The sequence below is a fragment of the Metabacillus arenae genome (assembly GCF_014773385.1).
Taxonomy (GTDB): domain Bacteria; phylum Bacillota; class Bacilli; order Bacillales; family Bacillaceae; genus Metabacillus_D; species Metabacillus_D arenae.
This window is the reverse complement of the sequence record NZ_JACXAI010000003.1, coordinates 1-115,343: the sequence shown is the minus strand read 5'-3', so window position 1 is coordinate 115,343 and position 115,343 is coordinate 1. Positions and strand designations below refer to the sequence as shown.

The window sequence follows — 115,343 nt, the reverse complement described above, 5'->3', positions numbered from 1 at the left end:
AAGACCCGGATGAAACACTACGGTTACGCCTCGCCTTTAGAATTAAAGCTTTAATCCAGGGGAACAACCAGCTTGGTTAAGAGTAAAGAAATTATTGTAAAATTGGCCACCTGCGCTCTTTGGTGCCAATTGATACTTTCTTTTAAAAAGAGGTGACTTAAAAGAAGTCATTATTTTATATATATTATTACTAGTTTGATTACGGAAGTGAGAAAAGTCATATAGATGTCTAATAAAGATAAAAAAGTACATCACTAATTTTAGTGATGTACCATTAATTATATATTGTCAGACATTCTATTTAGCCTTTGGCATATATAGGTTAATTATTATTTTCTACTATTAAAGTTATAGAGCAGATGTTTTTTCGTTTTGATCAAAACTTAGATAGGCTTCAATCACCTTACCAGCTTCTTGTTCATCAATAACAAAGGATCCGTTGCTATATCGATCATTTGGGCGGAGTGATTGAATATCAATGATTTCTCTCTGACCTTTTTCCGATTCGATTGTTAATTGTAAAGAATTATCAGCTATAAAACCACGGACTATTCTATGGGGATTATTTTTAAGCTCTCTTAGCATAACAAGTCCCCGTTTGGCGCGTGAAGATTTTTCAAATTCTGTAATTGCCATCTTTTTAGTGGCTCCCCGCTGTGTGATAATCACGAGCTGCTGTTTAGAATCTTTTGCAAATACCTGGCCGCTTACAACGAAATCTTCTGATTTTAGGTTGATGCCTTTTACACCGGCTGCTCTTGGTCCAACGACATTGATTTCATCCTCATTGTACCAAAGGCCATAGCCTAGATGAGTCACAAGGAATACATCATCTTCTCCTGATGTTAAAGCAATATCAACAACCTCATCAGAGCCTTTAACATTAACTGCGACAAGCGGTTTAGAATAACGTTGGGCTTTATAGTGAATTAACTCCGTTTTCTTCACCATTCCATTTTTCGTAATGAATAAAAGGTTTTGCTGACTGTTAAAATCTTTTATTGGAATCGCCTTTATAATATCTTCATCTCGATCAATTGGAATGAGATTCCCGATATGCTGTCCGATATCTTTCCATCTGACATCTGGAAGCTCGTGAACAGGACAGTATAAATAACTGCCTTTATTGGTGAAAAGTAAGAGTACATCAGTTGTATTCATTTCAAATTGAGCAAGGAGCATGTCTGAATCTTTCATTCCAAAATCTCGTCCGTTAGAAGCTGCATAAGAACGCTGGCTTGTCCGTTTAATATAACCGTCTTTCGTTACCGTTACATAAACATCCTCTGAAGCAATCATCACTTCTAAATTAATTTTGATTTCTTCAATCTCATCTTCAATAATCGTTCTTCGCTCGTCTATATAAGTTTTTTTAATCCGCTTAAGTTCTGTCTTAATTACTTGGTATAATTTTTTTTCATTTGAAAGAATGCTTTCTAGTTCAGCAATCTTTTTATCTAAATCCTTTGCCTCATTTTGCAAGGCAGTGATATCTGTATTAGTTAAGCGATATAGCTGCAGGGAAACAATAGCTTCAGCCTGAGGTTCAGTAAATCCATATTCTTTTATTAGGTTCTGCTTTGCATCCTTTTTATCCTTCGATGCTCGTATCGTCGCAATGACCTGATCGAGGATAGAAAGTGCTTTGATTAAACCTTGGACGATATGTTCCCGTTCCTTCGCTTTATTCAAATCATATTGTGAACGGTTTGTGACAACTTCCTTTTGATGGGTTATATAAGCATCTAAAATCTTATGCAGGCTCATTAATGTAGGTCTGCGATTATGTATGGCAACCATATTAAAGTTGTACGGAATTTGCAGGTCGCTGTTTTTATAAAGGTAATTTAATACCCCTTTAGCATTTGCATCTTTTTTTAATTCAATAACGATTCTTAAACCTGTCCGATCCGTTTCATCTCGAACTTCAGAAATTCCTTCAACCTTTTTTTCGATCCTAAATTCGTCCATTTTCTTAACTAAATTGGCTTTGTTCACTTCAAAAGGAATTTCTGAAATAACAATTTGCTGACGGCCTCCACGGATCGTTTCAATTTCTGCCTTACCGCGGATAATGATTTTTCCTTTGCCTGTCTCGTATGCCTTTTTGATCCCCTCAACGCCTTGAATAATCCCACCTGTCGGAAAGTCTGGGCCTTTAATGACCTCCATTAGTTCATCGATTGTGCACTCTGGCTTATCGATCCTTTTGATAACAGCATCAATTACTTCTCCAAGGTGATGAGGGGGGATTTCCGTGGCGTAACCAGCAGAAATTCCTGTTGATCCATTCACTAATAGGTTTGGAAACATTGCTGGTAAAACGGTCGGCTCTTTGCTTGTATCATCAAAATTGGGTACAAATTCGACAGTTTGTTTGTCAATATCCTTTAAAAGCTCAGATGCAATAGCAGAAAGTCTGGCTTCTGTATAACGCATCGCTGCCGGTGGATCCCCGTCAATACTCCCATTGTTTCCATGCATTTCGATTAAAACATTTCTGACTTTCCACGTTTGACTCATCCGGACCATCGCATCATAGACAGAAGAATCGCCATGAGGATGGTAGTTACCAATAACATTCCCTACTGTTTTTGCTGATTTACGGAAGCCCTTGTCTTGAGTGTTGCCGTCTTCATGCATCGCATAAAGAATACGGCGTTGTACAGGCTTTAGGCCGTCGCGGGCATCTGGAAGCGCACGGTCTTGAATAATATATTTACTATAACGTCCAAATCGGTCACCCAGTACATCCTCTAGAGGTAAATCACGAAATATTTCTGCTGGCTGTGTCATCCTTCTACCTCCTCTGGGACTGATAGATTTTCATTTTCTAAAATATTGCTTTCCTCATCGAGGCCAAACTCTACATTTTTTTCAATCCACTTCCGTCTTGGCTCGACTTTATCTCCCATCAGCGTCGTCACACGGCGTTCTGCCCGTGCAGCATCATCAATTCGTACTCTAATGAGAGTTCTAGACTCTGGGTTCATTGTTGTTTCCCACAGCTGGTCTGCGTTCATTTCCCCTAGACCTTTATAACGCTGGATTGTGTATCCTTTTCCAACTTTTTTGAGAACATCCTGAAGCTCTTCATCTGACCAGGAATATTCGATGATTTCTTTCTTGCCAGATCCCTTGCTTACTTTGTACAAAGGCGGAAGTGCGATAAATACTTTCCCTGCTTCAATTAATGGTTTCATGTAACGATAAAAGAAAGTGAGTAATAGGACTTGAATGTGGGCGCCGTCCGTATCAGCATCTGTCATAATAACAATCTTATCGTAATTAATATCCTCTAAAAGAAAGTCCGCTCCCACTCCTGCCCCAATTGCATGAATGATTGTATTGATTTCTTCATTTTTAAAGATATCTGCAAGCTTGGCCTTTTCTGTGTTAATAACTTTTCCTCGAAGCGGCAGGACAGCTTGAAAACGACGGTCCCGTCCCTGCTTCGCCGATCCTCCTGCTGAATCCCCCTCCACTAGGTAAAGCTCATTTCTTTGTGGGTTTCTTGATTGAGCAGGTGTTAGCTTTCCGCTTAGCGATGATTCTGATTTTTTTCTTTTCTTTCCGCTTCTTGCTTCCTCACGAGCTTTCCGAGCAGCTTCTCTTGCTTGAAAAGCCTTGATTGCTTTTCTAACTAACAATGTAGCTGTGTCAGGGTTTTCAGCCAGAAAATAAGAAAGATTTTCAGATATGATCGAATCTACAGCTGAGCGGGCTTCACTTGTCCCAAGCTTTCCTTTTGTTTGCCCTTCAAATTGAAGAAGCTCTTCGGGAATACGGGCGGAAACAATCGCAGAAAGACCCTCTCTAATATCAGAACCTTCCAAGTTTTTATCTTTTTCCTTTAAAAGGTTTACTTTACGGGCATATTCATTAAAAGCACGCGTCATAGCTGTTTTAGCACCAGCTTCGTGCGTGCCGCCATCTTTTGTTCGCACATTATTAACAAAAGACAAAATGTTTTCGGAAAAACCATCATTAAATTGAAAGGCAAAATCGATTTCAATTCCATTTTGTTCTCCTTCAAATGACACCACTGGATGAAGGGAATCCTTTTCCTCATTTAAGTAACTGACAAATGCTTCAATCCCATTTTCATAATGATAGGTTTCCTGATTTCCATCACGCTGATCTATAATTTCCATTTTGAAGCCTTTTAAAAGAAAAGCAGACTCTCTTAACCGCTCACTTAATGTATCGAAATTATAAATGGTCGTGCTAAACATCGTAGTATCAGGTTTAAAATGAATGGTTGTTCCCGTTTTTTTCGTTTTTCCGACTTTTTCAAGGGTCGTAACAGGCTTTCCCCCATGTTCAAATCGTTGATGATAAGTAAATCCATCTCGATGGATTGTCACTTCCAGCCATTCCGATAGGGCGTTAACAACTGAAGCACCTACACCATGCAGACCGCCGCTTGTTTTATATCCGCCTTGGCCGAATTTTCCTCCTGCATGCAGAACAGTAAAAATAACTTCAGGCGTTGGTTTTCCTAGCTTATGCATTCCTGTCGGCATTCCTCGACCTTTGTCCTCAACAGAAATGCTGTTATCCTTATGTATTTTAACAATGATATGATCGCCAAAGCCTGCTAAAGCCTCATCAACAGAGTTATCTACAATCTCATAAACGAGGTGATGCAGTCCTCTGCTATCTGTGCTTCCTATGTACATTCCAGGACGTTTTCTGACAGCTTCCAGTCCTTCCAGTACTTGAATGGCATCATCATTGTAATCAAATTGCTGTTGCTTTATCAAACGACTAACCCCTTTCTAAAAAATCGAGAGCGACATAGCGCAGATCAAAAAACTTTTCAAATAGATTTGTTTGTTACGTAATAACTACTCTTACCTGTTTTTGATGAACTAAACATAAATGAATAGATCAGATACTATAAGAACATACGTTTTCACTATCATAAATGATCATAATTAATGATACAAGTATCTCAACAAGAAAGATAGGTACATGATAAGGAACGAAACGAAAAATGCTTAAATTTTTAAGTGTCCAAGCTATATTTTATCTGTTTCCTGTCATTTCGCAAACCTATTTGTAAAAAAAAGAGGTTCCTGACAAAGAAATACGATGGACAAATACTTTTTTAAACAATTAGTAATAATGAAAAAATCCTTGAATAGTAACAAGGATTTTTTCATCGGCTTTAGTTTATGTTAATTTTTTCCATCTTATGAGTTTAATCCATTTTTCAGGTCTTACGAGAGACATTCAAGAAAGACGAGGAACTCCCATTTCTGAAAGGCTAGTTTCGAAAGAGGTATGAAATTTCGTTCAAACTATTTTGTTAAAGCATGTTCAACTTTTATGCAGCGGTTCATAATTACTGTATATCCTTTCTCTTTCAAGAGGTTATAAGCTTCCTCATTTTCAAGTCCAAGCTGCGCCCAATAAACATCAGCATCTATTTCTAAAAATTCTTTAGCAACCTCAAGTAAATGCTCTGACCGTCTGAATACATTGACGATATCAATATGCCCTTCAATTTCCTTTAAAGAAGAATAAGCTTTAACTCCTAACACCTCTTCAACTGTTGGGTTAACTGGGATAATTTCGTAGCCTGCATCTTGCATCGCTTTACTTACCATATAAGACGTTCGGTCTGGATTGCCTGAAAGACCTACTACAGCGATACGCTTACTTTTTTTCAGAACTTCTTTAATCTCTTCCCGAGTTGGATTTTCTATTGCCATCCATTACCCACTCCTTTTTCTTCGGCTTTTTTCTAAAAAAATTTGCTATTGAGGTAGAAAAGACTGTTAGATTAAAGGCAAACCTGTTACCGTGGATTGTTTTTATTTCTATATCTGTCTCTCAAAGAGTTAGAGACAAAGTTCCCGGAGTATAAACCGAGCTTACAAGGGTAGAAATATTAACGATAACAGCCCTTTCTTTTATTGTAACCTCCTCTGAAAAAACATACAAAAAATATACTGCAGCACAAAAAGAAATTTAGTATGATAAAATTCTAGCTGAATAAACGAAAGGCAAAATAAGAAAAATGAAAATTAATAAAGACCTTTCTTAATATTCATCAGTATATAAATCATTTACGTGATAAAATAAAACCAAGTTATTCGGAAAATGCGTTTATGAAGGAGAACAGAAGATGATTCTTGCACTTATTTTTTTTCTTGCTTATTTGATTGGATCGATACCGTTTGGGTTAATTGTCGGAAAGGTTGGATACGGAATTGATATTAGAGAACATGGCTCTGGAAACCTGGGCGGAACAAATACTTTTCGCACCCTCGGAATAAAAGCAGGACTAATTGTTACGATTTCAGATATTCTAAAAGGAACACTAGCTGCCTCGCTTCCCGTTTTATTTCAGCTTGATATTCATGCTTTACTAGCTGGAATATTTGCAGTTATTGGCCATATGTATCCGGTATTTGCAAAATTCAAAGGCGGAAAAGCTGTTGCAACTTCAGGGGGAATTTTGCTGTTTCATGACCCGCTTTTATTTGTATCATTACTTGCTGTATTTTTTATTTGCCTTTACGTAACAAAATATGTATCCTTATCCTCCATGCTTACGGGAGTATACGCAATCGTTTATGGTCTTATCAAACATATTATTTTTGGAGATCTCCCATTGCTTATCATCGTTTTCATGCTTGCTTTTTTCGTTATTTATCGCCACAGAGCAAATATTAAACGTATTAAAGAAAAAACAGAGCCTAAAGTTAAATGGATTTAATGGTCAAAGGATTACATTCCTTTGGCTTTTTTCGTCGTTTCAGAAAGTTTAAGATGATTAAAGTGTTTATGTATTAAAGTTAGCTATCGTTGTCCAGCTCCAAGCGTATCGGCTCGAGGTCACAAGCCAATCCGTGAAGAAGGTCAAATTTTAAGACTCGACCGAGTGCTTATTCCCCTGAGTTTTTCGTTCTTCCACTTTGTGTAGAATAGTGTTATATTTTGCAGAATTTTGGTATGATAAATGAAAAGTCTGAATGAAGGTGCTCAGGTGATGAAATTACGTCTTTCTTTTTATTTATTATTTGCAATCACGACTGTTTTACTTGTTTTATTAATAACGGTTAATCCAAATCCAGGTGCAAATGGAAGCTCTGAGAAGGTAAGCCGGACTCACTCAGAAAAAAATTCTTCTTTTCACCATAAAGATTTCCAATCAACCATTCAGCTGTCAGCAATTGGTGATATCCTTATCCACAGCAGAGTTTATGATGATGCTAAACAAAAAAATGGAGGTTATGATTTTACTCCAATGATCAGCGAAGTTAAACCTTTACTGGAAAAAGCGGATTTTACAATGGCGAATCAGGAGACAATGGTTGGGGGTACAGAGATTGGCTTATCAACTTACCCTTCTTTTAACAGCCCTTTTGAGGTTGCGGACGGTTTTCAGGAAGCTGGGATAGACTTAGTTACGATTGCCAATAACCATACACTAGACCGCGGTGAAAAAGCGATTATGAGCGCCTTAAATTATTACGACAAAATAAAAATGCCTTACGTCGGTTCATATAAAAACAATAATGATGCCCAAACCCCTCGGGTCATTAATAAAAATGGGATTCGCTTAGGTTTTTTAGCTTATACATATGGAACAAACGGCATCCCTGTCCCTGAAGGAAAACCTTATCTAGTGGACCTTATTGACAAGGAAAAAATGAAAGAAGATATTCATAAAATAAAACAACGATCAGATGTTTTAATTGTAAGCATGCATTGGGGGCTGGAATATCAGAGACTCCCAAATGATGAACAAAAAGACTTGGCCCAATTTTTGGCTGATCAGGGAGTTCATGTGGTCATCGGACATCATCCTCATGTATTGCAGCCTATGGAATGGGTTAGCGGGAAAAACGGACATGAAGCATTTGTTATCTACTCTTTAGGCAATTTTTTATCTGGTCAGGAAGGAACATTTAAGGAAATTGGCGGAATCCTTTCTTTAGATATCCAAAAGACAACAAATAAAAAAGGAACAAACATACAAATTTTAAATCCTGAAGTAAATCCGACTATTGTAAAGAGTAACCAACAACAAAATTACCGGGTTCATTCTTTAGAAAATGTAAACGAAAAGCAGAATGAAGAGATGATTCAGCATATGAATCAATTCATTGACTGACAACAAAGTGAAATCTCCATTAATGTGATGTTTAGTGTGTATGAATCAGATCTTTTGTGTTACTGAAGGTTTAGCTATAAATTTTACTAAGTATTAAAAGTAACGCTGCTGCATGTATAGCAGCTTTATTTTTTTCTTTGGTTTAACAATTTTATAAACAGACTATTAGCATACAATTGGTTTTATCCTCTATAATAGAATTAACGAACAAAGGAGTTGACATTAGCAGTGAAAATTACAATAAGTGAAAAAGCATTTAACTGGTATAAGGATGAATTATCATTGAATTCAGATGACAATGTCAGATTCTTTGTCCGCTATGGGGGATGCAGCACTGTCCAAAAGGGGTTTTCTCTTGGAGTAGCGAAAGACGAGCCTGAAGAAATTGGCAGTGATGTAAACCTAAACGGAATCAAGTTTTTTGTAGAAGATAGTGATATTTGGTACTTTGATGGACAGGATTTATTCGTAGATTTTGATGAAGAGCTTATGGAGCCCAGCTTTGATTTTAAAGAAGCCACACAATAAAGTGAAACATCCATCAGTCGAGGATGACATAAAGGGTACCTAAGTCCCTCCTGAAAGTGGGTAATACACTGGAGACGTTAGGAAGCGCGCTCTTTGTCTTTGTTCCTTTATTAGATACCAACAGGCAAGTTATCCCCATTTTACAAGCCTAAGATGGGGATCTTTTCTGCCTGTTAAGAGTCGGAGAAGTCTACAGCTCAATTTATAATTGAAACCTTAAAATGTGATCATCCAACCCATATTTCTTCAATACCTTTATTTGTCTTTCTCCCAAAAGATCAAAGTGGGGATAGTCAGATTTATAATGGATCCACTCTGGTCTTAATTGATTGGCATAACCCCAATCTATTAACTTTTGAATATCTGTACAACCTACCTTTGTTACGGTGTGACAATCAGGGAATCGCTCATCAAGCCAATAATGAGTTAAAAAAGCAATATTTCCACTCTTTACTTGATTCTTCCAATCCATTAATTCCTGCCTTTTTATACCAAATGCCATTTGAGTCCTCTATTTCTTTGCTGTTTCATAAGCATCGTGCCACTCAGGATAATATTTTCGCATTTGAATTGGACGAAACGATTCCTTTTTCACACACACATGTGAGGATTGGGCTTCAATTGCCAGCTCACCCTTTGGATTATACATTTCATACCCATAATTTACACGAACACCATTGTAGGATTCCACCCAAGTATGAATGACTACTGTATCCCCGTATTTAAGCGGTTTTTTATAGCTGATATTGATATCAACTACCGGTGAAATCACCCCATCTTTTTCCATTCCAGCATAGGAAAAACCTAAATCTTTAATTAATTTTGTTCTTCCTACCTCCATCCATATCAAATAATTGGCATGATAAACAACACCCATTTGGTCTGTTTCAGCGTATCGAACTTCTAATTCACATTTAGATATGTACATATGTTAACTCTCCTCATGAACCCTTCTTATACCAAAATATAATATCACACTTTATATGAGAGCTATAAGCGATATACATTGTTAGAAGGAAAGATATGATAGGAACATCGAACGCAAACCGCAAAGGGCTCGTTTAGCTTTATTGAATTTAAAAATTTTATTATGTAAAAAAGCCAGGTAACCCCTGGCCGTTTTTTACGATTCAGCATTATTTTTGATAGCCATCTTCTCGTGCCTTTGCTTCATCTTGTATTTCAGAACGCATGGCAGCTATAGATTCTTCGCGTCTTGCATTTTTTTGCTCAATTTTGGAACGCTCTTCCCCTTCAGAAAATTGCATTGTTTCATGGGCTTTTTCAATATTTTGGATCGTATTTTGAACCATGTCTTGTAACTTTTCAACATTGTCTGAACGATCATCTGGCTTTGGTTTGTTATCGTTTTGTGACATATCATTTCACCCTTTCTCATTGAATCGTCTTTAGTTTGCTCACTTTTTCTATTCTTAAACAATGAATGATCGTCATAATCTTTATTAATCGATCCGGATCGAACAATACTTCTTGTAAAGACAAAAAAAGGACGAATTTTCGCCCTTTTTTATCCGTTCAATTATCAGCATATGCCTAGTCATGTTATTTACCTTAGTCAAACCTCCCCAAAAAGGCAAATCGTTTTGGGGAGGTCATGTCTACTCCTTGTTACTCCCCTTTTGTTTGCATTACTTGAGGATGCTGATTTGATTTATCTTGCATTTTTCTACCTTTATTACCACCAAATCCTCTTGATTTCGTTCCCAGATGATTTGGATTAAAATGAGACTGTTTATCGTTTGAGTTTGTCAAAATGATCGCCTCCTGAACCTTAGTTTCACCTTTTGATTCATGAAACAATCCTAACAAAGAATGGTCTATTTTCCAGCTTGCATTCTTTGCTCAAGCTTTTCTTCAAAACGAGCTAAAAACTCTTCATCTTTCATTAATTCCTGCTTATTTTCTAATACCAATTCTTCAAAAGAACGTTTTTTTATTCTTCTCATCACAATCACCTCCGACAATTAAGTATCATTATTTCCAAAATTTTTAAAAATAAACGAATTATTCGAAAAGTGAAAGCTTGGACAATAATCATGATTCAATTTTTTAATAAAAATTTTCACTTTATCAAACCTTCCATCGTTTCATAAGACATTGCACCAGTATATTTTTTCTGAATGAATCCTTCTTCATCTACAAGGTAAGTAGTTGGATAACTAAATATATCGTATGTTGAATTTACTCCTTCTTCATCATAAACAATTGGAAAGGTCAGATCTAATTTATTTGCAAAGGTCTTAACAACTTCCTTGTTTTTTTCACTGGATGTAAAATTAACTGCTAGTACAACCACTTCATCTTTATATTTTTTATGTATTTTTTGCATTTCCGGCATTTCTGCACGACAAGGCGGACACCATGTTGCCCAGAAGTTAATTAAAACCTTTTTCCCTTTAAGCTCTGAAAGTTTAACTTTTTCACCATCCAAAGTGCTTAGTTCAAAATCTGGTGCTTTATTCCCGCTTTCTAATCCCACTTTAGGATCTTTTGGCTGAATAGCAAACCATACTGCATATCCGATCAAAAAAACAAGTAATCCAATAGCTAAAATTCTCTTCATAATATCCCCCTATATAACGTAGCAAATAGTGCTTCGATTCCTTTGTAGACTGCAAAAGCAATCGTATATGTCATTAATAATAGCATAACAGCTTGTTTTATTGGTTTTCTTTGTTTATATCCCTTATAAAACAGATAACATGTTACGGAAAGAATTCCTATTATGAATGTTTTGCTGTTTCCGCTTAAATAAAGATAGACTAATGGATCATAAATAACTTGATGAAAATTTAAAAGGACATTTCCGAACTTATAAAAACCTAATAAAAGAACGTTGGCATTCAAATAATTCTGCTTGAAGAATAAAAGCATGTCCACTTTTCTTTCAAGCAATACACTCATGATTATGTATGTAAGGAAAGATGTGATTATGACAACGATCCAATAAAATTGAATGGTAAATGGTCCAGCTTGAAAAGCATCAAATATCATGAAGACAGCTCCTTAAAAAACCACCTCTCATTATTTAATCATCAGGATGGCAAAAGAACAATATTGATGAGAGAAAGACACATAAATTTCAAGAAATCACTTGGACAAAGAACGAAAAGCGCAGAGCGCCCGCCTATCGGCGACAAGCACAAGGCGAGCCGGCATGAAGGTTGTTCTTGACGGATTGACTTGTGACCTAGGGGCCGATGGCGCTCGGAGCTGGACAATGATAACACTCATTAACACGTTAATACTTTAATTAACTTAAACTTTCTTAACTGATAAGAAAAGCGCAAGCGCCTTGATCAGCTCCGACAAGCATAAGACGCAAATGAAATGAAGGTGTTCTTTACCTTCATTTCATTTGCGTCTTATGACCTTAAGGGGCTATGCGCTGGAGCTAGACAACGTCAACACTTTTAACACGTTAATACTTAATTAACTTAAACGTTCTAATCTTACAAAAAAACAGAAAGGACGACATCTACGTCGTCCTTTCTGTTTTTTATGCTTTTAGTTTATCACGCAATACCATTTGCAGGATACCGCCGTGACGATAGTAATCAATTTCCACTTCACTGTCAAAGCGTACCAGCACTTCAAATTCTTTTACTGTTCCAGCTTCGTCAGTCGCTCTAACTTTCACGTAATCACGCGGTCTTACGTTTTCATCTATTTCAACTTCAATTACTTCTTTTCCTGTTAAACCAAGGACGTCAGCACTTTCCCCTTGTTTAAATTGGAGCGGAAGTACTCCCATTAATACAAGATTACTGCGGTGGATACGTTCAAAGCTTTCAGCGATAACGGTCTTAATCCCTAAAAGGTTTGTTCCTTTTGCAGCCCAGTCACGAGAACTTCCCATTCCGTAATCTTTACCAGCTAATACAACTAATCCAGTTCCATCCTGCTTATATTTCATACAACCATCGTATATAGAAGTTACTTCGCCTGTTGGCCAGTATGTTGTATAACCACCTTCAGTGCCAGGTGCCACTTGGTTGCGGATGCGGATATTAGCAAATGTTCCACGCATCATGATCTCATGGTTCCCACGTCTTGAACCATAGGAGTTAAAGTCACGTGGTGATACTCCATTTTCCTGCAAGTAACGCCCAGCAGGAGTATCCTTACCGATTGCTCCAGCAGGAGAAATGTGGTCTGTTGTGACAGAATCTCCGAATTTAGCTACAACTCGAAGATCTTTAAGTGCCTCAACTTTACCAGGTTCTGCTGACAAACCTTCAAAGAAAGGAGGGTTTTGGATATATGTTGAATCCATATCCCATTTGTAAAGAGCTTCATCAGTTGTTTCAATTTCATTCCAGCGCTCATTGTCGTCAAATACACGGTCATATTCTTTACGGAAAAGCTCAGGTGTAACCGTTTCTTGAACAACCTTATTTACTTCGTCCATAGACGGCCAAATATCATTAAAATAAACATCATTTCCATCTTTATCTTTTCCAATTGGATCAGATTTAAGATCGATATCCACCGTTCCAGCAAGAGCATACGCAACAACCAGCGGCGGAGATGCTAAATAGTTTCCTTTAACTAACGGATGAATACGCCCTTCAAAGTTACGGTTACCAGATAAAACAGATGTGACAAGAAGATCGCTTGAAGCTACTGCTTCTTCAATTTCTTCCTCCAATGGTCCGGAGTTTCCGATACATGTTGTACATCCGTATCCAACAACATTAAATCCTAGCTGCTCTAAATACGGGAGCAATTTTGAGTTTTCTAAATACCCTGTAACAACCTTAGATCCTGGAGCTAAAGAAGTTTTCACATACTTAGGGACTTCCATCCCTTTTTCAATAGCGTTTTTTGCCACTAAACCAGCACCAACTAAAACATATGGGTTAGAAGTATTTGTACAGCTTGTAATCGCTGCAATAGCGATAGCACCTGTTTTCATTTTGGTTTCTTCACCTGTTTTTAGTTTTACTGTTACTTCTTTATTAACTTCAGTCGCTTCCAAACCGAAACCTTGGTTTCCTGCTGGGGCAGTTAAATGATTATGGAATGTATCTTTCATAACAGATAAAGGAATCAAATCCTGTGGACGTTTAGGACCAGAAAGATTCGCTTCAATTTCTGAAAGATCAATTTCCACTACATCTGTATAAACGGGCTCATCTGTTGCACTGAAGAATAGGCCGTTTGCTTTTGAATATTCTTCAACAATTTTTATTTGTTCTTCCTCACGGCCTGTTAAACGAAGATAATTTAATGATTCTTCATCAACCGGGAAGAAACCGCAAGTTGCTCCATATTCAGGTGCCATGTTGGCAATTGTTGCTCTGTCTGCCAATGGAAGAGTTGATACACCAGGACCAAAGAACTCAACGAATTTACCAACAACCCCTTGTTCACGGAGAACTTGTGTTACTTTTAAAGCTAAGTCAGTTGCTGTTGTTCCGTTTGGAAGATTACCAACAAGCTTAACACCGACAACTTCAGGAACTGGGAAGTAAGAAGGCTGTCCAAGCATTCCAGCTTCTGCTTCAATACCGCCGACACCCCAGCCGAGTACTCCAATACCATTAATCATTGTTGTATGAGAATCGGTACCAACTAGAGTATCAGGATAAGCAATTAATTCTCCATTTTCTTCAGCAGCATGAACAACATTTGCTAAATATTCTAAATTTACTTGGTGAACGATTCCTGTAGCAGGCGGAACTGCACGATAGTTATCAAACGCTTTCTTAGCCCAGCTTAAAAATTTATAACGCTCTGCATTACGTTTGAATTCTAAATCCATATTAAATTGCAAGGAATCTGCTGTACCAGCCTTGTCTACTTGGACGGAGTGATCTATAACAAGATCAACAGTTTTTTCAGGATTAATTTTATCAGGATCTCCACCCATATCAGCCATTGCTTTTCGCAAAGAAGCAAGATCTACAACGGCAGGGACCCCGGTAAAGTCCTGTAAAATGACACGGGAAGGTTTGAAAGGAACATCAATTTCTTCAATCTGTTCAGTTCCCCATTTAGCTAAGTTTTCTACATGCTCTTTTGTAATGACTCTTCCATCTACTTGTCGTAAGACCGATTCTAAAAGGACTTTAATAGAATATGGAAGACGGGAAACTTGGCCTAACCCTGCATCTTCTAATGCTTTTAATGAATAGTAAGTGTATGTTTTTCCATTAACACTAAAATCTTTGCGTGCTTGAAAAACATCATTTTTTGTTAATTGTTGCTCAGTCACGTCATTTCTCCCCCTCAAAAATTCAAGATCGATAAGTGTCGAAGAAACGGTATTCCCCACCATAAATTTCGCACACTATAATCTTAATACAACTACTGACATAAGTAAATATCAATGTTTTTATTGATGAGCATAAGTTACACTTATCAACTGTTCTTTTATTAACTTTTCTACAATATAAAAATTTAAAAGAATAATCATTTGTGCCCTTCACATGAATTTTATAAAAAAACGCACAATAAGTCTATGGGGGTGATGAATAAATGGCTAAAAGAAAAGCAAATCACTTAGTTAATGGGATGAATGCAGCAAAAGCTCAAGGAAAAGGTGCAGGCTATAATGAGGAGCTTGCAAATGAACCTTTAACAGCTGAGCAACGCCAGAATAATAAAAAACGAAAAACAAAACAATGAACAAAAAACGACGGATGCCCGTCGTTTTTTGACATCTATTCTTCGTTCACTTGTTGTACGATCTCTTGCAAATCTTTCTGATATTGCTCCAGCTGAATACGCTGGGCCTCAGTCGCAACCTCTAAAGCATTCGAAATTTGCGCATAAGCTTCATTTACTTCTTCCTTTAGATGTTTAAGCTGACTACCGTAGTCTGCTCCATCCTTAACTAATTGATCAAATGCATCAAAAGCTTGAATGGCCCCTTGCTGAGCAGCTTGAAAACCTTGTTGCTTGTTTTTATTATAAGGCATGATAATAGTCCTCCCATCAGGTAATACCGCCCGTCTTCCTTCCTATTTTGACGAATTTTTGAAAAAAATATTCAAAAACGAATCGGAATGTTTTACAAAGAAACGAACACCCTAATAGGATAAGCGAGCACCTTGATCACCCTGAGGCAAAAAAAGGCCTCGTGAAAAGCCCTGCCATTCACAAGTAAAACTAAGTCCTTGAGCCAAGCTATCGGGGGAACTAGAGGTGACCATTTCGTTTATTTCATCATAATAAAAGGAGGCTTCATGCCTGATGACAAATAAAAATACAAGCAAGGATATGCGAAAAAACGCCCCTAAAGGCAATAATCCAGGGCAGCCGGAACCATTAGATGGATCAAAAAAAGTAAAGAACCGTAACCATACAAGACAAAAGCATAATTCTCATCACGATATGTAAAAGAACCCTAGTGCCTGGAACCTCAAAAAATAATGAGATTCTAGGCACTTTTCACTCCCCTGCTTCCTTCATTTGACCATTTTCTTCCCATCGTTTACCTTGTCGTTCACAAATAAATTTTCTGTGAATAAACATAAATAAGCTTGGTTTTGGAGGTCAATTTACTATGGGTAAACCTAAACGTTCCAGGCCAACTGATTTGGAAGGAATTGAAGAATGGATGGGTCAGTTTTTTTCAAATATAGATGATTCTGATCAATTTAGAATCGATCTTTTTGAAACAAGCTCCTGCTATATTGTTGAAGCGGAAGTGCCCAGTTTTATTTCATTCGATATGATTAAAATAAAAGTGAAAAACGACTGTTTATATCTGACATTAGACGGACTTGAAAATCGAGAAGACTTCCAAGATGTGCTTGAACGAATCGTCATACTTCCATTTCCGCTTGAGAATAAAGAGATAAAAGCTCAGGTTTATAATGGAATGCTAGAAGTGAAAATTTGTAAAGAGAAATGTTGTAACAGAGAGTCATGTGAAATCTATATAAACCCCGATTTCACCGCTTAAAATTAGAGGAGATCCTTCCTCTTATTATACTGAATTATCTTCTTGCCCCCAGGAATCAGACACCTGATGGCAATTATCCTCTATTATCTTCTAAGAGTGGGATAAACCTGTTTTTTCTCCCACTCTTCCTCAAAGTTTTGCAGGCAAAATTATTCCAAAATCTTGATGTTGGGTATTAAGTTTAATATTGGTTTATTGTGAAATAGATTGCATGGAATTTTGCATAAATTAAGTAAAGAGCTGAGACGGGCTCCCTGTTCTTTTCATAGTACTAAAAGTAAATACTTGAAAAGAAAGAGGCTTAAGATATGGCAGTCTTTATCGGGACACTCATCATTAAAGAGGTTTCTGGCGGAACAATCCATTTTGGAGATTCTATAAGAATCGGGGATCAAGAAACAAGTAAAAATGCTTCTTCTGAAAATGAAGAAAGTGAAAATGAATAGGAGACAACATTAGCTGTCATTCCCCTCCACTTTTTTTAAATGCTGAGATTGCACTTGAATGTTAATCTGTTTTAACTCAGTATTTTGACAATATTGACAAGGAATTAGTGAATCTAACAGCAGCATGCAATTTGGACAATAAAACTTTTCCATTTCATTCCCTCCATTTCGGACTTTATTCATTGTATGCTGCAAATGGACAAAAGTTTCACTGAGTTGTATTTTCTATTTCTTTTTCATTTGTTTTTTCCTCCTCTAGTTCATTTAAACGGTCCATAATTCTTCTTTTTTGATAGAGCATAATTCCTGCTTCAGATAAATCCTGAATCATCGTTCGGTTGGCATAAGCACCAAAAATCATGCCCGCAATAGGCACCATCTGCAGAAGTTTTTTCCAGCCAAAATGATCCCGATATGTATATACTACTTCTCGCCATCCTTGCAGCTGCGACATGATTTCAGATTGTCCTTTCCTTCTATCATAAAAGTTTGAAAGCTCCTTTAGGACAGATTGCTTTCCTACATAATCAGCAGAAGCAAATTGTAAACACTTCACAATAAAGATCCGTTCCGCTTTTTCCTTGGGATCATAACCATATGCAATTGAAATTTCTTGGAGGGTTTTTAGAGAGAGACCTAATAATACTGGAATGTCTATAGCAAGAGTAAATAAACCTCCAAACCCTGTCGTAGCTCCCTGGGCAGTTGCAAGATTTTTTCGATTTCGTTTTAAATCGTCACTAACTGAATTCATGACAACTAATGGGACGTTAGAAATGTCTTTCACTTCACTTATTTCATCAGCGGTGTATTTTTGAACCTTATTAAAAATCATTTTCTCTTGCGTTAAGTATTGTCCGCCAGTTTGAATAAAGCTCCCTAGTTCATCTAATAAAACCCCTATTTTCTTTTGAATAAATGCGGGTGTAAGCTTATCGAGAATTTTGAAAGGGATTCTTCCAATTTTCTCCCAAAACCATAACCCTTGTTGATCATTCTCCCATTTTTCAATTAGTTTCAGTTTTTCAAGGAGTAATTCTCTCGATTCTTTTTGCAATTTTATCAGCCTTTCTTATTTGCTTTATCAATTATACGTACATAGGCTTTATAAGTTTCAGTTGAATTGTAATAAGGTTTTAGCCTCACTGGTTATTTGCATTAGCTTTCATAATTAATGATATATACGATATGCCTTCCCTTAAATTGCCAAGATTCATTAACAATCTTACTCTATAGATTAAAGATCAATCAAGTTAACAAATTGAAGTTTTCCCTTATTTCATATCTTTGCTTCATTTCAAATAAAATATTGTGTATAAACAAATGAGCTTATTATATATTTTCCATTTCCCAAACCCTTTCAATTGTTTATCAAATGCATTATAATAAAAAGATAGAAGCGAGGTGTCATTTTGGCAGTTTATAAAGCTAAAAAAAGTAATCTTAAAAAACTTATGTCCCAAAGAAACACCAAGCTTGATGATCTTTCAAAAAAAACAAACATTTCTACAGAACAGCTTAACGAATATGTTGATAAAAAGGTAATGAGTTTAAACAATGCTATGACAGTTTCCAAAGAATTGAATTGTAAAGTGGAAGATTTATATGAGTGGAAGGTTAGTAAAGAGTGAATGCATTCACTCTTTTTTTGGGTTTCAGAAAGTTTAAATAGATTAAAGTATTAACGCATTAAAGATAGTTATCATTGTCCAGCGCAGGCGGAGAGGACGTCCTAGTGCCGGCAGGCATAAGGGCGTGACGTCTTTGCTAGCCAGGACCCATCGGCCCTAAGGTCATAAGCCAATCCATCAAAAAGGTTAAAGAACAATCTTTCTGGAATGCTTGTCGCCGAAGGACTAGCGCCATGCGCTTTTCGTTCAATCAGTTTTATAAGTGAATCTCAAACTGTTGTGACCTTCCACATTTTTTTCTAAGATGAGAGGATTTACAAAAGAAGATAAAGGTGATGACACAATTGAATAAATTTGATTCAGGTGAATCAGTGATAATTAATTCTACAGGTGAATTAGTTACTATTATTAAAATGAAATATATCAAAACGATGAAAAGATACTCCTATATAGTCAAAGAACATCCAGCAACCTTTTATTTTGAGGAAGAACTGGGGAAGCGTGTATAATGGGAAACAGCCTTAAATAGTTTGGTTTATCTTGTTTTTTGCCCTGTTATATCTTCAAATACGATTCAAAAACACCTTTTCTCAATATTTTGAGAAAAGGTGTTTTTCACTTATTACCGAATTTGGCCGTTTCCTAACATCATATATTTTACTGTAGTAAGGGCCGGCAATCCCATAGGACCTCTTGCGTGTAATTTTTGAGTCGAAATACCAATTTCCGCTCCAAATCCTAATGCTCCTCCATCAGTAAAGCGCGTAGATGCATTATGGTACAGGGCTGCTGCATCTACCAATCTCATAAAGGCTTCAGCTGTTTCTTTATTTTCTGTTATGATTGCTTCTGAGTGCTTTGTTCCATATTGATCGATATGATCGACAGCTTCATCAAGACTATCTACAACTCGAATCGCAATAGCAAGGCTTAGATACTCATTTTCCCAATCTGATTCATTTGCAGGTGCAGCACCTTTCATTAATTGAACGATTCTGTCATCACCATGAATTTGAATATTGTTTTTTTCAAGGGTTTCTTGTAACACTTGGTGATTTTCCTTTAACCAGTCTTTGTGGACTAGTAAAGTTTCTGCGGCGTTACAAACAGCTGGACGGTCTGTCTTCGCATTAATCAGAATTGATAATGCCTTGTTAACATCTGCGTCTTTATCAAAATAAAGATGACAGTTCCCTACACCTGTTTCTAACACGGGTACAGTTGCATTATTCACTACTGCACGAATTAATGAGCCGCCACCGCGTGGTATCAAAACATCAATATGCTCCTTCATTGTAAACAATTGCTTTGTTGCTTCTCTTTCTGTACTGGCAATAAATTGAACAGCCTCTTTAGGGATCTTAGTTTTCTCTAATGCTCTATGCATGACTTCCACTATTGCTTTGTTAGAGAAAATCGCAGATGATCCTCCCTTTAAAACGATTGCGTTACCAGATTTGAGTGCAAGTCCTGTAGCATCTGCCGTAACATTTGGACGAGCCTCGTAAATCATTCCAATTACTCCAAGAGGAACTCTGACAGTTTTTACATTTAGTCCATTTTCAAGTGTCCATTCAGAAAGAATATCACCAGTAGGATCTGAAAGCTTTGCTACTTCCCGTAATCCATTTGCAAAGTCTTCAATTCGTTCTTTTGAAAGAGCTAACCTATCCATGTACGCCTCTTCAAAGCCCTTTTCCTTCCCATTTTTTAAATCTTCTCTATTTGCTTCCAAAATATATTTATAATCCTGGATTAATTCGTCAGCAATAATGTGAAGTGCTTCATTTTTGTCTTCTGTTGTTAAAGCGCTAAGTTTCTTAGCTGCTTTTTTAGCCAGAATAGCCTGTTCTTCTACTGTTTCTGGACGTTCCTTTACTAAAGTCATCTAATACCTCCTCGTTTTATATAACTCTTTCTAAAAAAATTATTGTTAATGCAATCGGAGATGTTCAGATAATTGTAATCAGCAAACGCTCGATTGCTTCTGATCTACTACAACATATACCCTAATTATCGAAGTAATGAACACGATTTAATCGTAATAAAGTTAAATAAACCGCCTTATTATAAACTAACTGGAATGGATACTTCCAAATGACAAACTAAATCTTCAATGTTTACGACAGCTTCTTTATAGGATTCTCTTTTTTGAAGCTCTAGTGATTGAATACTTTTTAATTCTTCAGCAGAATATTTCACAACCCCTAAAGCAATTTCTTCGCCATCTGAAGAGAAGATTCGTACCACTGAGCCTTTTTTAAATTTCCCTTTAACTGCTTGTATATTTTTAGGAAGTACATCGGATTTACGATCAATGATTAATTTTTTAGCTTCATTGTCAACAATCATTTCGCCTTCTGGACCAGAATTGAATGCAATCCATTGTTTTTTATGATTTAAATTTATTGAATCCTTTTTCATTTGAAAATACGTGCCTTTTGCTCGTTTATGAACGGCATCCAATAGAAGGTTTGGTGTTCCGGATTTCCCCAAAAATGCTGGAATGCCAGATGCCATAGTAATTTTAAAAGCATCTATCTTAGACTTCATTCCACCAGTTCCAACACTACTACCCGGATCCCCTGCTGCTTCTTCTATCTCAGGTGTTATTTCATGAACTTGCTCAAGTAATGTTGCCTCTTTATTTTTTCTCGGGTCACTATCATATAAACCATCTATGTCTGATAGAATAATGAGCATATTTGCGTCAACTAAACCTGCTACCTTTGCTGAAAGGGTATCATTATCTCCAAATTTCAGTCTATCGACTGTAATCGTATCATTTTCATTAACAATCGGGACAATTCCTCTTTCAAGTAACACGTTAGCTGTGTTACGTGCATTGTTATAACGATCTTCATCCGAGAAATCACTTCTCGTAATTAAGATTTGGGATGCAACGTATCCGTGTGATAAAAATAATTCAGAATATGCTTCCATTAATAGACCCTGGCCTATAGATGCAGCGGCTTGTTTTTCAGGTAATGAAGTTGGTCTGGTTAAACAGCCTAATTTGCGATATCCTGCTGCTACAGCTCCAGAAGATACAAGTAAAACTTCATAACCATCATCTTTTAATTGGACAACTTCATCTACTAAACGCTCTAGTTTTCTTCGACTAATTTCTCCGTGTAAGCTTGTTAATGAACTACTTCCTATTTTAATTACAACCCGCTGTTTCTTGTTGTTTTGGGTCATCTTATCACTCCTGCAATTTGTGTGAATAAATTCTAGTAAAATAAATTATTTTATCGTTACTTTTTCAAGTTTTTCACTAATTTCTTTTGATCTTTTGGCTGCACCCTTCACCGCTTGAGAAATCGCCTCACCGCCGCCATACTCTTTTAAGGCTTCCAGGCCAGCTTGAGTCGTACCATTTGGGGAAGTTACTTTTTTTCTCAGTTCTTCAGGAGCTTCCTCTTGTGTCATCATCATTTTTGCTGCACCGAGAATGGTTTGAGCACCAATTTTTCGAGCCTGTTCTATATCAAGGCCGTTTTCTTTTCCCACTTTTTCAATGTGTTCCATCAAGTAGTAAAAATAAGCGGGACCGCTTCCTGCAATACCAGTGAATATATCCATTTGCGCTTCTTCTATGATGTAAACTTCACCGATTGATTTTAATAATTCTTTTGCATCCATCACATTATCCATGCCTGTATGTTTACCTGGTGACATAGCGGTAGCAGATTCACCTATCATACTGGAGGTATTTGGCATCACTCGGATAACTTGCTGATTGTCGTTTAATCTGTCTTCCATATAAGCAGTTGGTATGCCTGCAAGTACTGATAGCACGACTTGATCTGCCCTTATGTCGCCCTTAATTGAGCTTAAGACATTATCGATATCTTTAGGTTTCATTGCTAACACAAAAATATCGACTTCTTCAAAATTTAACTCATCTCGTTTTTGTCCTCTAATCCCATATCTGTTCGAAAGTTCAATTAATCGATCTTCATTGCATCGGTTGGAAACAATAACTTGATCATTTCGTACTGTTTTTGATTCAACGATTCCCGAAATCATTGCTTCCGCCATTGAACCGGCGCCTAAAAAAGCAATTGTTTTATTTGCTAGCATTCAATTCTCCCCCTGTTCTTTCTAATAATGCAACAACGGTTTTTATACTAACATTTCTAGCGTTTTATTCAAGGGTTTAAAGGCAAGTCATTAGCTATAGGGCTAGATAGTGAGTGTAAACGGTAACATTCTGTATTAAAAGTTTGTAACTTTATCTCACAACGTTTAAACAGCTCTCAGGTCCTTTAACGCCCTTTTAAAAATGAGATTTTTAATAAAGAATGAAAAGCGCACGCCATAAACAGCCTAGGGTGAGGCTTGGATCTGGATCTGGCCAATGATAACATTCTTTAACAAGTTACTACTTTAAATGAACTTAAACTTTTTAACGACAAAAAAACCGGTCGAAAACCGGTTTAATGCCCCCATTACAAAACTTCATTAATTAATATTTATTATCAAAAAAAGAAGCTCCAACAATAATTAACAATACAAACAAAACTACAATCAATACGAAATCATTGTTATTGTTGTATGACATCAACTTCACTCCCTTCTGTGTGGTAGACTAATCTATACAAAGAGAGATGAAGGTATTTTCTCATTTCTCCTATTGGACCAGTCTTGCTATATCTTATGTTTTGAAAAAAAACACGCATAGACTAATCGCCTGATAGAATAGCTGAATTACATGTAAGCGATAAAAACGCTAAAATTTTATGTGAATATTTTGAGTGTTTAAACAGAAAATGAGCTGCACATTTACCTGCTATTTCAAAAATATAAGGTTAACCTCATTATCCTTATTAATCTGAAAGCCAATTTTCATCCCTATTTTCATCCATAAATTGTTTATGTATAATGAAAGTAGAGTTGGATTAATTTGGGGTGAATGAAGAATGTTAGAGGGCTGGTTTTTATGGTTTATCTTATTTTGGGTTGTGACGATGGTTGTGCTGCTTGCCATTGGCGGCTTCTTTATGTTTAGAAAGTTTTTAAAGCGGCTGCCGAAAGAGGACGGTAAATCTGAATTGGATTGGCAGGATTATTATATCAATCAAACCCTGCATTTATGGACAGAAGAACGAAAATCCTTATTAAATGAACTCGTGTCGCCTGTACCAGACTTATTCCGTGATGTCGCTAAAGCAAAAATAGCCGGTAAAATTGGTGAACTTGCACTTGAGGACAATGCTACAGAGATTACACTCGACCATGTTATAAAAGGATATATTTTAGCAACACCTAAACGTGACCATCAGTTCTTAAAAAAGAGACTCAAGGAAAAAAATATTGATTATTCTAGGTATCATACATTATTTCAATAAAGAAAAACTTCTTTATATTGGATGTTGCCCACCCCCAATGTTGGCTGGAACAGTTGCTTTACGGAATGATCACAATAGTCCTTGAACCAGCCAGACATCTAGGGTATTTGTGTTTGTTTCTACCTGAAAGCTGGGGAAAGATATACTGAAAGAGGCCTGCTCCTTTTGCTACCGCAATAAGGGACAGACCTCTTTTTTATGTTAACAGAAACAAATTCGTAAATAATCCTGATAAGAATATTACAGAAGGTGACTCTTCCTCACGTTAATGCTTGCCCTAGGGTGAGTTTGCGGATTTCTTTATATTCATTAAGTCGCATGTATATTTGGGGGTTCTAGTTTTTCTTCCATCTTTCTATACGAAATATACATAGCAATTCTCCAAGGGACGATCATACCGAAAGCCAATATCCAAAACATTCCGCCTAATTCTCCTATATCAATAGATTGGCTAAGATATGTTTTTAAAATGATTCTGATAATCAGTAAACCAATTAATATAAATACAAATGCTTTGGACCGCTTTAAATAGATATGATTACCACGGATTTCAAACTTTGATGTTTTGATTAACAAAATCGAAAATAGTAAACCTACTGAAAAGGCTTCTACTACTTCTAGAAAAGTAACTTGAAACATCGGATGCAAAAACATTAAGGCTCCTGTACTCATAAAAAAAGGGGGCAAGATAATTTTTTTAGCAGTAGCAGGTTTTTCAGAAGCCTTTATTCTAATGAACATAACGGCGATTGCCATCATAACTGCCATAACAGTTGATAAAATAACAGCTGCCTGGGAATCAAGTGCCATAAATATCAATCCCTTTTCAAAGTTATTACCAAAGATTTATTATACGTTATTTCATTGGAAAAAACCATTAAGCAAGAAAGCTAAATGGCTAATTTCTTCACCTTTTAACATATTTAAATAAAAAAATAATAACCTCATCTAAAACCCTCTAAATCCGCCAAACATATCAGAAAGAACAATAATAATGGAGGTCATCCAGTTAAAAAATAACATGATCCCCATGACAATCATTAAGGTTCCGCCAATTTTCATTATTACTGCATTGTGTCTCTTGATCCACCCAAGTCTTCCAATAAAAAAAGATAAGCAAAAGAATGGAATCGCAAACCCTAGAATATAGGCAATCATATAAACAATAGCTGAGTCAGGATTAGTTGCCCCTAAACTTATAACAGCAGCTAATATAGGACCGGTACATGGAGTCCACCCACCAGCAAATGCCATTCCAATTATAATAGAACCAATAAATCCTGAGGGTCTGCTTTTAAATTCCATTCGATGTTCTTTCATTAAAAAGGAAGGTTTAAAAACTCCTAATATGACTAAACCAAAGAAAACGATTAAGATGGCCCCTATCTGCCTGATTAAATCCTGATAGTCAATAAAAAATGTACCAATAAAAGAAGCGCTAAAACCTAAAGCAACAAAAATGATGGAAAAACCTACGAGAAAGAACAATGTATGGAGCAGGCTTCTTTTTTGCAGCATGGCGTTTTCTGATTTTAATTCTCCAACCGAAACTCCTGTTATGTATGACAAAAACGCTGGGTATAATGGTAAGCAACAAGGAGAAATAAATGATAAAAATCCAGCGCCGAATGCTAAGAAAATGTTTACATCAGCCAATTCGCTCGACTCCTCTCTTTCATCTTATAATAGCAAAATAATAACAACATAGATATATTTCTACATATGACAGTTTTATGTCAGTTTTTTAACAACTCTTCCAAAAATATTCAACTTTATATTTTATCTTTTATAATTAATAGAGATAATAGAAAGTATATTACTTGCTCTATTTATAAATAGAAGGGGTTAATAAGCGTGTCTAAACAGGAATTACTAGTTAAGATTGAACAAAAAAGAAATGAACTTATTGAAATCGCTCTAAAAAATGGGATGACTTCTTCATTATCATTAAAACAGAGTCAAGAACTTGACCTCCTGTTACTCCAATATCAGAAATTATTTAAACCGGGAAATAATATGAATTGACTAAATACATTGACACGCTTTTGCGTGTCTCTATTATTTTATCGAAAAGTCTCTGTTCGATAAAATATTAACGATGCATTTTTCAGGATCCAGCGCATAGCCAACCTAATGAGTAATATAGCTAATCCTAACAATAAGGCATATATTCTTTTCATTATTCTTTCCAAGTAGTGCTTTAGGTGATTTCATAAAAATAAAAATTCAGTCATGTTTTTTTCTTGATAATTCATTAAAAGAAATGCTTTAATAAATTGAATAACCTTTCATTGAAACTACTTTTTTAATAGCCTGTGCCTGGATTCTTACTCATTCTCGCACACCGCTTCAATTCTATCCATAACTTCCAGTAAATATTTTTAAGGTTGAAACAGTTATGTCTCCTAGAACAATGTTAATAGTATTCTCATGCTTGTTTAATAAAGCCTTTTCTCCTGGCAATTACTCATTAAGGCCATTTGTAATAGTTGATAAAGCTAATTAGAATGTTTCTAAAAAGATATTTCTGGAGATGCTAGTTTGTTAGGCTGTATCGTCAACGAACAGAAAGATAGGAATGTGTAAGATGGGATAGGAGATTTAAGAGATGGAGTTCAAAAAGCAGCCTAAAAAATTTTCTTATGTGACGGAGATCTAATTTATGAAATTCGGATTAGGATTTTTAACGACTTATCTAGTTGCCATCATTTTTATTTTTATAAATAACTGTATTGTAGTTCCTCTTCAAGCAGGCTTTTCTAGTGTCTTTATAGATTCTTTTTTAGGTTTTATAAGAGAACTACTACCAACAGTTATTCTTTCTGGATGGATATATTTACTTCCTTGTTGTCTAATCGGAGAATTACTTTACAGAGTTTTTATAAGAAACAGAGGATTTATTACAGGTTTGATATCATTTGGATTACTAGGAATTGTCCTAACGCTTTTAATTGGAGGAAGAAGCATTTATTCACTTTTATTAGCAACAGCTGTAGCAATCTCTTTTTATATTGCCAGAAGAGAGAAGAAGATATAGATAAATAGATGCTTTTCATGGCTAGGCCTTCATATCCCAGGCTCAACTGCACATACACAAAAACCACATTTTGTTTTCTCTCCCGTGTCAAATGACGTGGGAGTTCTTCCTGCTAAGGCCGAACTGTAGTTGACTTGAAAAAGAAGAAGACGTGCCATTCCCCTCCTAAGACAGTTCCTATAGCATATAAGGCTGAATGAAAAATTGATAAAGAGGACTCCCTTTATTACCCTGCTCAATCTCAAGAATTGATGTTTCCCTTATGTTACATATAACAATCCTCGAATGATAAAGACATTCTCCATAAAATATTCTCTAAAAACATAAAAACCACCTTCCTTTGGTTAGTTTCCAATAGGAAAAGTGGTTTTGGATTAGAAAATGAAAGATTAGGCATCAAAAAAGAAATTTAGGATGAAGGATTCACCCTTTGACCTTGTATAGGTTGAATAATTCACCTTAAAATTCCTTTTTAATATAATGATAAACCCTTATGTCTCATAAGGATACACTATTTCATTTGATTATTCATTGCCTTCATCATTTGATTTATTTTCTTTTGAGATGGTTTCATTCCCATTTGCATCATCATCATCCGCAGCATTTGTTCGTTAATTGGTGGGTTTTTCTTTAAGTATGTCATCATATATTTACGAGCGATGAAAAATCCTAGAGCGACTCCTGCGATTAACGCAAGAACTCCAACTAGAATAACAACCCATAAATCCATAGTTCTTCCTCCTTCAAGTTGTCTATTTTACAGTGTACTAAACCAAAGGTTATTATACAACATTTACTCCATAATTTCTGCCTATTTAGACAAAATTTCTTTCCTTTATCGGATTTAACCATCCATATCTTTCTGCATGAAAATCCATAGCTAAAAAACACGGATCAAATTTCCTTAAAATCTCAAAAAAAATTGTTTCGGCTTCCACCTGGCCGTCAGAGGTTAACTCTAAGTACCGTTCTTTTACAATTAAAGTAGCATTCCCTCTATTATTATCCAGCACAATTTTATGAACCTGCTCCACTCTCTGATATCCTTTACGTGACTGCAAAAACATACCTACAAGATGATGTATATAAAAGACTGGAATAGATTTTGTTATATACTCAATCTGTTTTGTAATTGTCTCATACTGTTTATTGTTGGTGCTTGTCCAATGATACTCTTGGAAAAGATGAAATATTTTTGATTCACGCCCAAAATAATGACTTGCAAATTCTTCCTCAATTAAATAAATAGAATAATGTCTCAACCCTCTTCCCCCTTGCTCCATCCGTTACCCTATCAATAAAGATTAGGTTCTGTTATTAATATCGAATATTATAACGGAAGGTTGGAACGATTTCTGTCTGATAGCGGAAAAATGTGACACTAATTTTGTCGAAAATTATTAGACGAATGTAGGAAAGAGGGTGAAACTGAAATAAATGAATTGAAATAACATTTCTGCTTTAAAATAGACAAGTCGGAAAAACGATACTAAATCTTACTTAATAAACGAAAACAATGCAGCGAACTTAATTCGCTGCACTGTTAGGATTATTTATTCAATAATGCTTTGACACGTCCTATTACATTTTCTACTGAGAAACCATATTCTTTTAAGATCGTTTCACCTGGGGCAGAAGCGCCAAAGGTATTAATCGCTAAAATTTCTCCCTCTGTGCCAGTATACCTTTCCCAACCAAGTGGAGCAGCCATTTCAATGGCTAAACGTTTTTTCACGGATGTTGGCAGAACAGATTCCTTATAGTCATCTGATTGAGACTCGAATCGATCCCATGAAGGCACACTTACTACAGAGACATCAATTCCTTCATTTAATAATGTTTGTTGTGCTTCAACAGCAAGTCCAACTTCTGAACCTGTTGCTATTAGCAAGGCATCAGCTGTTTCTTTTTGAGCAGGAGACACAACATATGCTCCCTTTTCTACACCTGTTTGTGCTAGTTCAGCAGAGTGCTTAAGTGTCGGGAGGTTTTGTCTAGTTAAAACTAACGCTGTAGGAGTTGAAGTTGATTGTAAAGCTAATCTCCATGCTGCAGCAGTTTCATTTCCATCAGCAGGACGAATAACTGATAGGTTTGGAATCGCTCTTAAAGAAGGAAGCTGCTCAATTGGTTCATGTGTTGGTCCATCTTCACCTACAGCAATACTATCATGGGTAAAAACGTAGGTAACAGGCAGTTTCATTATGGCAGCTAAGCGAATTGCAGGTCTTAAGTAATCCGAGAACACAAAGAATGTTCCTCCGAATACTCTTAAACCGCCATGAAGAGCCATTCCGTTTAATGCAGCTCCCATTCCAAATTCACGAACTCCAAACCAAATATTCCGTCCACTGTAATCTGCAGCAGTAAAATCTTCCACATTCTTAATCGTAGTCTTATTAGAACCTGCTAAGTCTGCAGATCCTCCAAAGAAAAACGGCGTATTCTTAGCAATAGCGTTCAATACCTCACCAGAAGATGCACGAGATGCAAGACTCTTGCCTTCTTCATACGTTGGAATATCTTGATCCCAGCCTTCTGGAAGCTCTCCTTGAATTGCTGATTTTAAGTCTTTCGCTAGAACTGGATATTCTTTTTCATAATCTGCAAAAAGCTTATTCCATTCTTCTTCTTTTTTCATTCCAGCTTCTTTTACCACTTCGTTAAAATGAGCTGAAACTTCTTCTGGTACGTGGAAGTCTTGTTCAAAGGTCCAAGCATAAGCTTCCTTTGTTAACTTGCTCTCTTCGCTGCCAAGCGGGGCACCATGAACACCTGATGTTCCTGCACGATTTGGAGAACCGAATCCAATTGTCGTTTTTACTTCAATTAATGTTGGTTGGTCAGTATTTTCTTTAGCTGCCTTAATTGCGTTTGCAATCTCTTCCAAGTTATTACCGTCTTCTACACGAATAACTTGCCAACCATAGGCCTCAAATCGCTGCTCAACATTCTCAGAAAACGAGCGGTCCAAATCTCCGTCAAGTGAAATATCATTTGAATCATAAAGAACAACCAAACGGCCCAGTTTTAAGTGTCCAGCTAGAGATGCTGCTTCAGATGAAATACCTTCCATTAGATCACCATCACCGCAAATGCCATATGTATAATGATCAATCAAGTTATATGTTTCTTTATTGTATGTTTCAGCTAAATGTCTTTCAGCCATAGCCATTCCAACTGCCATTGCAATACCTTGACCAAGCGGACCGGTTGTTGCATCAACACCAGCTGTATGCCCATACTCAGGATGACCAGGAGTTTTGCTTCCCCACTGCCTGAAAGATTTCAAATCATCAATTGTTACATCATACCCGCTCAAGTGTAAAAGGCTATATAACAGCATTGATCCATGACCAGCTGATAATACGAAGCGGTCTCTGTTAAACCAATCAGGATTAGATGGGTTATGATTCATAAATCTTGTCCAAAGTGTATACGCCATCGGTGCGGCACCCATTGGCATTCCCGGATGCCCCGAATTTGCTTTTTCAATTGCATCGATAGATAAGGTTCTGATCGTTGCAATTGATAATGTTTCGATAGATTGTGTCAAAATAACCATCCTTTCAGTTTAGCAATTGTTATTTTTTAATAATAGCTTTCAATAAAAAAAATCACAACCTTTCTAATAAAAAAAATTTTCATCTTTTTCATAGATAGGTGTCAAACCGAAAAGGAATACATCCCATTTTGGTGTATTCCTTCATTAGTGGAAATTTTTGTTTTGTTCTTGTTTTAATTTATTTGGAGTTACATCGTTACCTTCTGGATCGACAACTTTTACATTTTTTAATGTCTTCTTCATAGATTTTCTAAAAGATTTGAGGTATTCTTCTCTTAATTGCTGCTGCTCTTTACTTTCAATATTTGACAAACCAACCGTTTTAGATTTTTTTGATAATTGGTTGATACGTGCAATTTTATCTTTAGACAACATGAATATTTGACTCCTTATTGTGGTTTCAAAACCATGGTACAAAAGAATCTCATAAAATACAACTATTCTGTATTGCAGAGTTAAAAACTATTATTTTTAACATTTTCAGGGATTTATCATTTCCTACCTTTAGTAAACCTCACTTCTATGTTAATGGAGGTCTCTTTTTAAATATCTGTTTGTTGTTTCATATATTCTTGAAATCGTCTGTGGGCCGTTGCTTTTGAAATGTCATATCCTAATCCTCTCAAAGTAGCAGCAATATCTGCAAAGGTTAGGCGGTTGTTTCTTAAGCGAACAATTTCAGCGATAGGAACCTCTTTTTTAGGCTTGCCAGTACTTTGATTAATATTCCTTAAATTCTTATATGGGGTGTACCCTTTTTCTATCGCCTTTCTCATACCCCTTTGGATCTTCAGATTATGAATTTTCCGTTGGTATTCCTCCACAATGCTGACGATATCTAAAACCATCGTGTCAGCTTCCGAGAATTGAAGTTTTCCGTTATGGCTGATTGAGAAAATTTTCACATCTTCTTTCAATAAACAATGGGCTAAAGCAATTCTCGCATTTCCTCTGCCGAGCCTTGTCTCATCCTGAATAAGAAGCATCTGTGCCTTCTTTTGCTTGAACATATCAAGCATAGTAAATATTCCTTCTCTGTCAACTGAATAACCGCTTGCTTTCTCTGTTATGACTTTGACAACTTCGAAATTGCAGGAATCTGCAAGCAGCAATAATTCTTCTTCTTGTCTTTCTAGAGACGTTTCCTGCTGTTCTTTATCAGTACTAACTCTACAATATACGATTGCCTTCATTCACTGTCACTCACCTATTCTTCACTTGCAATATTTCGCCATTGATCTTGGGATTTTTCTACAGGAATTACAATCGTATCCCCTGCTTTAATTTCAGCAAGATTTAACTGATTTTTTGTATGAACCCATTTTACAAATTCCTGTTTAGGGAGATTGTGATTCTCTTCGTATGTTTCTGCTATATCCCAAAGGGTATCCCCTTCATGAATTTCTATTTTAACATAATGGTCTAAGTTTTCTTGTTCCCCTGTAACAGATAAAACAAAAACTGCTATCATCATTAACCCAATAAAAGTAGCAATAAAGTACAAAGAATCTTTTTTCAACAAAATTCACCCCTGTAGAATGTTTGTTCGTATTTGATATTCCAAATTATAAATGCGAACAGATGTTTCTGTCAACTATTTTCACGAACTTATGTTTGTATATTTAGGAAAATCATGCTATAATCGACATAAATTAGCGTTCCGAGGTGTAAAAAATGACAAAACTATCGAAACGGCAACAAGATATTTTAAGCTATATAAAAGAAGAAGTAAGAAAGAAGGGCTACCCTCCTTCCGTTCGAGAAATTGGCGAGGCAGTAGGGCTGGCGTCAAGCTCTACAGTTCATGGCCACCTTGCCAGACTCGAAAGCAAGGGTTTAATTCGCCGAGATCCAACTAAACCAAGAGCCATTGAAATACTGGAAGAAGAGGAAGCAGCACACATTCCTCGCAGCAGCGTGGTAAATGTGCCGGTTATCGGGAAAGTAACTGCTGGTTTGCCTATCACTGCCGTGGAGAATATTGAAGAGTATTTTCCTTTACCTGACCGTCTAGCTCCAATGGACGACCCTGTTTTTATGTTAGAAATTATGGGTGACAGTATGATTGAGGCAGGCATTCTTGACCGGGATTATGTGATTGTCAGACAACAAAAGACCGCAAATAATGGAGATATCGTTGTTGCTATGACTGAAGAGGATGAAGCAACAGTAAAACGTTTTTTCAAAGAAAAAGATTATATCCGTCTTCAACCGGAAAACTCAACAATGGAACCGATTATTTTGCGGAATGTAAGTATATTAGGGAAAGTAATTGGTGTTTATCGTACGATTCATTAAAGGCTTCGCTGCATTCACTATAGTGTGCTTGCAGCGTTATTAATTTATTGCATTAATAATTCCATCACTCAGTCAATAGGTAATAGAATAACCATTTTGTTAGCTCGTCTTATGCTTTTCGCCGATTGACGAGCCCTTTAACTTTTCTCTGAGGAAAGATAATAAGTAAAATCTGCAGCCAATTTGGGGATAAATTTCTCTGCAATAATTCTACAATAGTTTTTCAGGAAAGTTGTTGAAATTATTTCACACTCATCCTGAATCCAAAGGACATACGCCTTGAGTATATTCCCAAAAATTTAAAATAAAAACAGAGTCGACTTCATGGTCATTAAAAAAACAAAAGTCCTAACACCATATCTGCATTTTTAATCCCACACAGTAAAACCCACATTTAGGACAAGAAAAAAAGGAGAGCATATTTAATTGCTCTCCCGGGAATTAACGACGATGTTGAACGAGGTCAATAGCACCTAATACTACATGAGCTAAACCAAAACCAAATAGTGTATTTGCCACCATTTTATTAGAACGGCGTTTTTGTTTTAAGGCATAGCCTGTTGCGGTAACAGCTGTACCTAATGTAGTTGGAATTAAGCCTTCACGTATATTCATCTTTATTTCCCTCCACATCGTAGTTAAGTGGCACCGATAGTACCATATTTATTGTTTCCACTATCCTAATAAACATGTATTAATTTGTCCTGCTCATAACTGCTACTAAAAAATTCCATTTTGATTATCATCAAATAAGTTGACATATGGTATATAAGTCCCAATGGAGCTTCACAAAGACTGTCTTTATCTTTTAGGGAGGCTTCCGTCTGTGAGTTCAGGCGGGGAGGCACTGGACAGCTAGGAAAATCAGAAGCGTCTCGAATTACCTGGAGCAAGCACACGGGTGAGCCTTCGGCAAAGGGGTAGTCTTTCCTTCAATTGTCCTTATGACCTCGAGCCGATGGCGCCTGGCAGGCAAAGACGCCCCGTCCTTATGCCTGCCGTCAATAGGAGGTCCTGTCCGCCTGCGCTGGACTTCGATACACAACTTTAACACGTTAATCCTTTAATTAACTTAAACTTTTTGATCCCACAACAAAAAACCCCCGAGCACTATAAGTGCCGGGGGCTTATTTATTAATATTGAGACATGTATTGCTCTCTTTCCCATGGATGAACTTGGGTTCTGAACATATCCCACTCAATTTCTTTTGCTTCGATGAAGTGTTCAAATAAATGTTCGCCAAGTGCGTTTACCATTACTTCATTTGATTTTAAACTGTCAAGAGCTTGAGCTAATGTAGCTGGAAGATCTACGATGCCATTCTCTTCACGCTCTTCTTTAGACATTACGTAAATGTTACGGTCAACTGGTTTTGGTGCAGATAAATTATTTTTAATTCCGTCAAGACCAGCGGCAAGTAAAACAGCCATTGCTAAATATGGATTTGCTGCAGGATCTACACTTCTAACTTCAACGCGTGTACTCAAACCGCGGGAAGCAGGAATACGGATTAACGGACTGCGGTTGCGTGCTGACCAAGCAACATAACATGGAGCCTCATAACCAGGTACTAAACGCTTATAAGAGTTAACTGTAGGGTTTGTTACAGCAGTAAAGCTATGAGCATGTTTAATGATTCCAGCAATAAACTGTCTAGCAGTTTCGCTTAGTTCAAGATCGCCTTTTGTATCATAGAATTTGTTTTCACCATTGCTGAATAAAGATAAGTTACAGTGCATTCCGGAACCATTTACACCAAACAATGGTTTTGGCATGAAAGTCGCATGTAAACCGTGCTTACGAGCAATCGTTTTAACAACAAGCTTAAATGTTTGAATGTCGTCACACGCTCTAATTGCACTTGCATATTTAAAATCAATTTCGTGCTGTCCAGGAGCAACCTCATGGTGAGATGCTTCAATTTCAAAGCCCATTTCTTCTAATTCTAAAACGATATCGCGGCGGCAGTTTTCACCTAGATCAGTTGGAGCTAAATCGAAGTAACCACCTTTGTCGTTTAATTCAAGTGTTGGTTCACCTTTTTCATCTAATTTGAATAAGAAAAATTCAGGTTCTGGTCCCAAGTTGAAATCTGTGAAACCTAGATCTTCCATTTCCTTTAAGATACGTTTTAAGTTATTTCGTGGATCTCCGTCAAATGGAGTTCCATCAGGATTGTAAATGTCACAGATGAAACGTGCTACTTTGCCTTTCTCAGAAGTCCATGGGAAAATAACAAATGTATCAAGGTCTGGATATAAGTACATGTCAGATTCTTCGATCCGAACAAATCCTTCGATTGAAGATCCATCAAACATCATTTTATTATCTAAAGCCTTTTCTAATTGGCTTACTGGGATCTCCACATTTTTAATTGTTCCTAGAATGTCTGTGAATTGTAAGCGAATATACTTAACGTTTTCTTCTTGTACTAATCGTACGATATCTTCTTTTGAATACTTAGCCATAACTGAATTTCCTCCTCAAAGATAAAAAGATTTATTGTAATGTTAGTGCTAACAATATTAATGGAAGAATCTTGACATGTCTCCCTGGCGCAAAGTCGCTCTTTGGAACCGACCTGCTTGCATGAGTTCAGCTTTTAATAGTTTTCGAAGCTGCTCATCAGATAATTCAGGTTTTTGAACAGGTTTTGTTTGCTGTTCAAAACTTTTGGCGGCAGAATTTTCCTGCTCTTTCCTAGCAAAAATTTGTTTAATGCCGGCCATATTTACCCCTTGCTCAATTAAACTTCTAATCTCTAATAATGTATCTACATCATTAAAAGAAAAGAGCCTTCTGTTGCTTTCTGTCCTTGCTGGTTTAACAAGGTCATTTTCTTCATAATATCGAATTTGTCTGGCAGTTAAGTCAGTTAGCTGCATAACAATCCCGATCGGGAATAAAGGCATTGAGCGGCGAATGTTGTCACTCATTTCATTCCCTCCTTTGTTTAACTTACCCTCATTATATTCTATGTAAGATAATGCGTCAATACTATGTGAGAAAATATAACATCATTTCAGAAAAAAATTATAGAAACCCCTCCTTCCTTTATAGTATGATTAACCCTTTCAATAATAATACATCAATTGCAGAACAAACAGCAATTTTTACATGGGAATAGGTGAGACCGCCTTGAACATATGCTACATATGGAGCTCTTAGAGGGCCGTCCGCTGATAACTCTATGCTCGCCCCTTGAATAAAAGTTCCAGCAGCCATAATCACATCATCTTCATAGCCCGGCATATAGTTAGGATAGGGTGTTACATGAGAGTTAATCGGCGATGCATACTGGATGCTTTGACAAAATTCCACCATCATTTTTGCATCATTAAATTGAACGGATTGGATAAGATCAGTCCGTTTACTATCCCATTTGGGATTGGTCTGCATCCCTAGTTTTTCTAAAAAGCAAGCAGTAAAAACAGCACCTTTTAAAGCTTGAGCAACTACATGAGGAGCTAGGAAAAACCCTTGATACATCTCTTGTAAACTATATAAGGAAGCCCCTGCCTCCGCTCCTATGCCAGGTGAAGTCATCCGGTAAGAGCAAGCTTCAACCAATTCTTTTTTTCCTACTATGTAACCGCCGGTTTTTGCAAGGCCTCCTCCTGGATTTTTTATTAAGGAGCCTGCGATAAGATCTGCACCTATATGGGTTGGTTCTTTTTCCTCTACAAACTCACCATAACAATTATCTACAAAAACTACAACATCCTTTTTGATAGACTTCACAAACTGAACCATTTGTTCAATTTCTTGTATGGTGAATGAGGGGCGGTTAGCATACCCTTTTGACCGTTGAATTCCAATCATTTTCGTTTTTTCAGTTATAGCTTTCTTTACTTTTTCGAAATTGACAGAACCATTTGATGTTAAATCAATCGTCTTATAATTAATGTGATATTCCTTTAGAGAACCTACTCCGCTTCCACGGAGCCCTACAATTTCCTCTAAAGTATCGTAAGGTTTGCCAGTAATATAGATTAGTTCATCGTTTGGTCTTAATACTCCAAATAAAGCGATGGAAATAGCGTGTGTTCCAGAAATAATTTGAGGGCGAACAAGACCTGCTTCTCCTCCGAACACGTCTGCATAAATCCGTTCTAAGGTTTCTCTGCCTATATCATCGTAACCATATCCTGTGGTTGGCATGAAATGGGAATCACTCACTTTATGTTTACGAAAGCTTTCAAGAACTCTGTATTGATTAGATTCAGCCATACGATCAATTTCATTATGGAGAGGGCCTATCTGTGCCTCTGCCTTTGAGGCAATTGTTTCTATTTCCTTACCATATTGTAGATTTTCAAACATTTTACTTTCCTTTCCCGTTCCATTGATTCAATTTTGTTACTAAAGGATGGGTAGGTTGAATCCTTCCTTTAATTTGATAGACATCTTTATTTTCATCAAAAGAAAACTGTTCTATTAATGATTCCGTTTTTAATTTAGATAAGATTTTTCCTTCTTCTGGTGATAATTCGACAGAGTAGACAACCATCATTTCTGCTTTCATTCGATTTTCAATGGCAACTTTTAACCGTTTTACATCATTTAAGTCGAAAGCAGAAATTTTTATAAACTCTTCCTTTGGAGAGGCTACAAATGCTTCGCAAATTTGATCTGATTTGTTATAAACAGTTAAAATTGGTATTTCTTTCACTTCAAGTTCTTCTAATAATTTGTATACTGTTTTTTCATGGTTTTGATAATCTTCATTTGAACTATCCACTATATGTAAAATAAGATCTGCTTCTTTTACCTCCTCTAGGGTTGATCTAAAAGCAGCCACTAACGTAGTTGGGAGGTCCTGAATGAAACCGACTGTATCTGTTAGAAGCGTACGGAAACCTGAAGGAAGAACCATCATCCTTGTCATTGGGTCTAATGTCGCGAAAAGTAAATCTTCTTCATAGCTTTCTGATTTAGACAGACGATTAAATAGAGTTGATTTCCCAGCATTTGTATACCCAACAAGCGCCACTTGGAGCACCTGATTCTTTTTTCTTCGCGCGCGATATCTTACTCTATGTTCTAACACTTGTTTCAATTGTGCTTTAATATCAACAATCCTATTTCGGATATGTCGTCTATCTGTTTCAAGCTGAGTTTCTCCAGGCCCTCTAGTTCCAATTCCTCCTCCCTGTCTGGACAAATGGATTCCTTGACCGATTAATCGTGGTAATAAATATTCCAATTGAGCAAGCTCTACTTGCAGCTTTCCTTCTTTTGTACGGGCTCTGGACGCGAAAATATCTAAAATGAGCTGAGTCCGATCAATAACTTTTAAGCCTAATGTGTTCGTTAAATTTTTTAGCTGGCTGGGTGATAATTCATCATTAACAATGACTAAGTCAGGCTCTAATTGTTCAACAAGTCCAGAAAGCTCTTCTAATTTACCTTTTCCAATATATGTTGACGGATGGATACGATCTCTTTTTTGAGTAGCTTCAGTCAGAACAATACCGTTCGCCGTTTTTGTAAGAGAGTGCAATTCTTCTAAAGAATTTTCAAAATGATCATTAGAAACTAAAGGGAGCTGGCAGGCGATTATGATAACTTTTTCTTTTTGGTTCCGCTCGATTTCTTTCAATTGCAGTTTCCTTTCGGTTTTAAAATTTAAAGGTAACAGTCCTATCATATCAAATAGAAGTTTTTTTTCTATCATCTTTTCTAAAAAACCATTGCTTTAACCAACCAATGTCATATAAAATCATATCGGTTACACGTAAGAACAAACAATTAGGAGATATGCTTATGACATGGGAAGTACTTAACATTATCGGGACTATCGCCTTCGCTATTAGCGGAGCAATTATCGCAATGGAAGAGAAATATGATATTTTGGGAGTTTATATTCTTGGGATCGTCACAGCGTTTGGAGGCGGAGCCATCCGAAATTTATTAATTGGGGTTCCGATCACAGCTCTTTGGGAACAGGGAATGTTATTTCAAATTGCCTTAGGAGCGATGACGATCGTCTTTTTATTCCCGCAAAAAATGTTAAGACATTGGCATACATGGGGAAACTTCACAGATGCTATCGGACTTTCGGCATTTGCCATCCAAGGGGCTTTATTTGCGTACAAAATGGGTCATCCCATTAGCGCCGTTATCGTAGCAGCTGTTTTAACAGGAAGCGGCGGGGGAATTATTCGGGACGTTTTAGCAGGAAGAAAACCGCTTGTTTTAAGAGCTGAAATTTATGCTGCATGGGCTGTTTTAGCAGGGCTGGTAATTGGATTCGGGTTTGCACAGTCGTCTTTTCACCTTTATGTATTATTTGTCATTATTGTCGTATTAAGAGTCCTTTCCTATACATTTAAATGGAAGCTCCCACATAGATCATTATTCGCTAGTAAACAAGATGAGCACAAACGGGCACTATAAAGTTAAACTTCTCTCATGGGCGCTTTCCACTCTTAAAGTTGGACAAATCTAACCTATGCTTGCCCCGTTTATATGCTTAGATGATTGGGTTTAAATGAATAAAAAAGTTAGCTTTAAATCGTTTTATATAAATAAAAAGCCGCATATATACGGCTTTACTCTTTAAAAACAATGTCACAACTGTTGATAGTCACAAGATCTTCTCGATGATAGCGGTCGGCCAGCAGTAATCTCATTGCTTGAGAACGGATTGACTTTTCAATAATATTTCTCACATATCTACCGTTACTAAATTGGGATGGGTTGGTCGTGCTTTTAACAGTCATTAAATGATCCTGAAGCTTCCATTCAGCGTCTTTGCTAAACGTATATTCTCTATCGATGACCATTCTTCTTGAAATTTCCATCAATTGATCAACAGAGTAATCAGGAAACTGCATGACTAATGGAAAGCGTGATTGTAAGCCTGGATTAAGGGAAAGAAAATGATCCATTTCTCTTGAATAGCCTGCAAGAATTAATATGAAGTCATGTTGCTTATCCTCCATGTGTTTTACAAGCGTATCAATGGCTTCTTTTCCAAAATCCTTTTCTCCTCCTCTTGCCAAAGAATAGGCTTCATCAATAAAAAGAATTCCTCCAACGGCTTTTTTTATTAAATCTCTTGTTTTTTGAGCTGTGTGGCCAATGTATTCCCCTACAAGATCTGCCCGCTCAGCTTCAATTAGATGACCCTTTGATAACACATTCATTTGAAAAAACAATTTTCCAATCAATCGGGCAACTGTTGTTTTTCCTGTACCGGGATTTCCTTTAAACATCATATGAAGAGCCTGCTTTCCTGCCTTAAGACCTTGTTCCTCCCTTTTTTTATTAATAAAAATCCAGGCATATATTTCTTTTATCATTTGTTTCATTTCATCCATACCAACAAGAGTGCTCATTTCTTCCTCGATCTCTTTTAAAACGGCATGCTTCATCTCACTTTTTGGAATGACGATATCATATGTGGAGGAGCTTTTCATCTCTTGTTTTCCATTTTTTTGTCCATTTAAAATGATGTTGATTTGACCATTATCCTTATACGTAACGGCTTGGTCCATTTGGGCTCACCTCACAATTTCTAGTAGTATACGTCATATGAACAAATTTGTGATAAATGCCTAGCTCAATGAAATTTTAGGCATAATTAGATAAATTTCTTTCTTATTTTTCATATATTTTACGAAATATGTTACAATTTGCGCTTTCCCAAGAAATATTCATTATTTCATTATATTCACTTCCTCTTGTGGGACAAACCATTAAATTGTTTTATAAAGTGAAACTTTCATCAGCGTTTTTCTGATGATGAGCCTGCACCAATCGGACTATTAAGGTCAGATGGTTTATCTAAAAGCCCATTAAAAGTGGGGTAAAGGGAAACTTCTATCTTACTTGAAGGCAGCTTAGTGGAGGTATGAGGTTCATATTGCTAGGAGGATTGCTATTGGTGTCATCTTACTTCTATGTTAAATCAGATGATGCCAGGATCCTTTAATCATCCTCCTTATCTTCCTCGTTTCTCTTAAGCTTGAAGACTAAAGTTGGATGCAAAGAAAAAAGATCCTAAGTTTTAATACTTAAGATCTTTTCAATCTTTTTTATTCCATTTCGAATTGCACGTTCTTTTGAGGGGCAAAAGTTGAAATAGCGTGTTTATAAATTAACTGTTGTTTGCCTTCAGTTTCAAGCAATACAGTAAAGTTATCAAATCCTTTTACTTGGCCTCTTAATTGGTAACCATTTAATAAGAAGACTGTAACAAAAGAACTGTCTTTTCGAATTTGGTTTAAGAATTGGTCTTGGATATTAATTGATTGTTTCATGTTTCGTCCTCCTCATTTTCTCTATATATATTAAATATTCGCTTAAGATTCCAGCTTTCCTGCCGTATAAGTGAAAATTTCATTGACTTTCTCCAATTCATTAACAGGTGGTGTCATGTCAAACCATTTTACATTCATTTTATTTCGAAACCAGGTAAGCTGTCTTTTTGAATACCGTCTAGAATTTTGTTTTAATTGCTCTATGGCTGTGTCTAAATCGATTTTTCCTTCGAAATAGTGGTAAAGCTCTTTGTATCCGATGGCTTGAATGGATTGGCAGTCTTTGACGCCTTTTTCAAATAACTCTCTAACTTCTTGAATTAACCCGTTTTGAATCATAAGATCAACTCTTCTATTAATACGATTGTATAGAGTCGTACGATCCATTGTCAAACCGATTAGTGCATCATCATAATAAAGATCCTGTTTCTGCTTACTTAAGTATTCTGTCATTGTTTTGCCTGTTACATGATAAATTTCTAATGCGCGGATTACTCTCCTTACATTATTTGGATGAATTCTTTTCATTGCCTCAGGATCAATCATTTTCAATTTATTATATAAAGGATCAATACCTTTCTCCAGGTAAAGCTCTTCCATTTGTTTACGAAACAAACCATCAGACGCTTCTTCAGTAAAGTGATAATCATAAAGAACAGATTGGATATATAAACCAGTTCCGCCTACGATCATAGGCATTTTATTCCGTTTATGTATTTCACCAATTAATTCTCTGACCATTTCCTGAAATTCTGCTACAGAGAAATCTTCCTCAGGATCCTTAATATCAATTAGATGATGAGGTACTCCTTGCATTTCGTCGACTGTAATCTTTGCAGTTCCTATATCCATTGTGCGATATACTTGCATAGAGTCTCCACTAATGATTTCGGCATTTAATTTTTTGGCCAGCTGAATACTTAAATTTGTTTTTCCAACAGCAGTGGGACCAATCAGAACCACAAGCTTTTCTTTCCCCACTAATAATCACTCTCTCAATTATGAACCTTTTAAATGAATACCTATTTCATTATATCCAAATTCGGCTAATGTACACAATAGGAAAAACTATTCTCTTCTTTTTTGCCGTCTTTCATTATCTCTATACAATTTAATTACAAGTGTTACTCTTTTTGACTACCCAACCCGTAGGTGAGTTTCTCGTTTTACTTGGTGTGTTTTTATTCTTAATTCGACAAAGGAAACGGATGTCTAACAGTCCATGATAATAGATCAAAAGCAAATGTTTTATATCGCAGGGGGAAATTTAAGGTGTAACGAAAAAAGCCCAATTTCTCAATTTTAATGCAGAAATTGAGTTTATTATTTTGGAATTTCCTAAACGTTGTAAATATAACCCCTTAATAAATCTAACCTCCATAAACAATTCATGGCTTTAGTGATCTTAACCGTTCTGTACTCAATAGAAAAAGTGTATTTTAATAGTTAGGCGGTTCATACCCAATTCCTGTCTTCGTGTAACCTGAGAAATAATGATCATGTCTTTCTTTAGGTTCCTGGGAATAAACAACTCCTCCATATTCAGTACCGGGAGGTTCGTTGTAGTTGAAATAGGTTCTTTCTTTAATTTTGTGAACGTGTGATCCATCTGGTAAAGGGATGGCTGGGCCTGTTTTTCCATAATAACGGTGATAATGATTATTGTTGTTTGACGTAATCCCACTGAAATAGTGGGTATGGCAATCGAAGGCTGATCCGTTGACAGGCTGTGTGAATCCTTTAACATAATGAAAATGTTCTATATTCTGGGTAGAAGTTAAATAAAAAGCATGAGCATGTGCAGGTTTTAGTGACCAATCAACTAATTGTCTGTTCATACCTCTCCTCCCCGGCTGTTACAAGATGCAATTTTAGTTCCCTAAAACCTTGTATAAGGTCGTTTAAAATTCCTCAATCATTGTGGAGCATTTATATTAATTTATAAATATTGATGTTTAATATGCCATTAAACTTGATAATCATTTAAGCTTATCAGTTTTATGACATGAGATTGTTAGGGCAAAATCCAGCCATAAGATAGAAAGGGAGAATTGGGCTCGATTTTAGGGTTTGAGGATATACCATGGTAATGTTTAAATGATAATAAATACAAATGGAAGGACTATTTTATGGGGAAGTTTTTAAAAAAAGCAATCACGACGAATTTGAAAATCTCTTTAATATCAAGCGTTTTATTTTGGATAATCTACATGATATCAATGTTCTATGAGTTTCCAAGTTCCGTAACCATTGTGTATTCTTTGTACTTGTTTTTGTATATGATTGGTGGATTCTTTTTGATTGCTTTACCAGTTGCATTTTATACTGATATACTATTTAAATTAACTGATATAAAACCTATCTTTATCATGATTACAAAATTAATCGTTTATTGCTTTTTGGTTTTGCTAATAACTAAGACATTTTTTATTTTATTTGCACCTTTAACATTTTTCTTGATTGAAATCTTCTTTAAATATAACGGTTTCTATAAAAAAGTTCGTAGCTCTAGTTTAAGGTAGTGATACCTATTAGACAGCCCTTCCAAACGGAAGGGCTGTTTACTTTTTAAAACATCTCCAAGAAATTACAAGATGAAAGTATACTTAAGTTGGAACGGTATCTAAATAATTCGGGGGCAAACCTTCACCACTCCCCATTTTAACCCTGCTACATTACCCGCTTAAACATTTTTTCCATTTCATATGTCGAGTAATGAACGATAATAGGTCTGCCGTGCGGGCAAGTAAACGGATCTTCTGTTTTTCTTAAGGATTCGAGTAATGCAAAGATTTCTTCATTTCTAAGATGCTGATTTGCTTTTATAGAAGCTTTGCAGCTCATCATGATAGCTGCTTCTTCCCTTAGCTTTTTGATATCAATTTTTCGTTCATCAATAACCTGCTGAATAATTTCCTCGATTACAGACTCCTCATTTCCTTTAGGAAACCATTGAGGATGAGAACGCACAATGTAACTGTTCCGCCCAAAGGATTCTAAAAAGATACCAACTGATTTTAACAAATCAATATGGGCATCGATGATCAAAGAGTCATTACTTGAAAACTCCATTGTTAAAGGGACAAGCAATTCTTGGACTTCAGAGGCTATTTCTCCGACCTTTTCACGATAATATTCATATTTAATCCTTTCCTGTGCAGCATGCTGATCAACAATATATAATCCGCGATCATTTTGAGCAAGAATATAGGTTCCATGCATTTGACCGATTGGATAAAGTGGCGGCATGCGCTCCTGGTTTTCTTCTTGTATGGTTTTCTCTGAAATGATAGAGCTATGAGAATCTGTTAACTCCTGATGATAAATCTGAAAATTTTCATCCCTAGTAGTTTCATTGCTTTCTTCCTTTTCAGATACTAATTTATCAGGCGGATTCTTCTCACTTATTTCCTCATTTGCAGGTAGTTTGCTTTCATCAGAAAAATTCCTCTTCACGGAGTCCTCTTGCTTATCCGAAGTTTGGACAGCCTGATTATCCTGATGATGGAACGTAAAAAATTGTTGTTCTGACGGCTTCTTTGCTTTGATTGTCGGCTTGGATACTTCAGGTATTAATTGCTCTTGTTTAAAAGTATCCTTTATTCCTGAAGTAATAAGTTCATTAAGCTCCATTTCTTTACTTAACCTGACTTCCATTTTCGCCGGATGCACATTGACATCTACCAATAAGGGATCCATTAATATTTCAAGGTAGATGATGGGAAACCGCCCAATTGGAAGAAGGGTATGGAATCCTTGTTGAATGGCTCTTACAAGAGCATAATTTTTGATAAATCGGCCATTAATTATCGTTGAAATATAGTTTCTTGATGCCCGCGTAATCTCAGGCAATGAAACATGCCCTTTTATTTCAAAATCAAGTGATTTCAAATGAATGGGGATCATTTTTTTCGCTATTGATAGGCCATAAATTGATGCTAAAACTTGCCTTACATCTCCTTTTCCATTTGTATACAACAATTGTTTGCCGTTGTGCAACAAACGGAAGGAAACTTCTGGATGAGACAAAGCAAGCCTGTTTACCACATCTGTTATATTCCCAAGTTCAGTATGAATGCTTTTCATATATTTAAGTCTTGCTGGGGTGTTAAAGAAAAGATCTGAAACAACTATTTCCGTTCCTTTTCGACTAGAGGCTGGTTCGTGGATTATCACTTTTCCGCCAGAAAGCTTTATTCTGCTGCCTGCATCGCTTCCAGTAGACGTTTTTAATTCTAGTTCAGAAACTGAGGCAATACTTGGAAGAGCTTCTCCCCGAAAACCAAGAGTCCGAATTCGAAACAAATCATTTTCATCTTTAATTTTGCTGGTTGCATGGCGATGAAAAGCATTTAAACAATCGTCTGCCTCAATTCCATCCCCATTATCAACTATTCTTATTTTACTTAAACCCGCTTCTTCCACTTCTATTTCAATAATTGAACTGTTAGCATCAAGTGAATTTTCAACCAATTCCTTTACTACAGATGCCGGTCTTTCCACCACCTCTCCTGCTGCAATTTTATTCGAGAGATGGTCGTTGAGCTGGATGATTTTCCCCAAGTAAATACCTCCTTTCTACTTTAATTTCTTATGAATTTTATACAATTCATTTAATGCGTCCATCGGTGTCATTTCAAGAATATCAATTGCCTTAATTTTTTCGATTACTTGCATTTCTTTTGAAGAAATGGTCGTTTTCTTTTCACGCTTTTCTAATTCTTCATTGAAGAAAGATAATTGTGCCATTTCGTTGATTTCATTTACTTCAGAGGTTTGAGTTAACTCTATTTTGGGATCCTTTTCTAATTCTGTTAAAATTTCTTTTGCCCTATTAATAAGCTGTACAGGCAGTTCAGCAAGCTCTGCTACATGTATTCCATAGCTTTTATCTGCTGCCCCTTCTTTTATTTTGTGTAAAAAAACAACTTTTCCGTTTTCTTCAACAGCTTGTACATGGACATTTCGCAGTTGATCTAATTTTTGATCTAAAATGGTTAATTCGTGATAATGAGTCGAGAATAGAGTTTTTGCCCCAATATATTCGTGCACATATTCGATAATCGCCTGTGCTAGTGCCATTCCATCATAAGTGGAAGTACCCCGTCCAATTTCATCAAAAAGAATTAAACTATTTGATGTAGCATTTGCGATGGCATTCTTCGCTTCTAGCATCTCAACCATAAAAGTGCTCTGGCCAGATACAAGATCATCTGCTGCACCGATTCTTGTAAAAATTTTATCAAAAATCGGTAAGCTTACTTCACTCGCAGGCACATAGCATCCAATTTGCGCTAGGATCGCTGCATGTGCAACTTGCCTCATATACGTGCTTTTCCCTGACATGTTCGGACCTGTAATTAAAAGCAAATTACTCCCATTTCCCATCGTACAATCGTTTGGTACGTATTCCTGGCGGTCCATTACTTTCTCCACAACAGGATGACGCCCATCTTTTATGAATAGTGAATCATTTGTAAAAGAAGGCTTTGTATAATGACGTTTTTCGCTGATCGTAGCAAAGCATTGCAAAACATCTAGTTCGCTTAATTGCTTTGCAAGGTTTTGGATGGCCGGAATCGACTCTTTAATTTGCTCTCTTAAATCTGTGAAAATTTGATATTCCAGCTCTATACTATTGTCTTCTGCTTCAAGAATCAGCGTTTCCTTTTCCTTTAATTCCGGTGTAATAAATCGTTCTGCATTTGTTAGTGTTTGTTTTCTTTCGTATTGGCCTTCTGTTAACAAATGTAAATTAGCTCTCGTGACTTCAATATAATAGCCAAAGACTCGATTGTATCCTATTTTAAGAGACTTGATCCCATTTTTCTGTCTTTCCTGCTGCTCTAGCTGGGCAATCCAAGCCTTCCCGTTTCTGCTTGCATCTCGATAAAGGTCAAGTTGTTTATTAAAGCCGTCTTTTATGAGATTTCCTTCCTTCACAGACAAAGGCGGATTGTCTAATAAAGCTTTCTCAAGATTTTCAGTTACACCTGCACATGGATCTATACCCTTTGCTATCTTCTCTGCATAGTCGTTTCCAATACTTTTAATTAACTCTTTAATTGCTGGAACCTGCTGTAAAGATTTTTTTAACTGAATGAGATCTCTCGCATTTGCATTTCCAAAAGCCACACGTCCGGCTAAACGCTCCAAATCATAAACCTGCTGCAATTGTTCGCGCAAATCCTCCCGTTCAAAATAGCGTTCTATTAAAGTTTCGACCATGTTTAATCGAGTAGTAATGGCTTGTTTATCCATTAAAGGATGGTCGATCCATTGTTTAAGCATTCTTCCGCCCATAGCCGTTTTTGTTTCATCAAGAAGCCACAACAGAGACCCCTTTTTCCCTTTGGAACGAATTGATTCTGTTAACTCAAGGTTGCGTTTTGAGTAGAGGTCAATTTTCATATAATGATTTAACTGATAATGTTCAACCTTTTGCAGGTGCTCCAAACTTCTTTTTTGTGTCCGCTGAAGATAACGATAGAGCTTGGCAAATGTTATTTTTAAGTGGTCCTCTTTAAGGTTTTGTACAAGCGGTTCAATCTCATGGATATCAGTGGATTCTTCATAGGATATTGTGACTTCGCAGCGGTCTTTAAGCTGTTTTAATAGCTCTTCATTAAAATCTTTGGAAAGAACAACCTCTTTCGCTCCGACAGAATAAATCTCATTCAAAAGATCTTGAAAGGAAGAAACTGTTGTGACTTTATTTTCCCCTGTCGTTAAGTCGGTTAATGCCAGTCCATACAAAGAGTCCAAATTTGTAATAGAAGCCAAGTAATTGTTTTCTTTTTCAAGGAGGCCTTTTCCTTCCATAACAGTTCCAGGTGTAATCAGCTGGACAACTTCCCTTCTGACAACACCTTTAGCCTGCTTTGGATCTTCAGTCTGTTCACAAATGGCAATTTTGAAACCTTTCTTAACAAGCTGCTCTATGTAATTTGGTGCTGAATGATAAGGAACTCCGCACATCGGAATTCTTTCTTCTCCTCCGCCATCTCTACTTGTTAATGTTATCTCTAATTCTCGAGATGCCTTAATTGCATCATCAAAAAACATCTCGTAAAAATCACCTAATCTAAAAAATAAAAAGGCATCTTCAAAGTCAGCCTTTATCTTTAAATATTGCTGTATCATTGGCGTGTAGGTAGCCATTTTTATCCTCCAATAGCGTCAATCATTCATTCTTAAAACAACTAATATTATATCATTTAATTTTATACAAAAAAAGAAAACTAGGAAGATAGCTTCCCAGTTTCCTTATTCTTCAGGTTCACCAGCTAAAAATTCTGGGTTCAAATCCTCGAATTCCTCGTCAAGGTCTTCTACCCAATCATCATCGTCGTCACTAAAACCTTCTGAATTAATATTTACAACAACTTTCGTTTCGCCGACAACCTCTGCTAAAAATTCACGTTCTGCTTGAACTACAACTTTGTTTCCATTTGGTGAAATGGTCACTTCCAAGCAGTTCGGCTGCTGCATAACTTTAGCTAATACTACTGATTCATCATCTAAAAAGTTTTGATCCTTGTATTTAAGCTTGATCACGTCAACGTAGTCAACTTTCTCTGTTACTACTTCTGTTTTTGTATTCTCGTCATAAGAATACCAAACATTAATATCATAAGTACCTTCAACCTCGACAGTCTTACCAATCTTCTGGGCATCATATTTATGATTGATGATCCACCCACCGAGGATGCTAGCAGGTCTTTGCTTAGGTGAAATAGTGTGAGTCGATTGAGTAAATTTCCTGCCCTTCGCAACAACCGCTTTCGTGATAATTTCTCTGTAGTCAGCCATTCGTACATACCCTCCTCAAACATCTTCAATTAATCCTATGCTGGGCTATTAACCTTTGTGCTAACATAATGATGAAATAATGACAGTTTTACACCAAGTCATGATTCCGTATAGTTCAGTGTATGCGGCTAAGCCCAAAAATGTGCCTAAAAAATAGAAATTAATAAAGAAACATAGAAAAGCGGAAGCACCTTGCTTACCTTTGGCAAGCACTCGGGCGAGCCTCCGAAGGCAGCTCTTGTTTTTCTGTGAGGATTGGATTGTGAATTTAAGAAACAAGTTAGGTGTTGGAATTGGACAATTTCAACTCACATTAATACTCTAAATATTCTAATTTAAGGAATTTAAAATTTTTCTGATGTCATAATGATTTTCTTAAATGAGATCATTCAGTTTGCGAGAAATTGGTCTACTTTACTTTCTCCATCACTTTTTTTAATGGTCAATGGATTGAATAGGGTCACGTAGGGATTCAAGGCTATGGTCTATACCTCAAGTAAATGTGTCAATATGGAATTTTTTCTTTACCCCTTACTATTAAAGAGTATATAGTGATGGAATTTAAAAAAGAAATCAGCTCTTTCGCTGATTTCTTTCATTCCTACCTCTAATCTCTCACTTCTAGACTAGTGACAGCTGCTTCCAGTCGAATTTTTCAATTTTGAACCTGTTTCTCCACTAAGCAAATCTCCGTCTGTTGAGGTAATAATTTCGTTTGTTACGGAGTTTGAAATCGTATTTGCCACAAGTTGAAGCAAGTCATTGACAACAAGCTGGGATTCTTTGAATTCTTGAATTACAGGAATTTCATCTAATTCTTCTTGAATTGCGTCAATTTTTGCTTCCACCTGTTTCAAAGCTTCATGCTTCCCGTAATGTTGAAAGTTGACGGCTTGCTTTTGCAGGCTTTTAATACTTGCAACTTTTTCGCGTATTTTTTGATTTTCATTTATTTGCGCTTCTGCGCGTTTAAAAAAATCTACTTCATTCGTTTCAGCAATCATTTTTGCTAATTCACGTGCTTTACTAACTACTTCTTCCTTCGTATATTGAGCCATCCCTAATTCACCTCTACAGTTTCTTCGACCGTTTCTCCATCCAATGTCCAAGTTTTCGCTTTTACAATTTTAACATTGACAATTTTCCCAATCGCCGATTTCGGAGCTTTAAAATTAACAAGCTTATTTTTTTCTGTATATCCTGCCAAAACATCAGGATTATTTTTGCTTTCACCTTCGACTAAAACTTTAACGACTTTCCCCTCATATTCTTTCATTTTCTTTGCTGAAATTTCATTTACAAGACTATTTAACCGTTGGAGTCGTTCTTTTTTGACTTCCATTGGAATATTATCTTGCATTTTTGCAGCTGGTGTGCCTTCTCGAGGTGAATAAATAAAGGTATATGCACTATCAAACTCAACTTCACGGTATAGAGACAACGTTTCTTCAAACTGCTCTTCGGTTTCATTCGGGAAACCTACGATAATGTCGGTAGTAAGGGATGCATTTGGCATCGCTTCTTTAATTTTTCTTACCAGCTCTAAATAACGCTCGCGGTCATATTTACGGGCCATCAGCTTTAACACTTCAGAACTGCCTGATTGGACTGGCAGGTGAATATGATCAAGCAAATTACCGCCCTTAGCTAAAACCTCGATTAAATGATCATCAAAATCGCGAGGGTGGCTAGTTGTAAACCTGATTCTTGGAATATCAATTTTATGCAATTCATCCATCAAATCGCCTAATCCATATGTGATGTCATCAAAATCTTTTCCATATGCATTCACATTTTGTCCAAGAAGGGTAATTTCCTTGTAGCCTTGTGCTGCAAGGTGACGGACTTCCTGGATAATCTCCTCTGGACGGCGGCTTCGTTCTTTTCCGCGGGTATAAGGAACAATACAATACGTACAGAACTTATCACAGCCGTACATAATATTTACCCATGCCTTAATGCTTCCTTTACGTACCTTTGGAAGGTTTTCAATGACATCTCCTTCTTTTGACCAAACTTCGATCACCATTTCCTTTGAACGGTAAGCCTCTTCTAAAATGTTCGGCAAGCGGTGAATGTTATGAGTACCAAAAACCATATCTACATGAGGATGGACCTTTAAAATACGATTTACAACGGACTCTTCTTGGGACATACACCCACATACACCTAACAGAAGATCCGGTCTTTCCTTTTTTAAAGATTTTAGGTGTCCAAGCTCTCCAAATACTTTATTCTCTGCATTCTCGCGAATAGCACATGTGTTTAACAAAATGACATTTGCATCATCCACAGATTCTGTAGGCTCATATCCTAACGCTAAAAAGATTCCGGCCATTACTTCTGTATCATGCTCATTCATTTGGCAGCCGTAAGTGCGAATATAAAACTTCCGGCCATTTCCCATTCCTTGAAATTCAGGTGAAATATTAAAATCATTATGATATTTTACTTCTTCTTTTCCTCTTTTTTTTGCATCCTTTAAGGAAGGAGGCATATAAACGGCTTGGAAATACTTGCTGAAATCCTTCTCGGATTTTTTGTCCGATGAATTAACCTGCTTGCTTTCCATTCGCTGCTTTTCATTCATGTCTACATTTCTCCTTTCAAACCCCTTTATCAAGTAAAACTACACCCAATACTATAGTATAAAAGGAAATCAAATAGAAAACAACATATCCTTTAGATTAGACAATGAATTTGTTATTTCCACTTGTTCTTCTTAACAAAAAGTTTACATGAGGTTTATTTTATATTAATGGTTTTTAGTTAACATATTAGCAAGTACAAAGATATAATGTTTTACTGGTGTTTAGGAGGTTATGTTATTGCAAATAGGTGATAACGTTGTATTAGAAAATGTAGAATATAAAGTTATTTACATTTATAAATCAGGACTTTATGAAATTATGCCGGTCATTGCCCCTAGTTACGATAAAATAAGGCTGGTTGAGCAAAAGGTTTTAAAGCTTTTAAAATAAGAAAGTGGAAGAGCAGCCATTCGGCTGCTCCTATTTTTTCATCCATAATTCCTTCATCTTTATTAATCCTTCACTTCCATAACAACTGAAAACAATAAGAAGAACTGTTTGTTGAAGAGTTTGAGGGTTGATAATCGCTACTGTGATCACTGAGGCGGTTATACATAAAATGATGTCTTTAAATGCTCCTAGTTCTAAACCCTCTTCGTTTTGCTTTGGCATTTTAAGGATTTGATAATGCTGAATATGCTGGCATATCCCAAAAAGCAATCCCAATACGAGCGGCAAAAGAAGGTTAGAAAAAGAAACCACTTCCTTTCCTGGAGAATTATTATTAGTATGGAAACTTTCATCAGTTTGTAGTCTGGTATTTTAGTCTGATTTTTTCATTATAGAACTAAAGAGCATGCGCATTGAACAACCAGGCTTGGAGTATCAGGCAGGCTAGACGCTTAGTTGGACAACAATTGACATACTTTATTTAGCTTAAACGTCCTTAACCAATAAAGCTAAATTGTAAAAGTAAACATCCTCTTCTCTTTTGTAACCCAGGCTTTCATATAAAGCTTGAGCATTTACATTTTCTATCCCTGTTTCAAGCAGCAATCCTGAAGCGCCTGTTTCAAGAGCAAATTCTTTTGCTGCATTCATTAAGTTTTTCGCTGCCCCTTTTCTCCTCTCTTTTTCAGTGACAAATAAATCGTTTAATAACCATTTCCGGTTCATTCCAACAGATGTAAAAATCGGATACAGCTGGACAAATCCCATAGGTGACATAGACTCTTTGTCAGTTACTGCCAGAAAAATGACAGATTCATTATTGATTATTCTTTCATTTAGAAATTCACGCGCCCCCTCTATATCTGGCTTCTGGTGATAAAACACTCTGTATTGATTAAATAACTCCGAAAGTATATCCAATTCATAGATAGTCGCTTTTTTTATGTACATAAATTTTCCTCCCCCTGCCCGCCTATTTATAGCTTTAATTCAAAAGGCTGTTATTCAAATCCAGTGGTACCTCCAACTAAGCCCATCCCTTTGAGAGATCAGGTATCTCAAAGGGATGAGACAAGGAGCAATCGGTGATTCTCCGATAGATTCCTATAAATGAATACTACATAATGTTCAATTCCTTAGCAGCTTTTTCAAAAATAGATAATGCTTCTTGAAGCTCTTCTTTTGAATGTTCTGCTGTTACAATTGTTCGCACACGCGCCTGGCCTTTGGCAACTGTCGGAAATGCGATGCCTTGAGCAAACACTCCATATTGCAGCAATTGATCCGAGAACTTATGAGCAAGCGCCTCATCGCCAACAAATACTGGGGTAACGGGTGTTTCACTCTTTCCTGTATTAAATCCTAAGTTTTGCAAACCTTTTTTGAAGAATCTAGCATTATTCCAAAGTTTTTCAATAAGTTGAGGTTCCTCTAATAAAACATCAATGGCTTCGATGCATGCCGCAGTGACAGCTGGCGGGTGAGAAGTGCTGAATAAAAATGGGCGTCCTTTGTGAATTAAGTAGTCAATCAATGTTTGCGTGCTTGCCACATATCCACCCAGTACACCAATTGCTTTACTTAATGTACCTACTTGAATATGCACTCGTCCATCCAGACCGAAATGATTAACTGTGCCCCGGCCATTCTCACCGAGCACACCTGATGCATGTGCATCATCGACCATCACCAGAGCATCATATTTTTCTGCTAATTCCACGATTTCAGGAAGGGGTGCGATGTTTCCATCCATAGAAAATACACCATCTGTTACGATGATCCGGACTCTATAATCCTTAGATTCTTGAAGTGCTCTTTCCAAATCTTTCATATCCACGTGGTTATATACTTTTCTGGAAGCCTTTGTTAGACGAATCCCATCAATAATAGAAGCATGATTCAAAGCATCTGAGATAACAACATCTTCCTTCGTCAGAATAGAAGATAATACTCCTTGGTTTGTTGTAAACCCAGATTGAAAGACAAGAGAAGCTTCTGTTTTCTTGAATTTAGCAAGCTTTTTCTCAAGATCTTCATGCATTGTAAACGTACCCGCAATTGTTCGGACCGAACCAGTGCCTGCCCCATACTTTTCTACTGCCTGAAGTGCAGCCTGGCGAAGTCTTGGGTGTGAGGTAAGGCCAAGATAGTTGTTTGAAGATAATTGAATCACTTCTTTACCATTTATGATAACCTTTGAACCCTGGTCTGACTCTAATGGAACAAGTTTTCGAAATGTCCCTTGATTTTTCATTTCATCCAATTCAGCTTGTAAGTATTCAAATCCCTTCATCTTATAATCCTCCTTAATTTTATTCTCCAACGGGCAGTGAAACCAATTAACAAATTTCAGAGGACTCAAAGAAGATTAGTAGAAGTAAACTGCCCGTAAAGGACTATTAATAGGAACACAGACTAAGACGCCCTTTCTTTTGTCTTCGTCTGTGTGGCCTTTTTGCTTCCATCATTAAAGTACTTTTTGAGGCATAATCTTTGAGACGAAGGCAGCCTAGCCATCACTAGCCAAGATTGTGGCTCACACCCTTTATGGAAATATTTCACTTTATGGATACAATACTACTTTACCGCATTTTCCTTGTAACATTAAATCAAAACCCTTTTCAAAATCCTCTAATGGAAAATGATGAGTAATGATTGGTGATACATCTACTTGGCCTGATTTAAGAAGTCTTGAAACCTGCTGCCATGTTTCAAACATTTTTCGCCCGGTGATTCCTTGAACAGTCACACCTTTAAATACAATGTCATTCGTTACATCAATTTCGACCGGTTTTACTGGAAGACTTAATATCGCCACTCTTCCTCCATTTGTTACTATCTTGAAGCCTTGATTTATTGCAGCTGGATGACCTGACATCTCACAGACAACGTCAACCCCGTTTTCATCCGTTATTTTCGCTACGGTTTTTATAGGATCCTGATCTTTTGTATTGACTATGGAAGTTGCCCCCATTTTTTGAGCTAAACCTAAACGGTATTGATTGATATCTAGAGCAATTACTTGAGAAGCTCCAGCTGCTTTTGCTACACCAACAGCCATTAGCCCAATTGGACCGCAACCGATAATTGCAACAGATTTGCCAGCAACCTCTCCAGCTAAAACCGTATGAACGGCATTGCCCATCGGTTCTTGAATAGACGCTACTTCATATGGCATTTCAGTTGGATTTCTCCAAAGATTCACCGCAGGTAAAGCTATATATTCAGCAAAGCATCCATTCGTATCTACGCCAATTATTTTTGTATTTTTACAAATATGGGATTGTCCTGTTAAACATTGGGGACATTTCCCACATACAATATGTGTTTCAGCGGAAACTTGATCACCTTTTTGAATATTCGTTACCTTGTAACCGCTTTCAACAACCTCACCAGAAAATTCGTGCCCAAACACATAAGGTGGATTAACACGGCTTTGAGACCACTCATCCCAAGTGTAAATATGCACATCTGTCCCACAAATGGAAGTTGCCTTTACTTTAACTAATACTTCATCCTCTTTTATTTCAGGGATGTCTACCATCAGCAGCTTTGCACCAACACCCCGGTGATGCTTAATAACCGCTTTCATCTTTCCACTCACAATGCACACTCCCTTCCCCCTAAAAAGCAATGATACTAAAGGAATTTTACCATTCATACTGAGGGAAGTAAACACCAGTGTCCTCCCGAAAAATACAAATGATCATCTCTAGAATAAAATAACAAATTTTCTTATTTCAAATTATCCAAATTAAATTTTGATATACCTTTTATTCTATTCTGAGAAAAGCGGAAGGGTATTGAACATCCTAGAGGCGAGCCTCTCAAAAATGGTGTTTTCGCCTTTTTGGTATGATTCGATTGTGATTTTAGGCGGGTTATGCGCTGAAGCTGGCTACAATTATACTCTTTAGAACGAAAAGCGCAGAGCTGGACATCGATAACTAACTATAATGCGTTAATACTTTAATTAACTTAAACTTTCTGAAACTATAAGAAAAGCGCAAGCGCCTTGTTCAGCCCCGACAAGCATAAGACGCAAATGAAATGAAGGTGTTCTTTACCTTCAATTCATTTGTGGCTTATGACCTCGAGGGGCTAGGCGCTGGAGCTAGACACGAAAACTTGGTACAAAAACTTATACTTTCTTATCTTTTAAGAAAAAGAATGCCTCTTGATAAGAGACATTCCATTTATTACATAAATTCAGCAACAAGTTCATTAAACTTTTCTTCAGGTAATGTTAAATCAGCTTTTGAAAGAGGTTCATTGCTATAGCCATGAATTAATTCCTGATAAGATTTTTTCTCTTTATTTTGATAAATAAGTCCTGTCAGCAAGCCATTGTGTTCCATGATTGCCTGCATGGCTGCTGTACGGTCATTCGGGTTGTAACCTTCCACTTCTGAAAGTTTAGTAAGGTTTTCTTTAAACCAATCATACGTATTCACTTTGTTATAAGTAACACAAGGACTAAAGACATTGATAAAAGAAAATCCTTTATGTTGAATACCTTGTTCAATTAAACTTGTTAAATCTTTTAAGTCAGTTGAGAAGCTTTGTGCAACAAATGTAGCACCTGCAGAAAGAGCCATTTCTGTTACAGAGAGTGCTGATTCAATCGAGCCGCCAGGAGTACTTTTCGTTTTAAACCCCATCTCGCTTCGTGGGGAGGTTTGGCCTTTTGTTAATCCATAGATTTGATTATCCATCACAATATAGGTCATATCGATATTTCGTCTAATCGCATGAATTGTGTGACCCATTCCAATTGCAAAACCGTCTCCATCTCCTCCTGAAGCGATTACAGTCAGGTCTTTATTTGCCATTTTTACGCCCTGTGCAATTGGCAGTGAACGACCATGAATCCCATGAAGCCCATAAGCATTAATATACCCTGAAATACGGCCGGAACATCCGATTCCAGAAATGACAGCTAGCTGATCTGGTTCCAACCCAACATTAGCAGCTGCACGCTGAATCGCTGCTTGTACGGAGAAGTCCCCACAACCAGGGCACCAATTTGGTTTAACATTATTACGAAAATCTTTAAATGTTGCCATGACTTAGAACAACTCCTTGCACTTTGTTTGAATTTCATGCGGAAGGAACGGATTTCCATCATATTTTAGCAATGAAGAAATCTTGTTAGCGTGTCCCACATTCATTTTCATTATATTAGCTAATTGACCAGTCGCATTATTTTCAACGACGAGAACTTTTTTCGCTCTTTCAATACTTGGTAATAATTCTTCCGCAGGGAATGGGTGGATCATTCTGATATGAGCATGATTTACCTTTAAGCCCTCATTTTCCAGACGTATGATCGCCTCTTCGATTGCCCCTCTTGTCGAGTTAAAACCTACTAATAAAAGATCTGCCTCATCGTGATTTTCCTGCTTGTGAATTGGGTTAGGGAAATGTAAGTTGGTTAATTTACGGAACCTTTTTTCCATTTGAGCTTTCCGGTTGGATGCTACTTCAGAAGGTTTGCCTGCTTCGTCATGCTCAACTCCTGTAACATGGTGAATTCCGTTTTTCATTCCCGGAATCACACGAGGAGATACACCATCCTCTGTTACTTCATAACGTTTAAACGTTCCTTTATTTTCCAGCTCCGGCAGGTCTGTTTCGTCAAGAAGCTTTCCTCTTCTTATTTCAATCTGCCCATAATCTAAAGGCTCTACCGTTTGCTTTCCAAGAGATAGCTGCAAGTCTGAAAGAATAATAACAGGACATTGATATTCTTCAGCAATATTAAATGCTTCCACCGTATCATAAAATGCTTCCTGAACAGTACTTGGGGCGATTACAACCTTAGGAATTTCCCCATGTGTCCCGTAAATCATCGCCATAAGATCTGATTGTTCCTGTTTTGTCGGAAGACCTGTGCTCGGTCCGCCGCGTTGAGTATCTACAATAACTAATGGAGTTTCAGTAATCCCGGATAAACCAATCGCTTCCATCATTAATGAAAGTCCAGGACCAGCTGAGGCAGTAAACGTTCGAGTCCCGGCGTAGTTTGCCCCAATTGCCATTGTACACGCTGCAATTTCATCTTCGGTTTGGATAACAGTCCCGCCAAATTGCGGTAGTTTTTTAATGAGATACTCCATAATTTCCGATGCGGGTGTGATAGGATAAGCTGCCATAAAACGTGATCCGCCTGCTAAAGCCCCTAATGCAATCGCATCATTTCCAATCATGAACATTCGTTTTTGACCATCAGCTTTTTCAAGAAACATATCTATACGATCAAAGCCAAGTTCTTCTTTTATGTACTTTGAACCGGCTTTGATCGCATCCATGTTCTTTTCAACAACTTGCTGGCCTTTACGTCCATAAATTTCATTTACTACTTCGTGATATTGCTCTGAATCAATATTTAAGATTGCGCTGGTAGCGCCAATGGCAACCATATTTTTCATTAAAGACGTACCTAATTCGGCTGCAATTTCAGTAAAAGGTACAGAGTATAACGTAATTTGGAGATCCTCAGGAATTTTTGGGTTAAATTTTGCATCAGCCAAAACTACCCCGCCATCTCTTAATTCATGAACATTTACATCGATTGTTTCCTGGTCAAAAGCAACAAGTATATCTAAATCATCTGAAATAGCTCTGACCTGTGTTGTACTCACTCGGATTTTATTGTTTGTATGGCCACCCTTGATACGAGATGAAAAGTGGCGGTAGCCATATAAATAATAACCTAATCGATTTAATGCTATAGAGAATACTTCCCCAGTACTTTCAATACCTTCTCCTTGCTGCCCTCCAACTTTCCATGAAAGTTGCTTCATCATGAAACTTACACCCCTTTTGGATTCAGTCAAAAACTTTTATTCTAGTTAGGTTTATAGCAATCTCAAGAATGGAAACTTGCAGGATAAACCTATTTTGTTTTTTTCGATTCTACTAAACGCTTTCCATTGTAGACCTATACAGGCAAAAAAACAAGAGTTAACAATAAAATTTGTCTAAAGATTTATGATTTTTCTAAGTATTTTTACTATTCGGCGAACCTAAAAGGAAACAGCATTCTGAAAGTTTTGATAGACTATATTCTTAACTAGCTCTTCCGGGTAATGTTTTAATAGCTCCTCAATGAAAATCGGAAAACAATGATAGCCCTCCAAACCTTTAATCGTTGAGTCGATTCCATCAAAATCCGAACCTATTCCCAGATGATTTTCTGCCCCGAGTGAAAGAAGATGGTCAATATGTTGGAGCACATGAGAGATTGTGACTTCCCCGCTTGCAAGCGTAAAATCGGGTACAAAGGTGAGGCCTATCATCCCATTTGATTTGATTAATGCCAATATTTGATTATCTTTTAGATTTCTAGGGTGATTGCATAAATGATAGGAATTTGAATGAGAAGCAATGGGAAAATTCGCTGCCTCAATCACATCCCAGAAGCTTTTTTCTGATAGATGAGAGAGATCTGTCCATAATCGATATTTATTAAGCTGCTTAACAACTTCCTTACCAAAATTCGAGAGACCCCCATTTCTTTCCTCTAATGCACCGTCTGCCAGAAGGTTAGCATGGTTCCAAGTTAAACCCACGCTTCGAATTCCAAGCTTATAGAGGATATCTAGTAAAGCAATGTTTTGACCGATTGGTTCACAGCCTTCCAGGGTGAGAATGATACCGATTTCATTTTCCTTTAATTCCGATAGGTCTCTCTTTCTTTTGATAAGTTTAAACTCTGGAAATACTTTCAATATTTTCTTATGAAGCAAGTAGATTTGTTCTAATGCTGCTTCAAGCTTTTGACCTACTGGGACACGATGAGGAACAAAGACGGCAAAGCATTGAACTTTTGCTTGGTTTCGTATAAGCCGTTCGACAGTAGTCTGTAATTTTGTATCGTTATAGGGATCGATATTGGGATCAGACCACAATTTATATAATACATCGCAATGGGCATCAAAAATCCGCATAGCTGCCTCCTTTCCTGATGATCTGAAAAAAACGAGAAAAAACCTGCTTGCCAATAGCAAACAGGTGAAATTATTTTATTTATCTGGGTTCAACAATTAGTTTAATTGCTGTCCGCTCTTCTCCATCAATTTGAATATCTGTAAATGCTGGAATACATATTAAGTCTACTCCACTTGGCGCAACAAACCCTCTTGCGATTGCCACCGCCTTGACTGCTTGATTAAGTGCACCAGCTCCAATTGCTTGAATTTCTGCTGCACCTCTTTCGCGAAGAACACCGGCAAGTGCCCCTGCAACGGAATTAGGATTGGATTTTGCTGAAACTTTTAATATTTCCATTTCTAGTCCCCCTTAATTTTACAATGGATCGAAAGTGTTCATTAGAACCATCATTATTAGATATTGTCCAATCTGCACATCCCCATCTGCAGATTAAACATAGTAAGCTATCATTCCATTGATACTATATTCACTAGAAACCTTTAGTATTCCTGCAAATTCGTTAATTTTTTCGAAAAATTCTAATAATATTTCGTCCAGAAGGGGAAACATAGAGTATCCAGAGCTTTCCTAACTGTCCTATTTTTATTAAATCCTGTTTTTGCAATGTTTGTTGCGATTGAAATAAATTTAGTTAATCCGAGTATTTTTGTCTCCCCTAAGGTTACAGAAGGAATGTGAGTCTTAAACCAATTTAAGGCACACCCATTGCCTTTTTCAACTTTATTTTTTCCATCAAATACAGTAATTTTTAGTAATCAAGCTCTATTCAAAAAAGATATGGTCATCGTTAATTAGAATACGGTCAATTTTAACTGCTTTACCTGATTTATCATCTGCCTCTACCAAAACAGCACTTAATACTGTACGTCCTTCAGCTACTTCGAAACGAACTGGCAGATTTGTTAGAAATCTTTTAATAACAGCTTCTTTCTCCACGCCTAAAATTCCATCATATGGACCTGTCATCCCAACATCCGATATATAAGCTGTCCCCTTCGGAAGAATTCGGTTATCTGCTGTTTGTACATGGGTATGAGTTCCAACCACTGCTGTTACCTTACCATCCAAGTACCAGCCCATTGCTTGTTTTTCGCTTGTTGCTTCAGCATGGAAATCGACAAAAATAATATTTGTGCGCTTCCTTGCTTGTTCTATTAAGTTTTCTGCGGCTCTAAATGGACAGTCAATTGCATGCAAAAATGTTCTTCCTTGCAAATTAATCACTGCTATTTCTTTACCGAACACCTTTGCAAAAAATATTCCTTTTCCTGGATTTCCTTCAGGGAAATTAGCGGGACGGATAAGGTTAGGGGTTTCATCGATAAATTCAAATATCTCTTTTTTATCCCACGAATGATTACCTAGAGTCACTACTTGTGCACCCTGTTCAGTAAAGCTTTGAAAGATTTTTGCTGTTATCCCTTTCCCATGCGCGGCATTTTCCCCATTCACTATTGTGAGATGAGGGTTGTATTTCCCTTTTAATTTCGGCAAATATTCTTTTAGCATCGTACGGCCTGGTGAACCGACAATATCTCCTACAAACAAAATTTTCATTCATTTTTCCCTTTCTCGTCTAAAACTTACAATCAGTGTTACATAAAACTAAACTTGGTGCAAGCACCCTGCTGTGGTACCTGGTACCGCATAAGAAAAAATTAAAAAAAGTGGTGCAAGCACCACTTTATTTTGCATATTCTACTGCCCGGGTTTCACGTATGACCGTCACTTTAATATGACCCGGATAATCAAGTTCTTCCTCTATCCGTTTTCGAATATCTCTTGCTAAACGATGTGCTTCAAGATCGGTAATTGAATCAGGTTTAACCATAATTCGAACCTCACGACCAGCTTGAATGGCAAAAGATTTCTCAACGCCTTCATAAGACTCGGAAATTTCCTCCAGTTTCTCAAGTCTGCGGATGTAATTCTCCAATGTTTCACTTCGAGCCCCTGGACGGGCTGCAGATAAAGCATCTGCTGCGGCTACTAGAACAGAGATAATGGATGTTGGTTCCACATCTCCATGATGGGAAGCAATACTGTTAATAACAACTGGATGTTCCTTGTACTTAGTACCAAGTTCAACACCAATTTCCACATGGCTTCCTTCCACCTCATGGTCAATGGCTTTTCCAATATCGTGGAGCAATCCTGCACGCTTAGCTAATGTTTCATCTTCACCTAATTCAGCAGCCATTAAACCTGCAAGGAATGATACTTCCATTGAGTGTTTTAAAACATTTTGACCATAACTTGTCCGGAATTTTAATCGGCCAAGTATTTTAATTAGGTCAGGGTGAAGTCCGTGAACACCAACTTCAAAGGTTGTTTGTTCACCAACCTCTCGGATGTATTCATCAACTTCACGACGAGACTTTTCAACCATCTCTTCAATTCTCGCTGGGTGAATACGTCCATCCTGCACAAGCTTATCAAGAGCAATCCTTGCTGTTTCCCGACGAATTGGGTCAAATCCGGATAGTATAACGGCTTCAGGAGTATCATCGATAATAAGATCAATCCCAGTTAACGTTTCTAATGTTCGTATGTTTCGTCCTTCACGACCAATGATTCGACCTTTCATCTCATCATTTGGAAGGTTTACAACTGAAACTGTTGTTTCCGCCACATGATCAGCAGCACATCTTTGAATCGCAAGAGATAGTATCTCTTTTGCCTTTTTGTCTGCTTCTTCTTTTGCACGGTTTTCAGTTTCTTTCACCATTAGTGCAACATCATGGGAAAGCTCATTTTCTACTTTATCGAGGATAATTTGTTTCGCTTCGTCACGAGTTAAACCGGATATGCGCTCAAGTTCAGCTTGTTGCTTACGAACCATCTCGTCCACTTTGCTTTCCATCTCTTCAATATGTTGTTGTCTTTCATTTAGAGAATCTTCTTTTTTCTCAAGCATCGCTTCGCGTTTATCTAACGTTTCATCTTTGCGGTCAAGATTCTCCTCTTTTTGCAATAAGCGATTTTCTTGTTTTTGAAGCTCATTTCGTCGTTCACGTACCTCTTGTTCCGCTTCTGTACGGAGCTTGTGAATTTCATCCTTTGCTTCGAGTAGTGCTTCTTTCTTTACAGCTTCAGAATCGCGTTTAGCGTCTTCAAGAATCTGTTCAGCAGCATTTTTAGCACCAGCAATTTTCGCTTCAGCAATGGACTTTCGAACAAAATAGCCAACAACTACACCGACGATTAGGCCAAGCAAAATGGAGATGATAATAAATAAGGGATCCATCATGTCACCTCCTCTTGCTATGAACTTTTCTCTTGCTTAATGAATGTGTCGGCATGTACATTGCTTCTTAGTGACTTTCAATATACAGCACAAGTTTCAATTTTTAGACACTGCGCTACCTTGACCGAAGAATAAATAAAGTATTAAAAGTCAATGGCCAGCATTTGTCAAGCTTTTTAATGTGCTTTACAAAAAGTGCTAACAAAAAAGTAAAATATACATGTTAATTGTATAGTTGGCAGAAATAGATGTCAAGCCTACAGAAATCTTATAAAATCAGGCCTTTCTTTTCATTCGGCGATTAAAAAAGATCCTTTATAAAATTGAACGCTAAAAACAATTCAATCATTGGAAATGTTATAGAAGTCTTGTAATTCTCAGACAACCACTTTCTTTGTTTACTCATCACTAATTGTATGAGATCAGTTATGCCGGCACTAGGACATCCTGTCCGCCTGCGCTGGACAACGATAACTAACATTAACGCGTTAATACTTTAATCAAATTAAACATTCTGAAACCATAAAGAAAAAGAGACAGCCTTAGCGTCTCCCTTCTCTTATCTTCTATTAATCTAGCTTTAATTCTTCTTGACCATCTTCCATTTCACTTGCTCCTGTATCCAAGCCATAGTGCTCGCGAATTTGCTCTTGGATTTCAAGGCGAATTTCAGGATTTTCCTTCAGGAATTGCTTAGCATTTTCACGTCCCTGACCTAAGCGTTCTTCGTTGTAGGAGTACCAGGCTCCGCTTTTTTGGACAATATCAAGCTCTGTTCCCAGATCCACGATTTCTCCTTCTTTAGAGATCCCTTCGCCATACATGATATCAACTTCAGCTACTCTGAAAGGGGGTGCTACTTTATTTTTTACAACCTTGATTTTTGTTTTATTCCCGACAATGTCATTGCCCTGCTTAAGCTGTTCAGCGCGGCGCACCTCTAACCGAACAGTAGAGTAAAATTTTAGTGCGCGGCCGCCGGGAGTCGTTTCAGGATTACCGAACATAACTCCCACTTTTTCACGAATTTGGTTGATAAAAATCGCAATTGTTTTGGATTTATTAATAGCACCAGAAAGCTTACGTAAAGCCTGAGACATTAAACGAGCCTGCAAACCTACATGAGAGTCACCCATCTCGCCTTCAATCTCTGCTTTAGGTACTAATGCAGCAACAGAGTCAACAACGATAATATCAATCGCACCGCTTCGAACTAGAGCTTCGGCGATTTCTAGAGCTTGCTCCCCTGTATCAGGTTGGGAGAGAAGAAGCTCATCAATGTTAACACCAAGCTTTTGTGCGTATACAGGATCTAGCGCATGTTCTGCATCAATAAATGCGGCTTGTCCGCCTTGCTGCTGAACTTCAGCGATAGCGTGAAGAGCGACAGTCGTTTTACCAGAGCTTTCAGGACCATACGTTTCAATAATACGGCCACGCGGATATCCTCCAACTCCTAAAGCAGCATCAAGCGCTAGTGAACCGCTTGGAATTGTCGACACCTTTCTTTCTGACTGCTCTCCAAGCTTCATAATTGAGCCTTTACCAAATTGCTTTTCTATTTGTTTCAGTGCCATGTCTAAGGCAGCTTGACGATCGTTCATTGATTTTCCTCCTTTAAAATACCACTATCATTACTATACCTTTTTTTCATTTGTTTGCCAAGAAAAAAACGAACATTTATTCGCATTTATTTTCCCATTTTATCAAACTAAAATTATAAGAATTAAGTAGACGAAAAGCTTTATTGAAACAGATATTCATCAAAAAAGACAAAATACAGCTAAATAAATTATTTAACTGTATTTTCGTTAAGTTGTTTGATTAATAATTGACATCCATATTTAACTGTCCGTTTACGAATGGTATTTCTTCCGCCAGCAACGTGCAGCCGATGAACAATCGTTTCTTGACCTGAAGCAGCAATTCCAATATAGACCCTCCCAATAGGCTGATCTTCATTTGTTACAGGCCCAGCCTCTCCAGTAAAACTGATTCCTATATCACTATTTGTGAGTGACTGAATATTTTCAGCCATTTCCAAAGCACATTGTCTGCTAACAGCCCCAACTGTTTCAAGAGTTTTCTCAGATACCTTTAAAAGATCTCTTTTAGTTTCATTTGTGTAACACACAATGCCTCCATTTAAAACCTTGGAAGTGCCTTTAACCGCTGTTAACTGTTCAGTAAAAAGACCTCCAGTTAAACTTTCCGCGGCTGATATGGACTTGTCCTTTTCATGCAGTACATTCATTAGCTCTTGAATTAAAGTAGTATTATCATACCCGTAGAAAAATGATCCGACTCGTTCATTTATTTTATTTTCCAGCTCATCTAGCAGTTGAAAGGCTGTGGTTTCTTCTTTGTGCCGCGCAGTCAGCCGAATTGTAACTTCGCCATCTCCTGCAAGCGGGGCAATCGTTGGGTTAGTTTGGGAATCAATCAGATCCTGAATATCTGTTTCAAGCTGTGACTCTCCGATCCCAAAATATCTAAGAACCCTTGAAGTAATTTTTTCTTGCTGACCGAGCTTGCTCATAAAATAATCACGGCCAAAATTTAGAAACATCGGCTTCATTTCAGAAGGCGGACCAGGCAGAAACATAAAATGAATATCGTTGACCTCGATGGCCATACCCGGCGCCATTCCAAATTCATTTTTAAGGATAAAGGAATCTTCAATAACTAACGCTTGTTTTTTATTGTTTTCTGACATTGTCCGCTTCGTTTTTTTGAAATATTCCTCGATATGAGATAATGCGTTTTCATCAGTGACAAGTTTTCTTCCGAGCAATGAGGATATTGTTTCTTTCGTAAGATCATCTTTAGTAGGACCGAGGCCGCCTGTGAAAATAATAATATTTGAACGGCTTTTTGCTGTATTGACAGCTTGTTTTAGACGGTCTGGGTTGTCCCCTACAACTGTGTGATAATATACACCTAATCCCATCTCTGCTAATTGCTGAGACAAAAATTGAGCATTCGTATTTGCTATTTGGCCCAGCAGCAGCTCTGAACCGACCGCAATAATTTCTGATTTTATTTCCATTCTAAAATTTCCTCCACCCGAAATTACTTAGAGTTTTTGAAAGCATCCATATTTTTCACGAAATATTCCCATCCTGAAAGAACTGTAAATATAACAGCTACCCATAGGGCAATCATTCCAAATGGAAAATAAACGAATTCAAAAGGAAGATTGTGGAGCAATAGTGCTGCTACTGCGATAATTTGAGTCCATGTTTTAATTTTTCCAAGCATATTGGCTGCTACTACTTCTCCCTCTCCGGCAAGAACTAAACGAAGACCCGTCACAGCAAATTCTCGGCTAATAATCACAATCACCATCCAAGCAGGGGCTAAATTCAGATCTACTAAAATGATCAAAGCCGCAGATACAAGCAATTTATCTGCGAGTGGATCCAAGAATTTCCCAAGGTTTGTGACCATGTTTAATTTACGAGCATAGTATCCATCAATCCAATCAGTAGTGGATGCAATAATAAAAATTAATGCGCCTATAAAATGTGTGACTGGGAGAGATTCCTTTCCAACAGATATTTCTCCCCAATTAAATGGTGCTAGCATAATAACCATAAATACTGGAATAAGCATGATTCTTGAGATTGTAATTTTGTTAGGCAAATTCATTTTCAATTGTTCCTCGACTTTCTGCTTTGTTTTATTTTGAAAACTCTTATGTTGTTCCAAAGCACCCACCTGGTAATTAGCAATTTCCGAAAAGAACAGTATACCGCCGTATGAACCGAATATTTTAATATTTTTGACCCTTAACTATATGTCTCTTTACCCTCAATAAGTCCTTCGGTTAAAAAATAAAGCGAACAGGCAGAATTTTGCCGGTTTAGCTTATGACCTCGCCGGCAAAGACTTTACCTTCTGTGACAGTGCCTTTACTAGGACGTCCTGTCCGCCTTGCAGCTGGACAAGCAAACATTGAATTAGTATAACCTTTTTATCTAGAGAAAAAGTCATCATCACGATGACTTAATTTTTTTTATAATTAATAACAATATTTTGGGTATTGTTCTTTGCAGGATCAAGCTCGTATTTCAGCACTTGTCCATTCACTTTTATTTCAGTATCTGGTACAAATCCAATTGTTATACGGACAGAGGCTTCTCCCGTAAGATCTTTTGATACAGAATTCCCTGAAGTGATCACTCCTGAATGGAAAGTTTCACCATTATTATTTTTTATACTAACCCATGTATTCCCTTTTGAACCAATCTCAAGTTCAAACTTATCGATTTCAGATAATTCATAGGTTGTCGTTTTCCCTTGCGTAGCAGTGACTGACAGGTTTTGGGCCGTTTCATCCTTTGGCTCTTCTTTAGGCTCTTCTTTTTCCTCGGCGGGAGATGGGGTTTCTTCCTTTGATTCGTCTTTATTTTGTGGGGCTTCATCAGAAACTTCATAGCTATCACTGTCTATTTGCTCAGTACCTTGCTGAGCTTGGGTTTCAGATGGGTTTGTATCTCTTTGATAAAAAAACCAAATAATAACGGCTATAGCTACGATCCCTAGGATGATTAAAATTTTGGGCAGCATATCTAACAATTTTGCTGCAGATTTTGGCAATTCTCTTTGAGTCTTTACTCTTGAGAGCTGCTCAGGTAAATCGTCATTATGACTGGAAGGAATATCGTTTTTATGCACGTCAAATATTTCCTCTGGATTTAATCCGACAGCTTCTGAATATTGTTTAATAAATGCCCGCACATAAAATTTACCGGGGATGATTTGATAGTTTCCCTCTTCTAGTGCAATTAAATATCGTTTTTGTATTTTTGTTATAGTTTGAAGATCATCTAAACTGTAGTTTTTTTCCTCTCTGGCTTCTTTTAACCGAATTCCAAGTTCTGTCAACCGTAACACCTACCATTTTTAAAAATCAAAACCACCAGATAACCCGGAAAAACCTGATTGATCAAACATTTGTGGTTCTTCCACATCGTTGTATGTAATTTCCTCATTTGGATCGTTTCGCAGTTCAATAATATAATCAAAATCGTCTAAAGTATATTCCGTATTTTGCACGAAAATATCAGGATGTTCAACTACTTTTGTGGCTGACAGTCGCATTATTTCTCTTACTAATTGTAAATGCTTTTCAGATCCTCGTCTTGTAGATACGATTCCATCCACAATAAACACATTATCAATACTGTATTCATCTGCAATCAGCTGACTTCTGATCGTTTGTTTTAATAAGGTAGAAGACACAAACAACCAACGTTTATTTGCACAAACGCTAGAAGCTACAATCGATTCTGTTTTTCCCACCCTTGGCATTCCTCGAATTCCAATTAATTTGTGGCCTTCCTGTTTAAATAGTTCAGCCAAAAAGTCTATTAATAATCCTAATTCGTCTCTAACAAACCTAAATGTTTTTTTATCATCAGCATCGCGTTGTATGTATCTGCCATGACGAACAGCCAAACGGTCCCTAAGTTTCGGCTTTCTTAGCTTCGTCACAGTAATATTGTCCATTGTATTTAAAATAGATTCTAATCTTTTGATTTGTTCCAAGCTATCGCATTTAACTAATAAACCTCTTCTTGAATCATCTACGCCATTTATCGTAATAATATTTATCGAAAGCATTCCCAGTAGTGAGGACACATCTCCCAGCAAACCAGGACGGTTTAATTGAATCTCATATTCCAGGTACCATTCTTGTTTAGCCATCGTAAAATGATAACCTCCAGTCTTATGTGGCAAATATCACCTATACACTATAATAAAGCATTTTATTTTAATAAGAAAGAAATATCATGATAAAGGGAGAAAAGAATTAGTCATAAAGAATAATAGCAAAAGAGAGGTTTCTTTTCCTCTCTTTTTTCATCACATACCAGTTTATGTTGAATTAAAAAGCGGCTTTCGCTGATTTCATTGCTGACCTATTGCTTAGAAAAACGAAAGCATTTTTTTAAAAGAAAAGTGATTTAAGTAATTAGAATGAAAGAAATCGGCTCTTTCGCCGATTTCACCATTCTTCCAAATTAATGTGTACTGTTATTTTGGACAAGCTTTACCATCACATTAGCAATAGCATGCTGTTCTTCCTCGGAAGCTACACTCCAAAGATCAGCTAGTACTTTTTCTTGGGGATTTTTTGCTTCAACCTGATTTGACAAATACCCCCCAATTTCATATGCCAAATCTGAAATAACTTCATTGCTCATACCATCATCTTGCGCATGATGAAGGCGATCTCCAAGGAAATTTTTCCATTGATCCCAGTTTTCTAATACTGACATATAGACCCTCCTTAAATTGCTTGTTTTCAAAATTATTTTTCGCAAGCAAAATCATTTTTATGCAAGGAGTTTTTATTATTACTTTTTTTAGGAAGATGGTGCATGAAGAATATGAGGAGGTAGCAGCAGAGGCAATCGGTCGATCACCGATTGCTTATGGACTCACACCTCATATTTTGAAATGCTTGATTATTTTTAAAAAGTAGCATAAAAGGGTTTATTATAGCCAGCCCCCGTTTACAGAAAGAATTTCTCCAGTAATATATGAAGATTTATCTGAGACTAGAAATCCAACAGCATCAGCAATTTCAGATGGAAATGCAAGTCTTCCTATAGGGATTTCTTCTTCTAATGAGGAAATTTCCTCCTTTGAAAATGTATCAAGCATGCTTGTTTTAACAGCTCCAGGAGCAATTGCATTTACTCTGACATTCATAGGGGCTACTTCTTTTGCAAGTGCTTTTACAAAAGAATTTTGCCCTCCTTTTACCATGGAGTAAAGGACTTCACAAGATGCGCCAGAAAGCCCCCAGATCGAAGATATCACCACAATAGAGCCTGCTCTTTTTGAAACCATTCTCGGCAGCAGCTGCCGCGCTAATTTAAATGGACTGGTTATATGCAGCTGTATCATATCATCGATTTCTTGATCGTTCATATCTGTTATCAATCCATAATAGCTAGTCCCGCTGTTTAATATTAAAACATCAATATCTGCATGCAGCTGTTTTTGCAGGTGGTAAACACCATCAATAGATGAAAGGTCAGCATCTACAAGAAAGGAGGTTATATTTTTTGCATTCAGCTTGATTTGCAGTTCTTCGGCTTTGTTTTTGTTCCGGTAATAATGTAAAAATAAATGATACCCGCGTTCAGCAAGCTCTTCGCAAATAGCTGTGCCGATCCCTCCGCTTGCACCAGTTACTAAAGCGTATTTTCCGTTCATTCTTAATCACATCTTCTAAAAATATTTTTTCGTCTTCGCTCTTTAAATGAAGGCAATTAGTGAGCCACCGATTGCTGCTAGTCTCACCTCTCACCTTTAGAAAATATGTTACCCTCGACAAGGTTGATGAAAACAGACTTATGTAAAATGGAAGTGCCGGGTTCCAATTACCTTCAGAACCTGGCACTAAAAAAGCATCTATTTTTTGGGAATAACCTGACAGACAGTCAATAAATTCTCATCAATACTTTCATTCAATGTCTTTTCAATATCTTCTTTTGTAAGCTCTTCAATGCTAGAAACAACATCAAATAAATTCATTTCATTAAAGGCATAGCGAGTAAACTGATTTGCTATATATTCTGGAGAGTTTACGGCCCTTAGAAAAGCACCTATCCGTTTCTTTTTCGCACTTTCCAATAAATCAAAGGTTAATCCTGACTCTTTTGCAGAAAGTAGGATTTTCTTTATTTCAGCAGCAAGCTTATCAGGCTGATCAGTGTCGCCTCCGATCATGGCAAATCCAAAGGTGTTTTCTTCTGTATAATCATAGCTGAACGTTTCGTCTATTAAGCCAGCTTCATAAAGCTCGCGATAATAATCCGAACTTTTCCCAAATAAAATATCCAAAATAATATTGAATGTTAACTCATATTTTAGCTTTTCTTTTCCAACCCGATTTGGATTTCTTGCTTTTATTCCAACTAAACATTTTGAAGATTGTACATTCATTGGAATTTTTTGTTCTTTCTTATAAACTGCCTCTGGTTCAGCAAATTCCTTGCGTTTAATTTCGGGTTGATCGGAATAATCCTTTTGAGCTTGATTATCTCTGATTTGTTTCAATATCGCATCAGGATCAATAGGCCCGACGACAAATAGCATCATATTACTTGGGTGATAAAACGTATTATAGCATTCATATAATAGATCCTTGGTAATTTTAGAGATGGATTCTATTGTCCCTGCTATATCAATTTTAACTGGATGATGCTCATACATATTCTCGATAAGCCCAAAATAATTACGCCAATCGGGATTATCGTCATACATTGTGATTTCCTGCCCGATAATACCTTTTTCTTTTTCAACAGTTTTTTCTGTAAAATAAGGATCTTGAACAAAATTTATAAGTGTATCCAGGTTCTTCTCTACTTGATCTGTACTTGAGAAAAGATAAGCAGTTCTTGTAAAAGACGTAAAAGCATTTGCAGATGCGCCTTGTTTACTGAATTCTTGAAACACATCCCCATCTTCTTTTTCAAACAGCTTATGTTCTAAGAAGTGGGCAATTCCATCTGGTACTTGAATCATATCCTGCTTGCTAAGAGGAACAAACTGGTTATCGATTGAACCATATTTTGTTGTAAACGTTGCATACGTTTTATTAAATCCTGATTTAGGCAAAACATAAACATCCAGCCCGCTATCCATTTTTTCGTAATATAGCTTTTCTTGAAGCTGCTTGAATTCAATCGGTTTTGTCATTGGTTACCCCCCATTCCTTTTAAGAAATATATGGTATCCAGTTCTATTTTTTCTGCTGCTTTTATAATGTCTTCTTTCGTTACATCGTTTATTTTTTCAATCCATTCATCAAATGTCCGGTCAATATCCGCAATAACATTATGGTAAAGAACCTCCACCATCCCATAGGAAGTATCAATCGTTTCTAAGAGCTGGTTCCGAATAACTGCTTTCGTTTGCTCGATCTCTTTTTCGGTAAATTCGCCATTTTTCATGGCGGTCATTTGTTCTTTAATGATCGTAACAGCTTGATCATAGTTTGCAAATTCGATCCCTGACATCACCATGAGCAGCCCTTTATGGCTCTCCACACGGGAAGCGGCATAATAGGCAAGACTTGCTTTCTCACGGACATTAATAAAAAGCTTAGAATGAGAAAAACCCCCATATATTCCATTAAATACTTGGAGAGCATGATAGTCCTCATCCTGATAAGTACAATTTGTCCTGTACCCAATATTTAATTTTCCTTGCTTTACGTCTTGTTCTTCGATCTCTTCTTTTACTTTGTCGATTTTCTTGTTTGTTTTTGTTTCAGGTGCACGCTTATGAGAATTTCCTTCAAAAGTAAAATATTTCATTACAAGATTCTTTACATCACTTTCCGCTAAATCACCAACTATATACAAATCCACTTTATCTTCTGCCCTGCAGCGCTCATAATATTTATAAAGGGACTCCGGTGTGATTTTATCTGCTTCTTCCTTTTCCCCATTCACATGTAATGCATATGCTTCCCCTTTACACATTTCCTGAACGAGACGCAGGTTGGAGTAGCGCATTTTGTCATCATAAACTGCTTGAATTCTTTGCTTTAAAGACCGCTTTTCTTGTTCCACAAATTCCTTTTTAAATGTGCCGTTTTCCTCGACTGGGGAAAGGATAATTTCTGAAAGCAATTTTAGCGCATGCTCTAATAATGGAGTTTGATCAGATAGAAATTTTTCATTTGGTACTTCCATCCGAAACGAAATAACATGATTTTCGCCTTTTTTTGTAAGATCTACTTGAAGAGTTGCCCCATATAATTCATCAAGATGCTTTCTTAATTCCGTAGTAGTAGAAAAGCTTTTTGTCCCCCTTTGAAGGACATAGGGAAGCAATGCCCTGTTAGTGACATCTTCTTTCTTTAAGGGGGCCAGCATCTTAAGGACAAGCGTAGTCGTTTTAAATTTTTCAGTTTGAATTATATGGGTTGTTAGTCCATTTACTTCTTTTTTTTCTTCATTTATATAAGCCATAACAAACCTCCCAAATCATTGAATAAACATGTAAGAAAAAGGTCTCTTGCGCAAACTTTTGTGCTCACTAACCAAACTTGTGAAATTTAGGATGTGAGACTAGAAGCAATCGGTGGTTCACTTAACTCTTAGAAAAGAGACTAGAAAAGCTGCTGAATATTTATATGATGGCTTTCTTCATCTTTTTTAGCCGCTTATCTTACATAGTGTAACCTATATTTATTAGTAATTATAACAAGTAGAGGAGAATCTAGGAAACAATTGCTCTTATGGCCATTCCTACTGCTAAAAAACTTACAATAAACACATAAATATTCTCCTGATGCCTATACTATATATTTTTTTGCCCACAGTTATGTCAAACCTACTTTCCTTGAGAAGTGATTTATTTATAATTGGAAACGTACCTGAGCTACAGAAAAAGATGATCAATTTCAGATCATCTTTTAGGTCATTTTAAGTATTTTCCCTTTTGTTTCTTTACTTTCTTCGTTTTCATCTGTAGGTTTTATAAATAATAACCCTATGAACATAGCGATAACGCTTGCTCCCATTGACACATAATAAACTAAGTGCTCTGATTGGTTCATAATAAATGCATAAGCAGGCGGACCAGCGGCCACTCCGATAAACCTCATTGAACTATAAAATGAAGTAATCGTTCCTCTTTCTTCTTTTTCAACACCTTCCGTAATTAAAGCATCTAAACATGGTAAGGAAGTGCCTATTCCGATTCCGCTAAAAATAAGAAACGTTAACAGGAAGAGTAAATTATGCTGAATACGTAAGGCTACAAAAGAAATAGCGAGCAATCCCATTCCGGCTACAATCGCAATTTTCATAACTTTTTTGTGGTCCCCGATTTTTTTCCCAGCAATAAAGGAGCTAATTGATAGAGCTAACAATGGAATGGCAAGTAATAATCCTTTATAAACACCATCAATTTTGTAGATTTTTTCTAAAATATCTGATAAGAAAAATAAAACTCCGAACAAAACAAACATAATTAAACAGCCGATTGCAAAAATGGAGTATAACCAGCGTCCTTCTTCTTTTAAGATATCTCTTAAGCAGATAACGAACTCTTTAATCGATTGACTTTTCTTTTCAGTTTTGGGGATTTTCACTAAGAAAAATACGAGCAAAACACTGATAAAACTAAAAAATGGGATAAACCAGAATGGTAAAAACCAAATAAATAAAGCAAGAGCAGCTCCTATTATCGGACTAAGAACTTTCCCCCCCGTATTGGCTGTTTCAATTAACCCAAGCCCCGAACTGACTTCCTTATTATTTTCAAACATATCACCTATAAGGGGAATAACAACAGGTGCTGCTCCGGCTGACCCAATACCTTGCAAAACCCTTCCAGCTAAAATTAAGTAAAAAGGACTTTGCACTTTCCATGCTGCCCAGCCTGCCACTGCTCCACCAAGCCCAGCGATAATTAAACAAGGAACCATCACAATCTTTCTTCCAAACCGATCAGATAAATAACCTGCTACCGGAATTAATAAAATGGCTACAATCGAATACACGGTAATAATAAGGGATACCTGAAAGGAAGAAATCTTTAATTCCCTTTCAATTTCCGGCAAAACCGGTATCAGCATAGAATTTCCTAGCGTCATCACTAGAGGAACAGATGATAGTGCAATCAAATCACGTTTCTTTTTTTGTTCTCCCATGTATGCTCACCTTATGAGTTGGATTATTGTCACTATATAAATTCTTCCTTAGATAAAGAAAAACTATGCGGGAATTTGGTGATGCTATTAAAAAGAGCTTCGAATCCGCCCAAGCGCGGTCCCAATATCAGGAAACATCTGTACTTGGTTAAGTTCGGCAATTCAGAAATTGTGCCTTTAAAAAAAATTTTGAACATTTATAATAAACCAGGATCATTTACGGGCTTAATTGGCTCTCTTTCAGCTTTTCATTTTGAGTCAAGAAGGGCCAATAAGGTTATTATGACGGGCTAAAAAACAACACAATAATCATTGTTCTTGCTGATTACGGCAATATAAAAGGGAAAGTCAACTCTTTCAACCTTCCCTTAAAACGTTTTTTCTTTTATAGAAAATTGTTTAGCTGCTGAGTTTTAGCAACAGCTTGGTCCTGCTTTAACCTTCGTTCGTATCGTTTCTTCCAATCGTTTTTTCACCCCGGGCTTTGTTATGACTTTTTCTTATTACCTTTATCCGATGATTTTCCTTTTTTAGTAGATACAGTAATCACTTGTTCTTCAGAAGTAGGCATCTTTTTCGTTTGCACAAAAATCATGTCTGTTTTCGTATCGTAGTACCAAACATCGGTACCTGATTCAACTGCTTCAATAGAATCTACTATTTTTAATTTTTTGCCGTTGTGTTCGACGGATTTAACATCTCTCTTATCGTCGGTACTCATTTTTATTTCTGCAATCCAAGTTCTTTTTTCAATACGTCCGTTGAAATGACCCTTCATTCCAGAAATTTCAAGGGTAACCTTCCTATCATTAGATGCAGCGGTTACCTCTGTTTCAGCGGACTCGCCTTTTTCATATTTGTAAGTTTGACCGTCATCTTCATATAAAGTAAAGCTTGAGGCTTCTCCATTTTGTCTTGGATAAACTTTCAACCTCATCTTGGATGCAGGTTTTTCATTTGTATAATTTTGAGCTTCACGCTGCGGAATAATCGCGCCTTCCTTCACAAATACCGGAATTTTAGACAAATCAGCATCATATTCAATGGTTTGTCCTCCGGCAAATGTTTTCTGAGTGCTCCAGTCAAACCATGTACCTTCTGGAAGATAAATGCTTCTCTTTGAAATGCCTTCCAATGCAATCGGAGCCACCAGCATATTTGGTCCAAACATCCATTGGTCTTCAATCCCATACACGTTTGAATCCGTTGTATAATCCATGACAAGCGGCCTCATTAAAGATACATTTCCCTCAGTTGTTTGCTTGCTTGATGAATAAATGTAAGGGAGCAGTTTGTAACGCTGTTCTATGCTTTGCTTTACTATGCTTTCTGCCTCCTCACCAAACGCCCATGGCTCCCTTGTATTCGACTGATCGCTACATTCACAATTGTGTGCACGGAAGATTGGCATAAAGGATCCAGCTTGCATCCAACGTGTATAAAGTTCAGCGGTCGGTTTGCCATAAAATCCACCAATATCGGTTGTGAAATAAGGAATACCAGACATAGAAGAGCTTAATCCCAATTGCATATTGTGCCTAAAGGACTCCCAGCTTGCATCAACATCCCCGCTCCAGACAGTCGTTCCGTATTCTTGAATTCCAGAAAATCCGGAACGTGACAAGCTCCATAAACGGTTATCACTATAGCTTCTATGCCCTTGATAAAACGCTTTCGCTTCGTTTAGAGCATATACATTTCGAATCTCTGCTGCGCTGCCTTTTGTGAATTGGTGCCTTAACGAATCCGTTCTAATCTCAGGTTCATTCAAATCAATCCAATACCCTTTTACACCCGCATCATGCAAAGCTTTAACTTGTGCATTGAACCAATCAACCGCTTTTGGATTGGTGAAGTCCACTAATCCTGATTTCCCATACCAAGCGTCATAAATAACGGTTTTTCCTGAAGCATCTTTAACAAAATATCCATTCCGGTCGCCCTCGTTAAAATTGCTCGCCGTTACTTGAATGTACGGATCGACAATTGGTACTGTCTTGATACCTTTCTTCGCTAACGCTTCCATGCTTTCTTTTGGATTCGCAAAAGCTTCAGACCAAGTCATGTCAAAGTAGTGATTATCTTTGGCCCAGTAAACATCGAGAATCATGCCATCTAAAGGAATTTGTTTTTGCCGGAATGTATCTACAACCTTATTCACTTCCTGCCAGCTCTTATATCCAAACTTGGATTGGATATAACCTAATGTCCATTTTGGCGGTATCGGAGCTGTTCCTGTTAGATCCGCAAAACTTTTCATAATGTCGGTTAAAGTACTTTCCTTCTCACCCGCCATAAAGTAGTATATCATTTCGCCATTTGGTGAACTGAAAGAATACTTCCCGCTGTCTGTCGCCCCCATATCAAACGTGACATTTTCATAGGTGTTATCAAAGTAAAGACCATAACCTTTCGTACTAGTGAAAAAGGTACCAGAAATATCGGAAGTGTTTCCACCATATCCGCTCTTCATTCCGTTGTTCATCACGACCTTATGGCCCCTGCGGTCGAAGGATTGAGAGTCACGATCGATACCAAGGCCAAAAAAATGCTCTTTTGGATCAAGGTTCATGGCAGAATAAACACCGGTATCTCCATCATATCCAAATCCGATTTTTTCGCTATGCTCAGTTAACAATTTAGTATTCTCCGCATTATAATAAGCAAGCTTAAATGGAGACTTATAAGCACGTAAACTCATTTTTCCAGTTTGAACCAGAACATAATCATCCTTATCTGTTACCTTAGGGACTACACTTGCTGCCTCTTGATCGACAACAAAGGATGCATTTTTCTTAAATGAACCAGTTGGTTCCATCCATACTTTAGCCGTATCCTCTTGAACGAATTCTACTTTTATCTTTTCTTGGGTTTTTGAATTCAACAAGATACTTTTCCCATCCTCTGAAACAGAATATGGGGTGTCTGCATCTAAACTTTCAAGATACGAAACATTTTGATGCTCGGACGGATCTTTTTTCATCATTTTGACACTATCAAGATCAAGAACACTTCCGGCATCACCTTTCGCGATAACGCCTACCTTTACCACCTCACCAGCCGTTAACTGGATATTGGGGACTTTAACTTCTTTCCAATCACCGCTTGCCGGGATCGGGACTTCTTTTGTGCCTCCAGAGTATGTGACATAAAGCGATGACTTGTCGAAGTTTCCAGATTTACGAGTGTTAATCGATAATTGATAGTTTCCATCCACCGGGGCATTGCCAAATTGCCAAATATCAGATGAATATGCTTCCTTACCTGTAATTCGGACAAATGGCTTTTTCTCTTCTGATTCAATCGATTGGTTGACCATATTGGTACGGCTCCACCCAGTAAATTCCTGCTCAAACCCTTTGTTATACAGATTGACCTCTACATCCTGCGGAGACTCAGAGTTTGCAGGTTGAAGCTGCACATTATCAAGCTGCAAAGAAGTATCTGCTTTTGTTGCTTCCATATAAAATTCTAGAGTCAATTCACCTTCTGTGACTTGAATCGTGTCCGTGCTGAATTTTTTATACTCAAACTCATCAGCGTTCCACTTCTGCTTTACAGGACCATTTGGATCTTTTAATTTTGGTTCAATTGGCACTTCAACCTTCTCTTTACCGGGCTGGGATACAATCATTTTCGCAACCCCGCCGGCAAATGTCGGATCCAAATGCGGCATTAGCTTAGCCATTGCCGAAACCGTGTACTCCCCATCCTTTAACCCAACAATGGTTTGCTTCGAAGAAACTTTCCCGCCGTCATAAGGAGAATACAAATATTGCTTATACCCTTCGTAAGCATCGTTTTTATCCACTCCATGCCATACGGTTGTACCATAGGAATTGACTGTCCAACCAGTTTCATTGCCCATTTCAAAATCTCCATTAATGAGCTGACCTGCATGGGACCCGAACTGAATAGAGTCAATTAAAGTCGAACCTGTATCTTCACCTGTAAATTCCAAAGTAATTAAATTTACGCCTTTGTTCAGTTGAACAAATTGTTCGACAGTACCCCATTTATCTCCGGTACTTGGGAACGACACTTTAGAAGCTGTATCAATGACGTTCATTTTCTTATCCTCAACGGAAAGGGACAAGGTACTTGCTTCTGTATTTCCATTTCCGTATTTTATCGCTAATGGGAACTGCCCAGCTTCAGGCATTTCAACTGCAATCGTTACTTTTGAGCCTATTTTGTTCAGCCCATTGAGATAGCCAAATCCATCGTATCCCATTTGTTCGTTATCAAAGATGGCTCCTCCTTGATAAGAAGCAACTTCGGTTTGATATACTTTCTTATTGGTTTTAGGAATTAACTTCAATACAGCCGAATCATGCGGCTCGAGCATTTCAGAATACATCGTGCGGTAGCCGAGATCTTTATGCTCCCATAGATTGCGGGCAAAAGCTTCATCCTTGATTCCCAAGTCTTTTTTGAAATCCATTGACAGCCCTTTTCTTGCATCGCTGCGATTAAAGAGAGAAATGACCCAGGATCCATCTGGTAATTGACCGGCCCATCTTTCACTGTCCCTGCTTACATTATTCTTATAATGCTTATTTGAATAAAAGATTGGTTTTCCCACAAAACCAAGTTGGTTCAATTCAATTAATTCAGGGTTTTGATAATATTTATAATTATCGCCAATAGTGTCATATTGATCGGCAATGGTAATAGGGGAACCAGCCATGGTGAATAATGATATAGCTGTTTTCTTTTCGTTCTCTGCATAACGCCCTTTAAACGTATTTAACTTTAAAAAGTCGCCGTCATTTATCATTGATCCGCGTCCGGAAATATCTGCAAAACCTGTGAAGCCTTGGAATGGATTGGCCCATTGAGACCAGTTATTTGTCCACTCTTGTCTGCGTCCGCTAATATGATCCCAGCCGCCACTAAAAGCATCCTCATCAATTCGAATCATATCGCCGTATCGTTGTTCATATTCGCCGTGGTTATTTAAGTCTGGCATAACCAAGCTTAGGAATATATCATTTTTTTCAGTTGCTTCATCCATCCACTGTAATGCTTTGCGATACTGTTCTCTTGTATGACCCTTACCGATTTGGCCCAACCCTTTATCATAACCGCTTTCATACCAAGACAAAAAGTCGACACGTAAATAGGAAGCTCCTTGCTCAGCAAAAAAGTCTATATAACCTTTCAAGAATTTTTCGGCATCTGGATGGTCAACATTTAACCAATAAAGGGCTCTTTCTCCCCCTTGGCCGCCATCGAAACGATCACCTTGGAGCGTTTTTCCGCCGCCAATGTCTTGTGGCTCTGTAATAACTAGATCAGCAACAGGTGTATTTGTTCCTTTAACTTTGTATTTATCCGGATTTTTTACAACCTCTGGACTGATCCAAAGCGGATTATAATAGATACCAAATTTCATTCCTTTACTTTTCACATAATCTGCCCAATGTTTCCATGTATGTCCATCTGGGTAACGTTCTTGCGGGTAACCCTGCCACTGGTCGTATACGACGGAAACATCGTCGATATCGATTCCAGCGTCACGCCCTTGTTTTTCTGTAGGATCGACAATAAATTCGATTTTCAATTGGCCTGAAGTCACTTTAACAGTCTCTGTATAATCTGCCCAATTTTCTGAAGCTACTTGTTTTTTTACATTTGCTTCTGGATTAGCCTTGTCATATCCAGAATACTTCATTTCTACAGCAACACCTTTATCAGCAAAACCATTTTTTCCTTTGGCTTTAGAATGGATACGGTAGTTACCATCCGGTAAATTCTTTAGCGTTTGAGAAATGATCTGTTTGTTCGGATTTCCACTAAAGGTCCATAACGACTTATCCCCTTCAGAATCATCATTTCGCCCGTGAGCAAAATCACCATCAAACTGCCACCCCTCATTTTCGTCTTGCTCAAAATCCCCATTTACCACTAAATTTCCCTCAGGTACTGGAGTCTGTCCAGAATCTACAGCTTCAAGGGTGATATCATCAAGCTGTAAAGAAGCGTTTCCTCGTTTTGCATCAATAACAATTTCAACTGTCATTTCCTCTCCAATCGACGCCACATCAAGTGTATACTTTTTATAACTAGAGCTTAGCTCGATTGGTACCTTCTTTACTACTTCTCCATTTTGGCTGATGCGAATTTCTGCATAACTACCAATTGCCTCATCTGTAAACTGATTTGACCCTGTAAAATCTCCAAGAGTTGCCCATGCAGATAGCCGATAGGTTTTATCCTTGTTTAATTCAGTCACTGTTTGACTTGCAGCAGCATGATAAGGGGCATTTTTATAGAAGTAAAACTTAAAGTTATTACGAGCACCAGCCTTATCGACTCCAGAATCGGCATTTCCCTTGATTTCCCATCCTTCCGTTGTTGCGTATTCAAAGTCACCATTAAATAATTTTCCAGGTTTAATGTATGGTTTTTCGCGGCCGTCCATATAAATCGGATCATTCATCCATCGATCATTATGTGACACTACGTAACCGTTTTCATTTAATAGTGTAGCACCCTCGATCCATCCATCGGTACTAATCATGTCATAACCATAAGGACGGAAATTTTTGGCCATCCAATCAATGTTATCTTTTAAACGATGTTCCGGCATAAACACATCTTTTCCATATTGATGCTCATATGTTATCCAGTACATCGGACCAGTACCTTGTCTAGTAAACTCACTATCTCTTGCAAACCCAGAACGAAGGTTAAAAACAGAAAAAAACATTGAAATCATAATGGATAGGATTATAGTTTTCTGAAATAATCTAAGTCTACTTCTTCGCATGTTTACCCTCCCTGTTTGTTTTTGGTAAATTAAAAACTGCCTTCTAAAATAAGTAAATGAACACCTCCTTTAATGAAAGCGCAGTCATTTTCATTTATTCTAGAGATACTTTATTCAGTGAAAAAAGTATCTATTCCAAAGGATACAATAAAGCTTTTTCCTTTTTTATTTGTAAATAGGGACTTTAAATAAATGACTCACAACTAATGCACATGCCCCAATCAACCAAACATCATCACCAAGCTGTGAAATCTTGAACTGAAGTTTGCGAGGATGCTTTACGAAAAAGTGGACAGCCAGCTCCTTTTGAAGTCCTTTTAGCAGAAAATTTTCTTCTCTCAATCCTTCCCCTCCTAAAATGACGGCTTCTGGATTAAATAGATGGACCATGTTTTTAATACCTAAGGCTAAATTTTCTCCTTGCTTCACTAACAGTTCCTGTGCATATTTATCTCCTCTTTGAGCCGCCATAACGATACACTCCGGTGTAATAGGAGTAAACGATTCTAACAATGTAGGAACACCAATCGAGACCATACGCTCAGCCTCATGTACAAGGTAAGTATCAGAAGCATATAACTCTAAACAACCTCGCTGTCCGCAATAACAGAGGCGGTCTCCCTGATAAATAGTAATATGCCCCAGCTCTCCTGCTCCCCCGAAGTCTCCTCGAAACAACATATTATCAATGACAATTCCTGATCCTACACCGGCTCCTACTGTAACTCCAATGAAATTTCTATATTCTCTTCCAATGCCTACCCACTTCTCTGCAAGCGCAAATACATTTGCATCATTGTCGATAAACAAAGGAACGTCAAAGTGCCTGCCAATAGGCTTCAAATCTCCATGATCCACCTTTAATATTGGCGAATAGATAACTTCATTACTTTCTTGATCTACTAACCCCGGAGTAGCAATCCCAATGCCTACAATTTTGGAAACGCATTCATTTTGTTTGATAAAAGAATCAAGTTTTTCTATAATAATCGCTGCTAATTGGTTTTCTCCTGTTAGAGAGTACGAAAATTGATTTTTGTGTAAGATCTTTCCTTCCAAGTTAGATAAGCACATCTTCACTTGTTGTTTCTCTATTTTTAGACCAACAATAATACCAAAATCTCCGTTGAATTTTAAAAGCACGGGTTTCCTTCCACCATGTGATTCTCCAGTGCCAATTTCAGAGACAAGATTTTCCTTAATAAGATCATCTATAATATTAGTAATGGTTGATAAACCCAATCCGGTTTCTTTGGCAATATCAGTACGTGAGATATTTCCCTGAATGCGTACCATATTAATCACTAAGGAACGATTCAAATCTTTTATTAGCTCCTTATTTCCTTTTCTAAGTAAGTTCATTACACACGTCTCCTATGCAACATTTCATTATGTAAAATTTAGCATAATTCATTCAGTGAAGCAAGATAAATTTCAGATAATTCAAAAATATTATCTATAGTGTCATACTGCCCTAATTCTTCAAAATGGGTGTTGGCATTTGCTTATTCTCAAGTCGATACCACTTATGATAGGTTTAGGTTATCACCAGCTAGTTTTAAAAATTCATTAATTAACCTTGCTTGATTACGAGATTCTGTTTCATTATCCCAATCAATCGCTTCCGTTAATAAATTGGAAATATAGAATTAAAAGTTTTCTTTGAAAGCGATAAAGAAATTTATTTACAATCAGAAAAAGGAACAAAATTGATGAAACCAGAACCAGAATTTTTTGAACTTTTAAACTAGTAGACTTATTTAAATACATAACAGGACCTCCCTTTTCGGAAGTCCTGTTCTTGAAATAAAATCAATAATAAGCTTTTAACAGAGCCAACAATTGAACGGATTATTGATCGAATTAAACGGATTAATATCTGGATTGGCCGAATAATCAATCGAAAACCAAAGATCTACCGAATAACCCAATTTAAAGTTCAGCTGTCAATTCTTTATACTATTTTAAACTTATATCAATGTTCAGTCATTAAATATAGCTAGGCATTGCTTATTTCATTCCAGTTTGTGGTTGCTTCGCTAATGCATCTTTTAAATCCTTATCTTTGATGTTAATATCAGCTTCTTCATGCAGCTGGGAAATCAATGTGTCAATTGGCTTAGCTTTTGAGAATTTTAGTTCTTTTTCAATTGTATCTTTCATGTCCTTTAACGCGTTTGTTTTCTTATCCGTTACTTTAATAATGTGATAACCATGTTGTGTTTTTACAGGATTACTGATTTCATTGACTTTCATTGAAAATACGACTTTATCGAATTCAGGAACCATGGACTCTTTTCTAAAATATCCAAGGTCACCCCCTCTGTCTTTCGAACCAGGATCGATTGAATACTCGCGGGCGAGTTGAGAAAAATCTTCGCTTTTTTCAAGCTTTGCCTTCACTTCTGTTGCTGTTTTTTCATCTTTGACAAGAATGTGACTTGCTTTTATTTCTTCCTTATATTTTTCATCAAATGCTTTTTTAATTTCTTCTTCGGAAACTTTCACACCGTCTGTTGCAGCTTTTTCAAATAGCAACTCTTGTTTAATCATTTTTTCAAATTCATTTTCACCTTTAATTCCCTTTTGTTCAAGAGCCTGATCCAAGCTTTCTTTCCCACCAAACTGCTTCTCATAATCCTTTATTTTCGCATCAATTTCTTTATCTGACACTTTATATTTTTTTTCAAGCAGCATTGTATCAATCATTTGTTTTAATACTTGATCGCCTGCTTGAGTTTTTAATTGGGAATAAAACTCATCCTTCGTTATCTCACCAGCTTGAGATTGAACAATTATTTCTTCTGAATTGACACCCGGGTTGCATGCAGAGAGGGAAAGTACCCCAACCGATATCCCAAAGAAAATGACCCATTTTTTCATCAAAAAACACTCCTACTATATTTAATAATTTTGGAAATGTCTATCTACTTTTTAATTTAGATAATCAGATTTAAATACGATAAGTGCATCACTTATTTTCATGCGTTCATTAATAAACTTTTATCAAGATCTCTATAAAAACACCATTTTATCCCATTTGCCAGCAACTTTAATAAGTGTTTAATCGTCTGCAGCCAGGTAGGGCTATTGACGATTTTCTCCTAATTAAGCTACGGTCTCATTGTTTTCTAATTTAATAGGTTATGAAATTAAAAATTCCAATCAAAAAAACTACTAATTGATTCAGATGAGAAAAAACTGAAACAACTTCTGCAATTTTTCTGGTCTTATTGGATTCTATATTGAAACTATAAACACGGACCTTTTTCATCAAGTTGTCATTCTCATCGATTCGATTCGTATTAAGAAGGAACTAACTTTCAGTTAGTCCCTTTTAAATATTACTAATTATTTACTTTCACATTCGCCTCTAATTTGATACCCAAGCCCTTGTTATAACGAATTTGAACTTCTTTCTTCTCGTCAGCAGGGATGCTTACATAAAGGACTTTCTCTTTTGAATCATAGAAGAACGTATTTGTTTTTCCTTCTGTTTCCTTAACTGATCCTACCTCTTTGTACTTATTTTTTCCGGCTCGAATTCTAGATGGTTTTTCTGCATTGTTTAATTTCAACGTGTATTGCTCTAATTTAGATTCTTCATAGTTGGTAACTTCTTGTTTTTGTTTGAATGTTATTTTATTTGATTTCCGTTCTACATCAAATTTTGTTATGTTGTATTCGCCTTTAGTGTAATCCTCTGTTTTTGCGTCATCCTCATAGAAGCTGTAAGAAGCTTCGTCGTTAAGATACGTATCGAGAGTAAGATTTTTCAGCTCTTTCTCTCCAGTATATTGTTGAACTTCACGACGTGGAATGATCGAGTCTTGTTTCACGTAAATCGGAAGAGTTGCAAGATCTGCTTCTTTATGGATCGTTTGGCCGCCTTCAAGCTCTTCGCCTGTCCAGTAGTCTACCCAATTTGCTCCGGCTGGAAGATACACATCGCGAGAAGTCGCCCCTTCGTGAACTACCGGTGCCATCATAAGAGAATCGCCAAACATGAATTGATCTTGGATATTATGTGTTTTCTCATCCTCTTGGAATTGGTACACGAGCGGTTGCTGGATGAGCCTTCCTTCTTTATGGGCATCTTTGAACGCATTGTAAAGGTAAGGCATAAGTTCATATCGCAAAGATATGTACTTGCGGCTGATATCCTCAACTTCCTTGCCAAATTGCCATGGCTCTTGTCTGCCCCATTTTAAACTACCATTAGCATCTGTTTCCATTGGACTCTTTCCGTCATTATTGTAATGGTCGCGGGAGAACGGATAGAAGGCGCCGACCTCAATCCAGCGAGCGAACAATTCCGGTGTAGCTACAACACCTTCGTGAGGTTTTTTTGCAAAGCCGCCGATGTCGTTTCCGACCATCGCGAAACCTGTCAACCCGACATTTGCATTTTGGAAAATCGAAATTCTGAGCATTTCCCATTGGCTCCAGTTATCGCCGGTCCATGTTGCTGTTGCGTAACGCTGAGTGCCTGTAAACGAAGCGCGTGTCAAAACAAACGGTCGCTCGTTTGGTTTTAGTGTTTTGAAGGCTTGATCTGTCGATTGGTTCTCAAGGTGAGCGTAAATATTGTGAGCTTCTTCATGTGTCATTTTTCCGCCGTCGTCTGTTTCGAAAACAGTATCGAGCGGCAGCGACCAATAGTCTTTCGTACTAAAATTAGCCGGTTCATTCATATCGTTCCATATGCCGTCAATGCCTTTATCAAACATCGTTTTATGCCAACTCGCCCACCAATCGCGAGTTTCTTGCTTCAAGAAGTTTGGAAACACGGATTTAGATGGAACGCCCCATGGCCAAACTTTGCCCAAATAAGGGGTACCGTCTGGATTTTTAGCCCAAAGATCTTTCTCTGTCCCTTCCGTATAAGGCAGATATTCCGATTGGCCCGGATCCGGTACGCGCATTGCTGGATCAACAATTGCGACCGTATGGTAATTCTGACCTTCCAGCATTTTGTTCAAGCCGTCTGGATCAGGGAATTTATCTCCGAAGAAGAAGGTTTTATAATCATCCATCCATTCGATATCGTACCACATACCATCCGCTGGAATTTTCTTTTCACGGTAGATTTTGGATACTTCCTCAAGATCCTTCTGATGATAACCCCAAGCCGCTTGATGGAAACCCATCGCCCACTTCGGAGGCATTTGCATCTTGCCTGTCAAATCTGTATAACGGTCAACAACGTCTTCGATCTGCGGGCCGTTAATGAAATAGTAGGTCAGCTTTCCACCATCGGCGTGGAAGTAGTAGTAATCGTCGCTTTCAGCCGCCATATTGTAGTAAGAACGGTAAGTGTTATCGAATAAAATACCGTATGACTTTGTTCCTTTCAACCCGATAAAGAACGGAACAGAGGAGAAAGTGTATTTGGAAATTGGTTGTCCTAAATTCTCGCGGTTCCAAACACCGATTTCCTTCCCGCGATGATTCAAGCCGGTTGTTTTTTGTCCGAATCCGTAAAAATCTTCGTCTTTATTGGTTTTCTTGAACACGTATGGCTTACCGTTCTCGTATCCGACGCCTTGCTCCGCGTCCTCGTTGATGACGTTCCCGTCTTCATCCATATATTTAATTCCAAACGGGTTTTTTTTGATTTCAACTGTTAAGCTGTCGGTAGTAATGATGATTTTTTTATTGTCTTCTTTTACTTTGAATTTTTTTGGCGAATCCCAATTGGTTTTTGCGATACCTACAGAAGTATACTCTTTCTCGCCTTTTTTAAGGATCGACACTTTTGAAATATCGGAAGACAGCAAGCGGATATAGGCTTCCATTTCTCCCAAGTTTAGCTTAACACCGTTTTCCAATTTTTTAACATCTAGCACCGTCATCGGTTTTTGCAGATTGTTTTTATCCAAAGATCTTTCCGGATGCACATGCTGAACGTTGCCGTTCTCATCGACCATCTTGCCTTCCCACATTTGGGCCCCTGGGGGAGCAACATACTCTGCAGCTTTGGAAATTTGAGGAGCAACAGTTCCAATAGCCACTACAGTAGCTGCAAGTAACATAGATGCATATTTCTTGTTTAATTTTTTCTTTTTTAATTTCATCGTTTTCTCCTTCTTGAATTAAATTAAAAAATGATAATTCCTAAACCTATAACTTCTTCATATAAACTTATTTTCTTGGTTGCATCTCCCTTCTTTATTTTTTTCCACCAAACACTGCCCCATTTTCCCGGGCTTATTATCAAGTTAGCAACTAAGTTCTGTCTGAACAATCGGGAAAAAATCCTACGGCGGTTTGAATACGCTCCCATTTGTAATAATATTGCTTGCAAAGTAAACTTGAAATCGTGCTGAAATAGCGTCATTCGTGATTTAGAATTATCTTAAATATTCCTTTTTCGTAATGATCGGATCATTATTAATTTTCAATCAATGATCAGATATTTTTATAAAATATAGGATGAGAGAACTAAAGGACTTTTCTCATTACCTGCTTCCCTGCTGGATCGTCAACTATTTATTTTTCTTGTATTACTTAAAAAAAGACACTTAAACAAGCCTTTTTTCCATATTAAGCATTTATTTTAAAATTATGGATTTTATTAAATTCCTTTTTTCGGAAATTAGCAGAGGGTAAATTATTTCGCTCTTTATTCAAAATAATACACCTTCACATTTTGCAAAGAGAAAAGATGGTAAGTTATCTATAAAATAAAAGGAAGAGCGTTCTATTTCCAAATCCTTCATTGGTAAAATCCATCCCTGAAGCTGTACTATAATAAGAGGAAGAAACAAATAAGGCGGGGTATTATGGGAATGAAATTTTTATCACTCAGAAGCTTTTCAACCAAAATCACTGTGGCCTTTCTGCTTGTGATATTTATTTCGACACTTTCTACGGCTTTGTCCTACTACATAGAATCTAATTCAATCTTGAAGAAAAATGTGCGGGAGTCCACCGTTCAAATCGCCAAGCAAACTGCAGAATCGCTCTCCTTCATATTGGACGGCGGGGTCGACACCTCCGATTTTATTAGCAGCGACACGAATATTCAACGTGCTGCTTTACAAACGAATAATATAACAGCGAATGAACAGAGAAGGAATTCTCAATATATAAATACCTTACTGAATAATTCAGTCTATTCAAACTCCTTCGTCAAAATTGTTTATGTGTTGAAAGAGGAAGGAACCGGATGGGGCAGCGGTACTTTTGCCGAGACAAACCTCCACAAAATACGGCTTTCCGACCAGGAATGGGTGAAGGAGGCCAAACGAAAGGACGGAGCTTTAGTTTGGCAAGGGCTTCAGTACGACCTTTTCAACGGTGGCAGCGTCAATACAGACTTAGTTCTTCCCGTTAGCAGAGTGTTAAAAGATTTTGAAACAATGAGGAATATTGGACTAGTGCAGATTCATTTGGACGGACGGTCCATTCTTAACACGATTGAACACCTGAATCTAGGAAAGACTGGAAGGTTTTTCGTTGTCGATTTTGAAGGGAAAATTATGATTCATTCTAATCTCGATTTGATAAACAAAAAGGTGGAGAATTCCGATTTGTACAGGCATATTGTTAAAAACGATGCCGTTGAATTCGAGTTTGCTGCAAATGGGGTGCCTTATTACGGGGTGAAGCAGCCGCTGAGTAACGGCTGGATGCTTGTAGGTACCGTTCCAGTTCATGAAATTAGCGGCCAGTTGGACCGTCTCCAATCCTGGATATTTTTATCTTCTAGTGTCTTCTCCTTAATTGCAGTCGGATTCGGGCTTTTTATTGCCAGACGGGTAACCAAGCCTGTAAAACAACTTACCGGAAGCATGCTGCTTGTTCAACAAGGAGACCTAAAAGTAAGAACGGACATTAATTCCTCCGATGAGATCGGCTTTTTAAGCAAGCAGTTTAACGAAATGCTTCATAAAATCGAAAATTTAATGCATCAAGTGGAAAGTGAACAGAGTGAAAAGCATCACGCAGAGCTTCGGGCTGTTATTCACCGCGTTCATCCACACTTTCTCTATAATACGCTAACCACTCTCCGCTTGCTTATTGATTCAAATCAAAATGAGCGAGCTTCTCTAGTATTGTCAGCCCTGAATCATCTGTTGGAAGCGAATATGGGGAAAAGTGGAAACATTATAACGGTAGGAGAGGAACTGGACATTATCCGGAAGTATTTAGTTATTTTAGAGCTTCGCTACGAAAAAACATTCCATCTGGAGCTGGATATTGAACCGGGTACAGAAAAGATCCCCATCCCACGGATGCTCCTGCAGCCTGTGGTGGAAAATGCCATATTCCATGGCATCGTGCCCAAAAATACGGATGGTCGAATCTCGATTACGATCCATTTTCATAACGGAAATATAGAATTTCTTATTAAAGATGACGGTTTGGGTATCAAGAATGATAAGGTGAAGGAATTGAATGATCCAGAAACTGCCGTCGAAAAAGGAAATATCGGTATCGGGCTCCGCCATATCTTTGATACACTGCGGCTGTATTATGCTCAAAGTTGGGAATGGTCTATCGCAAGCGGGCCGGAGAAAGGGACTACAGTACGAATTTTGTTGAAAAAACTAGTGAAATCTGCCACTTAGAACTAGCGGAACAGGGGGAAAAACATGTATAGAGTTCTTATTGTAGATGACGAGCCTGTCATTCGTAAAGGAATCACTGCCTTTATTGATTGGGAAAAAGAAGGGGTAATGGTTGAAGACCAATATGCCAATGGCGCCGAAGCATTGACTGCTTTAGAGAAACGTTCCTATGATATTCTCATTACGGATATCAAAATGCCTTTGATAGGCGGCATTGAACTCATGCAGCAAGCACTAAAGCTTTATCCATGGCTTAAAGTGATCCTGATTAGTAATTACAGCGACTTTGAATATGTAAAAGAAGGTCTTAAGCTGGGCGCTGTCGATTATTTGTTAAAACTAACCTTGAAAAAGGATGACCTTCTCGCCATCCTTCGGCGGTGTATTTCCAAGCTTGAGGAAGAACGGAAAAATGATTCCGAACTGAACCATTACCAGCAAGGGGCCGTTTATCTGGCACGAAAAAATGTCGAACAGGAAATTAAAAGATTGATCGTACAAGAGCAAACCTCTCCTTTGTTAACCGAATGGGCACCGGAATGGTTGAAAAATCCATATGCTTGTGCCTATTTTATGTTGGATGGAGCAGAGGAATGGCGAGAAAATCACGGCTATCTGTATGTGCAGCTCCTTTTGGAGGAATGGCAGAAAAAGTTTTATATGCAAGTCAAGGAAGGAGCCGCACTGCTTGCGGCCGAAAGCGGCATGTTTCTAATTTTACCAAATCACGAGAGGGATGCGCAGAAGCTGCTTCTTCAGTGGAAGCAGTTATTAGAAAAAGAATGGCAGATTTCAACTTCTGCTGGCTTTGTGACAGAACAAGGTATAGACAGCATTGTCAAGGGATTTGCCGACAGCCGCTCGGCCTGTCAAAGAAGGTTTTTCGAAGGGCTAGGCGGCTTGTATTGTATGAAAAGTCCAGAAACCCATACAGAAAAAGAAGAACATATCGATTGGACCCCTTTCTTCGAAATGATCCGCAATGGTGATCCTGTTTCCACCGCAATTAAATTTGCGCTTGAACGCTGGAAAGACGGGTATCTGGACCCTGAACAAGTGAAACAAGAGGCGTGCAGCCTTCTCACAGGCGTTTACCATTTGCAAGCGGATTCTGGATCATTGCTTACTGAGCGGCATAATCTGCTTTGCCGGACAGAGACAATGGAACAAATGGTATCACTATTGATTAGTATGCTGGAAGAAATCAGGCTGCCCTTTATACCGAAACTGGAAGATAAAGGATACGATGAGCAACTGATCACCAAGGCACTTGAATATATAGCCGCCCATTATACCGAGAACTTGACACTTCAAAGTGTAGCGGATACCGTTCATCTAAGTAAAAGTTATTTCAGTCTCTATTTCAAAAAACAAACCGGTCGAAATTTTGTCGATTATTTAATCGAGCTGCGTATTAGGGAAGCGAAGCGGCTTTTAGTGAAGAATGAAAGCCGGATTTACGATATAGCCCTGGAATCGGGTTTTAAAGACGTCAAATATTTCAGCAAGGTGTTTAAGAAAGTAACCGGATTAACTCCGATGGGTTACAGGGAAAGACACCAGACGACAAGATCGTCTATTGATTAAGAAAGGAAGGTTTACGTAATGGATTGTCGGTGGGTATCCTTTTTACTGATCCTACTATTGCTGACCGGGTGTAGAAGTCCGTCTATGATATCTGATCCAAAGAAGGTTCAAACACTACAGGATCATAAAAAATCCGTCATTACTTTTTGGCACACATACAACGAAAAAGAAACAAGGTTACTGGAGCAAGTGTTGATTCCTGCTTTTGAGCGTGAGAACCCAAACATTGAGGTAGAGTCCATTGACCTATCTTTTAATAACGAATTAAAGAACACCTTGATCGCTCGTACCTCTTCCAAGCGTGGTCCAGATGTGGTACGGCTAAGTATCGCCTGGGTTCCCGAGTTTTCATATAAAGGGCTTCTTGAACCGTTAAACAGGTTCAGTGATTTCGAAAATATCCGGACCAGGTTTAACCCAAAAGGAATAAATGTAGGATTCTATAAAAATAATTATTATTCTTTGCCGCTTAACATCTACACAAAGGCTGCTATTTTTAACCGAAAACTTCTGAAGCGTGCGGGCTATTCCAAGCCTCCAAGTACAATGGGCGAAGTTCTGGAGCTTGCAAGGCGCTATCAATATACTATTGGACTCAGGGGTTTAGGACCATGGGATACTATTCCATACATTTATAGTCTTGGGGGATCCTTTATTGACGAGAATTCCAACAAAGCTTCTGGATTTTTAAATAGTGACGAAACCATAGATGCTGTGGAGCAGTTAACAGCTCTTTATAAGGAAAATCTCATTGATCTTCCGAAAGACAAGCTAGGCGCAGTTGAAAATTGGGAACGGGTTAAGACTGGAAATATTCTTATGACAGACGATGGTCCTTGGTTCTATGGTTTATTAAATGAATCAGAATTTAATAGTGCCCTAAAGCTAACCATTCCAGTACCATTTCCACAAAATAATGGTCCTGCTTCGATAATTGGCGGAGAAAATCTGGTCATTATGAAGGGGAGTAAAAGGAAAGCTGAGGCATGGACGTTTATGAAATGGATGACAGGCAAGAAAGCTCAGTTACTCTTGGAGCATACCGGATTGGTACCGACCAACCTGGAGGCGGTCAAAGCTTCGACAATAACTAGAGATTCTTACCTCTATCCTTATGTAACAGATGCGAAGAATGCAACACTGCTCCCTTTAGTTAAGAACTGGAGTAAAATTGATGAAGTGTATATAAAGTATATGAATAAAATATTTGAGGGTGAATTGTCGGCTAAGGATGGTTTGGACCGTGCGGCTGCCGAAATAGACAGGCTCTTAGCTGACCCGCTTTTGATCACAAATAAAACAAAAAGAGACAACTCCTATTAAGTGAAAGCAAAAATAAGAGGTTCCATTGCACGCATTAACTTTTATTTCTGTAACACATATTCTCTATTCAATGTTCGTAAAAGCTGCAATTCAGCGCTTCAATTTTAAGAGTCACAATCCCCTTAGAAGTTTGTTAAGTTAAGCAATGTATCAGCAGATCGACCGCTTTCATGTTTATAGGTTGACCGGCATCTTCATATAAGGTAAAGCTTGATGCTTCTCCTTTTGTTTTGGATAGACTTTTAATAATATCCATACTTGGATCAGATTTCAGGCGCATGTGGGAAAATTGAAAATCCCGCTGCTAAAGCAGTGGGATTTTCAATTTTTTATTATACTGTTTCTCAAAAAGTCTTAATTCTTCTCCAGCCAAACTTTATCGATGTGCAGCCAGGCGTTTGGATTGCCCTCTGCATATACTCCGATTTTAACCACTTCATCTTGTGTAAGGCTGATGTTATCAATGGTTACCTCAGTCCAATTCGAATTATCGGGGAAGAGGATGTTTTTGTATTTCTGTCCGCCTTTATTAATATATAGACCAGCAGTATCAAAAGAACCGCTGCGGCGAATTTTAGCTTTAAGCGTATATGTTCCCTTTTGTAATGATTCATATCGGAACAAATCTGAAGTAAATTTTGACGAACTTGTAATGTCGGCATAAGCGTTGTTGTTGTCATAATTGATTTTGGTCAAAGCCATATCAGATCTTGTCCATCCCCGGAAACCATCCTGAAAACTGCCATTTTGCAATGATACTCTGGTAACTTTTACATCATCTACCTGAAGAGACGTTTCGCCTGGTGAATCTACATAGAATCCAACATCTATTTTGCCATTTGTCACAGTTACCTTAGCGGAAACATCTTGATATCCTGAAGTGTTTGGTATGTTTGCGTAAACATCGGAACTGCCGTGCTGAGTTACTTCCATTCTGGCCGTAGCAGGACGGGTACCTTGACGTTTCACTTTAGCGGAAACATAATAAGTTCCGTCGTCTAAACCAGTTATGGTTTGATGTAAGCTTTGCTTGTAAGCTGAAGGAGAATAGAAAAACAGTTTGTTTTTTCCGCTCTGCACATCATTGGAATCCACGCCATATGCCGCTGTTTGCCCACTTGGATGCCATTGTGTCCAACCTCTAATATCACCGGTTTCAAAACCATAATTTTGGGCTAAATTCCCCCAATGAGGAGTAAACTCAATATAATCGAGATTAAATGCTCCTGAGTCAGAAGGGGTACGTTCGATTGTAATCAAGTTTAATCCTTTCGTTAATTTTAATTCAACATTTTTATTTCCCCAAGAGCTCCAGTTTGAAGTTGCTGGTAATGCAACAGATGTATTGTCTGTAATTGTTTTATTGTATCCGTCTTTCGCATAAACTGTAGCAGAACTTTCTCCACCCGTTCCATTGGCATATTTAAAGTTGAACCAATAAGATCCGGCCTCAGGAGCCTCCACAGCAAACACTACTTTTGGTCCCGTATTGTTAGGTACTGAAGAAGCTTCAAATTTATCAACAAAACCAAAACCCGAATATCCCGCATGGTTATTATTAAATTTCGTTCCGATCCAAGATGCCCCTTCCGCTTCATATTTTCTGCTGTTGCGAGGTATCACTTTCAGTAATTTAACGTCGTGCGGCTCTATATCGGCAGAGTAGTTTGTCATATATCCTAGATCTTCGTGTGCCCATAGATCACGCACTTCAGCTTCTCCGGTTAATCCTAATTCACTGATGAAATCAATGCTTTTGGTTGCGTTTTGATCAGATCGGTTAAATAAACCAACAATCCATTCGCCGTTTGGCAGTTGACCGGCCCAGCGCTCAGTATCACGGCTTGTTCCTTCTTCATATCCTTCACCAGGATAAAAAGGATTAGCATTCTTGTATATGGGCTTTGCCACAAGTCCAAGTTTATTCAGATCAATAATCTCAGAATTCTGATAAAAACGCTCATTGTTTGATCCTGTGTTGTTCATGGTGTCATATTGGTCAGCAATGGCTATAGGTGACCCTCCCAACGTATATAGAGAAATTGTTGATCTTCTTTCATTATCATTTATAGCTGCTGATCCATACCTGTTCATCCTGATGAAGTCAGCATCAAGAATCATTTGACCGCGTCCTCCAATATCAGAGAAACCGGTTAGACCTTGGAACGGATTTTTCCATTGAGACCATGCATCTTGCCATGTTTGACTGCGTCCACTAACATGATCCCAACCTCCATTAAACACATCTTCATCAATGCGAACCATATCACCAAACTTTAATTCTACTTCACCATGATTCTGTAAGTACGGCATGACCAGGCTAACGGTTAAATCGTCACCTGCAGCTTCGTGTATCCAGCGGAGAGCCGTTTTGTATTCATTCCAATGAGCATTCCCCACTTTTTTATTTAAACCGCCATCCCGACCTGTTTGATACCATGACAAGAAATCAATTCTTAGAAAGCTAGCGCCGGCATCTTTAAAATACTGAACATATCCTTTAATATAATCTTCAGCGCCAGGCTTGTTTACATCCACCCAATAAAGTGAATTTTCTCCTTGATCAGTTACAAAGCGGTCTCCCGGCAATGTCACTCCATTCCAGTCTGTAGTGGTTGTTTCTGTGTTGACAATATCCCTGACTTTCATGTTCGGATTATTAATAACGGTTTTGGAGCTGTCATTTACAGCTGCTGGGGTGACCCAAAGTGGATTGTAATAAATACCGTACTTCAGTCCTTTACCTTTCACGTAGTCTCCCCATTCTTTCCATGTATACTGCCAATTATCATTATGTTTTAGTACATACCCATTCGGTGTTGTCTGAGTTGCTCCTTCAATCCATCCATCCAAACTAACCATGTCATATCCATAAGGAAGAAATTCTTCTGCGATCCAATCCACATTATTCTTCCATCGGTCTTCTGGAATAGCCTTATTAGTTGAATAAGGATTTTCATACGCCATCCAATACATGGGTCCAGATCCATTTCGGGTATATTTACTATCACGAGCAAAGACGGCGTCTACAGAATAAGCCATCATCACAGAAAACCAAACACAACAAATGAATAAAAATTTGTAGAGGAAATTACTTTTTAATTTATCTAACATTATGTTCACTCCTGTTACAATTTATTATTTCAGAATAGATATTTCGAAGATGAGAGGTAACAACCAGATGATTTGTATCACTTTTTATTCATGACAAAGGTATCAACTATATCAGCTTGTTCATTTTATTAATAACAAAAGAGGTAATTTTAAGTACTTTCATTTTGTTGATTGAGTTGTTACGAGATTTTATGGAATCTATCTGCTACGCTACAAAAAGTGCTATTTAAAAAGTGTATATAGGTCACGCCTCCTTTCATGAAAAGGATACTTTCCTTACTTTTTTCTTCGTTGAATGAACTAAGTGAACAAGCTTATAATTAGTAAGCGCTTTCAATTTGATTAATAAAGAAAGAGTTTGAACTGAATTGAGATGGCTGCTCGGAATCGTTAGCTGAGGAGAATTCATGTACCATTATTCATTATAAAAAATGAGGTTTTGCTGCTTTCTTGCTGGTGGAAATAATGGTTTTCTCGTTACTTTCTTCTCTGAATGAATTAATTGTACAAATTTTCTGTGAACTACAGCTATATTAGCAGAAACCTCTTACTTTATCAATCTCTTCTATAAAAATTAAGTGGTGAAATTTTAGACTGCGGTACCAAAACTTACTAGTATCACTCCTTCCTGTCTATGAACCATAATAAAAAGCAGGGATATCCCTGCTTAATTGACCTTGCTTATGGCAAATATCGTTTAACATACACCTTCGTCTCTAACGGAACTTCATATTAGGGTCTTCTTACCTTATTAATCGTCTGCTCAATACAGGTCTTTTATTATTTGTTAATAGATTCTTGGTATTCCTTTTCCAATTATCTTTTTCCCTTTATATAAGGTGCTCCTAAAGCTTTTGGTGCATCTGCACGGCCGATAAATCCTGTTAGAGCCAAGATCGTTAGCACATAAGGAGTGATAAGCAAATAAACTGAAGGTATATCTTCTAATACTGGGATAGATCCGCCAATGATACTTAAACCTTGTGCAAGACCAAAGAACAATGCCGCTCCCATCGCTCCGAGAGGATGCCATTTTCCGAAAATCATTGCAGCAAGCGCCATAAAGCCTTGGCCGCTTATCGTTGCATGGCCGAATTCCCTTGTAATAATCGTAGCGTAAACAGACCCGCCAAGCCCTGCAAATACTCCGCTTAAAACAACTCCAATATAACGCATTCTTGTTACATTTATCCCCATAGTATCTGCAGCCATCGGATGCTCGCCAACTGATCTTAATCGAAGTCCAAAAGGAGTTTTAAAAATCACATACCATACAATAACTGCAAAAAGAATAGCAATATATGAAGTTATATAGCCGCCTGAAAATAAAATCGGTCCTATAATTGGTATGTCACTTAAGAAAGGAACATCAAATTTATTAAAGCTTTCTGAAATCCGATCTGTTTGGCCTTTACCATAAATAATTTTCACTAGGAAAAGAGTTAAGCCAACAGCCAAAAAGTTAATAGCAACACCGCTGACAACTTGATCCGCACGAAAGCTGATAGTAGCAACCGCATGGAGAAGGGCAAAGACTCCCCCAGCCGCCATTGCAGCTATCATAGCCAGCCATAGTGTGGCATTTCCAAAAGCGTCCAAAAAAGTAAGGTTAAAGACAATACCAACAAATGCACCGATGACCATTAACCCTTCTAGTCCAATGTTAACAACACCTGATCGTTCGCTAAAAACTCCCCCTAAGGCAGTGAAAATAAGTGGAGCAGCTACAAAAAGTGCTGTAGGAACAATAATTTCTAAAGCTTGTAAAATGCTCACTTATTTCCCCTCCTTCTTAAAGCGCATCAGCGTCCAGCGGATAATATAGCCTGAAGCAATAAAAAATATAATTAACGCGATGACAATCTCTACAAGCTCATTCGGTACACCAGCTTCAGAAGGCATGTTCAAAGCACCGACCTTTAGTCCTCCAAAAAGAATCGCTGCGAAAATCACACCGATTGCCGTGTTACCTCCAAGTAAAGCAACAGCAATCCCATCGAATCCAATCCCGGTAAATCCACCTTTTAATGATGCATATTCAAAAGTTCCTAAGCCTTCCATTGCCCCAGCAATACCGGCGAAAGCACCAGAGATAACCATTGATAATATAATATTGCGATTTACATTCATTCCAGCGTAACTCGCAGCATCCTGGTTAAATCCAACAGCTCTTAATTCAAAGCCTTTTGACGTTTTTTCAAGTAAAAACCACATAATAAACGCTGTGATTAACGCAATAAAAATACCATTATGCATTCTTGAGTAATCCGTTATCGCCTCAAAAAAACCTGAACGAAGAGAGGCTGATTCAAAAATCTTATCCGTTTTCTCACTATTATCAGATAAAACATTGAGAATAAGAGCATTAGTGACATGAAGTGCAATATAATTCATCATGATCGTGACAATAACTTCATGGACTTTGAAACGCGCCTTCAATAATCCGGGAATAAATCCCCACAGGGCCCCTGCTAATGCGGCAGCGATGATAGCAAGCGGCAAATGAATAATCTTGGGTAGTTCAACAGCAACACCTACCCAAACAGCAGCTAACCAGCCAACAATGACCTGACCTTCTACCCCAATATTAAATAATCCTGTTCTAAATGCAAATGCAACGGCTAATCCAGAGAGAATATATGGTGTAACCTGCCTAATGGATTCCCCGATATAATAGCTTTCGCCAATTATCCCGAACAAAAGGGCATTATAGCCTGCAATTGGATCATATCCGCTGACGAGCATAATGAGAGCTCCGCAGATTAAACCTAATAGTACGGATACAACGGGGATAAGCATGCTTTTAAATAGACTGGTCATCATTTTGTCGATTCTAAAGGAGATCATGAAGCTCCACCTGCTTTCTGCTTACTGCCAGCCATCAATAAACCAAGCTCTTGTTCTGTTGTTTCTCTAGGGGTTACGATAGCTACAATTTTCCCTTCAAAAATAACAGCAATGCGGTCACTTAAATTCATGATTTCATCAAGCTCAAAGGACACAAGTAAAATGGCTTTCCCATTGTCCCTTTGTTCGATTAACCTTCTGTGTATAAATTCAATAGCACCTACATCCAATCCCCGGGTTGGTTGAGCTGCTATAAGTAAATCCGGATCTCGGTCTACTTCCCGGCCGATTATGGCTTTTTGCTGATTTCCACCAGAAAGAGCTCGTGCAGGTGTTGAAGAGCTTGGTGTTCTTACATCAAATTCCTTGATTAAGCTTCTGGCTTTATCATAAATATTTTTAAAGCTTAAAACACCCTTTCTAGAAAAAGGAGGTTTATAGTATGTTTGCAGAACCATGTTCTCCCCAATTGGAAAATCTAAAACAAGACCGTGTTTGTGACGATCTTGCGGAATATGTCCGATCCCAGATTCAGTAATCTTACGGGGCTGAAGATTTCTAATCTCTTTTCCATTTATCTGAATTGACCCAGACTCTGATTTCCGGAGTCCTGTTAATGCTTCAATTAATTCTGTCTGACCATTTCCATCTACACCGGCAATTCCAACGATTTCACCGCCGCGAACGGACAAACTTAAAGAATCAAGAACCTTCACATTTCGGCTGTCTTTAACATGAAGGTCTTCAATGATGAGAATTTCTCGCTTTGGAACCGAGGCTATTTTTTCTGTTTTAAATAAAACTTCCCGGCCAATCATTAATGCAGCAAGTTCATTCGGGTTTGTATCTGCTACATTTAATGTGCCAACTCCTTGTCCTTTTCGAATAACTGTTACTCTGTCACAGACTTCCATAATTTCTTTTAATTTATGGGTGATTAAGATGATTGATTTTCCTTCTTCTATCAACGTTTTCATAATCTGAATTAATTCTTTGATTTCTTGTGGGGTTAACACCGCAGTAGGTTCATCAAAAATTAAAATTTCTGCGCCTCGGTAAAGAGTTTTTAAGATTTCAACTCGTTGCTGCATACCAACCGAAATATCACTTATTTTTGCTTTCGGGTCAACTGAAAGTCCATATTTTTTTGAAATTTCCTGCACTTTAGCGTCAGCTGTTTTCATATCTATTTTTCCGGTGTTCGTTGGTTCAGATCCCAATATGATATTTTCAGTAACAGTGAAGTTGTTGACAAGCATAAAATGTTGATGTACCATTCCAATTCCCAAATCATTTGCAACCTGAGGACTAGTAATATTTGCTGTTTTTCCTTTTACTTTTATTTCGCCCTTTTCTTGTTGATATAATCCAAATAACACATTCATTAAAGTTGATTTTCCTGCACCATTTTCTCCAAGAAGGGCGTGAATCTCGCCTTTTTTTACTTGCAGGGTTACATTGTCGTTGGCAATGATGCCTGGAAATTCTTTGCGAATATCCAACATTTCAATAATGTATTCCATTTTTTCACTCCTTTTTCTTTAAGTTTTAAGAGAGAAAGCTATGTACCAATAGCGCAGAGAGCGTGTCCTTTTGTTACAAGCAATCGGGAAGCCTGTCAAGCATGTGACTCCAGGAGTTACACTAAAGCTGACAACGATGGCTCATATAATTGAATAATTTCTACTACTCATATAGTGAATCTTACTTAGGTGGGGTTTCTTCATCCCCTGCTGATGGTTAGATGGGGAACGCTGGATGATGGGTATTCAGGCGATGTCACGGTCTCAGCGCATATATTTTTCTCAGACAACTGCGAAGTAATCTACCACCTATCTTGTTTGCTACCAATGAAGTTGATGTATAAGAGTGGGTGTAAACTTTCTATTAACTTGGAAAAATCACTAACTAAAAGTTTACTAATTAGATTAATAAACTTTTAGTTGTTGATTTTAAGAATTTCAGAGAAAAAGGCTAGATAATTTCTAGCCTCTTCTAGAATGAAAAAGTATTATTTTTCTGGTTCAGTTGGAACTTCAATTTCACCATTCTTGATTTTTTCTTTATATTCTTCCACTTTTGCCAGGACATCTTTTGATATATTGTCTTGGGTAGGGGCAATACCAACGGCATCTTCTTCAAGGCCATATTCAATTACTTCCCCGCCAGGGAATTCACCGTCTTTTGTTTTAGTAGCCAAATCCTTCACTGCGATATCCACTCGTTTAATCATTGAAGTTAATGTAACGTTAAATTCTTCACCGTCTTTTGTTTTACCATTTCCTTCTTCGTGCTGATCTTTATCAACGCCGATAACCCAAATTTCACGGTTAGGATCTTTTGCTTTTAAGTCAATTGCTTCCGAGAATACACCGTTTCCTGTTGCACCGGCAGAATGATAAATGATATCTGCATTAGACTTGTACATACTTGAAGCGATCGCTTTTCCTTTATCTGCTTGATCAAAAGCACCAGCATATTGGACATCAATTTCAGCATCCGGATTTACTGCTTTTACACCTGCAGCAAAGCCTGCTTCAAACTTATTAATAAGGGGTGAGTCCATACCGCCGATAAATCCAACCTTGTTCGTTTTTGTTGTTAAACCAGCAACTACTCCGACTAAGAATGAACCATGGTGCTCTTTAAAGGTAATGCTAGCGACATTTGGTTGTTCAACAACACTGTCTACAATTGCAAATTTAGCATCTTTTTGTTGTTCAGCTATTTCATTTATTGAATCTTTCATCATAAAACCGATTCCATAAATAAGGTCAAAGTCGTCACGAGCTAGTGAATTTAGATTTGTTGCATAATCAGCATCACTTTGTGATTGCAAGTAATTGTATCCAGTATTGCCTTTTTCTAAATTGTTTTCTTTACCAAATTCTTGGATTCCTTCCCAAGCAGACTGATTAAAGGATTTGTCATCAACTCCTCCAACATCTGTTACCATGGCAACGGTGAAGTTATCTTTACCTTCTCCGCTTGTTTTGCCTGAGGAACCCCCGCCGCATGCAGCAAGAATTGTACTGCCGGCTAACAACATGGTTAATGCAAAACCTAACTTTTTTTTCATAATTTCAATATCCCCCTCAAATGAATATGATGAAAAATTTGATTAGTATAGTATTAAACAACACTTCTATCGCTTGGGAACCACCTCCCTTAATAAATGGCTGTTTCGCAGCAAGACTATGTAGTTGTTAGAACGAAAAAACTCAAGGTGCTTGTCCTTCGGTGACAAGCATTCGGGCGAGCCTGCTGGAAGGAACTTCTTTAACATGCTGGGCGGATTGGCTCTTGTGACATTTAAGAATTGACTAGGAGCTGGAGTTAGGGCAACCCTCGATCAAGGTTTATCACCCTTAGAGGTAGGTTATTATTGAGACTAAAGCAATCGGTTACTTACACCGATAGCCTTTATTTAAAACTTGCTTTAATACTAATTTCAGGAAGCTTCATGAAACGAGCTAATCTATAACCGTTTCCTAACAACGTGGAAACCAAATTTATCTGCCCGAAAATAGTTTAAAGAATAAAGAATAGGCTGATCGTTTTCATCATAATGCATTTGCTTTAAGAGCAATAAGGCTGTTTCAGGACTGCATTCTAGAATAGGGGAAATTTTTTCATGATATCCGATAGGTTCAATTTCTGTTACTGCATAGCTAATATATTTTCCAGCTTCATTATGCAGCAATTCGAATAAGGATTCTTGTTCGTGAATAAATGTTTTTGGTAATATGAGACGTGGTATTTTATCTAAACAATAAACGATTGGTTCACCATCAGCCGTCCTCACACGTTCAAGCATAAATAATTGATCATCGGCCGAAATTTGAAAACGTTTTACATCTTCATCTGAAGGGCTTTGCAATTTGGATGATAGAAAAACAGTGCCAGGCGTGAGATTTGCTTGCTGAATCATTGCCGTCACACTGTTGAGCTGCTCAATGCCGGAAGTGAATAAAGGCTTTGAATTAATAAAGGTTCCAACGCCGTGTCTTCGAATGATTACATTATCTTCCTCTAGTATTCTTAATGCCTCTCTTAAAGTAGCTCTGCTAACCCCTAATTTTTTTGAAAGTTCAAACTCTGAAGGAAGCTTTTCTTTTTCTAAATAGACTCCTTCATTAATATCTTCTTTAATTTTATCGATAACCTGTAAATACAAATGACGATTGTCAGACTTAATACTCATTTTAGGCCTCCAAGCAACCGATCTTATTTTCTATTTTCTCAGGACGTGGTTCTAATGTTGATCAAATCAATAGAGAAACGCTGATTTGTTACCTATCCAACAACTGCAGGCTTGAAGTGATCAGACCTCTGATGTTCTACCCTTTCTCTTAACCGAAATAAATATATCATGTTTTTATTAAGAAATAAATAGCTAAATTAACAAATCTGTTTAATTTTTGTCATACATTTTACCTAAATGTAATATACCAATTGAATTAATTACAATAAAAATATTATGTAAACTATAAATCAAAAAAATAATGAAAGGAATCGTTCTCCTTTCATTAAGAGCTTATTTCTTCATATTGTTCTTTAGTAAGCAATACTTCTCTTGGTTTACTGCCTTCATATGGACCGACTACACCGCGTTCCTCCATTGCATCAATTAATCTTGCTGCTCTTGTATATCCAACCCGGAATCTTCTTTGCAGCATAGAAACAGAAGCTGTTTGCATATCAATGACCAGCTGCACGGCATCTTCATACAAATTATCGTTTACCTCTTCTGTCACTTCATTTGTATCTTGCGGGATCATTTCTTCTTGATACTGAGCTTTTTGCTGAGCAATGACTGAATCTACTACCTTTTCAACCTCTTCATCTGATAGAAAGGCACCCTGAACTCTTACAGGCTTTGAGGCACCAACAGGTAAAAACAGCATGTCTCCTCTTCCAAGCAATTTTTCGGCTCCTCCCATATCTAGAATCGTCCTTGAATCTGTTTGGGAGGAAACACTAAACGCAATTCTTGAAGGAATATTGGCTTTAATGACCCCAGTAATGACATCAACAGATGGTCTTTGGGTCGCTATAATTAAATGAATGCCTGCTGCCCTTGCCATTTGGGAAAGTCTTGTTATCGAATCCTCTACATCTGAAGATGCTACCATCATCAAATCTGCCAGCTCATCCACAATCACAACAATGTATGGAAGCTCTGGCTGTTTAGCCTCGCCGCCAACATTATTTCTTCTGATGTACTCATTATAGCCTTCAATATTCCTCGTTCCAGTATGGGAGAATAATTCATAGCGGCGTTCCATTTCATTAACAACTTTTTTCAAAGCTTGAGAAGCTTTTTTAGGGTCTGTTACGACTGGTGCTAATAAATGTGGGATGCCGTTATATACATTTAATTCAACCATTTTTGGATCAATCATCATCATTTTGACTTCATGAGGTTTTGCCCGCATTAAAACACTTGTAATAATCCCATTAATACAAACAGATTTTCCGCTTCCGGTTGCGCCAGCGACTAATAAATGCGGCATTTTATTTAGTTCAGCTAAAACGGACTCACCTGAAATGTCACGGCCTAAACCAATTAACAGCTTTGCGCCTGGGCGGTCATTTTGCTTCGATTCCAACACTTCTCTTAAAGAAACCATCGCAATTTCGCTATTGGGAACTTCAATCCCAATTGCTGATTTACCTGGGATAGGAGCTTCAATCCGAATATCCTTTGCAGCAAGTGCTAACGCAAGATCATCACTTAAATTTACAATTTTACTTACTTTTACTCCTACGTCAGGGTATACCTCATACTTGGTCACCGCCGGCCCTAAATGAACTTGAGTTACCTTTGCTTTTACCCCAAAGCTCTGAAACGTTCTTTCTAGTTTTCTTGCATTTTCATATATATTTTTTTTATCAGAAAGCTGACCGTTATGCATGGGCATAGCCAATAAGTCTAAAGATGGAAGTTCATAGTCTACATTTTCAACCTCTGCGAAAGTTATAGGCGGAGCCTGGACGTGCTGATCAACCAATTCTTTCTCATTGTTGGTTTTCATACTTTCTTCTTGTGTTTTCATTAATGCCTGATTTTCCTGTTCTTCAAAGGAAGCTAAATGACCTGGATCACGATCAGAAAAACTTGAAATGATTGGTTCTACATTTATTGTTTCATCAAATTCCTCCTCTGCCGGCTCTTCCTTCCGAGGATTTTTCCTTTTAGTATTCCTTTTTTTCTTATTCTTCAGAGAAGAAGGAATATTTTTCATATCCTCTATAAATGCTATGGTTTGCTGTTTAACAAATCGGAAAACAGGAATGAATATTTTTGCCATCGTTTCCTGTAATGATTTTCCGGTTAACAGCAATAGGCCTATTATAATTAAAACAATCGCGACAATTCTCGAACCTGCTGCCGCAAATAGATAATAGGAAGCTGCAAATAGTATAGCTCCCAATATCCCTCCCCCTAAATCAGGCGTACTAACTTCCCCTCTTACCTCAAGCAAAAATAATTCCCATGTATTTTTAATTACACTTGGTGAAGCGAATGTTCCATCATTTGATAGGTTATTAAACAAAGTTACATGACTTGAAAGAAGGAGCGCAGCCATCATGCAATAGAATCCAACTATTTTTCTTGTAAAAAAGCTCGGGACTGTCTTCTTCCAAAATAGATAGCCGCCCATGACAGTTAGTCCGATTAAAGGGATCATAAACCATTCTCCCGCGAAAAACCTGAATAAATAAACAAAGGATCTTCCAATAAATCCTAAGTTTGCCATAGCAATAAAGGAGATGGCAATCAAGATAATTCCAAATAATTCAAATTTTAATGTTTTTGGTTTATTCGTTTTCTTTTTTTTACGTGGTTTTTTTGCCATACTATCACCCATAAATTCTTTAAGAAATAATTTTATCAAATTAGTTTTCGTTTCTTCAGCAAAGTAAATAGAATGATCCATCTACTATGCCAACTTACAAAAGAAGAAAAAATGAAGAAAGCAGCCACTATGGCTGCTAAAGCTTTCATGTCTTGCCTAATTATAGCATATTTTCAGTATGGTTTGTTAGACAAGCTGTAGCTCATTTTGATTTTCTGACCAGGCGAATATTGCATATTCAAAAAATCCATCGGATCATTGCTCATAAGCCTTACTATTTCGTATTGCTGATCATTTGTTTCCTGAACTAAAAGCTGAACACCATTCAGTTCAATGACTGATTGCTTTTGGTATGCAGATGCATCGACAGGATAAACCATTTCGTCAGGCATCATTGTATATAATATCATTGCAGCATTTGCTCCTCTTGATCAGATTTGTTTTTTCCAATTAATTCATTAAGTTTGCGAATAGCTTGACCAACTCCGCCCACATCATCAATCAGCCCAAATTCGACTGCATCGGCTCCGACAACATTTGTTCCAATATCTCTAGTTAAATTCCCTTTTGATAACATTAATTCTTTAAATTTCTCTTCGCTGATATTGGAATGTTTCGTTACAAAATTAATGACTCGATCCTGCATTTTATCTAAGTATTCAAACGATTGAGGAACGCCAATGACAAGGCCTGTCAAACGAACGGGATGAATGGTCATCGTAGCTGTTTCAGCAATAATGGAATGATTGCAAGAGACTGCGATCGGCACTCCAATTGAATGTCCCCCTCCTAATACAATCGACACAGTTGGCTTTGAAAGTGAACCTAACATTTCAGCTATAGCTAAGCCCGCCTCTACATCTCCTCCAACAGTATTTAATATGACTAATAATCCTTCAATCTTTGGGTTCTGTTCTACTGCAACAATCTGGGGAATCACATGTTCATATTTTGTCGTTTTGTTTTGTGGCGGCAATTGGATATGGCCCTCAATTTGACCGACAATAGTCAGGCAGTGAATATTTGATTCAGTTCCCATTTGAGGTACATTCGTTTGACCCAATGATTGAATTTTATCAACTAGAGAACCTTGCTTTTCTTCTTGTTTATCTCCTGAATTTGGTGGGTTTTCTCCATTTTGGTCATCCATAAATCCCTGCTTTAGATCCATTTTATTCATCCTTTCGAATGTGCTAACATTTAGTATTTACTAAGCAGATATTTTCATTCGGAGGAGAATCAACCAAGTTTTTTTCTTTATCTAGATGATTATGTATCGTGCATGGATTGGGATCGAAAAATATGTTTTATACTTTAAAATTTTACTTGAATTTTATCTGAATGCTGAAACGAACGAAAAGCTCCGAGCGTGAATTATTCCGCTACAAGCATGTGACGAGCCGGAAGAAAGGCTGCTCTTCACCATTATTGAAGGGTTGGCTTATGACCTGGTGCTATAACGCTCGGAGATGGACATCTTTCTAATCTAAAAAAAGAGCCGGCTGGCTCTTAGATTTCCATAATAATGGGTAAAATCATCGGTCTTCTTTTTGTTTGCTCAAATAAATAATGACTTAGTCCTTCTCTTACATTGTTTTTTATAGTGGACCATTCAACAACACTGTTGTTCAAGCAGTTTTCAACCCTGTCTGCCACCAAAGCAGCAGCTTTTTCGATAAGCTTTTCTGACTCTCTTACGTACACAAAACCTCTGGTAATAATTTCAGGACCTGCTACCATAAGTTTTTCAGCTTTCGAAATGGTTAATACAATAATCAATATACCGTCCTTTGAAAGCAGCTTCCTGTCTCTTAAAACGATATTCCCAACATCTCCAACCCCAAGTCCGTCAACTAGAACATTACCTGTCTGAACCTGACCGCTCAACTTTCCTTCTTTGTTTGTTAACTCAATCATTTCCCCTTTTTCAATAAGAAATATATTGTCCTCTTCCATTCCAGTCATGCGTGCAAGCTTTGCATGGGCTATTTGCATTTTATATTCACCGTTGATTGGAATAAGATATTTTGGTTTCATGATATTCAGCATTAACTTCAGTTCCTCTTGATAGCCATGACCCGAAACGTGAATTTGTCTTTCTTTAAAAACTACATTGGCGCCCGTACGATAAATAAGATCGATCGTTTTTGAAAAGATGAGTTCTTGTCCTGGCATAGGTGAGGCTGCTACTAATACTGTATCACCTTTATCAACGGATATATATCGATGTGTTTGCCTAGCCATTTTTTCCAGAGCGCCCAAAGGTTCTCCATGACGGCCCGTTGTTAAGATCACTACATTTTCGGAAGAATAATTTGAGATCTCTTGAAGCGGAATTAGAATATCTTCTGGAACAGTTAAATAGCCTAACTGCACAGCTAGCTTAACAATTCGAATCATATTTTTACCGACTATCGCAAGCTTGCGATTATTTTGAGCCGCGGCATCTATCACTTCTTGAACCCGAAATAAATTAGTTGCAAATACAGTTACCAGAACTCTGCCTTCTGCTTGATACATTGCATCAGAAATTTCTTTCCCAACTATTGCTTCAGACCCTGAATGCCCTAATTTCTCAGCATTCGTACTGTCCGATAATAAGCAAAGGACACCTGATGAACCGATCTTGGCCATTTCGCCAATATCTGCAAAGCTGTTTTGGACAGGAGTTTGATCGAATTTAAAATCTCCGCTGTGCACGATTGCCCCTTGTGAAGTATGAAAACAAATACCCAATGAATCAGGGATGCTGTGAATCGTATAAAAAAATGAAATTTTTACATGGCCAAATCGTAACACCGATTTTGAGTGTACTTTTCTAAAATCTGCTTTCACATCGGTTTGCTGCATTTTTAATTTTTCTTGTAGAAGCGCTAATGTTAAGGCGGAACCATAAATAGGGGCTGATAACTTTTGTAATAAATAAAAAACGCCGCCAATATTCTCATCGTGGCCATGAGTAAGAAATATCGCTTTTATACGATTTGCATTTTCAACTAAGTATGTAATATCAGGGATGACCATATCAATACCGAACATTTCATTTTCAGGATACATAATCCCTGCATCGACAATAAATATATCTGAATTTACCTCGATCACATAGAGATTTTTCCCTATTTCTCCGACGCCGCCAAGGGCAAAAATTTTTATTTTCTCTGTTTCTTTTTCAGTCACTCTGCTTTCCTCCTATGTTACCCCAGTCCGTTCCACTCAGCTAAATCTATTATAATAGATGGAGGAATATGAATCCAACATTTTAATTAGAAAAACGCTAGTCCTTCGGCGATAAACATACGATAATTTGGGAGAAAGGTTGTTCTTTAACTAACGTAAGCAGGTTAGTTGAAGAAGGGTTGGTATATTTTCCAACTAATTAATTCAAGATATATTAAGAGGCATTACATATAAACTATATTTTTTTAAAAATAATATTAATAAGGTGATTTAATGGAATTTATGAAGTATGAAGGTGAATGGTATGTCTGGACCTTAATGACGATATCGATATTATTTGTATTAATCATGCCTAAAAAAAATTTAACATGGGTAGGCATATTTATTACTTTTGTTTTTTCCGCGGGATTGACTTGGACTTTTGATACTATTTCAATGTCCACATTTAACTTATTTGAATTGGCAAAAAAAATATCAATTGAGTTAAGTGATGCTTTATTAATTGGCTTTGTCCCTGCAAGCATTGCCACTATTTATGTTAATTTTTATAAACCTCAAAAGGAATGGATTTTTGCTTTTGTTTTTACATTATTGAGTTTTGTCTTAGAATTAGGTTTAGTTCAGTTTGGATATATGAAAAATAATGGCTGGAATACATGGTATGGAATACCAGTGTATTTTATCATTTTTAAATTCTTCTTTCCTTGGTATTTAAAGTTACTTTCAAAGCAATTAGTAAAAATATCTTATTGAACTGCTTCTTTAGTTCAACAAGGTAAAAAAGAAAAGCCGAGCAGATGCCCGGCTTCAGGTAGTTATGGATTTAATACTTTGGAAAGCTTTGACCTTTCTGCTTCTGTTAAAGGTATTAATGGCAGGCGAACAGAGCCTACATCAAGACCTTTTAAATGCAAGGCGGTTTTAACAGGTGTAGGACTAGGCGCTGCAAATAATTCTGCCATAATTGGGAGGAGCTTTCTATGAAGCTCAGCTGCTTTTTTCACTTCTCCATTTTCAAATGCGAGAATCATTTCTTTCATTTCTTTCCCTATCACATGGGAAGCAACAGAAACGACACCATTGCCACCAATCGATAAAACAGGGAGTGTTATACCATCATCCCCTGAATAGACAAGAAAATCATCAGGAGTGTGTTCGATTATCGCAGCAATGGCATCTAAATCACCACTAGCCTCTTTTACAGCCATCACATTAGGCAGCTCGGCAAGCTTAATAACTGTTTCCACATCAATATTTGTTACTGTTCTTCCGGGCACATTATAAATCATGACTGGTAAACTAGTATTTTCGGAAATCACTTTAAAATGCTGAAACAATCCCTCTTGACTAGGCTTGTTATAATATGGGGCAACAAGCATAATAGCATCCACACCGGTTTCCTCTGCTTTTTTAGTCAACTCAATGGACGCCTTCGTGTTGTTGCTCCCAGTACCTGCTATAACAGGAATTCTTCCATTTACTTCTTTTACAACATATTTAAATAAAGCTAGCTTTTCCTCAACAGTTAATGTGGGTGATTCACCTGTTGTCCCAGCTACTACTAATGAATCTGTCCCGTTGTTGATCAGAAATTCTATTAAAGTACTTGTTTTTTGAAAATCAACATTTCCATTTCGATCGAAAGGAGTCACCATGGCTGTTGATATCTTCCCAAAATCGATCATGCTATCACCTCAAAATTAATCCTCTTTATTTCGATAATTCAAATGCTTCATGAAGGGCATTTACCGCATTTACCATATCTTCTTCCTTTACTAATACCCAGATTGTTGTATGGCTATCAGCTGATTGAAGAATTCGAATCCCTTGTTCTGATAAAGCTGTTACAATTTTAGCTGTAACCCCAGGGACTCCCATTATTCCGGCACCTACCGTTGACACTTTGGCACACTGCTCTGTAACGATAGGATCGTACCCTAATTGAGTTAGGATGTTAACGGCACGATCGGTTAATGCTCCTGGGACTGTATAAACGACTCCCTTTAAATTGATATTAAAAAAGTCGACACTGATCCCATCTTTAGCCATTGCTTTAAAAACTTCAGTTTGAACATTGTACTGTCCATCTTTAGCTTCAACCCGAATTTGCGTTACACTCGGTACATGTGCAATTCCTGTAATTAATCGCTCGTAAATATCACTGCCTCTATTTTCGGTTTGATGTGAGGTTACGAGTGTACCTGTATGCTCAGAATAAGTTGAACGAATACGAATCGGGATTTTCGACTGCATAGCTATCTCAACCGCTCTTGGATGAATCACTTTTGCTCCTTGATAGGCGAGGTTACAGATTTCTGTATAGGTTACAACGGATAAAGGTTTTGCATTTTCTACGATACGCGGATCTGCCGTCATTACCCCTTCAACATCTGTAAAAATATCGACGAACTCGGACCCAAGTGCTGCTCCAAGGGCAGCAGCAGAGGTATCGCTTCCTCCCCTGCCTATCGTTGTTAAATCCCCGCTCCTCGAAGCACCTTGAAAGCCGGCTACGACGACAACATCATACAATTGAAGAGTACTCTTTAATCGGTCGCAATTCATCTCTAGTATCTTTGCGTTCGTATGCTCTTCACTAGTGATAAAACCAGCTTGTGCACCCGTTAAGGCTGTCGCCTTTATTCCACATTGTTGCAGCATACTTGAAAAAACTACTGATGAAATTGTCTCCCCACATGATAATAACATATCTTGTTCACGTTTTGAGATTGTTTCGCTCATATTGCCATACGGAAGGTTTAATAAAGTATCGGTGGCATAAGGGTCGCCTTTTCTACCCATAGCTGAAACAACGACTACAACTTTATAATTCTCTTTTAATGCAGTTCTTATATGGTTTAAAGCCATTTTTCGCCCTTGGTCATCTTTTACAGATGTACCACCAAATTTTTGAACGATTGTCTTCATGGATACACCTCTTGCTATATACATAAGAGAAGAGAGCCAGTCATTAAGATCTGCTAACTCTCTTCCATCTATTAGACTAAATTGAGTTTAACAAGGCTTTCTGCAATCTGTACGGAATTCCATGCCGCTCCTTTTAATAGGTTATCTGATACAACCCAAAAATGATACCCATTTGGACGATCAAGATCCTGGCGGATACGTCCAACAAAAACATCATTTTTCCCGACACAATCTGCAGGCATTGGGTAAACCTGCTGAGCAGGATCATCTTGAAGGGTAACGCCAGGAGCATCCTTTAATAAGGATTTTATATCATTGCTAGATACATTGTCTTGATCAATTTCTACATAAACAGATTCCGAATGTCCTGTTACCACTGGTAACCTTACGCATGTGGCAGCAACTTCTAACTCAGCCATATGCATAATTTTTTTCGTTTCATTAATCATTTTCATTTCTTCAAATGTATAGCCATTATCTTGAAACTTATCTATTTGCGGGACTGCATTAAAAGCTATTTGGTAATGTTTTTCATCACTGCTAACCGGGAGGATTTCTGGTGTAAATTCTTCCTCAGCAAGGATGGCTCTAGCTTGACGTTTTAATTCCTCAATTGCATGAGCTCCAGCACCTGAAACCGCCTGATAAGTTGAAACAATGACTTTATTTAAACCAAATGTCTGTCTGATTGGTTCCAAGGCTACAACCATTTGGATAGTTGAACAGTTTGGATTTGCGATAATGCCGTTATGCTCTTTCAAGTCCTCTTCGTTTACTTCTGGGACAACTAGAGGTGTGTTTTCATCCATACGAAATGCACTTGTATTATCAATCACAATTGCTCCACGTTTCACTGCTTCAGGAGCTAACTCTTTTGAAACACTTCCGCCTGCACTAAATAATGCAATCTGTACACCCTCAAAGCTCTGGGGAACAGCCTCTTTTACTTCTACTTCCTTGCCTTTATAGAGAACCTTTTTTCCTGCAGACCTTTTTGATGAAAGTAATGAAAGTTTCTCAATTGGAAAATTACGCTCTTCCAGTGTTTTTAACATTTGTTGACCAACCGCTCCGGTTGCTCCAACTACTGCAACATGATAGCCTTTACCCATTATGCGATATCTCCTTCCACGATCCGTCATTCGACGAACTTTGCCTTCAAATTATTTTACGTATAATTGTATCATAGATGTTGGGCATTGACCTGTTTTTTTTCTGATTCCAACAAATATTCATTTATCCCGTAAAAAAGGTTTGTATGAATTGAAATACCGTATTATCCATCAATTTTATATTTTTCTATAATAACTGGCTGATATTGAGAATTTTCTAAAGCGGCTTCAATGGTATCTAATAATAAATTCATGTTTGCAACCATGGAATTAGGTTTTTTGAATGGTGAATCCTGACCAAATGGGATGAAGAAAATATTTTTGACAGACATTAAGCGCATTAAATTAATACCGTTTAATCCTAGTGCATCATTTGTTGAAATTCCAAGTACGACAGGATGATGATTTCGTAATGTAGCCTTTGCGGCCATTAGAACAGGCGAATCTGTCATGGCATTTGCAAATTTACTCATAGAGTTACCTGTAAGAGGGGCAACAACCATACAATCTAACGGAATTTTTGGTCCCAGCGGTTCCGCTTTTACGATACTGTCAATGACTTTGTTTCCCGTTGCTTCTTCAATTTTTTCAATCCATTCCGCACCCTCGCCAAACCTTGTGGTAGTTTGTTTAACAGTTTGAGAAACGACCGGCAGAACATCAGCCCCTTCTTCCACTAGTTTCTGAATTTGCGGAAATACTGCATCATACGTACAATGCGAACCCGTTAATCCAAACCCAATCCTTTTTCCTTTCACCTTCATGAAGAAGACCCCTTTCTACCATTTGTTAAATCCGAAACAAGCAATTGGGAAAGAACATTCGCCAATATTTTTCCAGCTGTTTTAGGAGCTACAATACCTGGTAAACCGGGTGCGAGCAGTGCTTTTATCCCTCTCTTTTCAGCGTACCTGAAATCAGTTCCCCCAGGTTTAGAAGCCAGATCAACTATAAGTGAGTGAGAAGGTAAAGTTGAAATGACCTTTGCTGTCAATATGAGGTGTGGAATCGTATTTATTACGATATCAGAAGCTGAAATTTCTTTCTCTATATTTTCCAAATGGAACGGCTTTAGCCCCATTTCTGCGATTCTTGCTAGATGAGCTGTTTTTCTTGCTCCTACTTTTACATTTGCACCTAAACTGGAAAACGTCCTGGCGACACTCATTCCAACGCGTCCGAGTCCTAATACAGCAACCTCAGAACTGTGGATCGTAAAATCAGTATGCTGAATCACCATCATGATCGTTCCTTCAACGGTTGGAATTGAATTGTAAATGGCCACATCATCTCTTTCAAAAAGTTGAACAAGCTTGCGATTAGCCTTCTGTACAATTCCATCTAAATAGGAGTTGCTAATACCAGAGTAAATCGTACAATGTTCAGGTGTTTTATTAATCATTTCTTCTGTTAGGACGATTTCTTCATTGGAGAATACGGAATCTACATGACCGTCTATCGTCGTGCCAGGTACAGGCAAAATTATTGCATCTACTTCATTGAAACTAATTTCATCTATTTTTCCTTTCGTTGCACCTGTAAAGCCATGATCTAACTGATCAAAACCAACTAAGAACAACTTTGAATCTAACTCTGTCATTTTCCGAATAACCTCGAGCTGTCTAGCATCGCCCCCAATGACAGCTATTGTTAATCCTGTTAACATGGTGCCGATTCACCTACTTTTTTCTTAATCTAAAATAAAAATGATTGATCAAAGTAACTCTTACACATCTTATGTAAAACAAAGATCTTCGGTGAATTGTTCCAGTTTATTAAAATCGAAAGACAAGGAATTGCAACATAGATAAGATAACGGTTGCGCCTTTTTTGAGGGTAGCTGCAAGTGGTGGGAACGGCCATGGAAGTGATACTCTCTGAAGAGAACAAAATGCTTCGCGGGTAGGCGAGACCAATTTGTTTGGGGTTGTTATAGATAATTTTGAACGGTAATTAGATTAATTGCATAGTTAAACTACCAGCGGGACTTATTGCGTCTTTTTCTAAATATTTGCACCGTCAGCGGATCTATTGCTCTGTTATTGAAATATTATATATATCCAGAATCACTAGTGTTGCATTAATTAATTTTCACTATTAAGAATACTCAAAATGTTCAATTTTATTATTTTGTGCAAAGAAAAAGTCCTTTATAATGGATA

The 115,343-nt window shown here is 37.5% G+C and carries 99 protein-coding genes (1 of these 99 running past the window's edge); 20 read left to right on the top strand and 79 right to left on the bottom strand.

The genetic code is table 11. The annotated features are described in order from the left end of the window. On the top strand, positions 1 to 80 hold the 3' portion of the coding sequence (locus IC621_RS03840; RefSeq protein WP_191155915.1) for a PucR family transcriptional regulator. It extends 1,552 nt beyond the left edge of the window; only the last 80 of its 1,632 coding nucleotides appear in the window; its start codon lies beyond the left edge, outside the window; its stop codon occupies positions 78 to 80. Positions 81 to 348: 268 nt separating this feature from the next. On the opposite strand, the gene parC is transcribed toward IC621_RS03840, so the two are convergent. The 3 genes from parC to IC621_RS03825 all read right to left on the bottom strand — a co-directional run bounded on the left by parC (position 349) and on the right by IC621_RS03825 (position 5,720). Beyond that, positions 349 to 2,796, bottom strand: a complete 2,448-nt coding sequence (parC, locus tag IC621_RS03835; RefSeq protein ID WP_191155913.1) for a DNA topoisomerase IV subunit A — start codon at positions 2,794 to 2,796, stop codon at positions 349 to 351. Then, positions 2,793 to 4,766, bottom strand: a complete 1,974-nt coding sequence (parE, locus tag IC621_RS03830; RefSeq protein WP_191155912.1) for a DNA topoisomerase IV subunit B — start codon at positions 4,764 to 4,766, stop codon at positions 2,793 to 2,795. The genes parC and parE overlap by 4 nt, the downstream gene beginning before the upstream one ends. Positions 4,767 to 5,306: 540 nt before the next feature. Beyond that, on the bottom strand, positions 5,307 to 5,720 hold the full coding sequence (locus IC621_RS03825) for a CoA-binding protein (protein ID WP_224752297.1): 414 nt from the start codon (positions 5,718 to 5,720) through the stop codon (positions 5,307 to 5,309). A gap of 416 nt (positions 5,721 to 6,136) precedes the next feature. On the opposite strand from IC621_RS03825, the gene plsY reads away from it, so the two are divergent. The 3 genes from plsY to IC621_RS03810 all read left to right on the top strand — a co-directional run bounded on the left by plsY (position 6,137) and on the right by IC621_RS03810 (position 8,659). Then, positions 6,137 to 6,730: a glycerol-3-phosphate 1-O-acyltransferase PlsY gene (gene plsY / locus IC621_RS03820; protein WP_191155910.1), complete on the top strand. Its 594-nt coding sequence runs from the start codon at positions 6,137 to 6,139 to the stop codon at positions 6,728 to 6,730. Between the two features lie 273 nt (positions 6,731 to 7,003). Then, complete coding sequence (locus tag IC621_RS03815; RefSeq protein WP_191155908.1) at positions 7,004 to 8,131, top strand: CapA family protein; 1,128 nt, start codon at positions 7,004 to 7,006, stop codon at positions 8,129 to 8,131. Between the two features lie 228 nt (positions 8,132 to 8,359). Then, positions 8,360 to 8,659, top strand: coding sequence for a HesB/YadR/YfhF family protein (locus tag IC621_RS03810; protein WP_191155906.1), 300 nt, complete (start codon positions 8,360 to 8,362; stop codon positions 8,657 to 8,659). A 202-nt stretch (positions 8,660 to 8,861) separates the two neighbouring features. Here IC621_RS03810 and IC621_RS03805 read toward each other — a convergent pair whose 3' ends face one another. The 8 genes from IC621_RS03805 to acnA all read right to left on the bottom strand — a co-directional run bounded on the left by IC621_RS03805 (position 8,862) and on the right by acnA (position 14,900). Beyond that, positions 8,862 to 9,161, bottom strand: coding sequence for a hypothetical protein (locus IC621_RS03805; RefSeq protein WP_191155904.1), 300 nt, complete (start codon positions 9,159 to 9,161; stop codon positions 8,862 to 8,864). 9 nt (positions 9,162 to 9,170) lie between these two features. Next, complete coding sequence (locus tag IC621_RS03800; protein ID WP_191155901.1) at positions 9,171 to 9,587, bottom strand: acyl-CoA thioesterase; 417 nt, start codon at positions 9,585 to 9,587, stop codon at positions 9,171 to 9,173. A gap of 208 nt (positions 9,588 to 9,795) precedes the next feature. Then, a complete protein-coding gene (tlp, locus tag IC621_RS03795) occupies positions 9,796 to 10,038 on the bottom strand; it encodes a small acid-soluble spore protein Tlp (RefSeq protein ID WP_191155899.1) in 243 nt (80 codons plus the stop codon). Between the two features lie 250 nt (positions 10,039 to 10,288). Next, positions 10,289 to 10,432, bottom strand: a complete 144-nt coding sequence (locus IC621_RS03790) for an acid-soluble spore protein N (protein ID WP_224752295.1) — start codon at positions 10,430 to 10,432, stop codon at positions 10,289 to 10,291. A gap of 65 nt (positions 10,433 to 10,497) precedes the next feature. Next, a complete protein-coding gene (locus IC621_RS03785; RefSeq protein WP_191155897.1) occupies positions 10,498 to 10,626 on the bottom strand; it encodes an FbpB family small basic protein in 129 nt (42 codons plus the stop codon). 116 nt (positions 10,627 to 10,742) lie between these two features. Continuing rightward, positions 10,743 to 11,246: a TlpA family protein disulfide reductase gene (locus IC621_RS03780; RefSeq protein WP_191156125.1), complete on the bottom strand. Its 504-nt coding sequence runs from the start codon at positions 11,244 to 11,246 to the stop codon at positions 10,743 to 10,745. Next, positions 11,240 to 11,674 carry a hypothetical protein gene (locus tag IC621_RS03775; RefSeq protein ID WP_191155895.1) on the bottom strand — a complete coding sequence of 145 codons (435 nt, stop codon included), beginning with the start codon at positions 11,672 to 11,674 and terminating at the stop codon, positions 11,240 to 11,242. Before IC621_RS03775 ends, IC621_RS03780 begins: the two co-directional genes overlap by 7 nt. A 505-nt stretch (positions 11,675 to 12,179) precedes the next feature. Continuing rightward, the gene (gene acnA, locus IC621_RS03770) at positions 12,180 to 14,900 is read right to left on the bottom strand and encodes an aconitate hydratase AcnA (protein WP_396652966.1); all 2,721 of its coding nucleotides are present in this window, start codon (positions 14,898 to 14,900) and stop codon (positions 12,180 to 12,182) included. Between the two features lie 263 nt (positions 14,901 to 15,163). Between acnA and sspO the strand changes: the two genes are divergently transcribed. Next, positions 15,164 to 15,313, top strand: a complete 150-nt coding sequence (gene sspO / locus IC621_RS03765) for a small acid-soluble spore protein O (RefSeq protein ID WP_191155891.1) — start codon at positions 15,164 to 15,166, stop codon at positions 15,311 to 15,313. A 35-nt stretch (positions 15,314 to 15,348) separates the two neighbouring features. Here the strand turns inward: sspO and IC621_RS03760 are convergent, their stop codons facing one another. Next, positions 15,349 to 15,606, bottom strand: coding sequence for a hypothetical protein (locus IC621_RS03760; RefSeq protein WP_191155889.1), 258 nt, complete (start codon positions 15,604 to 15,606; stop codon positions 15,349 to 15,351). A 274-nt stretch (positions 15,607 to 15,880) separates the two neighbouring features. On the opposite strand from IC621_RS03760, the gene IC621_RS03755 reads away from it, so the two are divergent. The 3 genes from IC621_RS03755 (at position 15,881) to IC621_RS03745 (ending at position 17,041) form a co-directional block, all read left to right on the top strand. Beyond that, on the top strand, positions 15,881 to 16,027 hold the full coding sequence (locus tag IC621_RS03755) for a small acid-soluble spore protein P (protein WP_191155887.1): 147 nt from the start codon (positions 15,881 to 15,883) through the stop codon (positions 16,025 to 16,027). A gap of 166 nt (positions 16,028 to 16,193) precedes the next feature. Then, complete coding sequence (locus tag IC621_RS03750; RefSeq protein WP_191155885.1) at positions 16,194 to 16,595, top strand: Hsp20/alpha crystallin family protein; 402 nt, start codon at positions 16,194 to 16,196, stop codon at positions 16,593 to 16,595. A gap of 308 nt (positions 16,596 to 16,903) precedes the next feature. Continuing rightward, the gene (locus IC621_RS03745) at positions 16,904 to 17,041 is read left to right on the top strand and encodes a hypothetical protein (protein ID WP_191155883.1); all 138 of its coding nucleotides are present in this window, start codon (positions 16,904 to 16,906) and stop codon (positions 17,039 to 17,041) included. A gap of 9 nt (positions 17,042 to 17,050) precedes the next feature. On the opposite strand, the gene IC621_RS03740 is transcribed toward IC621_RS03745, so the two are convergent. Next, the gene (locus tag IC621_RS03740; RefSeq protein ID WP_191155881.1) at positions 17,051 to 17,194 is read right to left on the bottom strand and encodes a hypothetical protein; all 144 of its coding nucleotides are present in this window, start codon (positions 17,192 to 17,194) and stop codon (positions 17,051 to 17,053) included. A 55-nt stretch (positions 17,195 to 17,249) separates the two neighbouring features. Continuing rightward, positions 17,250 to 18,098 (bottom strand): EcsC family protein, encoded by an 849-nt coding sequence (locus IC621_RS03735; protein ID WP_191155879.1) that lies wholly within the window; start codon positions 18,096 to 18,098, stop codon positions 17,250 to 17,252. Positions 18,099 to 18,453: 355 nt separating this feature from the next. On the opposite strand from IC621_RS03735, the gene IC621_RS03730 reads away from it, so the two are divergent. Next, complete coding sequence (locus IC621_RS03730) at positions 18,454 to 18,672, top strand: helix-turn-helix domain-containing protein (protein ID WP_191155877.1); 219 nt, start codon at positions 18,454 to 18,456, stop codon at positions 18,670 to 18,672. 335 nt (positions 18,673 to 19,007) lie between these two features. Continuing rightward, positions 19,008 to 19,181, top strand: a complete 174-nt coding sequence (locus tag IC621_RS03725; RefSeq protein ID WP_191155875.1) for a hypothetical protein — start codon at positions 19,008 to 19,010, stop codon at positions 19,179 to 19,181. Positions 19,182 to 19,294: 113 nt separating this feature from the next. Here IC621_RS03725 and IC621_RS03720 read toward each other — a convergent pair whose 3' ends face one another. From IC621_RS03720 to IC621_RS03705, 4 genes are all read right to left on the bottom strand, one after another. After that, entirely contained in the window at positions 19,295 to 20,560 is a 1,266-nt protein-coding gene (locus IC621_RS03720) for a glutamate-5-semialdehyde dehydrogenase (protein WP_191155873.1), read from the bottom strand. Positions 20,561 to 20,739: 179 nt separating this feature from the next. After that, positions 20,740 to 21,873 carry a glutamate 5-kinase gene (gene proB, locus IC621_RS03715; protein ID WP_191155871.1) on the bottom strand — a complete coding sequence of 378 codons (1,134 nt, stop codon included), beginning with the start codon at positions 21,871 to 21,873 and terminating at the stop codon, positions 20,740 to 20,742. 45 nt (positions 21,874 to 21,918) lie between these two features. Next, a complete protein-coding gene (gene proC / locus IC621_RS03710) occupies positions 21,919 to 22,758 on the bottom strand; it encodes a pyrroline-5-carboxylate reductase (RefSeq protein WP_191155869.1) in 840 nt (279 codons plus the stop codon). Between the two features lie 385 nt (positions 22,759 to 23,143). Continuing rightward, positions 23,144 to 23,239, bottom strand: coding sequence for a YjcZ family sporulation protein (locus tag IC621_RS03705; protein WP_191155867.1), 96 nt, complete (start codon positions 23,237 to 23,239; stop codon positions 23,144 to 23,146). Between the two features lie 358 nt (positions 23,240 to 23,597). Between IC621_RS03705 and IC621_RS03700 the strand changes: the two genes are divergently transcribed. After that, complete coding sequence (locus tag IC621_RS03700) at positions 23,598 to 24,026, top strand: DUF2621 domain-containing protein (protein WP_191155865.1); 429 nt, start codon at positions 23,598 to 23,600, stop codon at positions 24,024 to 24,026. A gap of 309 nt (positions 24,027 to 24,335) precedes the next feature. On the opposite strand, the gene IC621_RS03695 is transcribed toward IC621_RS03700, so the two are convergent. Together IC621_RS03695 and IC621_RS03690 are read right to left on the bottom strand one after the other, a co-directional pair. After that, the gene (locus tag IC621_RS03695; RefSeq protein ID WP_191155863.1) at positions 24,336 to 24,836 is read right to left on the bottom strand and encodes a CcdC family protein; all 501 of its coding nucleotides are present in this window, start codon (positions 24,834 to 24,836) and stop codon (positions 24,336 to 24,338) included. A 138-nt stretch (positions 24,837 to 24,974) separates the two neighbouring features. Next, on the bottom strand, positions 24,975 to 25,682 hold the full coding sequence (locus tag IC621_RS03690) for a cytochrome c biogenesis protein CcdA (protein WP_191155860.1): 708 nt from the start codon (positions 25,680 to 25,682) through the stop codon (positions 24,975 to 24,977). A gap of 198 nt (positions 25,683 to 25,880) precedes the next feature. Here IC621_RS03690 and IC621_RS03685 point away from each other — a divergent pair, with 198 nt between their 5' ends. Next, positions 25,881 to 26,051: a Spo0E family sporulation regulatory protein-aspartic acid phosphatase gene (locus IC621_RS03685; RefSeq protein WP_191155859.1), complete on the top strand. Its 171-nt coding sequence runs from the start codon at positions 25,881 to 25,883 to the stop codon at positions 26,049 to 26,051. Positions 26,052 to 26,688: 637 nt separating this feature from the next. Continuing rightward, positions 26,689 to 27,063, top strand: coding sequence for a hypothetical protein (locus IC621_RS03680; RefSeq protein WP_191155857.1), 375 nt, complete (start codon positions 26,689 to 26,691; stop codon positions 27,061 to 27,063). A gap of 511 nt (positions 27,064 to 27,574) precedes the next feature. On the opposite strand, the gene IC621_RS03675 is transcribed toward IC621_RS03680, so the two are convergent. The 6 genes from IC621_RS03675 to yneA all read right to left on the bottom strand — a co-directional run bounded on the left by IC621_RS03675 (position 27,575) and on the right by yneA (position 32,147). After that, entirely contained in the window at positions 27,575 to 27,793 is a 219-nt protein-coding gene (locus tag IC621_RS03675; protein ID WP_191155855.1) for a YneF family protein, read from the bottom strand. A gap of 85 nt (positions 27,794 to 27,878) precedes the next feature. Next, positions 27,879 to 28,325 (bottom strand): sporulation inhibitor of replication protein SirA, encoded by a 447-nt coding sequence (gene sirA / locus IC621_RS03670; protein ID WP_224752293.1) that lies wholly within the window; start codon positions 28,323 to 28,325, stop codon positions 27,879 to 27,881. A 287-nt stretch (positions 28,326 to 28,612) separates the two neighbouring features. After that, a complete protein-coding gene (gene tkt, locus IC621_RS03665) occupies positions 28,613 to 30,628 on the bottom strand; it encodes a transketolase (RefSeq protein ID WP_191155851.1) in 2,016 nt (671 codons plus the stop codon). A gap of 144 nt (positions 30,629 to 30,772) precedes the next feature. After that, positions 30,773 to 31,003, bottom strand: coding sequence for a DUF896 domain-containing protein (locus IC621_RS03660; RefSeq protein ID WP_191155849.1), 231 nt, complete (start codon positions 31,001 to 31,003; stop codon positions 30,773 to 30,775). A 167-nt stretch (positions 31,004 to 31,170) separates the two neighbouring features. Next, complete coding sequence (locus tag IC621_RS03655) at positions 31,171 to 31,821, bottom strand: YneB family resolvase-like protein (RefSeq protein ID WP_191155847.1); 651 nt, start codon at positions 31,819 to 31,821, stop codon at positions 31,171 to 31,173. A 14-nt stretch (positions 31,822 to 31,835) separates the two neighbouring features. Continuing rightward, the gene (gene yneA / locus IC621_RS03650; protein WP_191155845.1) at positions 31,836 to 32,147 is read right to left on the bottom strand and encodes a cell division suppressor protein YneA; all 312 of its coding nucleotides are present in this window, start codon (positions 32,145 to 32,147) and stop codon (positions 31,836 to 31,838) included. A gap of 155 nt (positions 32,148 to 32,302) precedes the next feature. Between yneA and lexA the strand changes: the two genes are divergently transcribed. After that, the gene (gene lexA / locus IC621_RS03645; RefSeq protein ID WP_191155843.1) at positions 32,303 to 32,926 is read left to right on the top strand and encodes a transcriptional repressor LexA; all 624 of its coding nucleotides are present in this window, start codon (positions 32,303 to 32,305) and stop codon (positions 32,924 to 32,926) included. Between the two features lie 441 nt (positions 32,927 to 33,367). Here the strand turns inward: lexA and IC621_RS03640 are convergent, their stop codons facing one another. The 5 genes from IC621_RS03640 to hflX all read right to left on the bottom strand — a co-directional run bounded on the left by IC621_RS03640 (position 33,368) and on the right by hflX (position 38,520). Further along, on the bottom strand, positions 33,368 to 33,541 hold the full coding sequence (locus IC621_RS03640; RefSeq protein WP_191155842.1) for an asparagine synthase: 174 nt from the start codon (positions 33,539 to 33,541) through the stop codon (positions 33,368 to 33,370). Positions 33,542 to 34,060: 519 nt separating this feature from the next. Continuing rightward, a complete protein-coding gene (gene glnA, locus IC621_RS03635; RefSeq protein ID WP_191155840.1) occupies positions 34,061 to 35,395 on the bottom strand; it encodes a type I glutamate--ammonia ligase in 1,335 nt (444 codons plus the stop codon). Positions 35,396 to 35,452: 57 nt separating this feature from the next. Beyond that, the gene (locus IC621_RS03630) at positions 35,453 to 35,863 is read right to left on the bottom strand and encodes a MerR family transcriptional regulator (RefSeq protein WP_191155838.1); all 411 of its coding nucleotides are present in this window, start codon (positions 35,861 to 35,863) and stop codon (positions 35,453 to 35,455) included. Positions 35,864 to 35,981: 118 nt separating this feature from the next. Beyond that, positions 35,982 to 37,250 carry a methionine gamma-lyase family protein gene (locus tag IC621_RS03625; protein ID WP_191155836.1) on the bottom strand — a complete coding sequence of 423 codons (1,269 nt, stop codon included), beginning with the start codon at positions 37,248 to 37,250 and terminating at the stop codon, positions 35,982 to 35,984. 1 nt (position 37,251) lies between these two features. Then, on the bottom strand, positions 37,252 to 38,520 hold the full coding sequence (hflX, locus tag IC621_RS03620) for a GTPase HflX (protein ID WP_396652970.1): 1,269 nt from the start codon (positions 38,518 to 38,520) through the stop codon (positions 37,252 to 37,254). Positions 38,521 to 38,693: 173 nt separating this feature from the next. Here hflX and IC621_RS03615 point away from each other — a divergent pair, with 173 nt between their 5' ends. Next, entirely contained in the window at positions 38,694 to 39,326 is a 633-nt protein-coding gene (locus tag IC621_RS03615) for a trimeric intracellular cation channel family protein (RefSeq protein WP_191155834.1), read from the top strand. A 155-nt stretch (positions 39,327 to 39,481) separates the two neighbouring features. Here IC621_RS03615 and spoVK read toward each other — a convergent pair whose 3' ends face one another. The 9 genes from spoVK to miaB form a co-directional block, all read right to left on the bottom strand. After that, positions 39,482 to 40,429 carry a stage V sporulation protein K gene (spoVK, locus tag IC621_RS03610; protein ID WP_191155832.1) on the bottom strand — a complete coding sequence of 316 codons (948 nt, stop codon included), beginning with the start codon at positions 40,427 to 40,429 and terminating at the stop codon, positions 39,482 to 39,484. Between the two features lie 540 nt (positions 40,430 to 40,969). Next, positions 40,970 to 41,194, bottom strand: a complete 225-nt coding sequence (gene hfq, locus IC621_RS03605) for an RNA chaperone Hfq (protein WP_191155830.1) — start codon at positions 41,192 to 41,194, stop codon at positions 40,970 to 40,972. Positions 41,195 to 41,236: 42 nt separating this feature from the next. After that, a complete protein-coding gene (gene miaA, locus IC621_RS03600; protein ID WP_191155828.1) occupies positions 41,237 to 42,175 on the bottom strand; it encodes a tRNA (adenosine(37)-N6)-dimethylallyltransferase MiaA in 939 nt (312 codons plus the stop codon). A 458-nt stretch (positions 42,176 to 42,633) separates the two neighbouring features. After that, positions 42,634 to 43,032: a YmaF family protein gene (locus IC621_RS03595; RefSeq protein WP_191155826.1), complete on the bottom strand. Its 399-nt coding sequence runs from the start codon at positions 43,030 to 43,032 to the stop codon at positions 42,634 to 42,636. Between the two features lie 832 nt (positions 43,033 to 43,864). Further along, on the bottom strand, positions 43,865 to 45,757 hold the full coding sequence (gene mutL / locus IC621_RS03590) for a DNA mismatch repair endonuclease MutL (protein WP_191155824.1): 1,893 nt from the start codon (positions 45,755 to 45,757) through the stop codon (positions 43,865 to 43,867). Positions 45,758 to 45,772: 15 nt separating this feature from the next. After that, entirely contained in the window at positions 45,773 to 48,355 is a 2,583-nt protein-coding gene (mutS, locus tag IC621_RS03585; protein WP_191155822.1) for a DNA mismatch repair protein MutS, read from the bottom strand. Between the two features lie 105 nt (positions 48,356 to 48,460). After that, a complete protein-coding gene (locus tag IC621_RS03580; RefSeq protein ID WP_191155820.1) occupies positions 48,461 to 49,006 on the bottom strand; it encodes an outer spore coat protein CotE in 546 nt (181 codons plus the stop codon). A gap of 626 nt (positions 49,007 to 49,632) precedes the next feature. Then, entirely contained in the window at positions 49,633 to 50,064 is a 432-nt protein-coding gene (locus IC621_RS03575; protein ID WP_191155818.1) for a RicAFT regulatory complex protein RicA family protein, read from the bottom strand. A gap of 2 nt (positions 50,065 to 50,066) precedes the next feature. Continuing rightward, a complete protein-coding gene (miaB, locus tag IC621_RS03570; protein ID WP_191155816.1) occupies positions 50,067 to 51,596 on the bottom strand; it encodes a tRNA (N6-isopentenyl adenosine(37)-C2)-methylthiotransferase MiaB in 1,530 nt (509 codons plus the stop codon). A 238-nt stretch (positions 51,597 to 51,834) separates the two neighbouring features. On the opposite strand from miaB, the gene IC621_RS03565 reads away from it, so the two are divergent. Beyond that, positions 51,835 to 51,987, top strand: a complete 153-nt coding sequence (locus IC621_RS03565) for a hypothetical protein (protein WP_191155814.1) — start codon at positions 51,835 to 51,837, stop codon at positions 51,985 to 51,987. A 30-nt stretch (positions 51,988 to 52,017) separates the two neighbouring features. On the opposite strand, the gene IC621_RS03560 is transcribed toward IC621_RS03565, so the two are convergent. The 24 genes from IC621_RS03560 to IC621_RS03445 form a co-directional block, all read right to left on the bottom strand. Further along, positions 52,018 to 52,299 (bottom strand): DUF4257 domain-containing protein, encoded by a 282-nt coding sequence (locus IC621_RS03560; RefSeq protein WP_191155812.1) that lies wholly within the window; start codon positions 52,297 to 52,299, stop codon positions 52,018 to 52,020. A gap of 174 nt (positions 52,300 to 52,473) precedes the next feature. Continuing rightward, the gene (locus IC621_RS03555) at positions 52,474 to 52,938 is read right to left on the bottom strand and encodes a GNAT family N-acetyltransferase (RefSeq protein ID WP_191155810.1); all 465 of its coding nucleotides are present in this window, start codon (positions 52,936 to 52,938) and stop codon (positions 52,474 to 52,476) included. A 166-nt stretch (positions 52,939 to 53,104) separates the two neighbouring features. Then, on the bottom strand, positions 53,105 to 54,280 hold the full coding sequence (locus IC621_RS03550) for a glycine C-acetyltransferase (RefSeq protein ID WP_191155808.1): 1,176 nt from the start codon (positions 54,278 to 54,280) through the stop codon (positions 53,105 to 53,107). A 270-nt stretch (positions 54,281 to 54,550) separates the two neighbouring features. Next, complete coding sequence (tdh, locus tag IC621_RS03545) at positions 54,551 to 55,591, bottom strand: L-threonine 3-dehydrogenase (RefSeq protein WP_191155806.1); 1,041 nt, start codon at positions 55,589 to 55,591, stop codon at positions 54,551 to 54,553. A gap of 595 nt (positions 55,592 to 56,186) precedes the next feature. Beyond that, the gene (locus IC621_RS03540; protein ID WP_191155804.1) at positions 56,187 to 57,053 is read right to left on the bottom strand and encodes a 2-oxoacid:ferredoxin oxidoreductase subunit beta; all 867 of its coding nucleotides are present in this window, start codon (positions 57,051 to 57,053) and stop codon (positions 56,187 to 56,189) included. A gap of 3 nt (positions 57,054 to 57,056) precedes the next feature. Then, positions 57,057 to 58,796, bottom strand: coding sequence for a 2-oxoacid:acceptor oxidoreductase subunit alpha (locus IC621_RS03535; RefSeq protein ID WP_191155802.1), 1,740 nt, complete (start codon positions 58,794 to 58,796; stop codon positions 57,057 to 57,059). A gap of 219 nt (positions 58,797 to 59,015) precedes the next feature. Then, complete coding sequence (locus IC621_RS03530) at positions 59,016 to 59,939, bottom strand: dipeptidase (RefSeq protein ID WP_191155800.1); 924 nt, start codon at positions 59,937 to 59,939, stop codon at positions 59,016 to 59,018. A 79-nt stretch (positions 59,940 to 60,018) separates the two neighbouring features. Next, positions 60,019 to 60,279, bottom strand: a complete 261-nt coding sequence (spoVS, locus tag IC621_RS03525; RefSeq protein WP_003181955.1) for a stage V sporulation protein SpoVS — start codon at positions 60,277 to 60,279, stop codon at positions 60,019 to 60,021. A 426-nt stretch (positions 60,280 to 60,705) separates the two neighbouring features. Then, positions 60,706 to 61,500 carry a TIGR00282 family metallophosphoesterase gene (locus IC621_RS03520; protein ID WP_191155798.1) on the bottom strand — a complete coding sequence of 265 codons (795 nt, stop codon included), beginning with the start codon at positions 61,498 to 61,500 and terminating at the stop codon, positions 60,706 to 60,708. Positions 61,501 to 61,627: 127 nt separating this feature from the next. After that, positions 61,628 to 63,190 (bottom strand): ribonuclease Y, encoded by a 1,563-nt coding sequence (gene rny, locus IC621_RS03515; RefSeq protein ID WP_191155796.1) that lies wholly within the window; start codon positions 63,188 to 63,190, stop codon positions 61,628 to 61,630. A gap of 569 nt (positions 63,191 to 63,759) precedes the next feature. After that, on the bottom strand, positions 63,760 to 64,794 hold the full coding sequence (recA, locus tag IC621_RS03510) for a recombinase RecA (protein WP_191155794.1): 1,035 nt from the start codon (positions 64,792 to 64,794) through the stop codon (positions 63,760 to 63,762). A gap of 188 nt (positions 64,795 to 64,982) precedes the next feature. Beyond that, a complete protein-coding gene (locus tag IC621_RS03505) occupies positions 64,983 to 66,239 on the bottom strand; it encodes a competence/damage-inducible protein A (protein ID WP_224752291.1) in 1,257 nt (418 codons plus the stop codon). A 23-nt stretch (positions 66,240 to 66,262) separates the two neighbouring features. After that, the gene (pgsA, locus tag IC621_RS03500) at positions 66,263 to 66,841 is read right to left on the bottom strand and encodes a CDP-diacylglycerol--glycerol-3-phosphate 3-phosphatidyltransferase (RefSeq protein WP_191156119.1); all 579 of its coding nucleotides are present in this window, start codon (positions 66,839 to 66,841) and stop codon (positions 66,263 to 66,265) included. Between the two features lie 357 nt (positions 66,842 to 67,198). Next, positions 67,199 to 68,080: a helix-turn-helix domain-containing protein gene (locus IC621_RS03495; RefSeq protein WP_191155792.1), complete on the bottom strand. Its 882-nt coding sequence runs from the start codon at positions 68,078 to 68,080 to the stop codon at positions 67,199 to 67,201. 18 nt (positions 68,081 to 68,098) lie between these two features. After that, a complete protein-coding gene (locus tag IC621_RS03490; protein ID WP_191155790.1) occupies positions 68,099 to 68,902 on the bottom strand; it encodes a DUF3388 domain-containing protein in 804 nt (267 codons plus the stop codon). 317 nt (positions 68,903 to 69,219) lie between these two features. Continuing rightward, positions 69,220 to 69,477, bottom strand: a complete 258-nt coding sequence (locus tag IC621_RS03485) for a DUF3243 domain-containing protein (RefSeq protein ID WP_191155788.1) — start codon at positions 69,475 to 69,477, stop codon at positions 69,220 to 69,222. A gap of 220 nt (positions 69,478 to 69,697) precedes the next feature. After that, positions 69,698 to 70,423, bottom strand: coding sequence for an elongation factor P 5-aminopentanone reductase (ymfI, locus tag IC621_RS03480; RefSeq protein WP_191155786.1), 726 nt, complete (start codon positions 70,421 to 70,423; stop codon positions 69,698 to 69,700). Between the two features lie 198 nt (positions 70,424 to 70,621). Next, positions 70,622 to 71,911 (bottom strand): EF-P 5-aminopentanol modification-associated protein YfmH, encoded by a 1,290-nt coding sequence (yfmH, locus tag IC621_RS03475; RefSeq protein ID WP_191155784.1) that lies wholly within the window; start codon positions 71,909 to 71,911, stop codon positions 70,622 to 70,624. Then, positions 71,908 to 73,191 (bottom strand): EF-P 5-aminopentanol modification-associated protein YfmF, encoded by a 1,284-nt coding sequence (gene yfmF / locus IC621_RS03470; protein WP_191155782.1) that lies wholly within the window; start codon positions 73,189 to 73,191, stop codon positions 71,908 to 71,910. The genes yfmH and yfmF overlap by 4 nt, the downstream gene beginning before the upstream one ends. Before the next feature lie 446 nt (positions 73,192 to 73,637). Next, complete coding sequence (locus IC621_RS03465; protein WP_191155780.1) at positions 73,638 to 74,879, bottom strand: MFS transporter; 1,242 nt, start codon at positions 74,877 to 74,879, stop codon at positions 73,638 to 73,640. 487 nt (positions 74,880 to 75,366) lie between these two features. After that, a complete protein-coding gene (locus IC621_RS03460; RefSeq protein WP_191155778.1) occupies positions 75,367 to 81,654 on the bottom strand; it encodes a TIM-barrel domain-containing protein in 6,288 nt (2,095 codons plus the stop codon). Between the two features lie 165 nt (positions 81,655 to 81,819). Further along, on the bottom strand, positions 81,820 to 83,016 hold the full coding sequence (locus IC621_RS03455) for an ROK family transcriptional regulator (protein WP_191155776.1): 1,197 nt from the start codon (positions 83,014 to 83,016) through the stop codon (positions 81,820 to 81,822). Between the two features lie 648 nt (positions 83,017 to 83,664). After that, positions 83,665 to 84,537 (bottom strand): peptidylprolyl isomerase, encoded by an 873-nt coding sequence (locus tag IC621_RS03450; RefSeq protein ID WP_191155774.1) that lies wholly within the window; start codon positions 84,535 to 84,537, stop codon positions 83,665 to 83,667. Between the two features lie 464 nt (positions 84,538 to 85,001). After that, positions 85,002 to 87,731 (bottom strand): glycoside hydrolase family 31 protein, encoded by a 2,730-nt coding sequence (locus tag IC621_RS03445; protein ID WP_224752290.1) that lies wholly within the window; start codon positions 87,729 to 87,731, stop codon positions 85,002 to 85,004. 708 nt (positions 87,732 to 88,439) lie between these two features. On the opposite strand from IC621_RS03445, the gene IC621_RS03440 reads away from it, so the two are divergent. The 3 genes from IC621_RS03440 (at position 88,440) to IC621_RS03430 (ending at position 93,140) form a co-directional block, all read left to right on the top strand. Beyond that, entirely contained in the window at positions 88,440 to 90,230 is a 1,791-nt protein-coding gene (locus tag IC621_RS03440; RefSeq protein WP_191155772.1) for a cache domain-containing sensor histidine kinase, read from the top strand. 24 nt (positions 90,231 to 90,254) lie between these two features. Next, entirely contained in the window at positions 90,255 to 91,817 is a 1,563-nt protein-coding gene (locus IC621_RS03435) for a response regulator transcription factor (protein WP_191155770.1), read from the top strand. An 84-nt stretch (positions 91,818 to 91,901) separates the two neighbouring features. Then, entirely contained in the window at positions 91,902 to 93,140 is a 1,239-nt protein-coding gene (locus tag IC621_RS03430; RefSeq protein WP_191155768.1) for an extracellular solute-binding protein, read from the top strand. Positions 93,141 to 93,494: 354 nt separating this feature from the next. Here the strand turns inward: IC621_RS03430 and IC621_RS03425 are convergent, their stop codons facing one another. From IC621_RS03425 to IC621_RS03380, 10 genes are all read right to left on the bottom strand, one after another. Then, on the bottom strand, positions 93,495 to 96,254 hold the full coding sequence (locus IC621_RS03425; protein ID WP_191155766.1) for a carbohydrate-binding protein: 2,760 nt from the start codon (positions 96,252 to 96,254) through the stop codon (positions 93,495 to 93,497). Positions 96,255 to 97,070: 816 nt separating this feature from the next. After that, the gene (locus IC621_RS03420) at positions 97,071 to 98,024 is read right to left on the bottom strand and encodes an ABC transporter permease (RefSeq protein ID WP_396652969.1); all 954 of its coding nucleotides are present in this window, start codon (positions 98,022 to 98,024) and stop codon (positions 97,071 to 97,073) included. Between the two features lie 6 nt (positions 98,025 to 98,030). Continuing rightward, the gene (locus tag IC621_RS03415) at positions 98,031 to 99,074 is read right to left on the bottom strand and encodes an ABC transporter permease (protein ID WP_191156115.1); all 1,044 of its coding nucleotides are present in this window, start codon (positions 99,072 to 99,074) and stop codon (positions 98,031 to 98,033) included. 23 nt (positions 99,075 to 99,097) lie between these two features. Then, positions 99,098 to 100,624 (bottom strand): ABC transporter ATP-binding protein, encoded by a 1,527-nt coding sequence (locus IC621_RS03410; RefSeq protein ID WP_191155762.1) that lies wholly within the window; start codon positions 100,622 to 100,624, stop codon positions 99,098 to 99,100. Positions 100,625 to 101,112: 488 nt separating this feature from the next. After that, entirely contained in the window at positions 101,113 to 102,183 is a 1,071-nt protein-coding gene (locus tag IC621_RS03405) for a BMP family lipoprotein (RefSeq protein WP_191156113.1), read from the bottom strand. 396 nt (positions 102,184 to 102,579) lie between these two features. Further along, positions 102,580 to 103,305 (bottom strand): GntR family transcriptional regulator, encoded by a 726-nt coding sequence (locus IC621_RS03400; protein WP_191155760.1) that lies wholly within the window; start codon positions 103,303 to 103,305, stop codon positions 102,580 to 102,582. 325 nt (positions 103,306 to 103,630) lie between these two features. Beyond that, entirely contained in the window at positions 103,631 to 105,964 is a 2,334-nt protein-coding gene (locus tag IC621_RS03395) for a DNA translocase FtsK (RefSeq protein WP_191156111.1), read from the bottom strand. Between the two features lie 173 nt (positions 105,965 to 106,137). Beyond that, on the bottom strand, positions 106,138 to 106,374 hold the full coding sequence (locus tag IC621_RS03390) for a YlzJ-like family protein (RefSeq protein WP_191155758.1): 237 nt from the start codon (positions 106,372 to 106,374) through the stop codon (positions 106,138 to 106,140). Continuing rightward, on the bottom strand, positions 106,371 to 107,114 hold the full coding sequence (locus tag IC621_RS03385) for a ClpP family protease (protein WP_191156109.1): 744 nt from the start codon (positions 107,112 to 107,114) through the stop codon (positions 106,371 to 106,373). The genes IC621_RS03390 and IC621_RS03385 overlap by 4 nt, the downstream gene beginning before the upstream one ends. Positions 107,115 to 107,473: 359 nt before the next feature. After that, positions 107,474 to 109,141 (bottom strand): ribonuclease J, encoded by a 1,668-nt coding sequence (locus IC621_RS03380; RefSeq protein WP_191155756.1) that lies wholly within the window; start codon positions 109,139 to 109,141, stop codon positions 107,474 to 107,476. A gap of 273 nt (positions 109,142 to 109,414) precedes the next feature. On the opposite strand from IC621_RS03380, the gene IC621_RS03375 reads away from it, so the two are divergent. Continuing rightward, on the top strand, positions 109,415 to 109,894 hold the full coding sequence (locus tag IC621_RS03375) for a hypothetical protein (protein ID WP_191155754.1): 480 nt from the start codon (positions 109,415 to 109,417) through the stop codon (positions 109,892 to 109,894). A gap of 62 nt (positions 109,895 to 109,956) precedes the next feature. Here IC621_RS03375 and dapA read toward each other — a convergent pair whose 3' ends face one another. The 5 genes from dapA to dpaA form a co-directional block, all read right to left on the bottom strand. Then, positions 109,957 to 110,826, bottom strand: a complete 870-nt coding sequence (gene dapA / locus IC621_RS03370) for a 4-hydroxy-tetrahydrodipicolinate synthase (RefSeq protein ID WP_191155752.1) — start codon at positions 110,824 to 110,826, stop codon at positions 109,957 to 109,959. Between the two features lie 25 nt (positions 110,827 to 110,851). Continuing rightward, positions 110,852 to 112,069, bottom strand: a complete 1,218-nt coding sequence (gene dapG, locus IC621_RS03365) for an aspartate kinase (protein WP_191155750.1) — start codon at positions 112,067 to 112,069, stop codon at positions 110,852 to 110,854. Between the two features lie 71 nt (positions 112,070 to 112,140). After that, entirely contained in the window at positions 112,141 to 113,181 is a 1,041-nt protein-coding gene (asd, locus tag IC621_RS03360; RefSeq protein WP_191155749.1) for an aspartate-semialdehyde dehydrogenase, read from the bottom strand. A gap of 164 nt (positions 113,182 to 113,345) precedes the next feature. Beyond that, entirely contained in the window at positions 113,346 to 113,945 is a 600-nt protein-coding gene (gene dpaB, locus IC621_RS03355) for a dipicolinate synthase subunit B (protein WP_191155748.1), read from the bottom strand. Then, positions 113,942 to 114,847: a dipicolinic acid synthetase subunit A gene (gene dpaA / locus IC621_RS03350; RefSeq protein ID WP_191155747.1), complete on the bottom strand. Its 906-nt coding sequence runs from the start codon at positions 114,845 to 114,847 to the stop codon at positions 113,942 to 113,944. Before dpaA ends, dpaB begins: the two co-directional genes overlap by 4 nt. Positions 114,848 to 115,343 lie beyond the last annotated feature (496 nt).

Coding starts and splice junctions, on each gene's coding strand:
- parC (WP_191155913.1), bottom strand. CDS start 2,796: ATGACACAGCCAGCAGAAATATTTCGTGATTTACCTCTAGAGGATGTA.
- IC621_RS03825 (WP_224752297.1), bottom strand. CDS start 5,720: ATGGCAATAGAAAATCCAACTCGGGAAGAGATTAAAGAAGTTCTGAAA.
- plsY (WP_191155910.1), top strand. CDS start 6,137: ATGATTCTTGCACTTATTTTTTTTCTTGCTTATTTGATTGGATCGATA.
- IC621_RS03815 (WP_191155908.1), top strand. CDS start 7,004: ATGAAATTACGTCTTTCTTTTTATTTATTATTTGCAATCACGACTGTT.
- IC621_RS03805 (WP_191155904.1), bottom strand. CDS start 9,161: ATGGCATTTGGTATAAAAAGGCAGGAATTAATGGATTGGAAGAATCAA.
- IC621_RS03800 (WP_191155901.1), bottom strand. CDS start 9,587: ATGTACATATCTAAATGTGAATTAGAAGTTCGATACGCTGAAACAGAC.
- tlp (WP_191155899.1), bottom strand. CDS start 10,038: ATGTCACAAAACGATAACAAACCAAAGCCAGATGATCGTTCAGACAAT.
- IC621_RS03785 (WP_191155897.1), bottom strand. CDS start 10,626: ATGAGAAGAATAAAAAAACGTTCTTTTGAAGAATTGGTATTAGAAAAT.
- IC621_RS03775 (WP_191155895.1), bottom strand. CDS start 11,674: ATGATATTTGATGCTTTTCAAGCTGGACCATTTACCATTCAATTTTAT.
- sspO (WP_191155891.1), top strand. CDS start 15,164: ATGGCTAAAAGAAAAGCAAATCACTTAGTTAATGGGATGAATGCAGCA.
- IC621_RS03760 (WP_191155889.1), bottom strand. CDS start 15,606: ATGCCTTATAATAAAAACAAGCAACAAGGTTTTCAAGCTGCTCAGCAA.
- IC621_RS03755 (WP_191155887.1), top strand. CDS start 15,881: ATGACAAATAAAAATACAAGCAAGGATATGCGAAAAAACGCCCCTAAA.
- IC621_RS03750 (WP_191155885.1), top strand. CDS start 16,194: ATGGGTAAACCTAAACGTTCCAGGCCAACTGATTTGGAAGGAATTGAA.
- IC621_RS03745 (WP_191155883.1), top strand. CDS start 16,904: ATGGCAGTCTTTATCGGGACACTCATCATTAAAGAGGTTTCTGGCGGA.
- IC621_RS03740 (WP_191155881.1), bottom strand. CDS start 17,194: ATGGAAAAGTTTTATTGTCCAAATTGCATGCTGCTGTTAGATTCACTA.
- IC621_RS03725 (WP_191155875.1), top strand. CDS start 19,008: ATGACACAATTGAATAAATTTGATTCAGGTGAATCAGTGATAATTAAT.
- IC621_RS03720 (WP_191155873.1), bottom strand. CDS start 20,560: ATGACTTTAGTAAAGGAACGTCCAGAAACAGTAGAAGAACAGGCTATT.
- proB (WP_191155871.1), bottom strand. CDS start 21,873: ATGACCCAAAACAACAAGAAACAGCGGGTTGTAATTAAAATAGGAAGT.
- proC (WP_191155869.1), bottom strand. CDS start 22,758: ATGCTAGCAAATAAAACAATTGCTTTTTTAGGCGCCGGTTCAATGGCG.
- IC621_RS03705 (WP_191155867.1), bottom strand. CDS start 23,239: ATGTCATACAACAATAACAATGATTTCGTATTGATTGTAGTTTTGTTT.
- IC621_RS03700 (WP_191155865.1), top strand. CDS start 23,598: ATGTTAGAGGGCTGGTTTTTATGGTTTATCTTATTTTGGGTTGTGACG.
- IC621_RS03695 (WP_191155863.1), bottom strand. CDS start 24,836: ATGGCACTTGATTCCCAGGCAGCTGTTATTTTATCAACTGTTATGGCA.
- IC621_RS03680 (WP_191155857.1), top strand. CDS start 26,689: ATGAAATTCGGATTAGGATTTTTAACGACTTATCTAGTTGCCATCATT.
- IC621_RS03675 (WP_191155855.1), bottom strand. CDS start 27,793: ATGGATTTATGGGTTGTTATTCTAGTTGGAGTTCTTGCGTTAATCGCA.
- tkt (WP_191155851.1), bottom strand. CDS start 30,628: ATGGTTATTTTGACACAATCTATCGAAACATTATCAATTGCAACGATC.
- IC621_RS03660 (WP_191155849.1), bottom strand. CDS start 31,003: ATGTTGTCTAAAGATAAAATTGCACGTATCAACCAATTATCAAAAAAA.
- IC621_RS03655 (WP_191155847.1), bottom strand. CDS start 31,821: ATGAAGGCAATCGTATATTGTAGAGTTAGTACTGATAAAGAACAGCAG.
- lexA (WP_191155843.1), top strand. CDS start 32,303: ATGACAAAACTATCGAAACGGCAACAAGATATTTTAAGCTATATAAAA.
- IC621_RS03640 (WP_191155842.1), bottom strand. CDS start 33,541: ATGAATATACGTGAAGGCTTAATTCCAACTACATTAGGTACAGCTGTT.
- glnA (WP_191155840.1), bottom strand. CDS start 35,395: ATGGCTAAGTATTCAAAAGAAGATATCGTACGATTAGTACAAGAAGAA.
- IC621_RS03630 (WP_191155838.1), bottom strand. CDS start 35,863: ATGAGTGACAACATTCGCCGCTCAATGCCTTTATTCCCGATCGGGATT.
- IC621_RS03625 (WP_191155836.1), bottom strand. CDS start 37,250: ATGTTTGAAAATCTACAATATGGTAAGGAAATAGAAACAATTGCCTCA.
- IC621_RS03615 (WP_191155834.1), top strand. CDS start 38,694: ATGACATGGGAAGTACTTAACATTATCGGGACTATCGCCTTCGCTATT.
- spoVK (WP_191155832.1), bottom strand. CDS start 40,429: ATGGACCAAGCCGTTACGTATAAGGATAATGGTCAAATCAACATCATT.
- hfq (WP_191155830.1), bottom strand. CDS start 41,194: ATGAAACAATCAATTAATATCCAAGACCAATTCTTAAACCAAATTCGA.
- IC621_RS03595 (WP_191155826.1), bottom strand. CDS start 43,032: ATGAACAGACAATTAGTTGATTGGTCACTAAAACCTGCACATGCTCAT.
- mutS (WP_191155822.1), bottom strand. CDS start 48,355: ATGGCTACCTACACGCCAATGATACAGCAATATTTAAAGATAAAGGCT.
- IC621_RS03580 (WP_191155820.1), bottom strand. CDS start 49,006: ATGGCTGACTACAGAGAAATTATCACGAAAGCGGTTGTTGCGAAGGGC.
- IC621_RS03575 (WP_191155818.1), bottom strand. CDS start 50,064: ATGGCTCAATATACGAAGGAAGAAGTAGTTAGTAAAGCACGTGAATTA.
- miaB (WP_191155816.1), bottom strand. CDS start 51,596: ATGAATGAAAAGCAGCGAATGGAAAGCAAGCAGGTTAATTCATCGGAC.
- IC621_RS03555 (WP_191155810.1), bottom strand. CDS start 52,938: ATGTACATAAAAAAAGCGACTATCTATGAATTGGATATACTTTCGGAG.
- IC621_RS03550 (WP_191155808.1), bottom strand. CDS start 54,280: ATGAAGGGATTTGAATACTTACAAGCTGAATTGGATGAAATGAAAAAT.
- IC621_RS03540 (WP_191155804.1), bottom strand. CDS start 57,053: ATGGCAACATTTAAAGATTTTCGTAATAATGTTAAACCAAATTGGTGC.
- IC621_RS03535 (WP_191155802.1), bottom strand. CDS start 58,796: ATGATGAAGCAACTTTCATGGAAAGTTGGAGGGCAGCAAGGAGAAGGT.
- IC621_RS03530 (WP_191155800.1), bottom strand. CDS start 59,939: ATGCGGATTTTTGATGCCCATTGCGATGTATTATATAAATTGTGGTCT.
- spoVS (WP_003181955.1), bottom strand. CDS start 60,279: ATGGAAATATTAAAAGTTTCAGCAAAATCCAATCCTAATTCCGTTGCA.
- IC621_RS03520 (WP_191155798.1), bottom strand. CDS start 61,500: ATGAAAATTTTGTTTGTAGGAGATATTGTCGGTTCACCAGGCCGTACG.
- rny (WP_191155796.1), bottom strand. CDS start 63,190: ATGGATCCCTTATTTATTATCATCTCCATTTTGCTTGGCCTAATCGTC.
- recA (WP_191155794.1), bottom strand. CDS start 64,794: ATGAACGATCGTCAAGCTGCCTTAGACATGGCACTGAAACAAATAGAA.
- IC621_RS03505 (WP_224752291.1), bottom strand. CDS start 66,239: ATGGAAATAAAATCAGAAATTATTGCGGTCGGTTCAGAGCTGCTGCTG.
- pgsA (WP_191156119.1), bottom strand. CDS start 66,841: ATGAATTTGCCTAACAAAATTACAATCTCAAGAATCATGCTTATTCCA.
- IC621_RS03490 (WP_191155790.1), bottom strand. CDS start 68,902: ATGGCTAAACAAGAATGGTACCTGGAATATGAGATTCAATTAAACCGT.
- IC621_RS03485 (WP_191155788.1), bottom strand. CDS start 69,477: ATGTCAGTATTAGAAAACTGGGATCAATGGAAAAATTTCCTTGGAGAT.
- ymfI (WP_191155786.1), bottom strand. CDS start 70,423: ATGAACGGAAAATACGCTTTAGTAACTGGTGCAAGCGGAGGGATCGGC.
- yfmH (WP_191155784.1), bottom strand. CDS start 71,911: ATGACAAAACCGATTGAATTCAAGCAGCTTCAAGAAAAGCTATATTAC.
- yfmF (WP_191155782.1), bottom strand. CDS start 73,191: ATGGCTTATATAAATGAAGAAAAAAAAGAAGTAAATGGACTAACAACC.
- IC621_RS03465 (WP_191155780.1), bottom strand. CDS start 74,879: ATGGGAGAACAAAAAAAGAAACGTGATTTGATTGCACTATCATCTGTT.
- IC621_RS03460 (WP_191155778.1), bottom strand. CDS start 81,654: ATGCGAAGAAGTAGACTTAGATTATTTCAGAAAACTATAATCCTATCC.
- IC621_RS03455 (WP_191155776.1), bottom strand. CDS start 83,016: ATGAACTTACTTAGAAAAGGAAATAAGGAGCTAATAAAAGATTTGAAT.
- IC621_RS03450 (WP_191155774.1), bottom strand. CDS start 84,537: ATGAAAAAATGGGTCATTTTCTTTGGGATATCGGTTGGGGTACTTTCC.
- IC621_RS03445 (WP_224752290.1), bottom strand. CDS start 87,731: ATGAAATTAAAAAAGAAAAAATTAAACAAGAAATATGCATCTATGTTA.
- IC621_RS03440 (WP_191155772.1), top strand. CDS start 88,440: ATGGGAATGAAATTTTTATCACTCAGAAGCTTTTCAACCAAAATCACT.
- IC621_RS03435 (WP_191155770.1), top strand. CDS start 90,255: ATGTATAGAGTTCTTATTGTAGATGACGAGCCTGTCATTCGTAAAGGA.
- IC621_RS03430 (WP_191155768.1), top strand. CDS start 91,902: ATGATATCTGATCCAAAGAAGGTTCAAACACTACAGGATCATAAAAAA.
- IC621_RS03425 (WP_191155766.1), bottom strand. CDS start 96,254: ATGTTAGATAAATTAAAAAGTAATTTCCTCTACAAATTTTTATTCATT.
- IC621_RS03415 (WP_191156115.1), bottom strand. CDS start 99,074: ATGACCAGTCTATTTAAAAGCATGCTTATCCCCGTTGTATCCGTACTA.
- IC621_RS03410 (WP_191155762.1), bottom strand. CDS start 100,624: ATGGAATACATTATTGAAATGTTGGATATTCGCAAAGAATTTCCAGGC.
- IC621_RS03400 (WP_191155760.1), bottom strand. CDS start 103,305: ATGAGTATTAAGTCTGACAATCGTCATTTGTATTTACAGGTTATCGAT.
- IC621_RS03395 (WP_191156111.1), bottom strand. CDS start 105,964: ATGGCAAAAAAACCACGTAAAAAAAAGAAAACGAATAAACCAAAAACA.
- IC621_RS03390 (WP_191155758.1), bottom strand. CDS start 106,374: ATGATATTATATACAATGATGCCTGACGAAATGGTTTATCCTGTCGAT.
- IC621_RS03385 (WP_191156109.1), bottom strand. CDS start 107,114: ATGGATGACCAAAATGGAGAAAACCCACCAAATTCAGGAGATAAACAA.
- IC621_RS03375 (WP_191155754.1), top strand. CDS start 109,415: ATGGAATTTATGAAGTATGAAGGTGAATGGTATGTCTGGACCTTAATG.
- dapA (WP_191155752.1), bottom strand. CDS start 110,826: ATGATCGATTTTGGGAAGATATCAACAGCCATGGTGACTCCTTTCGAT.
- dapG (WP_191155750.1), bottom strand. CDS start 112,069: ATGAAGACAATCGTTCAAAAATTTGGTGGTACATCTGTAAAAGATGAC.
- asd (WP_191155749.1), bottom strand. CDS start 113,181: ATGGGTAAAGGCTATCATGTTGCAGTAGTTGGAGCAACCGGAGCGGTT.
- dpaB (WP_191155748.1), bottom strand. CDS start 113,945: ATGAAGGTGAAAGGAAAAAGGATTGGGTTTGGATTAACGGGTTCGCAT.
- dpaA (WP_191155747.1), bottom strand. CDS start 114,847: ATGTTAACAGGATTAACAATAGCTGTCATTGGGGGCGATGCTAGACAG.